The 115,343-nt window shown below is 33.1% G+C and carries 115 protein-coding genes and 1 pseudogene; 33 read left to right on the top strand and 83 right to left on the bottom strand.

What is annotated here, in order from left to right:
- Positions 1 to 90: 90 nt before the first annotated feature.
- From C8D80_RS09335 to recR, 17 genes are all read right to left on the bottom strand, one after another.
- Complete coding sequence (locus C8D80_RS09335; RefSeq protein WP_133609677.1) at positions 91 to 1,239, bottom strand: glycosyltransferase family 4 protein; 1,149 nt, start codon at positions 1,237 to 1,239, stop codon at positions 91 to 93.
- Positions 1,226 to 2,341, bottom strand: a complete 1,116-nt coding sequence (locus tag C8D80_RS09330; protein ID WP_133609675.1) for a glycosyltransferase — start codon at positions 2,339 to 2,341, stop codon at positions 1,226 to 1,228. Before C8D80_RS09330 ends, C8D80_RS09335 begins: the two co-directional genes overlap by 14 nt.
- On the bottom strand, positions 2,338 to 3,207 hold the full coding sequence (locus tag C8D80_RS09325) for a glycosyltransferase family A protein (protein WP_133609673.1): 870 nt from the start codon (positions 3,205 to 3,207) through the stop codon (positions 2,338 to 2,340). The genes C8D80_RS09330 and C8D80_RS09325 overlap by 4 nt, the downstream gene beginning before the upstream one ends.
- Positions 3,204 to 4,286 (bottom strand): EpsG family protein, encoded by a 1,083-nt coding sequence (locus C8D80_RS09320; RefSeq protein ID WP_133609671.1) that lies wholly within the window; start codon positions 4,284 to 4,286, stop codon positions 3,204 to 3,206. Before C8D80_RS09320 ends, C8D80_RS09325 begins: the two co-directional genes overlap by 4 nt.
- Before the next feature lies 1 nt (position 4,287).
- Entirely contained in the window at positions 4,288 to 5,448 is a 1,161-nt protein-coding gene (locus C8D80_RS09315) for a glycosyltransferase (RefSeq protein ID WP_133609669.1), read from the bottom strand.
- Positions 5,441 to 6,577: a glycosyltransferase gene (locus C8D80_RS09310; protein ID WP_158633785.1), complete on the bottom strand. Its 1,137-nt coding sequence runs from the start codon at positions 6,575 to 6,577 to the stop codon at positions 5,441 to 5,443. The genes C8D80_RS09315 and C8D80_RS09310 overlap by 8 nt, the downstream gene beginning before the upstream one ends.
- Positions 6,574 to 7,560, bottom strand: coding sequence for a glycosyltransferase family 2 protein (locus tag C8D80_RS09305; protein ID WP_262709738.1), 987 nt, complete (start codon positions 7,558 to 7,560; stop codon positions 6,574 to 6,576). Before C8D80_RS09305 ends, C8D80_RS09310 begins: the two co-directional genes overlap by 4 nt.
- 15 nt (positions 7,561 to 7,575) lie before the next feature.
- Complete coding sequence (locus C8D80_RS09300) at positions 7,576 to 8,298, bottom strand: ChbG/HpnK family deacetylase (RefSeq protein ID WP_133609663.1); 723 nt, start codon at positions 8,296 to 8,298, stop codon at positions 7,576 to 7,578.
- Positions 8,295 to 8,837: a hypothetical protein gene (locus C8D80_RS09295; RefSeq protein WP_133609661.1), complete on the bottom strand. Its 543-nt coding sequence runs from the start codon at positions 8,835 to 8,837 to the stop codon at positions 8,295 to 8,297. Before C8D80_RS09295 ends, C8D80_RS09300 begins: the two co-directional genes overlap by 4 nt.
- On the bottom strand, positions 8,834 to 9,847 hold the full coding sequence (locus C8D80_RS09290; protein ID WP_133609659.1) for a GNAT family N-acetyltransferase: 1,014 nt from the start codon (positions 9,845 to 9,847) through the stop codon (positions 8,834 to 8,836). The genes C8D80_RS09295 and C8D80_RS09290 overlap by 4 nt, the downstream gene beginning before the upstream one ends.
- A gap of 2 nt (positions 9,848 to 9,849) precedes the next feature.
- The gene (locus C8D80_RS09285) at positions 9,850 to 11,298 is read right to left on the bottom strand and encodes an MATE family efflux transporter (protein ID WP_242004805.1); all 1,449 of its coding nucleotides are present in this window, start codon (positions 11,296 to 11,298) and stop codon (positions 9,850 to 9,852) included.
- An 85-nt stretch (positions 11,299 to 11,383) separates the two neighbouring features.
- Positions 11,384 to 12,664 (bottom strand): nucleotide sugar dehydrogenase, encoded by a 1,281-nt coding sequence (locus tag C8D80_RS09280; RefSeq protein WP_133609654.1) that lies wholly within the window; start codon positions 12,662 to 12,664, stop codon positions 11,384 to 11,386.
- Positions 12,664 to 14,055 (bottom strand): UDP-glucose 6-dehydrogenase, encoded by a 1,392-nt coding sequence (locus tag C8D80_RS09275; protein WP_133609652.1) that lies wholly within the window; start codon positions 14,053 to 14,055, stop codon positions 12,664 to 12,666. The genes C8D80_RS09280 and C8D80_RS09275 overlap by 1 nt, the downstream gene beginning before the upstream one ends.
- Before the next feature lie 19 nt (positions 14,056 to 14,074).
- On the bottom strand, positions 14,075 to 15,070 hold the full coding sequence (locus tag C8D80_RS09270) for an SDR family oxidoreductase (RefSeq protein ID WP_133609650.1): 996 nt from the start codon (positions 15,068 to 15,070) through the stop codon (positions 14,075 to 14,077).
- A 20-nt stretch (positions 15,071 to 15,090) separates the two neighbouring features.
- Positions 15,091 to 17,556 carry an exopolysaccharide transport family protein gene (locus C8D80_RS09265; RefSeq protein WP_133609648.1) on the bottom strand — a complete coding sequence of 822 codons (2,466 nt, stop codon included), beginning with the start codon at positions 17,554 to 17,556 and terminating at the stop codon, positions 15,091 to 15,093.
- 5 nt (positions 17,557 to 17,561) lie between these two features.
- Positions 17,562 to 18,356 (bottom strand): polysaccharide biosynthesis/export family protein, encoded by a 795-nt coding sequence (locus C8D80_RS09260; protein WP_133609646.1) that lies wholly within the window; start codon positions 18,354 to 18,356, stop codon positions 17,562 to 17,564.
- 125 nt (positions 18,357 to 18,481) lie between these two features.
- Complete coding sequence (gene recR, locus C8D80_RS09255; protein WP_133609644.1) at positions 18,482 to 19,102, bottom strand: recombination mediator RecR; 621 nt, start codon at positions 19,100 to 19,102, stop codon at positions 18,482 to 18,484.
- 140 nt (positions 19,103 to 19,242) lie between these two features.
- On the opposite strand from recR, the gene C8D80_RS09250 reads away from it, so the two are divergent.
- The gene (locus C8D80_RS09250; protein WP_133609642.1) at positions 19,243 to 20,739 is read left to right on the top strand and encodes a sodium:solute symporter; all 1,497 of its coding nucleotides are present in this window, start codon (positions 19,243 to 19,245) and stop codon (positions 20,737 to 20,739) included.
- Here the strand turns inward: C8D80_RS09250 and C8D80_RS09245 are convergent.
- The gene (locus C8D80_RS09245) at positions 20,736 to 21,092 is read right to left on the bottom strand and encodes a CoA-binding protein (RefSeq protein ID WP_133609640.1); all 357 of its coding nucleotides are present in this window, start codon (positions 21,090 to 21,092) and stop codon (positions 20,736 to 20,738) included. The genes C8D80_RS09250 and C8D80_RS09245 overlap by 4 nt on opposite strands.
- Positions 21,093 to 21,194: 102 nt before the next feature.
- Between C8D80_RS09245 and C8D80_RS09240 the strand changes: the two genes are divergently transcribed.
- The 3 genes from C8D80_RS09240 (at position 21,195) to C8D80_RS09230 (ending at position 23,801) form a co-directional block, all read left to right on the top strand.
- A complete protein-coding gene (locus C8D80_RS09240) occupies positions 21,195 to 21,626 on the top strand; it encodes a hypothetical protein (RefSeq protein ID WP_133609638.1) in 432 nt (143 codons plus the stop codon).
- 100 nt (positions 21,627 to 21,726) lie between these two features.
- Entirely contained in the window at positions 21,727 to 22,350 is a 624-nt protein-coding gene (locus C8D80_RS09235; protein WP_133609636.1) for a MarC family NAAT transporter, read from the top strand.
- 29 nt (positions 22,351 to 22,379) lie between these two features.
- On the top strand, positions 22,380 to 23,801 hold the full coding sequence (locus tag C8D80_RS09230) for an SDR family oxidoreductase (protein ID WP_133609634.1): 1,422 nt from the start codon (positions 22,380 to 22,382) through the stop codon (positions 23,799 to 23,801).
- A 76-nt stretch (positions 23,802 to 23,877) separates the two neighbouring features.
- Here C8D80_RS09230 and ctlX read toward each other — a convergent pair whose 3' ends face one another.
- Together ctlX and C8D80_RS09220 are read right to left on the bottom strand one after the other, a co-directional pair.
- Positions 23,878 to 24,813, bottom strand: a complete 936-nt coding sequence (gene ctlX, locus C8D80_RS09225) for a citrulline utilization hydrolase CtlX (RefSeq protein WP_133609632.1) — start codon at positions 24,811 to 24,813, stop codon at positions 23,878 to 23,880.
- Between the two features lie 51 nt (positions 24,814 to 24,864).
- Positions 24,865 to 25,779: a dimethylarginine dimethylaminohydrolase family protein gene (locus C8D80_RS09220; RefSeq protein WP_133609630.1), complete on the bottom strand. Its 915-nt coding sequence runs from the start codon at positions 25,777 to 25,779 to the stop codon at positions 24,865 to 24,867.
- A gap of 134 nt (positions 25,780 to 25,913) precedes the next feature.
- Here C8D80_RS09220 and C8D80_RS09215 point away from each other — a divergent pair, with 134 nt between their 5' ends.
- On the top strand, positions 25,914 to 26,285 hold the full coding sequence (locus C8D80_RS09215) for a hypothetical protein (protein WP_133609628.1): 372 nt from the start codon (positions 25,914 to 25,916) through the stop codon (positions 26,283 to 26,285).
- Between the two features lie 54 nt (positions 26,286 to 26,339).
- Here C8D80_RS09215 and C8D80_RS09210 read toward each other — a convergent pair whose 3' ends face one another.
- The 35 genes from C8D80_RS09210 to rpsL form a co-directional block, all read right to left on the bottom strand.
- Positions 26,340 to 27,623 (bottom strand): citrate synthase, encoded by a 1,284-nt coding sequence (locus C8D80_RS09210; protein ID WP_133609626.1) that lies wholly within the window; start codon positions 27,621 to 27,623, stop codon positions 26,340 to 26,342.
- 188 nt (positions 27,624 to 27,811) lie between these two features.
- Positions 27,812 to 29,107: a phosphopyruvate hydratase gene (gene eno / locus C8D80_RS09205; RefSeq protein ID WP_133609624.1), complete on the bottom strand. Its 1,296-nt coding sequence runs from the start codon at positions 29,105 to 29,107 to the stop codon at positions 27,812 to 27,814.
- Positions 29,108 to 29,206: 99 nt separating this feature from the next.
- A complete protein-coding gene (gene carA / locus C8D80_RS09200) occupies positions 29,207 to 30,316 on the bottom strand; it encodes a glutamine-hydrolyzing carbamoyl-phosphate synthase small subunit (protein WP_133609622.1) in 1,110 nt (369 codons plus the stop codon).
- Positions 30,317 to 30,449: 133 nt separating this feature from the next.
- On the bottom strand, positions 30,450 to 30,932 hold the full coding sequence (gene rplQ / locus C8D80_RS09195; protein ID WP_133609620.1) for a 50S ribosomal protein L17: 483 nt from the start codon (positions 30,930 to 30,932) through the stop codon (positions 30,450 to 30,452).
- A gap of 62 nt (positions 30,933 to 30,994) precedes the next feature.
- On the bottom strand, positions 30,995 to 31,987 hold the full coding sequence (locus C8D80_RS09190; protein WP_133609618.1) for a DNA-directed RNA polymerase subunit alpha: 993 nt from the start codon (positions 31,985 to 31,987) through the stop codon (positions 30,995 to 30,997).
- Positions 31,988 to 32,008: 21 nt separating this feature from the next.
- A complete protein-coding gene (rpsD, locus tag C8D80_RS09185; RefSeq protein WP_008254444.1) occupies positions 32,009 to 32,614 on the bottom strand; it encodes a 30S ribosomal protein S4 in 606 nt (201 codons plus the stop codon).
- An 84-nt stretch (positions 32,615 to 32,698) separates the two neighbouring features.
- Complete coding sequence (gene rpsK / locus C8D80_RS09180) at positions 32,699 to 33,082, bottom strand: 30S ribosomal protein S11 (RefSeq protein WP_008254446.1); 384 nt, start codon at positions 33,080 to 33,082, stop codon at positions 32,699 to 32,701.
- A gap of 11 nt (positions 33,083 to 33,093) precedes the next feature.
- Positions 33,094 to 33,468: a 30S ribosomal protein S13 gene (gene rpsM, locus C8D80_RS09175; protein ID WP_026725625.1), complete on the bottom strand. Its 375-nt coding sequence runs from the start codon at positions 33,466 to 33,468 to the stop codon at positions 33,094 to 33,096.
- Positions 33,469 to 33,470: 2 nt separating this feature from the next.
- Entirely contained in the window at positions 33,471 to 33,587 is a 117-nt protein-coding gene (gene ykgO, locus C8D80_RS09170; protein WP_002987490.1) for a type B 50S ribosomal protein L36, read from the bottom strand.
- A 10-nt stretch (positions 33,588 to 33,597) separates the two neighbouring features.
- Entirely contained in the window at positions 33,598 to 33,813 is a 216-nt protein-coding gene (gene infA / locus C8D80_RS09165; protein WP_008254466.1) for a translation initiation factor IF-1, read from the bottom strand.
- 5 nt (positions 33,814 to 33,818) lie between these two features.
- Positions 33,819 to 35,162, bottom strand: coding sequence for a preprotein translocase subunit SecY (gene secY / locus C8D80_RS09160; protein WP_133609616.1), 1,344 nt, complete (start codon positions 35,160 to 35,162; stop codon positions 33,819 to 33,821).
- A gap of 12 nt (positions 35,163 to 35,174) precedes the next feature.
- Complete coding sequence (rplO, locus tag C8D80_RS09155) at positions 35,175 to 35,627, bottom strand: 50S ribosomal protein L15 (protein ID WP_133609614.1); 453 nt, start codon at positions 35,625 to 35,627, stop codon at positions 35,175 to 35,177.
- A gap of 12 nt (positions 35,628 to 35,639) precedes the next feature.
- Positions 35,640 to 35,822 (bottom strand): 50S ribosomal protein L30, encoded by a 183-nt coding sequence (gene rpmD, locus C8D80_RS09150; RefSeq protein WP_111566953.1) that lies wholly within the window; start codon positions 35,820 to 35,822, stop codon positions 35,640 to 35,642.
- A 13-nt stretch (positions 35,823 to 35,835) separates the two neighbouring features.
- Complete coding sequence (rpsE, locus tag C8D80_RS09145) at positions 35,836 to 36,360, bottom strand: 30S ribosomal protein S5 (protein WP_133609610.1); 525 nt, start codon at positions 36,358 to 36,360, stop codon at positions 35,836 to 35,838.
- A gap of 6 nt (positions 36,361 to 36,366) precedes the next feature.
- Positions 36,367 to 36,717, bottom strand: coding sequence for a 50S ribosomal protein L18 (gene rplR, locus C8D80_RS09140; RefSeq protein WP_026725631.1), 351 nt, complete (start codon positions 36,715 to 36,717; stop codon positions 36,367 to 36,369).
- Between the two features lie 11 nt (positions 36,718 to 36,728).
- A complete protein-coding gene (gene rplF / locus C8D80_RS09135) occupies positions 36,729 to 37,271 on the bottom strand; it encodes a 50S ribosomal protein L6 (protein WP_008254472.1) in 543 nt (180 codons plus the stop codon).
- Positions 37,272 to 37,286: 15 nt separating this feature from the next.
- Positions 37,287 to 37,685 carry a 30S ribosomal protein S8 gene (rpsH, locus tag C8D80_RS09130; RefSeq protein WP_133609608.1) on the bottom strand — a complete coding sequence of 133 codons (399 nt, stop codon included), beginning with the start codon at positions 37,683 to 37,685 and terminating at the stop codon, positions 37,287 to 37,289.
- A gap of 105 nt (positions 37,686 to 37,790) precedes the next feature.
- Positions 37,791 to 38,060, bottom strand: a complete 270-nt coding sequence (gene rpsN, locus C8D80_RS09125; protein ID WP_133609606.1) for a 30S ribosomal protein S14 — start codon at positions 38,058 to 38,060, stop codon at positions 37,791 to 37,793.
- Positions 38,061 to 38,063: 3 nt separating this feature from the next.
- A complete protein-coding gene (gene rplE / locus C8D80_RS09120; protein ID WP_133609604.1) occupies positions 38,064 to 38,615 on the bottom strand; it encodes a 50S ribosomal protein L5 in 552 nt (183 codons plus the stop codon).
- Between the two features lie 2 nt (positions 38,616 to 38,617).
- Entirely contained in the window at positions 38,618 to 38,932 is a 315-nt protein-coding gene (gene rplX, locus C8D80_RS09115; protein WP_133609602.1) for a 50S ribosomal protein L24, read from the bottom strand.
- A gap of 11 nt (positions 38,933 to 38,943) precedes the next feature.
- A complete protein-coding gene (gene rplN / locus C8D80_RS09110; protein ID WP_007803649.1) occupies positions 38,944 to 39,312 on the bottom strand; it encodes a 50S ribosomal protein L14 in 369 nt (122 codons plus the stop codon).
- 2 nt (positions 39,313 to 39,314) lie between these two features.
- Positions 39,315 to 39,572 (bottom strand): 30S ribosomal protein S17, encoded by a 258-nt coding sequence (rpsQ, locus tag C8D80_RS09105; protein ID WP_008254481.1) that lies wholly within the window; start codon positions 39,570 to 39,572, stop codon positions 39,315 to 39,317.
- Positions 39,573 to 39,590: 18 nt separating this feature from the next.
- Positions 39,591 to 39,782 (bottom strand): 50S ribosomal protein L29, encoded by a 192-nt coding sequence (gene rpmC, locus C8D80_RS09100; protein WP_008254482.1) that lies wholly within the window; start codon positions 39,780 to 39,782, stop codon positions 39,591 to 39,593.
- Between the two features lie 12 nt (positions 39,783 to 39,794).
- Positions 39,795 to 40,214, bottom strand: a complete 420-nt coding sequence (gene rplP / locus C8D80_RS09095; protein WP_008254483.1) for a 50S ribosomal protein L16 — start codon at positions 40,212 to 40,214, stop codon at positions 39,795 to 39,797.
- Between the two features lie 19 nt (positions 40,215 to 40,233).
- Complete coding sequence (gene rpsC, locus C8D80_RS09090) at positions 40,234 to 40,968, bottom strand: 30S ribosomal protein S3 (RefSeq protein ID WP_133609600.1); 735 nt, start codon at positions 40,966 to 40,968, stop codon at positions 40,234 to 40,236.
- An 8-nt stretch (positions 40,969 to 40,976) separates the two neighbouring features.
- Positions 40,977 to 41,387, bottom strand: a complete 411-nt coding sequence (rplV, locus tag C8D80_RS09085) for a 50S ribosomal protein L22 (protein WP_133609598.1) — start codon at positions 41,385 to 41,387, stop codon at positions 40,977 to 40,979.
- 6 nt (positions 41,388 to 41,393) lie between these two features.
- On the bottom strand, positions 41,394 to 41,672 hold the full coding sequence (gene rpsS / locus C8D80_RS09080) for a 30S ribosomal protein S19 (RefSeq protein ID WP_008254487.1): 279 nt from the start codon (positions 41,670 to 41,672) through the stop codon (positions 41,394 to 41,396).
- A 10-nt stretch (positions 41,673 to 41,682) separates the two neighbouring features.
- Positions 41,683 to 42,507 carry a 50S ribosomal protein L2 gene (rplB, locus tag C8D80_RS09075; protein ID WP_133609595.1) on the bottom strand — a complete coding sequence of 275 codons (825 nt, stop codon included), beginning with the start codon at positions 42,505 to 42,507 and terminating at the stop codon, positions 41,683 to 41,685.
- 6 nt (positions 42,508 to 42,513) lie between these two features.
- Positions 42,514 to 42,804, bottom strand: coding sequence for a 50S ribosomal protein L23 (gene rplW, locus C8D80_RS09070; RefSeq protein ID WP_133609593.1), 291 nt, complete (start codon positions 42,802 to 42,804; stop codon positions 42,514 to 42,516).
- Between the two features lie 7 nt (positions 42,805 to 42,811).
- Positions 42,812 to 43,441 carry a 50S ribosomal protein L4 gene (gene rplD / locus C8D80_RS09065; protein ID WP_008254492.1) on the bottom strand — a complete coding sequence of 210 codons (630 nt, stop codon included), beginning with the start codon at positions 43,439 to 43,441 and terminating at the stop codon, positions 42,812 to 42,814.
- Positions 43,441 to 44,058, bottom strand: a complete 618-nt coding sequence (rplC, locus tag C8D80_RS09060) for a 50S ribosomal protein L3 (RefSeq protein WP_133609591.1) — start codon at positions 44,056 to 44,058, stop codon at positions 43,441 to 43,443. Before rplC ends, rplD begins: the two co-directional genes overlap by 1 nt.
- Positions 44,059 to 44,292: 234 nt before the next feature.
- The gene (gene rpsJ, locus C8D80_RS09055; RefSeq protein WP_008254495.1) at positions 44,293 to 44,598 is read right to left on the bottom strand and encodes a 30S ribosomal protein S10; all 306 of its coding nucleotides are present in this window, start codon (positions 44,596 to 44,598) and stop codon (positions 44,293 to 44,295) included.
- Positions 44,599 to 44,609: 11 nt separating this feature from the next.
- Entirely contained in the window at positions 44,610 to 46,766 is a 2,157-nt protein-coding gene (fusA, locus tag C8D80_RS09050) for an elongation factor G (protein ID WP_133609589.1), read from the bottom strand.
- An 11-nt stretch (positions 46,767 to 46,777) separates the two neighbouring features.
- The gene (gene rpsG / locus C8D80_RS09045; RefSeq protein WP_073583337.1) at positions 46,778 to 47,254 is read right to left on the bottom strand and encodes a 30S ribosomal protein S7; all 477 of its coding nucleotides are present in this window, start codon (positions 47,252 to 47,254) and stop codon (positions 46,778 to 46,780) included.
- 24 nt (positions 47,255 to 47,278) lie between these two features.
- Positions 47,279 to 47,686, bottom strand: coding sequence for a 30S ribosomal protein S12 (gene rpsL / locus C8D80_RS09040; protein WP_026725646.1), 408 nt, complete (start codon positions 47,684 to 47,686; stop codon positions 47,279 to 47,281).
- Positions 47,687 to 47,945: 259 nt separating this feature from the next.
- On the opposite strand from rpsL, the gene C8D80_RS09035 reads away from it, so the two are divergent.
- The 7 genes from C8D80_RS09035 to C8D80_RS09005 all read left to right on the top strand — a co-directional run bounded on the left by C8D80_RS09035 (position 47,946) and on the right by C8D80_RS09005 (position 57,326).
- Entirely contained in the window at positions 47,946 to 49,607 is a 1,662-nt protein-coding gene (locus C8D80_RS09035; protein ID WP_133609587.1) for a BamA/TamA family outer membrane protein, read from the top strand.
- A 94-nt stretch (positions 49,608 to 49,701) separates the two neighbouring features.
- Positions 49,702 to 52,746 (top strand): SusC/RagA family TonB-linked outer membrane protein, encoded by a 3,045-nt coding sequence (locus C8D80_RS09030; protein WP_133609585.1) that lies wholly within the window; start codon positions 49,702 to 49,704, stop codon positions 52,744 to 52,746.
- Positions 52,747 to 52,754: 8 nt separating this feature from the next.
- Positions 52,755 to 54,242 carry a SusD/RagB family nutrient-binding outer membrane lipoprotein gene (locus C8D80_RS09025; RefSeq protein WP_133609583.1) on the top strand — a complete coding sequence of 496 codons (1,488 nt, stop codon included), beginning with the start codon at positions 52,755 to 52,757 and terminating at the stop codon, positions 54,240 to 54,242.
- An 11-nt stretch (positions 54,243 to 54,253) separates the two neighbouring features.
- Complete coding sequence (locus tag C8D80_RS09020; protein WP_133609581.1) at positions 54,254 to 55,111, top strand: hypothetical protein; 858 nt, start codon at positions 54,254 to 54,256, stop codon at positions 55,109 to 55,111.
- 12 nt (positions 55,112 to 55,123) lie between these two features.
- Positions 55,124 to 56,092: a pre-peptidase C-terminal domain-containing protein gene (locus C8D80_RS09015; RefSeq protein WP_133609579.1), complete on the top strand. Its 969-nt coding sequence runs from the start codon at positions 55,124 to 55,126 to the stop codon at positions 56,090 to 56,092.
- Positions 56,093 to 56,163: 71 nt separating this feature from the next.
- Complete coding sequence (rlmB, locus tag C8D80_RS09010) at positions 56,164 to 56,898, top strand: 23S rRNA (guanosine(2251)-2'-O)-methyltransferase RlmB (RefSeq protein ID WP_133609577.1); 735 nt, start codon at positions 56,164 to 56,166, stop codon at positions 56,896 to 56,898.
- A 65-nt stretch (positions 56,899 to 56,963) separates the two neighbouring features.
- On the top strand, positions 56,964 to 57,326 hold the full coding sequence (locus C8D80_RS09005; RefSeq protein ID WP_133609575.1) for a hypothetical protein: 363 nt from the start codon (positions 56,964 to 56,966) through the stop codon (positions 57,324 to 57,326).
- Positions 57,327 to 57,329: 3 nt separating this feature from the next.
- On the opposite strand, the gene C8D80_RS09000 is transcribed toward C8D80_RS09005, so the two are convergent.
- Complete coding sequence (locus C8D80_RS09000) at positions 57,330 to 58,082, bottom strand: rhomboid family intramembrane serine protease (RefSeq protein WP_133609573.1); 753 nt, start codon at positions 58,080 to 58,082, stop codon at positions 57,330 to 57,332.
- A gap of 72 nt (positions 58,083 to 58,154) precedes the next feature.
- Here C8D80_RS09000 and C8D80_RS08995 point away from each other — a divergent pair, with 72 nt between their 5' ends.
- On the top strand, positions 58,155 to 59,432 hold the full coding sequence (locus C8D80_RS08995) for a replication-associated recombination protein A (RefSeq protein ID WP_133609571.1): 1,278 nt from the start codon (positions 58,155 to 58,157) through the stop codon (positions 59,430 to 59,432).
- Positions 59,433 to 59,435: 3 nt separating this feature from the next.
- Here C8D80_RS08995 and C8D80_RS08990 read toward each other — a convergent pair whose 3' ends face one another.
- The 7 genes and pseudogenes from C8D80_RS08990 to radC form a co-directional block, all read right to left on the bottom strand.
- The gene (locus C8D80_RS08990; RefSeq protein WP_133609569.1) at positions 59,436 to 60,161 is read right to left on the bottom strand and encodes a hypothetical protein; all 726 of its coding nucleotides are present in this window, start codon (positions 60,159 to 60,161) and stop codon (positions 59,436 to 59,438) included.
- Between the two features lie 2 nt (positions 60,162 to 60,163).
- Positions 60,164 to 60,856, bottom strand: a complete 693-nt coding sequence (locus C8D80_RS08985) for a YjjG family noncanonical pyrimidine nucleotidase (protein WP_133609567.1) — start codon at positions 60,854 to 60,856, stop codon at positions 60,164 to 60,166.
- Positions 60,857 to 60,906: 50 nt separating this feature from the next.
- The gene (locus C8D80_RS08980; RefSeq protein ID WP_133609565.1) at positions 60,907 to 61,398 is read right to left on the bottom strand and encodes a hypothetical protein; all 492 of its coding nucleotides are present in this window, start codon (positions 61,396 to 61,398) and stop codon (positions 60,907 to 60,909) included.
- The gene (locus tag C8D80_RS08975; RefSeq protein WP_133609563.1) at positions 61,391 to 62,650 is read right to left on the bottom strand and encodes an ABC transporter permease; all 1,260 of its coding nucleotides are present in this window, start codon (positions 62,648 to 62,650) and stop codon (positions 61,391 to 61,393) included. The genes C8D80_RS08980 and C8D80_RS08975 overlap by 8 nt, the downstream gene beginning before the upstream one ends.
- The gene (locus C8D80_RS08970) at positions 62,647 to 63,276 is read right to left on the bottom strand and encodes an ABC transporter ATP-binding protein (RefSeq protein ID WP_133609561.1); all 630 of its coding nucleotides are present in this window, start codon (positions 63,274 to 63,276) and stop codon (positions 62,647 to 62,649) included. The genes C8D80_RS08975 and C8D80_RS08970 overlap by 4 nt, the downstream gene beginning before the upstream one ends.
- Positions 63,277 to 63,750: 474 nt before the next feature.
- Positions 63,751 to 64,410 (bottom strand): annotated as a pseudogene (locus C8D80_RS08965) (superoxide dismutase); the annotation flags it as partial.
- 89 nt (positions 64,411 to 64,499) lie between these two features.
- Positions 64,500 to 65,183: a RadC family protein gene (gene radC / locus C8D80_RS08960; protein WP_133609556.1), complete on the bottom strand. Its 684-nt coding sequence runs from the start codon at positions 65,181 to 65,183 to the stop codon at positions 64,500 to 64,502.
- Positions 65,184 to 65,288: 105 nt separating this feature from the next.
- Here radC and C8D80_RS08955 point away from each other — a divergent pair, with 105 nt between their 5' ends.
- Entirely contained in the window at positions 65,289 to 65,930 is a 642-nt protein-coding gene (locus C8D80_RS08955) for a DUF1287 domain-containing protein (RefSeq protein WP_133609554.1), read from the top strand.
- Positions 65,931 to 65,994: 64 nt separating this feature from the next.
- On the opposite strand, the gene C8D80_RS08950 is transcribed toward C8D80_RS08955, so the two are convergent.
- From C8D80_RS08950 to hpt, 7 genes are all read right to left on the bottom strand, one after another.
- Positions 65,995 to 67,350, bottom strand: a complete 1,356-nt coding sequence (locus C8D80_RS08950) for a UDP-N-acetylmuramate--L-alanine ligase (protein ID WP_133609552.1) — start codon at positions 67,348 to 67,350, stop codon at positions 65,995 to 65,997.
- 70 nt (positions 67,351 to 67,420) lie between these two features.
- On the bottom strand, positions 67,421 to 68,083 hold the full coding sequence (locus C8D80_RS08945) for a tetratricopeptide repeat protein (RefSeq protein ID WP_249038410.1): 663 nt from the start codon (positions 68,081 to 68,083) through the stop codon (positions 67,421 to 67,423).
- A gap of 207 nt (positions 68,084 to 68,290) precedes the next feature.
- A complete protein-coding gene (locus C8D80_RS08940; protein ID WP_133609548.1) occupies positions 68,291 to 70,438 on the bottom strand; it encodes a S46 family peptidase in 2,148 nt (715 codons plus the stop codon).
- A gap of 180 nt (positions 70,439 to 70,618) precedes the next feature.
- Positions 70,619 to 71,629, bottom strand: coding sequence for a GTPase ObgE (gene obgE, locus C8D80_RS08935; RefSeq protein WP_133609546.1), 1,011 nt, complete (start codon positions 71,627 to 71,629; stop codon positions 70,619 to 70,621).
- A gap of 100 nt (positions 71,630 to 71,729) precedes the next feature.
- The gene (locus C8D80_RS08930; protein ID WP_242004808.1) at positions 71,730 to 72,953 is read right to left on the bottom strand and encodes a hemolysin family protein; all 1,224 of its coding nucleotides are present in this window, start codon (positions 72,951 to 72,953) and stop codon (positions 71,730 to 71,732) included.
- Between the two features lie 171 nt (positions 72,954 to 73,124).
- Positions 73,125 to 73,697: an adenylate kinase gene (locus C8D80_RS08925; RefSeq protein ID WP_133609542.1), complete on the bottom strand. Its 573-nt coding sequence runs from the start codon at positions 73,695 to 73,697 to the stop codon at positions 73,125 to 73,127.
- Positions 73,698 to 73,727: 30 nt separating this feature from the next.
- Complete coding sequence (gene hpt / locus C8D80_RS08920) at positions 73,728 to 74,258, bottom strand: hypoxanthine phosphoribosyltransferase (protein ID WP_133609540.1); 531 nt, start codon at positions 74,256 to 74,258, stop codon at positions 73,728 to 73,730.
- Between the two features lie 108 nt (positions 74,259 to 74,366).
- Here hpt and C8D80_RS08915 point away from each other — a divergent pair, with 108 nt between their 5' ends.
- From C8D80_RS08915 to C8D80_RS08880, 8 genes are all read left to right on the top strand, one after another.
- Positions 74,367 to 74,903, top strand: a complete 537-nt coding sequence (locus C8D80_RS08915; protein ID WP_133609538.1) for a hypothetical protein — start codon at positions 74,367 to 74,369, stop codon at positions 74,901 to 74,903.
- A gap of 70 nt (positions 74,904 to 74,973) precedes the next feature.
- The gene (locus C8D80_RS08910) at positions 74,974 to 76,137 is read left to right on the top strand and encodes a 5-(carboxyamino)imidazole ribonucleotide synthase (RefSeq protein WP_133609536.1); all 1,164 of its coding nucleotides are present in this window, start codon (positions 74,974 to 74,976) and stop codon (positions 76,135 to 76,137) included.
- A gap of 5 nt (positions 76,138 to 76,142) precedes the next feature.
- Positions 76,143 to 76,625, top strand: coding sequence for a 5-(carboxyamino)imidazole ribonucleotide mutase (gene purE / locus C8D80_RS08905; RefSeq protein ID WP_133609534.1), 483 nt, complete (start codon positions 76,143 to 76,145; stop codon positions 76,623 to 76,625).
- A gap of 164 nt (positions 76,626 to 76,789) precedes the next feature.
- Positions 76,790 to 78,814, top strand: coding sequence for a M3 family metallopeptidase (locus C8D80_RS08900; protein ID WP_133609532.1), 2,025 nt, complete (start codon positions 76,790 to 76,792; stop codon positions 78,812 to 78,814).
- 134 nt (positions 78,815 to 78,948) lie between these two features.
- Positions 78,949 to 79,452: a GbsR/MarR family transcriptional regulator gene (locus C8D80_RS08895; protein ID WP_008254547.1), complete on the top strand. Its 504-nt coding sequence runs from the start codon at positions 78,949 to 78,951 to the stop codon at positions 79,450 to 79,452.
- A 397-nt stretch (positions 79,453 to 79,849) separates the two neighbouring features.
- Positions 79,850 to 80,761, top strand: a complete 912-nt coding sequence (locus C8D80_RS08890; RefSeq protein ID WP_133609530.1) for a TIGR01777 family oxidoreductase — start codon at positions 79,850 to 79,852, stop codon at positions 80,759 to 80,761.
- Positions 80,758 to 81,102 (top strand): hypothetical protein, encoded by a 345-nt coding sequence (locus C8D80_RS08885; protein ID WP_162845060.1) that lies wholly within the window; start codon positions 80,758 to 80,760, stop codon positions 81,100 to 81,102. The genes C8D80_RS08890 and C8D80_RS08885 overlap by 4 nt, the downstream gene beginning before the upstream one ends.
- An 11-nt stretch (positions 81,103 to 81,113) precedes the next feature.
- Complete coding sequence (locus C8D80_RS08880; RefSeq protein ID WP_133609528.1) at positions 81,114 to 81,500, top strand: hypothetical protein; 387 nt, start codon at positions 81,114 to 81,116, stop codon at positions 81,498 to 81,500.
- A gap of 2 nt (positions 81,501 to 81,502) precedes the next feature.
- Here C8D80_RS08880 and C8D80_RS08875 read toward each other — a convergent pair whose 3' ends face one another.
- Positions 81,503 to 82,297, bottom strand: a complete 795-nt coding sequence (locus C8D80_RS08875) for a UbiA prenyltransferase family protein (RefSeq protein WP_317125876.1) — start codon at positions 82,295 to 82,297, stop codon at positions 81,503 to 81,505.
- Positions 82,298 to 82,492: 195 nt separating this feature from the next.
- Between C8D80_RS08875 and gcvP the strand changes: the two genes are divergently transcribed.
- The 7 genes from gcvP to C8D80_RS08840 all read left to right on the top strand — a co-directional run bounded on the left by gcvP (position 82,493) and on the right by C8D80_RS08840 (position 90,054).
- Positions 82,493 to 85,336: an aminomethyl-transferring glycine dehydrogenase gene (gene gcvP, locus C8D80_RS08870; protein WP_133609526.1), complete on the top strand. Its 2,844-nt coding sequence runs from the start codon at positions 82,493 to 82,495 to the stop codon at positions 85,334 to 85,336.
- 126 nt (positions 85,337 to 85,462) lie between these two features.
- Entirely contained in the window at positions 85,463 to 85,834 is a 372-nt protein-coding gene (locus C8D80_RS08865; RefSeq protein ID WP_133609524.1) for a group III truncated hemoglobin, read from the top strand.
- 134 nt (positions 85,835 to 85,968) lie between these two features.
- Positions 85,969 to 87,027: a 3-oxoacyl-ACP synthase III family protein gene (locus C8D80_RS08860; RefSeq protein ID WP_133609522.1), complete on the top strand. Its 1,059-nt coding sequence runs from the start codon at positions 85,969 to 85,971 to the stop codon at positions 87,025 to 87,027.
- A gap of 67 nt (positions 87,028 to 87,094) precedes the next feature.
- Positions 87,095 to 87,619, top strand: a complete 525-nt coding sequence (locus tag C8D80_RS08855; RefSeq protein WP_133609520.1) for a class I SAM-dependent methyltransferase — start codon at positions 87,095 to 87,097, stop codon at positions 87,617 to 87,619.
- A 4-nt stretch (positions 87,620 to 87,623) separates the two neighbouring features.
- The gene (locus C8D80_RS08850) at positions 87,624 to 88,472 is read left to right on the top strand and encodes a glycosyltransferase (RefSeq protein WP_133609518.1); all 849 of its coding nucleotides are present in this window, start codon (positions 87,624 to 87,626) and stop codon (positions 88,470 to 88,472) included.
- A 65-nt stretch (positions 88,473 to 88,537) separates the two neighbouring features.
- Positions 88,538 to 89,284 carry an MlaE family ABC transporter permease gene (locus C8D80_RS08845; protein WP_133609516.1) on the top strand — a complete coding sequence of 249 codons (747 nt, stop codon included), beginning with the start codon at positions 88,538 to 88,540 and terminating at the stop codon, positions 89,282 to 89,284.
- Complete coding sequence (locus tag C8D80_RS08840; protein WP_133609514.1) at positions 89,284 to 90,054, top strand: ABC transporter ATP-binding protein; 771 nt, start codon at positions 89,284 to 89,286, stop codon at positions 90,052 to 90,054. Before C8D80_RS08845 ends, C8D80_RS08840 begins: the two co-directional genes overlap by 1 nt.
- 2 nt (positions 90,055 to 90,056) lie before the next feature.
- On the opposite strand, the gene C8D80_RS08835 is transcribed toward C8D80_RS08840, so the two are convergent.
- The 5 genes from C8D80_RS08835 to C8D80_RS08815 all read right to left on the bottom strand — a co-directional run bounded on the left by C8D80_RS08835 (position 90,057) and on the right by C8D80_RS08815 (position 95,086).
- Positions 90,057 to 91,112: a mannose-1-phosphate guanylyltransferase gene (locus tag C8D80_RS08835; protein ID WP_133609512.1), complete on the bottom strand. Its 1,056-nt coding sequence runs from the start codon at positions 91,110 to 91,112 to the stop codon at positions 90,057 to 90,059.
- A gap of 27 nt (positions 91,113 to 91,139) precedes the next feature.
- Positions 91,140 to 91,742, bottom strand: coding sequence for a SprT-like domain-containing protein (locus C8D80_RS08830; RefSeq protein WP_111567004.1), 603 nt, complete (start codon positions 91,740 to 91,742; stop codon positions 91,140 to 91,142).
- Positions 91,743 to 91,744: 2 nt separating this feature from the next.
- Complete coding sequence (locus C8D80_RS08825; protein ID WP_133609510.1) at positions 91,745 to 92,428, bottom strand: SDR family NAD(P)-dependent oxidoreductase; 684 nt, start codon at positions 92,426 to 92,428, stop codon at positions 91,745 to 91,747.
- 218 nt (positions 92,429 to 92,646) lie between these two features.
- Positions 92,647 to 93,612: a Kelch repeat-containing protein gene (locus C8D80_RS08820; protein ID WP_133609508.1), complete on the bottom strand. Its 966-nt coding sequence runs from the start codon at positions 93,610 to 93,612 to the stop codon at positions 92,647 to 92,649.
- 4 nt (positions 93,613 to 93,616) lie between these two features.
- Positions 93,617 to 95,086 carry a T9SS type A sorting domain-containing protein gene (locus C8D80_RS08815; RefSeq protein WP_133609506.1) on the bottom strand — a complete coding sequence of 490 codons (1,470 nt, stop codon included), beginning with the start codon at positions 95,084 to 95,086 and terminating at the stop codon, positions 93,617 to 93,619.
- 199 nt (positions 95,087 to 95,285) lie between these two features.
- Here C8D80_RS08815 and C8D80_RS08810 point away from each other — a divergent pair, with 199 nt between their 5' ends.
- Both C8D80_RS08810 and C8D80_RS08805 read left to right on the top strand, forming a co-directional pair.
- Positions 95,286 to 98,213 (top strand): sensor histidine kinase, encoded by a 2,928-nt coding sequence (locus C8D80_RS08810; protein ID WP_133609504.1) that lies wholly within the window; start codon positions 95,286 to 95,288, stop codon positions 98,211 to 98,213.
- Entirely contained in the window at positions 98,213 to 98,962 is a 750-nt protein-coding gene (locus C8D80_RS08805) for a LytR/AlgR family response regulator transcription factor (protein WP_133609502.1), read from the top strand. Before C8D80_RS08810 ends, C8D80_RS08805 begins: the two co-directional genes overlap by 1 nt.
- On the opposite strand, the gene C8D80_RS08800 is transcribed toward C8D80_RS08805, so the two are convergent.
- The 6 genes from C8D80_RS08800 to porU all read right to left on the bottom strand — a co-directional run bounded on the left by C8D80_RS08800 (position 98,959) and on the right by porU (position 108,417).
- Positions 98,959 to 99,918, bottom strand: a complete 960-nt coding sequence (locus tag C8D80_RS08800; protein ID WP_133609500.1) for a M20/M25/M40 family metallo-hydrolase — start codon at positions 99,916 to 99,918, stop codon at positions 98,959 to 98,961. The genes C8D80_RS08805 and C8D80_RS08800 overlap by 4 nt on opposite strands.
- 72 nt (positions 99,919 to 99,990) lie before the next feature.
- Positions 99,991 to 101,583, bottom strand: coding sequence for a pyruvate dehydrogenase complex dihydrolipoamide acetyltransferase (locus C8D80_RS08795; RefSeq protein WP_133609498.1), 1,593 nt, complete (start codon positions 101,581 to 101,583; stop codon positions 99,991 to 99,993).
- A 5-nt stretch (positions 101,584 to 101,588) separates the two neighbouring features.
- Positions 101,589 to 102,587, bottom strand: a complete 999-nt coding sequence (gene pdhA / locus C8D80_RS08790; RefSeq protein WP_133609496.1) for a pyruvate dehydrogenase (acetyl-transferring) E1 component subunit alpha — start codon at positions 102,585 to 102,587, stop codon at positions 101,589 to 101,591.
- A 161-nt stretch (positions 102,588 to 102,748) separates the two neighbouring features.
- Positions 102,749 to 103,228, bottom strand: coding sequence for a cytidine deaminase (gene cdd, locus C8D80_RS08785; RefSeq protein WP_133609494.1), 480 nt, complete (start codon positions 103,226 to 103,228; stop codon positions 102,749 to 102,751).
- Positions 103,229 to 103,293: 65 nt separating this feature from the next.
- A complete protein-coding gene (porV, locus tag C8D80_RS08780) occupies positions 103,294 to 104,505 on the bottom strand; it encodes a type IX secretion system outer membrane channel protein PorV (protein WP_162845067.1) in 1,212 nt (403 codons plus the stop codon).
- A 39-nt stretch (positions 104,506 to 104,544) separates the two neighbouring features.
- On the bottom strand, positions 104,545 to 108,417 hold the full coding sequence (gene porU, locus C8D80_RS08775) for a type IX secretion system sortase PorU (RefSeq protein WP_133609490.1): 3,873 nt from the start codon (positions 108,415 to 108,417) through the stop codon (positions 104,545 to 104,547).
- Between the two features lie 211 nt (positions 108,418 to 108,628).
- On the opposite strand from porU, the gene gldJ reads away from it, so the two are divergent.
- Both gldJ and C8D80_RS08765 read left to right on the top strand, forming a co-directional pair.
- Positions 108,629 to 110,323, top strand: a complete 1,695-nt coding sequence (gene gldJ / locus C8D80_RS08770) for a gliding motility lipoprotein GldJ (protein ID WP_133609488.1) — start codon at positions 108,629 to 108,631, stop codon at positions 110,321 to 110,323.
- 80 nt (positions 110,324 to 110,403) lie between these two features.
- Complete coding sequence (locus C8D80_RS08765; protein WP_133609486.1) at positions 110,404 to 111,690, top strand: UDP-N-acetylmuramoyl-tripeptide--D-alanyl-D-alanine ligase; 1,287 nt, start codon at positions 110,404 to 110,406, stop codon at positions 111,688 to 111,690.
- Positions 111,691 to 111,743: 53 nt separating this feature from the next.
- Here C8D80_RS08765 and C8D80_RS08760 read toward each other — a convergent pair.
- A partial coding sequence (locus tag C8D80_RS08760) for a T9SS type A sorting domain-containing protein (RefSeq protein WP_133609484.1) occupies positions 111,744 to 115,343 on the bottom strand: 3,600 nt, incomplete at its 5' end.

Genomic DNA, 115,343 nt, shown 5'->3' with positions numbered 1-115,343 from the left:
TTTGAGACGGTAAAAATATTGAAAAAAAATGGTAAAACGACGATTGCCTTATACAATATATAGAAGTAAATTTTTAATAAGGTAATAATATTATTGTACTTTTAAAAATTCCTTGTATTTTATCAAAAGTGCTTCCCAAACTAACTCTTGTTCATATCGAGAGATAATTGAAGACCTGGCGTTTGATTGCAATTGGTTTCTCCAAGTTTCATCCTCTTTTATACGAATCATAGCACGCAACAAAGCAGTTACATTCTTACTGGGCACAATAGTACCGTTAAATCCTTCTATAATGATTTCATTACTTCCATTAATATCGGTTACAATACTAGGCAAACCCATGGCTCCAGCTTGCATCACAACATTTGGAAAACCTTCACGGTAACTAGGAAAAACCAGACAATCGCTTATCACTAAGTAAGGGCGAACGTCATGTTGAAACCCAACAGACAGAATAGAATCATTTTGCTGAATTGCTTTTAAGGTTTTGGGCTGTAACGGATCTTCCGTTTCATACGGTCCAACTAAAAGAAGTTTACAATTTGGTATTTCTAGTGAAAGAAAAGCTCGAACTAATTCATTAATTCCTTTATCTGCAACTAATCGACCAATAAAAACAAAAACAAAATCAGAAGAATCAATTCCCAATTCATTTCTTAAGTTTTGTTGCTGTTGCTCTGAAATTGTATTAGAATTAAAAAAAGTCGTATCGATACCATTTACATTGCCATTTGCAATCACTTCTAGCGGTTTTTTTGTAATCTTATAATCTAACAAATCCTGTTTCACTCCAGCTCCTTCTGGAATAATATGAGTAGCGTGCCAGCACAACACTTTGTCCATTAGAATTAATAATTTTTGAAAAAGTCCTTTTTTAGCAGGAAAAACTAAACCTGTGAACGTATGAATCCTTACAGGCACATTAGCATATTTAGCAGCAACCATAGATAATAATCCTGCCTTTGGTGTAATGGAATGTACGATTGTTGGTCGCTCTTTTTTGAACAATTTATACAATCTATACAGAGAAATCAAATCTTGAAAAGGGGCAATAGAACGTTTCATGGTAACTGAAACAATTGAAACCCCTTCTCTGTTTTTAACCGTTTCTAAATCGGCATCATAACCCGAAACAGCAAGAACATCAAAAAACTGATTCAAATAACGCAGCTGTCCTTTTAATAAAATATTCAAAGACATGGCAACGGTTGCGGTTCTAATTATTTTATTTGCTGCCATATGTTTCTATATATAATTGAATATGTTGCGCTACCATTTTAGCGCTATCAAATTCAGCCGCTCGAAGCTTACAACTAAGAACAACCGATTGGTAATAAGACGAATCAATAGACAAATCTACAATGTGTTGTGCTAATTCTTTTTGATTACCTATTTCAAATAAAACGCCATATCCTTTCACCATTTCAGCTAAACCTGGAGCATTTGAAGCTATAAAAGGTTTGCCAGAAGCCATACCTTCAATTGAAGAAATAGACAATCCTTCAAATTTCGAAGATAATATATTGATATCTACACTTTTTATAATACTGTAAATATTACTTTTTATCCCTAATAAAAAAACTCTGTCTTCTAATTTTAAATGCTTTATACATTCGATAATTTTTTCTTTCTCGCTTTCACTTCCATCTCCTATCAAAACAATTTTAAATTTTTCTTCTAAATATTGTAATGATTTTATCAATGTCAATTGATCTTTACCAGCTCTAAAAGCCGAAACTTGGCATAAAACAAAATCGGTATCGGATAAATTGGGATGAATTTCATTTTTTGAAATTAGACTAGCATTTTCAATCTTTTCAAGATTCACTCCGTTTTCAATCAATATAATTTTTTGTTTTTGTGTTGGAATATGCTTCTCTAATGCTAATGAAACATCTTTTGAAATGGAAACTATTTTATCATAAAAGCAATAAGTTAACCTATCTAAGATATTGAGTATTGGAGTAGCCATTCGCTTGTTATATGTACTGTGTTCAGTAAACACAAGTTTGGTTTTTCTGCCATTCCATAAATTAGCAAAAACAACGTAATATTGAGCCGGAAATAAATGAACATGAGCCAAATCATATTGTTTCAAAAGTTTAGCTATCTTAAAAATAGCAAACGGATTGTAAATATCTTGAATACGATTGGATTTCTTAATGATGTGAATTTTACAGCAATTCATTTTTTGAAGTTCGCGAGTAAACATAGTATCATTGTCCCAAAGTAACAAAATATCCATTTCAATGCCTTGAGCACGATACAAAGGAATCGTGTCAAGCAATAGTTTTTCTGCTCCGCCTGTTCCTAATGAATTGATGATTTGCAAAACTCTCATAATTTCCTACCATCATTTACATACATTAGAAATCCAAAAGGAAGTCCAATGATAGAATTAATAAAAGAAACTCTTTTGAATAGCGACCAAAAAGATGCAGCTGAATTAAATGAAAAGCGCCAAAAATTGACATTAGCCTTTAACTTTTGAAGAAAAGGAATAGCAAGACGTTCCAATTCAGCATAATGAAGTGTGCTTAATTGAGGAGACTGCCTTCTTATTTTCACAATAGAAGAAGTTAAACCGCCTTCTAAATATTCGGTTATATAAATTCCTTTATTAAAAAAAAGCAAATCATAATTTTGAGCTATTCGATTCCAAACTAGTGCTTCTGGACAAAACTTTTCTCCTTTAATTTCTGGAAATGGATAGGATTTTAATATTGCGGTTTTAAAAACTTCTACCAAATCTCCCGTAATATTGTGCTTGTAACGTATATCGATAGAATTACTAATCATTTCCTCAAAACCTTGATTTCCAACAATTGAAAAATCCGCATACATACGTCTACCCGCAACACCAGCAACTGTTGGCAACGTTTTTATTTTATCAAGATAGAAATATACGTTTTCAATAGCTTGCTCGGGCAAAAAATCATCGCTGTCTACAATAAAAAACAATTCTCCTTTAGCCATAGCCACTCCATTGTTAATAGCTGTGTGTTTTCCGCTATTTTCTTGTTTGAAGAACTGAATTTGAATTTGATTTTCTAGCTGAAAACTTTCTATTAATTTTTCCGTATGATCAACACTACCATCATCTACAATTACCCATTCAAAATCTGTTTGAGTTTGTTGACATAAACTTTTATAAAGTCGCTCTAACAAATGAGCTCGATTGTATGTAGGAGTGAAAATCGTTATCATTTGGTTGATATTAATAAATTCACAAAAGCTATAATCAACATTAAACCAGCTATCCAAAAATTTTGATTTGGAAGTGATTTATTCTTAGAAAAAGGATATATAAAAATAAAAGGAATTAAAAACCAACTTAAATAAGCAAATCGATCTGTAAAAGGCACTCGAATAACCAAAAGCCAAAAAGCATTTAATAGCACATACAATGAAAATATTTTATCGAAAAAAGAATCTTCAAAACCTTTTCTTTTAATGTACCAACCAAATAAAATAGGCAATATGGAATAAACTAAGAAATTAATTTTAAAACCTGATTCATAACTTTCAAATTCATCATTCAAATAACTGTTCATTCGTGCGTCTGAATCGATAAGAAAATCTCCAAAAAAACTAACAAAAGTATCGCCCAATAAAATTGACAAGACTAAAAAGAGAACCCAAACAAAAATAAAATTATCTTTTCGATTGTATTTAATTACAAAAAAGTTAACCACTACAACAAATAATAAACTTTTATGAAGAAGTATCGCAATCAAGGAACCTAAGATTAACTTCAAACTTATTTTTTTTTCCATGAAGAAAAACATGAAAACGGATAATGCCAATCCTTGTCTAATGGTATTGGTTCCATACCCATAAAACCCTAATGCAGCTATCATTAGAACAAAAACTAAGCTTCTATAAGATGGAGCAAAAGTTTTATGGATAAAATATAAATAGCCAGATAGGTATATCAAAGCAGTTATAAAAAAATAGACAACTGGAGTATTCGTGAAGAAAGCTATGATTTTGTTGTAGATATAAAATCCACTTTCGGTATTCATTAGCTTTGTTGTGTTATTATCGATAATGGAATTGAAAATATTTTGATAATTCCATTTGTCTGAATACATTTCTATGGGTTCATTGGCAAAAAATAAAGCACCAAAAAATAAAATGAAGTAATTGAATTGATACGGGATAAGAGGAACCGTATTAAAAGCAATTTGCTTGTTTAGCACTATACGAAGACTATATAAAAACACTAAGGCAAAACTTCCGTAAGCCCAAAATAATAACCAATCATGTGATGTATAGCTTTCCAAATTACGCTAATAAATGATATATTTTTTGAATTTCATTTGTGGTATCCACTTTGTGTAATCTCAAATTTGAGGAATACTGATTCCTTACTTCTTGATTCAATAGCAATTCTTTTATTGCTGTTGCAATTTCTTGAGCGTCAAAGTTACAAATTGTAGCAGTAATATTCGGTTGAAATTGATCTAATACTGTAGAAAACGAAGTAACCACGATTGGCTTATCCAAAATTTTTGCTTCATCAAGTGCAATAGACCTTCCTTCAAACTCAGATAAATGTGCTATAACTTTTGTTGCTTTCACATACGGATATGGATTTACTTTCAACCCTAAAAGTACAATTTCATTTTCAATTCCGTATTGCTTTATGATAGCTTGATAATCTTGATCTTGACTATTCTCACCGATAAAATACCACTTAAAAACAAAACCCTCGCTTTTTAAAATACGAGCCACTTCTAAAGCAAGAGGGGTACCTTTTTTCTTGGACAAATGTCCTATTGTTACAATGGAATTTTCAGCCAACTCTACTGAAAAAGCTTCAGACAAACTATTGATGAGTTGGGGTGAAGAAATATTTTCAAACAATTCAATTCTATCTTGAACTTGAGGAAAATACTTTTGTAACGAAGCTACACAAGTGGGCGATATTGTAAAAATTTTATCCATTTCAGGATAATATCGCTTGTCCATAGCATAATAATAATCCCATTGGGTATAATCGCTATGAAAAAAACTCACTTTCTTTTTTGCTTTTACAAAATCAACCAAATAGTACAATTGATGTTGTCCATTAAAATCGACGGCTAAATCGAACTCTTCTTGTATTCTGAAAATCATTCGTGACAAAATCCAACCTGCCATTCCTCGGTTAATTTTCATCAAAAAAGCTACTAGAATTCTCATGAAAAAAGAGAAAAAATAGCCGTTTTTCAACAATAGCTTCAAATTTTCAGGAAAGCCTGAAAAAATATATTGTGTTTTTTTATCTTCGATTACCTTGATGGTATTGGGAATCAATTCCATAAAAACACCTGTTGGGTTGGTTATAAAAACACTTACATCATATCGATTGGTGTCTATAACATTTAATAGCGAGCTCATACTTTTAGATACGCCACCACTTTCCATGTTGCTGATGATGAATAGTATTTTTTTCTTATTCATTATCAATACAATTTTCAAGTGCAACAATTGACTTTTCGGTATCAAAAATCAAACTTCGTTCTAAAGCTAGTTTTTGGTATTTTTCTAATTCAGCACTATCATTAATTAAAGATTGTAAAGATTCAAACAAAGCAGTAGCATTGTGGTCACAAATGATTCCATATTTTCCATTGGCTAATAATTCCATCGGACCTACTGTAGCTGTACTTACAGTCGCTTTGCCCAAACAAAGTGCTTCGGCAACTACTAAAGAAAACCCTTCAGTTTCTGAAGAAACTACCACAATATCGCTTTCATTCATTAAAGCATAAGGCGATTTAACGAAGCCCTTCAAAGAAATGCAATCTGCAACATTATTTTCTGTTATTTGATGTTCCAATTGACCTCGCAAACTTCCTTCTCCTATAATCTGAATTTGAAAAGAATAAGAATGTTCTTTAAGTAATTTTGCAACATCAATTAATCGATCAAAACGCTTTTGTACTTCTAATCGGCCAACAGCAACGATATTAATTTTACCTTCTTGCTTTTCAGGTATTATTTCATTCAAATGACTCAAAATATTTTTTTTATCTATTATATTATAAATCACTTCTTTTTTGTTTGAAATAGCATACAACCTTTCAAATTGCTTTTTCGATTCCTCAGAAACAAAAATAATTGTATTCATTTTTTGATACAAAGCTTGTTCTGAAGCAGCATCTTTAAAACAACTTAAAGAATAATGATCGTGAAATAAATCCGTATGAACCCATGAAAGATGTTTAGGAGCTTTGGATAAAAAATAGTTATGAAACTTCAACGGAATTCCTTCCATAAACGAAATAACAACATCAAATTTTTGATTCTTAAAAAGCGTTTCTACACGTTTTTTCTGAAAATAATTCCAACCCAAAAACTTAGACAACCAATGTTCCAAACGGTAAGGAAAAAGAGCGAATTTAGCATATAAAAAACCCAAAGAAACTTCTTTTGGAACATCTTTGAGATAAACACCTTCATTAATGACTAAACAAAGTGTAACTTCATACTTGGAGTAATTTAAATTACGCAAATAATCGATGAGAACTTTTTCTGCTCCACCACCATTTAATGCGCTCATAAGAATTACAATTCGTTTCTTTTTCATTTTAGTATTCGATAGCTTTTGTAAAACAATACAATTCCAGAATAACATTTAAAGGTAATCAAAAACTTTAGTAAAAAATGAACCGAATTTGTTTTTAAAGCCGACTGACAAAATGCATAAATATCAGAATTTAAAATTTGTCGAACGCTTTGACATTGCTCCTTTAAAGTCATATCACTATCGGAATGATGCGTATTATTTAAGTTATTTAAAATTTGAAAAAGAAAAAAACGTTTGATATAATCTTCCCTATTTTTGAAATCGGGATATGATTGTAACTGTTCATAAATAATGGGTAATGCAGCAAACAATTGTTTGTGATACTTTATACTTGACGAAGTGGGATGTTCAATATAATAGTAGTGAAAACTTGGAACGATAATTACACTTTCTACCTGTTTGAAATAGTCTAAATTAAATATCAAATCTTCTTGATAGGTAATCGAAGCATGAAAACGGATTTGATATTGTTGTAATAATTCTAAATCATACAGCTTACAACAAGGAGAACTTAAGCTTTCATATTCAAAAAGGGTTAGGATTTCGTTCGTGTTAATTTGGGGCTTTTGTAATGCTACCAATCGAGAAAAACCACTATTTTTTGTTGTAACTCCATTTTTAACATGATACATTCCACAAATTGAAAGTAGTCTTTGGTTATCATTAGGCAAAGCTAAAACCAAATCAGCTAGCATTGTTGAAGTAATGTAATCATCGGCATCTAAAAACATTATTTTAGTTCCCGAAGCTTTTTCAATACCCAAATTTCGAGCAACACTTACTCCTGAATTTTCTTGATAAAAATACTGAACTCTGGCATCAAGCGCTACAAAAGATTGGCTTATGGTTGCAGTAGAATCGGTAGAGCCGTCGTCGATTAAAATGACTTCCAAATGAGAATACGTTTGGGACAGTACACTTTCAATACATCGAGTAAGATACTGACCCACATTGTAACACGGTATGACGATAGAAATTTTCACTTGCGATTTAACCAATTATTTTGAGATAAAGGTAAGCATTTCAGGAGAAGTTAGAATCGCAAGTTCTTTTTCGCGTTCTAAATCGTAATCTCCATTTTCTTCATCGGTAAAACCAGGATGACACATGATTTCAATGTTTCTTCCTTTATTCTTTTGTAGGATTTGAATTAAATTTTGTGAAGTTGCCTCACTAGCAAAAAAATCCGCTGAAAAATGAGAAGTATAATACTTTGCTTGCTTAGTATCAAGATAAAACTTAAGGACTTTTATAGGATTAATAACCGTGTTGTTTATCTTTCGTAATGGCAATTGATATCGATTGGAAAATGAGATAAAAACCTTTCTAAACTTTGAAGTAGCATGAATGTGATGATGGGTATCCATATGATTAATTGAAACACCTGTTGCTAATGCTTTTTCTATTTGAGCTTCAATTTCATCATAAACTTCCTTCATATCAATGTGTTCTAAAGTATGCAAGTTTCGAATAAAAGAACCCTTTTCATCCACTATAGTAGTGTGATTTTTTAATAAAGGCTTGCCTTCTGTCAAATTAATATGAATTCCAATGTTTGCAAGTTGGTTCACTTGAATTAACTTAATAGTTTCATCAAAATACGGAGTAGTAACTATCCAACTAGAACTATTTACCACACCATACCGATATGCTTTGAGTATGCCTTGATTAACTCCTCTAGACCAACCTAAATCATCTGCATTAAAAATTATTTTACTCATATTTTTTTTAAAAGTCTTTCAAGTCTTCCTTTATTATATCCTTTAATTATTGCTAATAATTTAAAATCAGCTTTCTTTAAACCTTTCATACTACTTAGATTGTCAGATAAGGCATAACCTATTTTTGTTTTATTATTTCTTAAACAAATTTTCTGAAGCAGCAATGGATAAAGACCTTGCCCTCTATAATCCTCATAAGTATAAAAATCATACAATACTTCAATCGTATTGGGATAATTAGTTTTTAAATTTAATTCTCCAAAAAAGTGAGAACTTGTTGGATTAATCCATCCGTAAGAAGACAAGCAATCTCCTGCTTTTAAACAACAAAATACGTGACCATCTTCTAATCTTTTCTTGTATTCCTGTTGCTTATTGGAATCGATATCAAAAAGTTGGGAAGCATCATTTATTTCAAAAAAAATGAATTTATCGTTTTCAATACTATTTTGTTTCCCATCACTTTTCCAATAAAAAAAATAGATGGCTCTTTTTAAATAATCAATTTTACCTAAAATCTTCTTATAAAGTGTTCTCATATCGATACTTTTAAATTGTAGATAATATGTGGTTTTCCACCTAAATCAAACTTATATTTTTCATCTCCAACAGTCAAATCTATACCTTCTATTTGTGGAATCTCCTTTTTAATATATTCATTAAATAAAAGTAAACCGGGCGAAAAGAACTTGAAATCGTCGTTAATAACTACACGGTTGATTTCTATATTTTTTTCAATTTTAAATCCAAAAAAATAAGCCGCAATTTCCTGATTAATTTTTAAAACCGCTAATGTAAAATCGGTTTTTCGAATAGTTTCAAAATCGAACATATCTTTTTCGTGTTGGAACCCATAATCTAACCAGAAATATAATTGGGATTTCCAATATTTTTTTTCTTTTCTAAAATCATTTCTTGAAGAATAAAGCTGTTTCAACTGCTCCCAATTGATTTGAGCATAATCTCTTTTTTCAAAAATTTCCAATTGAACGTGAAGATTACTTTTCTCTAAACGATTATAAGCAGTGCGAATGTTTTGGCGAACACTTTTAGATAATGATGAATAATAAGCTTCATACGTTTCTGGTAAAGGTATAGCTACGCAAGATAATGGAGTAGAAATGACCAATGGCAATTGAGCTATAGCTTGATAACATTTGGAAGATGCTTTCAAATGTACAAATTGCATAGTACGAGATTTAAAATCAAGCTGAATTTGATTGAAAAGTACCTGAAATTGCTCATTTGTAATTGATGGCGAATACAGCAAATCATAATAATCAGAAGGCCCTAATAAATGACCAAAGGTGATTGTTTTTCCTTTAATCGTTTTTGAAACAAAAAAAAAGCCAAGTATCCATGATCCATCATCAAAACTTGCTTGAAAATATACTGGTTTATGTAATCTTCTGGTTAGAAAAGTACCATGATAAAAAGACAAAACAACGTCGTGCCAATTTGATGAAGTAAAATAAGTAGCGCTAGATGAATTATCCCATAAGTTAGCATCTAACTTTTTGTAAGAATAATTTATTTTTAAGTTTAACATACCTATTTCATTTTATTTTTAACATAACTCAGCATTAGGCTTCTTTCATTTTTACTAAGTCCAAAAAAGAAAATTATAATAAAAACTATAGAACTGTAATAAAATGAGGTCTTTACTAATTCATAAAAAGTTACTATGTTTTTTGGTGGCAGGTAGTAAAAGTAAATAAATATAATCAACGAAACTAATAGCTGTCTTACTAGCACTTTTTTAAAGAAATCTAATATTTTAAAATTTACTATTTGTTCTAAGAATAAAATTCGAATAAAATAAGTAACAAACGCAACACTTATAAAAGCAACATATACTAATGATGGATTTTTGTATTCCTTAAATAAATACCAAATTATTGGAACTGATAAGAATAAAACAACACCTAATATTATTTTAAAGAATTTAATCTTAGAAGTTGCTTGTACACCATAATCTAACATATTAGAAATGGATTCAATTAGTATATATAGGAACGACAACTTTGTAAAAACTAATGTATATTCTGGCAAATCATTAAGCCACAATCGTAACAAAAATTCAAGATTAAAATAGATAGGCACCAAAATTATTAGCAATCCAAAAAAAGAAAATTTAGAACCCACATAGATTAAATTCAAATAAGATTTATAATCTTCTTTGGCATAATTTTTAACAATTTGTGGATTTAAAGCCATTTGAAAATTACTTACAAAACTTAAAATTAAACCCTGAATCATAGAAGATAATCCATAAGCTGCATTGACAACTGGACCAAAAAAAATATTTAATAAAACATTACTTAATTGTTGTTGGGATAAATAGCCCAAATTACCAAACATATTCCATCCTGTATAGCTTACAAGTTCCTTGTAATAAGTTTTATTAAAGTAAAACTGATAAATAGTCTCAGGAAAATGTTTTTTGCAGTATATGTAGTAAAAGAAATGTACAATCAAGGAAACTAAAAATGTTAAAACCGCATAGGTAACCAAACTATCACTAATAAAATAGAACAATAACCATACGCTTACTAATTTCAATATTGTCTGTAAGACACTAACAATAGCGAAAACATCAAAATATTCTCTTGCTGATAATAATGCATTATAAGGCACTTGAATTATACTGATAACTAAGGTAAAAATAGAAAACTGATACACCCAGTTTGCGGCATTAATTCGTTCTAATGGAATATTTAATTTATAATTCACAAACCACAAACCAATAGTTTCAGCTAAAACAAAAACTAAGAATGCTACAAAAAAATGAATATTTAAGGTGGCGTTAAATGTTTTTTTTAACTGTTCCTCATCGCCTTTACCTAAATCAAAAGATAAGTAGCGTTGCGTGGAGGATGCCATAGCAGCATTTAAAAAAGAAAATAGAGTTACAATACCGCCCACTAATCCATATATACCATAATCGATTATCCCTAATGCTTCAAGGACTAATCTTGAAGTATATAATCCAACAACCATAGTTAAAAACATACGGAAGTAGAGAAACAAAGCGTTTTTAGCTATTTTTTTATGGTCGGACATTATCTATTTATAAACTTTAATCCTAAAGTTTAGCATCTGCAAGACTTCCCAAAACTCCTTTTACATCATAAACTACTGCGTTTTCTTTTTTCAGCGAAGCCAAATCCAAAATTTTAAACTCATTGTGAGCCACACCTAAAACGATTGCATCATATTTTATATCAGAATCAAGTGTTGCATGACAGGTCAAACCGTATTCATGTTTTACCTCATCTGAATTTGCCCAAGGGTCATAAATCGTAACTTTTGTACTGTATTCTTCCAATGATTTAACAACATCAACTATTTTAGTATTGCGAACATCAGGACAATTTTCTTTAAAAGTGAATCCTAACATTAAAATAGTTGCCCCATTAACTTTGATATTTTTGCGAATTAAAGTCTTTACTACTTGCGAAGCTACGTACTCACCCATACTGTCATTCATACGACGACCCGCTAAAATAATTTCGGGATGATAGCCTACTTCTAAAGCTTTTTGAGCCAAATAATAAGGATCAACACCAATACAATGACCTCCAACCAAACCTGGTTTGAAAGGTAAGAAGTTCCATTTAGTTCCAGCTGCTTGTAATACATCGTGCGTATTAATTCCTAATAAATTAAAAATTTTAGCCAATTCATTAACAAACGCAATATTAATATCACGTTGTGAATTTTCGATTACTTTAGCTGCTTCCGCTACTTTAATGGTTGGTGCTAAATGCGTTCCTGCAGTTATAACGCTGTTGTATAAAGCATCTACTTTTTTACCAATTTCTGGTGTAGAACCAGCAGTAACTTTTAATATTTTTTCGACTGTATGTTCTTTATCTCCCGGATTAATTCGTTCAGGCGAATAACCTGCAAAGAAATCCTCGTTGAATTTTAATCCTGATATTTTTTCCAAAACAGGCACACATTCTTCTTCCGTGACACCGGGATAAACTGTTGATTCATAAATTACAATATCACCTTTTTTTAGCACTTTAGCGACTGTTTCACTAGCTTTATACAAAGGTGTTAAATCGGGCTTATTATGTTTGTCTACTGGTGTTGGAACCGTAACTATGTAATAATTGCAATCCGCAATATCGGCTAATTGATTAGAACAATATAAACCTATTTCATTCGAAGACTTATCAACTAAAGCAGATTTTAATAACGCTTCTTCCACTTCTAATGTTACATCAATTCCTTGATTTAATTCAGAAATACGTTGTTGATTAATATCAAATCCTACGACTGAATATTTGGTTGCAAAAAGTCGTGCCAATGGCAAACCTACATATCCTAAACCTATTATCGCAATTTTTTCACTCATTATCTTGATCCAATTCCTTGGTAAATAAATCCAATTTTTTCTAACTCTTCTTTATTCAATATATTTCTACCATCAAAAACAAAAGCTGGCTTTAACATATTGTCATATATTTTTTGCCAATCGTATGTTTTAAATTCGTCCCATTCTGTTAAAACAGCAATTGCGTGTGCATTATTACAGGCATCGTAAGCGTTAATTGCTACTTGAACACCTTTTGCGTTTTCTATTTCTGAACGAGATTCTAAATAATTCAAATCAAATTGAATTTGTTCTTCTCCTACTTTAGGGTCATATACAACTACTGTTGCTTGCTCACTTAATAAATCGTCTGCCACATAAATAGCTGCTGATTCACGTGTGTCATTAGTGTCTTTTTTGAAAGCCCAACCTAAAAATGCTATTTTCTTTCCAGAAACGGTGTTATATAAGGTTTTGATTATATTATTGGCAAAACGACGTTTTTGATGATCATTCATAATGATTACTTGTTCCCAATAATCGGCCACTTCATTTAATCCGTATGATTTAGCAATGTAAACTAAATTCAAAATATCTTTTTGAAAACAAGAACCTCCAAAACCTACAGATGCTTTTAAGAATTTAGGTCCAATTCTGCTATCTAATCCAATTGCTTTTGCTACTTCGTTAACATCAGCACCTGTTTTTTCACACAATTCGCTCAAGGCATTAATTGAAGAAACACGTTGTGCTAAAAACGCATTGGCAGTTAATTTTGATAATTCTGAAGACCAAACATTAGTCGTTAATATTTTACCTTTTGGAACCCAATTTGCATATACATCAACCAATTTTTGGATAGCATTTTGACCTTCTGAAGTTGTATCTCCACCAATTAAAACTCTATCGGGTGCGAATAAATCTTCAACAGCAGTTCCTTCAGCTAAAAATTCTGGGTTGGATAAAATTTGAAACTGTACTCCGTTTCCAGTATTATCTAAAATATCTTTAATAGCACTTGCAGTTCTTACAGGTAACGTTGACTTTTCAACAACAATTTTATCGTTTTTAGCTACACGAGCAATTTGACGTGCACACAATTCAATATATTTCAAATCTGCAGCCATTCCTTTTCCTACACCGTAGGTTTTGGTTGGTGTATTTACAGAAATAAAAATCATTTGTGCTTCATCAATTGCTTTGTCTACTTCAGTTGAAAAAAATAAATTTCTACCACGAGCTTCCGCAACAACGTCACTTAACCCAGGTTCATAAATAGGAATATTATTCACATCCGCATCGTTCCATGCAGCGATTCTTTTTTCATTTAAGTCAACAACGGTAACTTTTATGTGTGGACATTTTTGAGCAATAATAGCCATTGTTGGCCCTCCAACATACCCTGCGCCGATACAACAGATATTTGTAATCATTGTATTATCTTTTTACTTTTTATTTTTTACTTTTTACTTGCAAATTATTCCAATACCAATTTACCGCTTCTTTCAAACCTTCTCTCATTGAGAACTTTGGTTGGTAATTTAGTAACTTCTTTGCTTTTTCAATACTTGCTAGTGAGTGCGGAATATCTCCTACTCTATTTTCTCCATAAATAATGGGAACATTAGCTATTTCATTATCATAGGTTGATAAAAACTCTCTTAAAGAATTGACCAACTCATTTAAAGTGGTTCTTTCGCCAAAAGCAGTATTATAAACCGTGTTTATTGCCGATTTATTTTCAGTCAACATTGCCAACTCATTCATTTGTATCACGTTATCTATGTAAGTAAAATCGCGAGAAAAATTTCCATCGCCATTAATTACTGGACTTTCATGATTTAGAAATTGGGCTACAAATTTAGGAATTACTGCGGCATAAGCACCATTTGGGTCTTGATTTCTTCCAAAAACATTGAAATATCGCAATCCAATAGTTTCCATTCCATAAGTTTTACTAAATACATCAGCATATAACTCGTTTACATATTTAGTAACAGCATAAGGAGAAAGCGGTTTTCCTATAACTTCTTCAATTTTAGGTAGCTTTTCAGAATCGCCGTAAGTAGAAGAACTAGCTGCGTAGATGAATCGTTTTACATTAGCATTTCTTGAAGCTATTAGCATGTTCAAAAATCCTGAAACATTTACTTCATTTGTAGTAATAGGGTCATTAATAGAACGAGGCACACTACCTAGAGCCGCCTGATGTAATACAAAATCAATTCCTAAAACCGCTTTTTCACAAGTTTCCAGATTTCTAATATCACCTTCAATTAAAGTAAAATTTGGATTGGAAAGAAATTGTTCAATATTATGACGATGTCCTGTTGAAAAATTATCCAAACAAACGACTTCATTATGTTCTAAAAAATACCCACACAAATTAGAACCGATAAAACCCGCTCCACCTGTAATAAGTATCTTTTTATTTGAAATTTTTGCCATGTAGTTTGCCTCAGCCGATTTTAGCTATTCTTTTTAAACTTATCTAGTAATTTTCTCCAACCTGATTTAGGTTGTACTTCATCATGATAAGCTTCTCCATAAGCTCCGTAACCATAACCATAGCCATATCCGTAACCATAGCCATATTTAGCTTTGTTTTGAAAACCATTAAACACGATACTGATATTATGTAGTTCGCCTCTTTTATGCTTATCATTGACTACACTTAACATGCCTTTTTTTGTATACCCTTGTCGTGTTACATATAATGTTGCATCGCAAAAATGAGCTAATTCTAAAGCATCTGAAACTAATCCAACGGGCGGTGTATCTAATACGATATAATCATATTTCGTTTTTAGCTCTGCTATCATTTCACCCATAGCCTCACTCATTAACAATTCGGAAGGATTTGGCGGAATAGGTCCGGAAGGAATCACATCAAGATTTTGAATATGTGTTTTTTGAATTACTTCATCGATTGTTTTTTGACCAATAAGATAATTTACAACTCCCGTAATATTATCAATATTAAAATCCCCGAAAATTCTTGGTTTTCTTAAATCTAAACCTACAATTACGGTTTTTTTATCGCTTAATGCAAAAACAGTAGCTAAGTTAATAGAACAGAAAGTTTTACCTTCCCCACTTACCGAAGATGTCACCATTAAAATCTTAGACCCATCTTTTTGTTGCTTTTTATACATGAACTGCAACGAAGAACGAATAGCCCTAAATGATTCCGCTAATGGTGATTTTGGTTTTTCGAAAACCGATAAATTATTATCTGTGTTTTTCTTGCCAACTACTCCAATTAAAGGAATATTTGTTAGTTTTTGAATATCATCAGTTGTATTAATACTATTATCTAATAATGTAATTACAAATACTATAAGCAAAGGAATTAAAAAACCCAACATCGCAGCCAAGATATAATTGATGCTTGTCTTAGGTCCTCTTAAACCACCTCCAACATCTTTTGCTGGATCTAGAAAATTAATATCTGAAATATTAGCTGCTTTTACAATTTCTGCCTCGCTTCTTTTTTCTAAAAACGTGCTGTATATTTTGTCTTTTAGATTGTACTTTCTAGTAATTTTAATATGCTCTTGTTTGTTTTCTGGCAACAAGCTTGCTTCCCCTTCTGCCTTTGCTATGTTTCTATTGATAAGAGAAGCATCTAAATTTAATGCACTTTTTGCACTTGCAATATTTTCTATAAGCACTTTTTTAATTGATTCCATTTCTACATCAAACTCAGAAAACATTTTCTTGTTTTTTACAGAATAGGACATATTTGCTCTCTCAGCAGATAATTGAATTAATTTAGCCACATTTCCTAACACATTTGGATCATCAATTCCTGCTACTGTTGGCGCAGGAAGTTTTGAATAATCGGTAGTTTTTTCTAAATAATTCTTCAGTAAATTATAGTAGGCAATTTTTCTATTAATAGCATCTTTTTCTACATCATAACCTGACAATCTTGCACTCAAAAGTCCACCACCACCTTCTTCTTCTAATTCAAAAATATTTTTACCTCTTCTAAACTCTTTTAATTCATTTTCCGCCTCTTTAATTTGGCCTTCCATTTCTCTCAAAGTACTATCTATGAAAGCAATTGTATTATTAGCAAATTGATTTTTACTTTCTAGCTGAATTTTCCTCAATACATCAACGGTAGTATTTAAGTACTCAACAAGTCTGTACTTATTAGGTCCCTCCATTTGCAAACGAACAACCGAAAGTGCTTTTGCATCAGCACTAACATCAATGCCTCTGTAAGCTGCTACAGTGCTATTAAAATCATCAAAACGGACGAAATATTCTTGATTTGTAAAATCAAATGCCTCTGGCTTTATGATTACTTTTAATTTCAAAAATGGTAAATCTACCGATTCATTAATTTTGTAAACCTTACTAAATTCACCTCCCGAAACATTAACGGGTGTTATACTCAAATCTGAATATTGTACTAATTTAGCAGATGTTGCTTCACCAAAATCAACACTTAATTTATATTGAGAAGGGGAAATAAACTTGACTTTTATTAATTGCCCAAAAAGCTGCCCTTTTGTTTTATCGATTTCTACATAAAAAGGAGCCTCACCATAGGCGTCTTTATAAAAATATTCGCCCTGCTTTAAATACTTTATATAATATTGCAATCTATCTACTACAACTTCATTGTGTGAACGTGATTTCAAGGTTGTAATAATAGTTTGTACTTTATCTGAAGTACCTCCCCAATTAAAAACTAAACTCGTATTTGAAGTAAAAAAAGGATTGTTTTGGTCTTCCACTACTATGAGTGATTCCATACCATAAATACTTTCTTTTCTAATATTTACATTGTATGCATAAACAAAAGTGATGATTAAAGACAAAACAAACCATTTCCAATATCCTATAATTTTCAAAAGAAATCCCTTGAAATCAAACGAATTTTGCGATTCGAAAAAATTAAAATCTTTAGTATCTAGCATTTTAATTACAATGTTTTAGACAACACCAATAATGTTGTAATTAAAGAAATAGCGGTCATAATAGTTGCAACAGACTGCACTCCTGTAACTCCTGTTCCCCAAGTTTTTTGTTTTAATGGCTTGATGATAATATAGTCATTAGGCTGAATGTAAAAGTAAGGTGAATTTAAGGCATTTTCATTGGTTAAATCGATACTATACGTTTCAAAACCATGTGGAAACTTTCTTATGATTTGCACTTCTTTTCTGTTACCTGTAGTAGTTATATCTCCTGAATTGGCAATTGCTTCCATAATAGTAGCTCTGTCTTGATACAACACTCCTGCCCCTGGACTACCAATTTCTCCATTAATAGTATATCGTAATCCAGCTAATTTAACAGTAACGAAAATGTTAGCCTCTTTTCTAAAATATTCTTCTAGTAATTGTTTTTCAATTTTTTGTCTCACTTCATCTGCTGTAAAACCTAAAACATTAACTTCTCCTAAAATAGGAACCCTAATATTTCCATGATCATCAACTGTATATCCATTAAAAAATAAAGTTTGAGGAGATTGTTGTGTTTGAACTGAACCAGCTGAAGAAGTAGAAAACATTTCTACTAATTTTTGATCTAAAGCCTTAATATTAACACTTAAGATATCATTTGTCTGAATTCTGTAAGGCTTGGAAACTTCTTGAGCGACTTTTATAGAATCAGATTTCGACGAAGCATTAGGTTGCAAATACGTCAAATCTTTTGTAGAAATACAAGAAGTAAGTAAGGCTGTAAATAAGGCTAAAAAAACTATTTTTTTCATGAGTAAGCTATACTGATACTGTCTGCATTTTATAAACAAAACACAAACCACACTAAATTAGGTAACAAATATAGTTTTTACAATTAAAATAACGAAGTTATTCCTGATTTTTGATTAAAATTTTGTCAATATGGCTTTATAGAAGTTTCAAATGGAATTCTATTTAACAAGCTTCGGCCTAAGGTTACTTCGTCGGCATATTCAAGTTCATCTCCAACGGCAATTCCTCTTGCAATGGTAGATGTCTTAACTTCATATTCTTTAATCTGTCTGTAAATATAAAAATTGGTTGTATCGCCTTCCATAGTTGAACTTAATGCAAAAATAATTTCAGCAACATTTCCTTCTTTTACTTTTTCAACAAGTGAAGTGATTTTTAATTGACTTGGACCGACTCCTTCAATAGGAGAAATTTTACCACCAAGTACATGATAAACCCCTTTGAACATTCCGGTGTTTTCTAATGCCATGACATCACGAACATCTTCCACCACACAAATAATCGATTTATCTCGGGAAGCATTGGAACAAATTCCACAAATCTCTGCATCTGAAATGGTGTTGCATTCTTTACAATATTGAATATCATTACGCATGGCTGTTAAAGCTGAAGACAACATTTCTGTCTGTTCTGCAGGTTGTTTTAATAAATGCAAAACCAATCGTAATGCCGTTCTTTTACCAATTCCTGGCAATTGAGACATTTCGTTAACCGCATTTTCTAATAATTTTGAAGGCAATTCCATTTAGCAAAAGTAAAAAAAAGTTAGGAGATAGAAGTTGGGAGTTAGGAGTTTCCCAAAAATAATTACAAAAGAATTTTCTTTTGACTTCTCGCTTCAAACTTCTATCTTTTTCCTATTTTAGCACAAATTAAAACCAACCTATGACTTCAGGAACTATTTTAGCTATCATTATTATTTATTTCGGAATCCTTATTCTTATATCCAATTTTGTAAGTAAAAAAGACAGCAGTAACGATGCTTTTTTTAAGGCGAATAAAAACGCAAAATGGTATTTAGTTGCTTTTGGTATGATTGGAACTGCACTTTCTGGTGTTACCTTTATATCTGTTCCTGGTGAAGTCGGAAATCCTGATTTGCAGTTTAAATATTTCCAATTTGTATTAGGAAATGCGATTGGTTTTATCATTATCGCCACTGTCTTGCTTCCACTTTATTATCGAATGAATTTAACTTCGATTTATAGTTATATTGAGCAACGATTAGGTGTTGTAAGTTACAAAACAGCAGCCACTATTTTCTTGATTAGTAGAACTATTGGTTCGGCTTTTCGATTGTATTTAGTGGTAATTGTGTTGCAACGTTTTGTTTTTGACGAATACAACGTTCCGTTTGCAGTGACGGTTTTAATCTCATTAGCCTTGATATTTGCTTACACCTATCGTGGTGGATTAAAAACAATTATTATTACAGATACTTTGCAAACCTTTTTCTTAGTTTCATCTGTATTTTTAACGATTATTTTTATTTGTAACAGCTTGGATTATAGTTTTACAGAAGCTTTTGAAGCCGTAAAAAACAGCAATTATTCTAAAGTTTTCTTTTATGAAGATTACTTGAAAGGAAACTATGTTGTGAAACAAATTTTAGGCGGAATCTTTGTAACAATTGCCATGGTAGGATTAGACCAAGATTTAATGCAAAAGAATTTAAGTTGCAAAAACATTGGTGAAGCGCAAAAAAACATGTTTACTTTTACCGGAATTTTTGTAATTATCAATATTTTCTTTTTAAGCGTGGGAGCTTTACTTTATTTATATGCCGAGAAAAACGGCATTTCTGTTCCAATGGTAGATGGTGTAAAACGTACTGATTTATTATTTCCTGAAATTGCATTTAACCATTTGAGTATTATTCCTGCTGTTGTTTTCTTACTGGGATTGACCGCTGCAACTTTTGCCACAACTGATTCGGCTTTAACCGCTTTAACCACTTCTTTTTGTGTCGATTTCTTAGGAATGGATAAAGCAGAAAATCAAAACAAACCTAATGTAGTTAGAACACGTCACTTGGTACATGTTGCCTTTTCATTATTGATGTTTTTAGTGATTATCATTTTTAATTCATTGAATGACAAATCGGTAGTAACCATGATTTTCAAAGTTGCTAGTTACACGTATGGTCCACTTTTAGGATTATATGCTTTTGGATTGTTTATGAAATCAAAAACCGTTCACGATAAATTAGTTCCAATTATCTGTATAATTTCTCCATTAGTTTGCTTTTTATTAGCCAAAAATTCAGCGGCTCTTTTTGGAGATTACGTAATTGATAACGAATTAATTATCGTAAACGGAATTATTACTTTTATAGGATTGTTGTTAATCAGCAAACCTGCTACAAGTCAAACTAAGTTTTAATACTGATTGGTTGCCAATAACACCAAAGTACAGGCTACTTCATACTGAATATTATTTGCTTCCAATATTTTATAAAATTCAGGGTTTTCAGTTCCTGGATTAAAAATAACGCGTCTTGGTTTTAACGATAAAATATAGTCGTAATAGTCTTGTTGTGCTTTTGGATTGAGATATAAAGTCACAGTATCAACCGCATGAAAATCTAGTTTCTCTGTTTCAATTGGAATATCAAACGCCATTCCTTTTTTGGCTCCAATTGCTACTACTTGATGACTTTTATCTACTAAACTATGAATGGCTTTATACGAATAACGCTCTTTATTTGTGGAAGCTCCAATGACTAATGTTTTCATGATTATATATTTTACAAGCTAAAGTTACGAATAAATAAACAAATAATAAAAATTTGCTAAAGTCTGAATTGAAAAAGAAATTTGAAGTAATTTTAAACAAAAATGCTTTACAATATCTCATACAAAGACCCAAAAATTGAAAGAGAAATCAATGAATTAGTCGGAAAACCTTTTTCGATAATAGAAAATATTAAGAAAGGCGGAATAGGCTCACCAAAATTATTCATCACTCGATGCAGCGCTGCTATTTATGATTTATTACATGTAAATAACACTGCAAAATTCTGTAATATTGAATTGCGCCCAAAAGGAATTATAATTGGTTTTCAATCAAGGTTAGACATTTACGCATTAGTTATTCCTTATTACAAGCTAGTACTATTTAAACCTGGAAACTCGATTACTTTTCATATTGACCAACATTATATTAGTGTTGATTGTTCAAAAAACAGCAAAGGAGTTCAAAAATTCATAAATAAGCTTGAATTGGAAAAAGAGAAAAACACCTACTATTCTCCTCTAGATGTTTACTAATTGTTTTAGCTTACGTTTTCTAAACTTAAAAGTAATCTAGATTTTTTTTTGAATCAAAAATAAAATAATTACCTTGTACTATATTTGTAAAAATTTTACGATGGAATTATTCATTTATTTATTCGCCGCTTTATTCTCAGTATTAAATCCTATTGGAACAGTTCCTATTTTTGTTGGGTTAACCCAAGGATATACAAAAGCTGAACGATCAAAAGTATCTTTATTGACTTCTTTTAATGTATTTATCATTTTGATCATTTCATTTTTTATTGGTCAATATGTATTACAATTTTTTGGAATTACGATTACTGCGTTACGAATTGCCGGAGGAATTATTATTACTAGTTCGGGATTTGGATTATTAAATGGAAATTTCAGCAAAAACAAAGGGATTAATAAAAAGGTCCAAAAGGATGTTGAAAATCGACATGATATTGCATTAACACCTTTAGCGATGCCTATGTTGGCCGGACCAGGTTCTATTTCGCTATTAATTGCTTTTTATCAAGATCATAACACTACTAATGAAATTATTATTTCTTCCATAGCTATTTTAGTTGTGGCAGCAACAATTTATTTAATTTTAAGAAGCGCACATTATTTAGCTAATATTTTAGGTGCTTCTGGGATTGTTGCTATTTCAAGAATTATAGGTTTTTTAACCATTGCTATTGGAATACAATATATAATTAGTGCAGTTTTAAGTATTGTTAGAGGTATTTAAAATTTTCTTTTTAGTACCTTTAATAAAAAATGCGAATTTTATTAACTGGTGCTAACGGATATGTCGGAAGAAGATTGTTACCTGAACTACTATCTCAAGGCCATGAGGTAATTTGTTGTGTTCGTGATAAAAACCGACTTGGATTAGACAAAACCACTCAAGAAAGAATTACCATTTGGGAAGTTGATTTCTTACACACAATAAACCTAAACAATCTTCCTGAAAAGATTGATGTAGCTTATTATTTAATCCACTCCATGACATCTTCTACTTTCGATTTTGATGTTATGGAAGGAAAATCAGCGCACAATTTCAATTTATACATGAACGAAATTGGCGTTAAGCAAGTTATCTATTTGAGTGGAATTGTCAATAACTCCGAACTTTCCAAACACTTACAATCTAGAAAAAACGTTGAAGATATTTTGTTTGAAGGTAATTTCAATACCACTGTCCTTCGTGCGGGAATTATTGTAGGTTCTGGAAGTTCATCATTTGAAATTATTCGCGATTTGTGTGAAAAATTACCTGTTATGGTAACTCCAAAATGGGTTTTAACGAAATGTCAACCTATTGCTATTCGCGATGTTATTCATTATTTAACTGGAGTTTTACTGAAGGAAGAACATTATAATAAATCCTATGATATTGGCGGACCTAATGTGATTACGTACAAAGAAATGATGCTTTTGTATTCCAAAACGAGAGGCATCAAACTTTGGATTTTTACACTTCCTGTAATGTCGCCAAAGCTTTCTTCTTACTGGTTGTATTTTGTAACTTCAACATCTTATAAATTAGCTGTAAACCTAGTTGATAGTATGAAAATGGAAGTCGTTTGCCAAAATAATGATCTTCAAAAAGCATTAGGAATTAAACCAATCACTTATGTAGATGCTATTAAATTGGCATTTTTAAAAATGGAACAAAATCTCGTTATTTCTAGCTGGAAAGATAGTTTGGTAAGTAGCCGATTTAAAGAAAATTTTTCTGAATTTATTCAAATTCCTACTTATGGATGTTTGAAAGATCATAAAATTAAATCGGTAACCAATGTTGAAAAAACGCTTGATAATATTTGGTCCATTGGTGGTGATAAAGGGTGGTATTATGGAAATTGGATGTGGAAAATTCGTGGCTTTTTAGACAAACTTTTTGGCGGTGTAGGTTTGAGAAGAGGCAGAACACATCCGACTCATTTAGACAATGGAGATGCGCTTGATTTTTGGCGCGTTTTAGTAGCTAATAAAGAAGAAAAACGATTGCTATTATATGCTGAAATGCGATTACCCGGAGAGGCTTGGCTAGAATTTAGAATTGACAACGAAAACAAACTCCATCAAATTGCAACTTTTAGACCTAAAGGATTATTAGGGCGACTATATTGGTACAGTTTAGTTCCTTTTCATTTTTTTATTTTTGGAGGCATGATTAAAAATATTACCAAATAAAAAAATCCCTAATTCCAATTATATTCGGAAATAGGGATTTCTACTTTATTTAAAATCACTCGAGGTGACGTTAAAGTTATTCTCTTGGCAAGAAAATTTCTGCCATCATACAACGAGCACTTCCACCACCACAAGCTTCAATAGTATCTAAACTTGAACTTACTATTGTTACATGTTCTTCTAATTGTGCAATTTGCTTTTTAGTTAAACTTTGATGTGCCGATGCGCTCATGATTAAATACCTTCTATCATCGGTCCCTTTTACTTCTAACATATTTCCAGCGAAATTATTCACTTGATCTTCAGTTATTAAGATTACTTCTTTTTCGTCACCTTTTAAACTATCTAAGACCATTTTGCGTTCTTTCTTGTCATCGATACAATCCGCACAAATAACTGCAAAAGTTTCGCCAACACACATAATAACGTTAGTATGATAAATATGTTTTCTTTCTCCGTTTACGGTTTGAAAGGCTTCAAATATTACAGGAGTAAATTCGAAATCTTCACAAAATTCAATGAATAATTCTTCGTCTGCTCTTGGTGATAAAGCACAATAGGCTTTTCCGTTAGCTCTATCTAAAACAATACTTCCTGTTCCTTCTAAGAAAATATCATCATCTTCAGCTGAAGTATAATCCATAATCTCATTGATTACAAACCCCTCTTCTTCCAAATGATCTAAAATATCTTCTCTTCTTTCTAATCGGCGATTTTCGGCAAACATAGGATATAAAACCACATCTCCATTTTCATGAAATGAAATCCAATTGTTTGGAAAAATACTGTCTGGCGTATCTGGACTTAATGTATCTTCCACCACTACAACATTCAATCCAATCATTCGTAACTTCTGAACGAAAGTATCAAATTCTTCTTGTGCTTTTGCATTAACCGAAGATGGTGTTAAATTATCTAATACTTTTTGATAATAATTATTTACCGCTGTTTGTTCATTCATTCGGAATGCTACCGGACGAATCATCAATATGGAATTAGTTGTTTGGTTCATGTTTATTTTTGTTTTTAGACATTAAATGCAATGTCTGTACATTATTTATTCTTAATCTCGAATCAAAGGCAAAGTTGAACATCGTAACAAACCTTCTTGTTTAGCAATTTCGGCATAAGGAATTTCTTCTACTGTAAATCCGTTTTCACGTAACCAATTGTTTAATCTGGTGAAATTCTTTTCAGAAACTACTACATCAGGAGCAATTGAAAACACATTTGAATTCATGTGATACATTTCTTCTCTTTCGATATGGAATAAATTCTCTTTTCCGAATAAATTCACCAAAAACATATAATCTGCTTCTTCACGAAAACCACTTTTATAGATGATTCCTTTGTTTGTTCCAACAGGTTGAAAACAGCAATCTAAATGCAAAGCATTATCGCGAGGTTCAATTTTCGACTTTACTAAGTCAAATGCTTTCACAATTTTATTTGGAAACAAAGCTTTAATGTAATCAACTCCTTGCCAATTGGTTCTTGCAGTAATATAATCTTTATAATCTGAACCTTTATACGTTCCTATAAAAATATAATCATTCCAAGGCATAACATCGCCACCTTCAATATGCACTTCATCTGGCGGACGTACCACTTTTTTAGGATCAATTTGATCGATTACGTATTGAATAGCGTCTAATTCACGCTCTCTGTCTGGTAAAATATTGGCTTTAATAAAAATATCATCGATTACAAATCCGATATCTCTAGCGAAAATTTGGTTATAATTTTCAATAATTTGAGGTCTGAAGACTTTTACATCGTATTTCTGAAACACTTTATTAAAAGCTTCCATTTCGTTTACCATATCGGCTTCAACAGGATAGGTTCCGGCTTTAATGTGCTCTAATGATTTTGGATCATAAGCTTCTTCGATGGTAGGTGTTGGACCATTACTAACAGCGGTTCCTAACACCACTGCCCTTAATCGAGAAGTTTCGTTTTTTACATTTAATTGTAACATAGCGTATGGCTTTTGGCAAATATAGAAAAAGGAAACGAGATTATTAATTAGTCAATCGTTATAAATTTTTATCAAATTGATTGTATTTGCGTATAAATGATTAAATTTGAGAAAACTATAAAAAACAATTTATCATGGGATTATCGAATTTTTTTAGTTCTCTTTTTGGAAAAGCAAAAGAGAAAGCGGAAATAGCGAAAGAAAACTTAAGCGAAGTAGCAGAAAATGTTGCTGAAAAAGCTGCAGATGTAGCTGAAGACGTAAAAGAAACAGTTGAAAACGTAGCCGAAAAAGCAGCTCAAAAACTGGAAGAATTAAAAGTGAATGAAAAAGTAGCTGATGTAATAGAGACTGCAAAAGAAAAAACCGCTGAGGCTGCGGGTTGGGTTGAAGAAAAAGCGCACAACTTAAAAGAATCATTACAAAATGCAGCTGAAACTGTAGAAGACAAAGTAGAAGATTTAACAGGAAATACAGAAGAGGACGAACAAAAACCTGCTGAATAAATGCTAAACCAATAAAAGCAAAAATCCCACTTTTCAGTGGGATTTTTTTTATGATTATCTGTCTTTTACTTCTTTAAAAGGACGTAATGTATAACCTGTGTAAACTTGTCTTGGACGACCAATTGGCTCCTTGTTAATTCTCATTTCTTTCCATTGAGCAATCCAACCTGGTAAACGACCAATAGCAAATAAAACTGTAAACATTTCAACTGGGATTCCCATAGCTCTGTAGATAATTCCTGAATAGAAATCTACGTTTGGATATAAGTTTCTTGATTTGAAATATTCGTCTTCTAAAGCTACTTTTTCTAATTGTTTTGCAATATCTAATAATGGATCATCAACTCCTAATGAATTTAATACATCATCAGCTGCTTTTTTAATGATAGTTGCTCTTGGATCAAAGTTTTTATACACACGGTGTCCGAATCCCATTAAACGGAATGGATCGTCTTTGTCTTTTGCTTTTAAAACGAATTTAGCCACATCACCACCATTATCATGGATTTCTTGTAACATTTCTAATACTGCTTGATTAGCTCCACCGTGAAGTGGTCCCCAAAGTGCAGAAACTCCAGCCGAAATGGAAGCAAATAAACCAGCATGAGAAGAACCCACAATTCTTACTGTAGAAGTAGAACAGTTTTGTTCATGATCTGCATGTAAGATGAATAATTTATCTAAAGCAGCTACTACTTTTGGATCTGCTTTGTATGGTCCTGTTGGTAATTCAAACATTAAGCGCATGAAATTATCAACATATCCTTTTGTATTATCGTAGTAATTTAATGGATAACCCATCGATTTTCTGTAAGTCCATGTAGCAATTACTAAGAATTTACCCATAGTTTTACAAACTGCTTCATACATTTCTTTTTCGTTGTGAGGATTCACAGCTTTAGGATTGAAGGCAGTTAAAGCACTTGTTAATGAAGCTAAAACACCCATTGGATGAGCCGTTTTTGGAAAGCCATCAATGATGTTTTTCATTTCTTCATTAACCAATGTATATTTGCGAATATCGTTTTCGAATTTTTCTAATTGTGCTATTGTTGGAAGTTCTCCAAAAATCAACAAATAAGAAACTTCTAAGAAATCAGCTTTGTCGGCTAAATCTTCGATTGAATATCCTCTGTAACGTAAAATCCCTTCTTCACCATCTAAGAAAGTAATTTCACTTGTACATGAACCCGAGTTTTTATAACCAGGATCAATTGTAATAGCACCAGATGCACTACGCAACTTGTCTATATCGATAGCAACCTCATTCTCAGTTCCCACAATTACTGGAAACTCATACTTTTTGCCATCAAGCTCTAATATTGCAGTTTTTGACATATTATTTATATGATATTTTATGATAAAATTAATGTGAATTGCGAATTTAACAAATAATAATCAAACAATAAAGAAATTATCTATAATTTATGGTTAAATAATATACATGAAAAACCCTCTCAAAATTTACATTCTGAAAGGGTTGAGTATTTAGATACTGAAACGAGTTCAGTATGACAATAATATTGTTATTTTTTTACTTTAAAAGCATTTACTCCAGGAAAATAAGCTACATCCGCTAATTCTTCTTCAATTCTTAATAATTGATTGTATTTAGCCATACGATCTGAACGAGAAGCCGAACCTGTTTTGATTTGTCCGCAATTTAAAGCAACTGCTAAATCAGCAATTGTATTATCTTCTGTTTCTCCAGAACGGTGAGACATTACAGAAGTATATCCTGCATTATGCGCCATGTTTACAGCTGCAATTGTTTCTGTTAAAGTACCAATTTGGTTTACTTTAATCAAAATTGAATTTGCTATTGATTGACTAATTCCACGAGATAATCTTTCAACATTAGTTACGAATAAATCATCCCCAACTAATTGTACTTTATCTCCGATTTTCTCTGTTAATAATTTCCAACCTTCCCAATCGTCTTCGTACATTCCGTCTTCTATAGAAATAATTGGATATTTTTCAGTTAATTCTGCTAAATAAGAAGCTTGTTCTTCAGAAGTTCTGATTTTTCCTGTTTCACCTTCAAATTTAGTATAATCGTATTTTCCGTTTACATAAAATTCTGAAGCTGCACAATCTAAAGCAATCATAACATCATCACCAAAAGTATAACCTGCATTGGTAACTGCTAATTTAATAGAATCTAAAGCATCTTCTGTTCCGCCGGCTAAATTTGGAGCAAATCCACCTTCATCACCTACTGCAGTAGATAAATTTCTATCGTGTAATACTTTTTTAAGGTTATGGAAAATTTCAGTTCCCATTTGCATTGCATGAGTGAAATCTTTTGCCTTAACTGGCATAATCATAAACTCTTGAAAAGCAATTGGAGCATCAGAATGCGAACCTCCATTGATGATGTTCATCATTGGAACTGGCAATGTATTCGCAGAAACGCCACCAACATAACGATATAAAGGCATTCCTAATTCGTTAGCTGCTGCTTTTGCAACCGCTAAAGAAACACCTAAGATTGCATTAGCACCTAAGTTTGATTTGTTTGCCGTTCCGTCTAATTCAATCATCATTTTGTCGATTAAATTTTGTTCAAAAACCGACATTCCTACAATCGCTTCAGCAATTTTTGTATTTACATTTTCAGCAGCTTTTAAAACACCTTTTCCCATGAAAGCCTTTCCACCATCACGAAGCTCTACAGCTTCATGTTCGCCAGTTGAAGCACCACTTGGCACAGCTGCTCTTCCTAAAATTCCGTTATCTGTAACTACGTCTACTTCGATTGTTGGATTTCCACGCGAATCTAAAATTTGTCTTGCGTGAACTTTGATAATTATACTCATTTTATATTTTTTTAGTTATTACCTTATGAATAATAACAAATTTATAATTTAAACTATAATGATATTGAAAAACTCAAAAAACTTATAAACGATAACGTTTTAGTTGCTTGCAGTTTTTATGTTTTCGATAAATTGGTCAAATAAATAACTTGAATCGTGTGGTCCAGGACTTGCTTCAGGATGATATTGTACTGAGAAACAATTTTTAGATTTCATTCGCATTCCTGCCACTGTTCCATCATTCAAATGTTCGTGTGTTAATTCGAAATCTGGATGCTTATCTAATTCATCTCTTACGATAGCAAAACCGTGATTTTGAGATGTAATTTCACCTTTTCCAGAAATCAAATTTTTAACAGGATGATTTATTCCGCGGTGACCGTTGAACATTTTATAAGTTGAAATTCCATTCGCTAACCCAATAATTTGGTGTCCTAAACAGATTCCAAATAACGGTTTATTTTCGTTTAAAATTTGTTTTGCTACTTCTTGTGCACATTCTAAAGGTTCTGGATCACCAGGTCCATTTGACAAGAAATAACCATCAGGACTAAATGATTTTAAATCTTCATAAGAAGCGTTGTATGGGAAAACTTTGATGTAGCAATCTCTCTTCGCTAAATTTCTAAGGATATTGGTTTTAATTCCTAAGTCTAAAGCTGAAATTTTATATTTCGCTGTTTCTTCACCAAAGAAATAAGGTTCTGAAGTTGAAACTTTAGAAGCCAATTCCAAACCATTCATATCTGGAACTTGCGCTAATCTTTCTTTCAATTCTTCGATTGGAGTTCCATCTGTACAAATAACAGCATTCATCGCACCGTTATCTCTGATATAGCTTACTAAAGCTCTTGTATCTACATCCGAAATTACGATAAGATTTTGTTTACTTAAATAATCGAAAAGACTTTCTGAAGCATCTACACGTGAATAATTAAAGCTAAAGTTTTTACAAACCAATCCCGAAATTTTTACTGAATCAGATTCAACTTCTTTGTCGTTTACACCATAGTTACCAATATGTGCATTGGTTGTAACCATGATTTGTCCGAAGTAAGAAGGGTCTGTGAAAATTTCTTGATAACCTGTAGTCCCTGTATTAAAAGCGACTTCACCAAAAGTAACACCTTCAATTCCGATTGATTTTCCGTGAAAAATAGTACCGTCTTTAAGGAGTAAAACGGCTTTAGAACGATTGTTGTATTTCATTGTGTTGTGTTGTTGTGGGTGCAAATTTAGTTATAAAAGTTGTTTTTAGAAAATGTTTGATTCGTAAAACCAAAAAAAAAGGATAAACTTAAAAAAGTCTATCCTTATTATTTTTACATGAATGGTTTCATGATTATTCTGTAGCTTCAGTGTTTTCAGAAGTTTCAGCTGCTGGAGCTTCAGGAGTACCTTCTGCTTTTTTAGCTTTTCCACGACGAGTCGTTTTCTTAACTTCTTTTTTACCACCGTTATACAATGTGTTGAAATCTACTAATTCAATCATTGCCATATCAGCGTTATCTCCTAAACGGTTACCTAACTTAATGATACGTGTGTATCCTCCTGGACGGTCACCAACTTTAGCAGCAACTTCTCTGAACAATTCAGTAACAGCATATTTATCTCTTAAATAAGCGAAAACTGTACGACGATTGTGAGTAGTATCTTCTTTTGATTTTGTAACTAATGGTTCAACAAATTGTTTTAAAGCTTTAGCTTTAGCAACAGTAGTGTTGATTCTTTTATGTTCGATTAAAGAACAAGCCATATTAGCTAACATAGCTCTTCTATGTCCTTTTTGTCTACTTAAATGATTGAATTTTTTTCCGTGTCTCATGACGTGTTTTATTTATCTTCATCTTGCATCAATCCATTATAGGAGCGCAAAATATGAAGCAATTATTCTTTATCTAACTTGTATTTAGTTAAGTCCATACCGAAAGTAAGGTTTTTATTAGCCACTAACTCATCTAATTCAGTTAATGATTTTTTACCAAAATTACGGAACTTCATTAAGTCGTTCTTGTTGAAAGAAACTAAATCACCTAATGTATCAACTTCAGCCGCTTTTAAACAATTTAATGCTCTAACAGATAAGTCCATATCAACTAATTTAGTTTTCAATAACTGTCTCATGTGAAGAGATTCTTCGTCATAAGACTCAGTTTGAGCAATTTCATCTGCCTCAAGAGTAATTCTTTCATCAGAGAACAACATAAAGTGGTGGATTAACGTCTTAGCCGCTTCAGTTAATGCATCTTTAGGATGGATAGAACCATCTGTAATGATTTCAAAAACTAATTTTTCATAATCTGTTTTTTGTTCCACACGGAAATTCTCAATAGTATATTTTACATTCTTTACTGGTGTGTAAATTGAATCTGTAAAAATAGTTCCTATTGGAGCGTTTGATTTTTTGTTCTCTTCAGCTGGAACATAACCTCTACCTTTTTCGATAGAAAGTTCCATGTTGATTGATGTTTTGCTGTCTAAATTACAGATAACTAAATCTGGATTTAAAACTTGAAAACCAGAGATGAATTTTTGAAAATCACCTGCAGTAATTTTATCTTTACCTGAAAGAGCGATTGAAACAGATTCGTTATCAATATCTTCAATTTGACGTTTAAAACGTACTTGTTTAAGATTTAAGATAATTTCTGTTACATCTTCAACTACACCAGAAATAGTAGAGAACTCATGTTCTACACCTTCTATTCTTACTGACGTAATTGCATATCCTTCAAGAGAAGAAAGCAAAACTCTTCTAAGTGCATTACCAACAGTCAATCCGTAACCAGGTTCCAAAGGTCTAAATTCAAATTTACCTTCGAAATCCGTAGAATCGATCATGATAACTTTATCGGGCTTTTGAAAATTAAATATTGCCATACTTTCGACTAAAGTCAATTATTATTTGTTATACAACTCAACGATTAGTTGTTCTTTAATATTTTCTGGAATCTGAAGTCTTTGAGGCACAGAAACGAAAGTACCTTCTTTAGTATCATTATTCCATGTAATCCACTCATAAACTTGAGAAGAACTTGCTAAAGAACGCTCGATAGCTTCAAGAGATTTTGATTTTTCACGTACAGCAACTTTATCACCAGCTTTTAAGTGGTAAGAAGGTACATTAACAAGTTCACCGTTAACAGTGATATGTCTGTGAGATACAATTTGACGAGCTGCTCTACGAGAAGGCGCAACACCCATTCTGTAAACTACGTTATCTAAACGAGCTTCACATAATTGTAATAAGATTTCACCTGTTACTCCAGAAGCAGCAGATGCTTTTTTGAATAAGTTTCTGAATTGTTTTTCAAGAATTCCGTAAGTGTACTTCGCTTTTTGCTTTTCCATTAACTGAACTGCATATTCAGATTTTTTACCTCTCTTTTTAGCTAAACCATGTTGCCCTGGAGGGTAATTTCTTTTTTCGAAGGCTTTGTCTTCTCCGAATATTGCTTCGCCAAATTTACGAGCAATCTTAGTTTTTGGACCAGTATATCTTGCCATTTTAAAAAATTAAAAAAGGTAGGAATTATGAATTCAGGTCTTATATCCTTCGATAATTTTAAACCTACCTGTGTTATACTTAAATTATACTCTTCTTCTTTTCGGAGGACGACATCCGTTGTGAGGCATTGGAGTTACATCAATGATTTCTGTAACTTCAACTCCAGAATTGTGAATAGATCTGATTGCAGATTCTCTTCCGTTTCCTGGTCCTTTCACATAAACTTTTACTTTCTTTAGTCCAGCTTCAAGAGCTACTTTACTACAATCTTCTGCTGCCATTTGAGCTGCATAAGGAGTATTCTTTTTAGAACCTCTAAAGCCCATTTTACCAGCTGAAGACCAAGAAATAACTTCACCTTTCTTGTTTGTTAACGAGATGATGATGTTGTTAAAAGTAGCATTAATATGTGCTTCTCCCGAAGATTCAACGATAACTTTACGTTTTTTTGCTGTTGCTTTAGCCATATTATTACTTATTATTTAGTTGCTTTTTTCTTGTTAGCAACAGTTTTTCTCTTACCTTTTCTAGTTCTAGAGTTGTTTTTAGTTCTTTGACCTCTTAATGGAAGTCCAGCTCTATGACGAATTCCTCTTTGACATCCGATATCCATTAAACGTTTGATGTTTAATTGAACTTCTGAACGCAATTCTCCTTCAATTTTGAAATAAGATACCGCTTCACGAATTGCTCCGATCTCGTCATCATTCCAATCTTGAACTTTCTTGTCTTCGCTCACTTGAGCTTTAGCTAATATATCTTTAGCTCTGCTTCTACCAATACCAAATATGTATGTTAAAGCAATGATTCCTCTTTTTTGTTTAGGTATATCTACCCCTGCAATTCTTGCCATAATTATCCTTGTCTTTGTTTAAATCTAGGATTCTTTTTGTTAATAACGTATAATCTTCCTTTTCTACGTACAATAATGCACTCGGCACTTCTCTTTTTAACTGATGCTCTTACTTTCATTTTAATAGCTTTAGTATCTATAAGTAATTCTTGCTTTAGACAAATCATAAGGGCTCATTTCAAGTTTTACCTTGTCGCCTGGTAACAATTTAATGTAATGCATACGCATTTTACCAGAGATATGAGCAATTACAATGTGTCCGTTTTCTAACTCTACACGAAACATAGCATTTGATAATGCTTCAATGATTGTTCCGTCTTGTTCTATTGCTGATTGTTTTGCCATAAAAATTAAGCTACTGCTTTTCTATTTTTACCACTTTTCATCAAACCATCATAGTGTTTATTCAATAAATAAGAATTTATTTGCTGAATAGTGTCTATTGCAACTCCAACCATGATTAGTAAAGAAGTACCACCATAAAAATAACCCCAAGCACCTTGAACTCCAAGTAAACTTACTGCAACAGCTGGGAACACAGCCACTAAAGCAAGAAATAATGATCCTGGAAAAGTGATTAATGACATAATTTTATCTAGGTAATCTCCAGTTTCAACACCTGGCTTAACACCTGGTATAAAACCTCCGCTTCTTTTTAAATCATCTGCCATCTTATTAGTTGGTACAGTAATTGCGGTGTAAAAGTACGTAAAAATTACGATTAACAAAGCAAAAACAATATTATATACTAAACCGAATGGATCGTTGAACATTCCTGCAATAGAAAGTGCAGTATCTGATTCTTTAGCCAAACCAGAAACAGCAGCAGGAATAAACATAATAGCTTGCGCAAAAATGATCGGCATAACACCTGATGCATTTAACTTTAATGGGATAAACTGTCTGTTACCACCCATCATGTCTTCTTCAAAATCCCCAGAAACCGTACGTCTTGCATACTGTACTGGAATTTTTCTTACAGCCATTACTAATAAAATACATGCAATTATTACTAAGAACCAAAGTATTAATTCGATTACGATCATCATGATACCTCCATTTGCTTGAGAAGTTCTAGATGAAAACTCTTGAATAAATGCTTGTGGCATTCTTGCAATAATACCTACCATTATCAATAAAGAAATACCATTACCAATACCTTTATCGGTAATTTTTTCTCCTAACCACATTGCAAAAATAGTTCCAGTAACTAAGATTAGAACTGAAGAGAAAATGAATGTTGGTCCAGTTAACATAAATGCTTCACCTGGTAAAGTTCTGTACAAGTTATAGATATAACCAGGACCTTGAACTAAAGTAATTAAGATTGTTAACCATCTTGTAATTTGGTTAATTTTCTTTCTACCACTTTCACCGTCTTTTTGTAATTTTTGTAAATATGGCACCGCAATTCCCATTAATTGAACTACGATAGAAGCTGATATGTATGGCATGATACCCAATGCAAATACAGAAGCTTGCGAAAACGCACCTCCTGTAAATACATTAATTAACCATCCAATACCTTCATCAGTTTGGTTTGTAAGATTTGTCAATTTAGTAGCATCAATCCCCGGAAGGGTTACTTGAGCACCGAAACGGTACACTAATAATAATCCAAGAGTTAATAAAATTCTATTTTTTAACTCTTCGATTTTCCAAACGTTGATGAATGAATCTATAAATTTCTTCATTTTACTAAAGGATTATAAAGTTACAGCTTCTCCACCAGCAGCCTCGATAGCCGCTTTTGCAGATGCAGTAAATTTGTGAGCACTTACTTTAAGTTTTGTTTTTAGCTCACCTCTTCCTAAAATCTTTACTAAGCTATTTTTTGTAGCCAAACGAGTATCTACAAACACAGTAAAATCTACTGTATCGGTAACTACACCGTTATCTACTAATAATTGTAACGAATCAAGATTGATACCTTGATATTCTACTCTATTAATGTTCTTGAAACCAAACTTAGGCACACGTCTTTGAAGTGGCATTTGACCACCTTCAAAACCAATTTTCTTAGAATAACCAGAACGAGATTTTGCTCCTTTGTGTCCACGTGCAGCGGTACCACCTTTTCCAGAACCTTCTCCTCTACCTACTCTTTTATTTTGATTGTGCGTAGAACCTTCAGCTGGTTGTAAGTTACTTAAATTCATAACTGTATAGTGTTATTTAGTTTCTTCTACAGAAACTAAGTGTTTAACTTTATTTACCATTCCAAGGATAGCAGGATTTGCATCATGCTCAACAACTTGTCCCATTTTACGAAGACCTAAAGCTTCCAAAGTTCTCTTTTGATCAAGAGGACAATTGATTTTACTTCTTACTTGTTTTACTTTTAATTTTGCCATGATTTCCTGTTGATTAACCTTTGAATACTTTTTCTAAAGATACTCCTCTTTGTTTAGCTACCGTTAAAGCGCTTCTCATTTGTAATAAAGCATCAAAAGTTGCTTTAACTACGTTATGAGGGTTTGAAGAACCTTGTGATTTAGATAATACATCGTGAACACCTACAGATTCTAATACCGCACGAACAGCACCACCAGCAATAACTCCAGTACCGTGTGAAGCAGGCATTAAAAATACTCTAGCACCACCAAATTTACCTTTTTGCTCATGAGGAACAGATTGTCCCTGTAAAGGAATTCTAACTAAGTTTTTCTTAGCATCTTCCACCGCTTTAGCGATTGCTTCAGAAACATCTTTAGATTTTCCTAATCCATGACCAACTACACCGTTTTCATCACCAACTACTACGATAGCAGAGAAACCAAATGCTCTACCTCCTTTAGTAACTTTAGTAACACGATTTACACTCACCAAACGGTCTTTTAATTCAAGACCTCCTGGTTTTACAATCTCTACGTTTTTATAATTATGATACATAATTTCTTAGAATTTAAGTCCAGCTTCTCTAGCTCCTTCAGCTAATGATTTCACACGTCCATGGTATAAATACCCACCTCTATCAAAAGAGATTGTTGAAATACCTGCTTTAAGTGCTTTTTCAGCAACTAATTTACCAACTGCTTTTGCAGTTTCAACAGCAGTTCCTTGAGCAACTTCTTTATCTCTCGATGAAGCAGCAACTAAAGTTGTACCGTTTACGTCATCTATGATTTGCGCATAGATTTCTTTATTACTTCTGAATACAGAAAGTCTTGGTTGAGCAGCAGTTCCGCTTACAATCTTTCTGATTCTGAACTTAATTCTTTGTCTTCTTTCAGATTTCGTTAATGACATAGTCTTAATTTTTAAGCTGATTTACCTGCTTTTCTTCTTAGTTCTTCTCCTACAAACTTAACTCCTTTTCCTTTATATGGCTCAGGTTTGCGGAAACCTCTGATCTTCGCAGCTACTTGACCTAATAATTGTTTGTCGAATGATGATAATTTCACTATCGGATTTTTACCTTTTTCTGATACTGTTTCAACAGTAACTTCACTTACAACATCTAAAACAATGTTATGAGAGAATCCTAAAGCTAAATCAAGTTTTTGACCTTGATTAGAAGCTCTGTATCCAACTCCAACTAATTCTAATTGTTTTGTAAAGCCTTCAGAAACACCAACAATCATATTGTTGATTAATGAACGATAAAGTCCGTGTTTCGCTCTCTCATCTTTATGATCTGATGAACGCTCAACGATAACTTGGTTATCTTCGATTTTAACGGTTACATCAGAAAATTCTTGAGTAAGCTCGCCTAATTTTCCTTTTACTGTAACTACAGCTTCTTTAACTTCTACAGTTACTCCTGCTGGAATTGCAATTGGATTTTTACCTATTCTTGACATTGTCTCGTCTTTTTATTAATATACGTAACAAATAACTTCGCCACCAACATTTAATTGCTTAGCTTGTTTTCCTGTCATCAAACCTTTTGATGTAGAAACAATAGCAATACCTAAACCATTTAAGATTCTAGGTAAGTCAGATGAACCTGCATATTTACGTAAACCTGGTTTACTAATTCTTTGGATATCTTTGATAACTGACTCTTTCGTGTCTTTATCATATTTAAGTGCAATTTTGATTGAACCCTGTACAGAGTTGTCTTCGAATTTGTAACTTAAGATATATCCTTGATCGAATAAAATCTTTGTGATTTCTTTTTTCATGTTAGATGCTGGAATTTCAACCACTTTGTGGTTAGCTCTCACTGCATTTCTAACTCTCGTAAGATAATCGGCAATTGGATCTGTATACATATGTATAGAATTGCGGCTATGGTTTTCAATCCGCCCTCAGCGGATTGAACCTTTAACCAATTAAACTTTTTTATTGGATTGCAAAAGTAATAACTTTTTTCGAGATTACCAAGATGCTTTTTTAACACCTGGAATTAATCCTTGATTAGCCATTTCACGGAATGTTACACGTGAAAGACCAAACTGACGCATATACCCTCTTGGTCTACCTGTTAATTTACAACGATTGTGTACTCTAACTGGACAAGAATTTTTTGGTAATTTTTGTAATCCTTCGAAATCTCCAGCTTCTTTCAAAGCTTTTCTTTTCTCAGCATACTTTTCTACTAATGCAATTCTTTTCACCTCACGGGCTTTCATTGATTCTTTAGCCATGTCTTAATTCTTTTTAAAAGGTAATCCTAATTCCGCTAATAATGCTTTTGCTTCTTTATCTGTTTCTGCAGAAGTTACGAAGGTAATATCAAATCCTGAGATTTTATTTACTTTATCAATATCAATTTCTGGGAAAATGATTTGTTCAAGCACACCTAAGTTATAGTTACCTCTTCCGTCAAATCCAGTAGATTTAATTCCGCTGAAATCTCTAACACGTGGTAAAGATGAAGTAATCAATCTATCTAAGAATTCATACATTCTTTCTCCACGTAAAGTTACTTTAGCACCAATTGGCATACCTTTTCTCAATTTGAAAGACGCAACGTCTTTTTTAGAAATAGTAGCAACTGCTTTTTGCCCAGTAATTTTTGTCATTTCTTCAACAGCGTAGTCTACTAACTTTTTGTCAGATACTGCTGCACCAACTCCACGGCTTACAACGATTTTTTCAAGTTTAGGAACTTGCATTACGTTTTTGTAACCGAATTCTTCTGTAAGAGCAGCAATTACTCTGCTCTTATATTCTTCTTTTAGTCTAGGAATATATGCCATAACTATAGTACTTGATTAGATTTTTTTGAAAATCTCACTTTCTTGTCTCCTTCTTGTTTGAAACCAACTTTAGTTGCTTCTTTTGACTTTGGGTCAATTAAAGACAAGTTAGACACATGGATAGGAGCTTCTTTCTTAACGATTCCTCCTTGAGGGTTTTTTGCACTTGGTTTTGTATGTTTCGAAACCATGTTAACTCCTTCAACAATCGCTTTGTTTTTCTCACGAAGAACACGTACAATTTTACCTTCAGAACCTTTGTGGTCTCCAGCAATAACTCTTACGATATCTCCTGATTTTATTTTTAGCTTTATCATTTGTATAAGAATTAAAGCACTTCTGGTGCTAATGATACAATTTTCATGAATTGTTTTTCACGAAGTTCTCTGGCAACTGGACCAAAAACACGAGTTCCTCTCATTTCTCCTGCAGCGTTTAACAATACACATGCGTTATCGTCAAAACGGATGTAAGATCCATCAGCTCTTCTCACTTCTTTTTTGGTACGTACAACCACTGCAGTTGATACCGCTCCTTTTTTAACGTTTCCGTTTGGAGTTGCATCTTTAATTGAAACTACAATTTTGTCACCAACAGAGGCATAACGACGTTTCGTTCCTCCTAAAACACGGATAGTTAAAACTTCTTTAGCTCCCGTATTATCTGCTACTTTTAATCTTGACTCTTGTTGTACCATAATTACTTAGCTCTTTCAATGATTTCAACTAATCTCCAACATTTTGATTTAGATAAAGGTCTTGTTTCCATGATCTTTACTGTATCTCCAATGTTACAATCGTTTGTTTCGTCGTGTGCAACGTATTTTTTAGTTTTTAACACGAACTTACCGTATAATGGGTGTTTCACTTTTGTAGTTTGTGACACAACAATAGATTTCTCCATTTTGTTTGAAGTCACCACACCTATTCTCTCTTTTCTTAAATTTCTTTTTTCCATCTTTCAGCTAGTCTACAATTATTGTAACTCTCTTTTAGTTAACTCTGTATGTAATCTCGCAACTGATCTTCTTAAACCTCTTAATTGAAGAGGATTTTGGATTGGCGAAATTGCATGAGCATTTTTTAGGTCGGTATACGTTTTCTTTAACTGACTAAGTTGTTCTTGTAACTCAGCTGCAGATAGATTTTTAATTTCTGATTGTTTCATAATAAATTTTGATTATGCTTCGAAATCTCTAGCAACGATAAACTTAGTTTTAACAGGAAGTTTTTGAGCTGCTAAGCGTAAAGCTTCTTTTGCAACTGATAGAGGAACTCCTCCAACTTCAAACATAATTTTACCAGGTTTAACAACTGCAGCCCAATACTCAACTGCACCTTTACCTTTACCCATACGTACTTCTAATGGTTTCTTTGTAATAGGTTTATCTGGAAATATTTTGATCCATAATTGACCTTCTCTTTTCATGAAACGTGTTGCTGCAATACGAGCTGCTTCAATTTGACGAGAAGTAATAAATGAAGAATCTAAAGATTTGATACCAAACATTCCATTTGAAAGCTCGTGTCCTCTTTGAGAAACGCCTTTCATTCTACCTTTCTGTACCTTACGGTATTTTGTTCTTTTAGGCTGTAACATTTTTCTTTAGTTTAAATAATTACTTTCTTTTGCGTGCGTTTGGCTTATTTCCATCTCTTTTTGGAGCAGAAGATCCTGAAGGCTTAGACTTTTGTTTGTCCATTCCTACTAACGGAGAAAGATCTCTTTTTCCATAAACCTCACCTTTCATTATCCATACTTTGATACCCATTCTACCATAAGTAGTATGTGCTTCACCTAATGAATAATCAATATCAGCTCTGAAAGTTGATAAAGGAATTCTACCTTCTTTGAAGTTTTCTGAACGTGCCATTTCAGCTCCATTCAAACGACCAGAAATTTGTACTTTGATACCTTCTGCGTTCATACGCATTGCAGCAGCAATAGCCATTTTAATTGCACGTCTGTAAGAAATTCTACTTTCAATTTGACGAGCGATACTTGTAGCTACTAAATAAGCATCAAGTTCAGGTCTTTTAATTTCAAAGATGTTGATTTGAACTTCTTTGTCAGTAATTTTCTTAAGTTCTTCTTTTAACTTGTCTACCTCTTGACCACCTTTTCCGATAATAATACCAGGTCTAGCAGTAGTGATAGTAACGGTTACAAGTTTTAAAGTTCTCTCGATAATTATTTTTGATACACTTGCTTTAGATAAACGAGCATGGATATACTTTCTGATTTTATAATCTTCAGCGATTTTATCACCGTAATCATTTCCACCATACCAGTTTGAGTCCCATCCTCTGATGATACCAAGTCTATTTCCTATTGGATTTGTCTTTTGTCCCATACTGTTTATTAATTGCTTTGTGTGTTATTATTTGATCCTAACACGATTGTTACGTGGTTAGAACGTTTTCTAATTCTGTGTGCACGACCTTGTGGTGCTGGACGAAGTCTTTTTAACATCATTCCTCCATCAACTGTAATCGTTTTTACAAATAAGCCTGCTTCTTCTAAATTAGCATCTTCGTTTTTCTGTACATAATTGTTTATGGCAGATAACAACAATTTCTCTAATTTTCTTGAAGCTTCTTTTTGACTAAATCTTAAAATATTAAGAGCTAGTTCAACTTTCTGACCTCTTACTAAATCTGCAACTAAACGCATTTTTCTAGGTGAAGTTGGACAGTTATTTAATTTAGCAAATGCAATAGACTTGTTAGCCTCTTTTCTTGCATCCGCAACTTCTCTTTTACGAACTCCCATTGCTTCTTATTTTTTACCTTTATTTTTAGCCCCAGCATGACCTCTAAAAGATCTTGTTGGTGAAAACTCTCCTAATTTGTGTCCTACCATGTTTTCTGTAACGTAAACTGGTACAAACTGACGACCATTGTGAACTGCGATAGTTTGTCCAACGAAATCTGGAGTAATCATAGATGCTCTAGACCAAGTCTTAACAACACCTTTATTACCACCTGCGATATTTTCTTGAACTTTCTTCTCTAATTTAAAGTGAACAAATGGTCCTTTTTTTAATGAACGTGCCATGTCTATCTAATTATTTCTTTCTACGTTCTACAATATACTTATTACTCGGGTTAACTTTAGAACGAGTTCTATAACCTTTAGCAGGTAAACCTTTTCTTGAACGTGGATGACCTCCAGATGAACGTCCTTCACCACCTCCCATAGGGTGATCAACTGGGTTCATTGCTACTGGTCTTGTTCTTGGTCTTCTACCTAACCATCTTGATCTACCAGCTTTACCTGATACGATTAATTGGTGATCAGAGTTAGAAACTGCTCCAATAGTAGCTGAACAAGTTAACAAGATTAATCTTGTTTCTCCTGAAGGCATTTTAATTGTTGCATATTTTCCATCTCTTGCCATCAACTGAGCGAAAGTTCCTGCAGAACGAGCGATTACAGCTCCTTGACCTGGTCTTAATTCGATACACGAAATAACAGTTCCTAGAGGAATTTTACTTAAAGGCATTGCATTTCCAATTTCTGGAGATGCATCTGGACCTGAAACTACAGTTTGCCCAACTTGCAATCCATTTTGTGCAATGATGTAAGTTTTAGCTCCATCAGCATAAAATAATAATGAAATAAAAGCTGAACGATTTGGATCATACTCGATAGTTTTAACTGTAGCTGGAATTCCAACTTTAGTTCTTTTAAAATCGATAATACGATACTTTTGTTTGTGACCACCGCCTGTGTAACGCATGGTCATTTTTCCTTGACTATTTCTACCTCCAGAGTTTTTTTTCGGTGCGATCAATGAACGCTCCGGCTTATCAGTTGTAATAGTGTCAAAGCTATTAACAACTCTAAATCGCTGACCCGGGGTAATAGGTTTTAATTTTCTAACTGACATTTTCTATTAGATATTAGTATAAAAATCTATTGTTTCTCCCTCTTGAACTTGTACAATTGCTTTTTTGTAAGCATTTGTTTTCCCACTGATTAAACCACTTTTAGTATATTTAACACTTCTATCAGCTCTATAGTTCATTGTATTAACTGCAACTACATTCACACCAAAAGCTGCTTCAATAGCATTTTTGATCTGAATTTTGTTAGCAGTTTTTGCAACTACAAAACCAAAACGGTTAAAAATTTCACCATCTTTAGTTATTTTCTCAGTTATAATAGGCTTAATTATGATACTCATAATCTTATTATTTACTTAAATTAGCTTCAATTCCGTCTACAGCACCTTCTAAAAGAACTAAACTTTTTGCATTTAAAATTGCATAAGTACTTAATTCTGAAGTAGTTACAACGCTAGACGCTTTTAAATTGCGTGACGACAAATATACATTTTTATTTGAATCGCCCAACACAAATAAAGATTTTTTATTATCTAACCCTAAAGACTTCAATACGTTAATGAAATTTTTAGTGCTTGGTGTGTCAAATGTAAAATCTTCAACTACTACTAAATTTGACTCATTTACTTTTAAAGATAAAGCTGATTTACGAGCTAATCTTTTTAAGTTTTTGTTCAATTTGAATGAGTAGCTTCTTGGTCTTGGTCCAAAAACTGTACCTCCACCTTTAAACAAAGGATTTTTTGCAGATCCTGCACGAGCAGTACCAGTTCCTTTTTGTTTTTTAATTTTACGAGTACTTCCTGCAACTTCAGCTCTTTCTTTAGCTTTGTGGTTTCCTTGTCTTTGATTAGCCAAATATTGCTTTACATCTAAATATACAGCATGTTTGTTTGGCTCGATTGCGAAAACTGAATCAGAAAGTTGAACTTTTCTTCCAGTTTCTTTTCCGTTGATATCTAAAACTTTTACTTCCATTACTTCTGAATGATTACATAAGAGTTTTTGTGACCTGGAACACAACCTTTTATTACTAAAAGATTTTTCTCACCTACCACTTTTAAAACTCTAAGGTTTTGTACTGTTACATTATCTCCTCCCATTCTTCCAGCCATACGCATTCCTTTGAATACTCTAGATGGATAAGATGACGCTCCTACAGATCCTGGTGCTCTTAAACGGTTGTGTTGACCGTGTGTTGCTTGTCCAACACCGCCAAAACCATGACGTTTAACAACCCCTTGGAATCCTTTTCCTTTAGAAACTCCTAATACATCAACAAATTCACCTTCAGCGAATAAGTCAACGGCGATTACATCGCCTAATTTGTACTCCTGTTCAAAACCTTTGAATTCAACGACTTTTTTCTTTGCAGCTGTTCCCGCTTTCTTAAAGTGACCTAACTCAGCTTTAATAGAACGTTTTTCAGCTTTGTCATCGAAACCTAACTGAATAGCAGAATATCCGTCTACTTCATTGGTTCTGACTTGGGTAACAACGCATGGACCACACTCGATTACAGTACAAGGAATATTTTTCCCGTTCTCATCAAAGATGCTAGTCATGCCAATTTTTCTTCCGATTAACCCAGACATATTAAACTAATTAATTAATTAAACTCTTATTTATACAACAAATAGTATTTGCACACTACTCATTTTGAGGGTGCAAATATATAAATTATTTTTTAATTATCGCAAAAATAAATAGTTAAGTGAAATTTCCTTCAAAAAAGGCAATTTCACTCACTAAATATGGTAAGAAAAAAACCGTAATGCTATTAACATTGACGGTTTTTTTATGGTTATTGCGATTGCAATCTAAATCAATTATACTTTGATTTCTACTTCAACACCACTAGGTAATTCTAATTTCATTAAAGCATCGATAGTTTTTGAAGAAGAACTATAGATATCTAATAGTCTCTTGTATGAACTTAATTCGAACTGCTCTCTTGATTTTTTATTAACGTGTGGAGAACGTAATACAGTAAAAATCTTTTTGTGAGTTGGTAATGGAATTGGACCCGTTACTACTGCACCAGTACTTTTTACAGTTTTTACAATCTTCTCTGCTGATTTATCAACCAACATGTGATCGTAAGATTTTAATTTTATTCTGATTTTTTGACTCATTTTCTTAAAAATTAAGCGTTACCTTTTGCTTTTTTGATTACAGCTTCTGAAATATTAGAAGGTGTTTCTGCATAATGTGAAAACTCCATTGTTGATGTAGCTCTACCTGATGATAATGTTCTTAATGTTGTTACATAACCAAACATTTCTGATAAAGGCACATCTGCTTTGATAGTTTTAGCACCATTTCTGTCACCCATATCATTTACTTGACCTCTACGACGGTTCAAGTCACCTACGATATCACCCATATTTTCTTCTGGAGTAATAACTTCGATTTTCATGATTGGCTCAAGAATAACTGCACCAGCAGCACGACCTACTTCTTTATATCCCATTTTAGCTGCTAATTCGAAAGAAAGAGCATCAGAATCCACAGGGTGAAAAGATCCGTCTAATAAAGTTACTTTTAAACTATCTACTGCATATCCTGCTAAAGGACCTGCTTTCATAGCTTCTCTGAAACCTTTTTCAACAGCTGGAATATATTCTTTTGGTACGTTACCACCTTTAACTTCATTAACAAACTGTAATCCCATAGGAGCTTTACCGTCTACTAAATCAGCAGGTTCTAAACGGAATACGATATCACCAAATTTACCACGACCTCCAGATTGCTTTTTGTAAGTTTCTCTGTGTTGTGCTGCTTTTGTGAACGCTTCTTTATATTCTACTTGTGGCTCACCTTGGTTAACCTCAACTTTAAACTCACGTTTCATACGATCTACAAGGATGTCTAAGTGTAACTCACCCATACCTGAAATAATCGTTTGACCTGAAGCCTCATCAGTTCTAACTGTAAATGTTGGATCTTCTTCAGCTAATTTAGCTAAAGCCATACCCATTTTATCTACGTCAGCTTTTGTTTTTGGCTCAATTGCGATACCAATTACAGGATCAGGGAATTTCATTGACTCAAGAATAATTGGGTGTTTTTCATCACACATTGTATCTCCAGTCTTGATATCTTTAAATCCTACAGCAGCTCCAATATCTCCAGCCTCAATATATTCGATTGGATTTTGTTTGTTAGCATGCATTTGGTAAATACGAGATATACGCTCTTTGTTTCCAGAACGAGTGTTCAAGATATAAGAACCAGCATCTAAACGACCTGAATAAGCACGGAAGAAAGCTAAACGACCAACATAAGGGTCAGTAGCAATTTTAAATGCTAAAGCTGCGAACGGCTCTTTTGGATCAGGACGACGTAAAATTTTCTTTTGATCTTCTTCTAATAAATCAGCATCATCAGGGTGAATTCCTTCGATACCTTCTTTATCCATTGGAGATGGTAAGTATTTACATACTGCATCTAACATGAACTGAACACCTTTATTTTTGAAAGAAGAACCAGCAATCATAGGAATGATAGCCATATCAATTGTAGCAGCTCTTAAAGCTGTATTGATTTCATCCTCAGTAATAGAGTTTTCATCTTCCATGTATTTTTCCAACAAGTTTTCGTCGTAAGTAGCAATCTCTTCAATTAAAATTGAACGATACTCTTTTACTTCGTCAACCATATCAGCTGGAATAGGCACGATATCAAAAGTTGCCCCTTGAGTTTCGTCATGCCAAATAATAGCTTGGTTTTTTACTAAGTCAACAACTCCTTTAAAGTCATTTTCTTCACCAATTGGTAAAGTAATTGCAACAGCGTTAGATTTTAACATGTCTCTAACTTGTTGACAAACATTTAAGAAGTTAGAACCTTGACGGTCCATTTTGTTTACGAATCCCATACGAGGAACTCTATATTGGTCAGCTAATCTCCAGTTAGTTTCAGACTGAGGCTCAACACCATCAACCGCACTAAATAAGAACACTAAACCATCTAATACTCGTAACGAACGGTTTACCTCAACTGTAAAGTCAACGTGTCCCGGAGTATCGATAATATTAAAGTGGTATGGTAATGTTTCTGGCAATACTTTACCTTGCTCTGTTGGAAAATTCCACTCACAAGTTGTAGCAGCTGAAGTAATTGTAATACCTCTTTCTTGCTCTTGTGCCATCCAGTCCATTGTTGCAGCACCATCATGTACTTCACCAATTTTGTGTGATTTTCCTGTATAGAATAAGATACGCTCAGTTGTTGTTGTTTTACCAGCATCAATGTGAGCAGCAATTCCAATATTTCTTGTATATTTTAAATCTCTAGCCATTTCTGTACGAATTAAAATCTAAAGTGAGAGAATGCTTTATTAGCATCTGCCATTTTGTGAGTATCCATTCTTTTCTTAACAGCAGCACCTTCTTCTTTAGCCGCAGCTAAAATTTCAGAAGCTAATTTTCCTGCCATTGATTTTTCGTTTCTTCTTCTTGCATAAAGAATCATCCATTTGATAGCATAAGAAATCTTTCTATCTGGACGAATTTGCATTGGAATTTGGAATGTAGCTCCACCCACTCTACGTGAACGAACTTCTACGTGAGGCATAACATTTGTTAATGCATCTTTCCAAATCTCTAAAGCAGATTTTTCTGCATCTTGCTTTTTAGTTTCAACGATTTCTAATGCATCATAGAAAACTTTAAAAGCTGTTGATTTTTTACCATCCCACATTAAGTTGTTTACAAAACGTGTTACTAACTGATCGTTAAATTTTGGATCTGGTAAAAGTGGTCTTTTTTTGGCCGCTCTTTTTCTCATGTCTTTTCTTTAAAAGATTTTAAATTACTTTTTCTTTCCAGTTGGTGCAGGTGCTTGTCCTGGTTTTGGACGTTTTGCTCCATACTTAGATCTACGTTGTGTTCTTCCTGCAACACCCGCAGTATCTAATGCTCCACGTACGATGTGGTAACGTACACCTGGTAAATCTTTTACTCTTCCACCTCTAACTAATACTATCGAGTGCTCTTGTAGATTGTGACCTTCTCCAGGAATGTATGCATTCACCTCGTTACCGTTTGTTAAACGAACCCTAGCTACCTTTCTCATTGCTGAGTTTGGTTTTTTAGGAGTTGTTGTGTAAACACGAGTACACACACCTCTTCTTTGAGGACAAGAATCTAAAGCAGCCGATTTACTCTTCTTAGTTATTTGGGTTCTCCCTGTTCTTACTAATTGTTGAATTGTTGGCATAATTAAATACTAAAAATTTTTACTGTTTAAAATTCCCGCTTTTTACGGGGTTGCAAATGTAGGAATTATTTTTTACTTTCCAAATCATAATTTATTAATTTTCAATGCGATTTGATTTTTGTAGTGTTTTGATTGGTATTGAGTTACAAAAATGAAAGACAAAAATTCTCTTGAATTGTTGCGTTAGATTATGATACAAGTTCAGAATGACAAAGTGAATATAAAATTTATTTTACTTTTTTTTCGTTTCTTTACTGCTATGAAATTACTTTTTGGTTTTATTCTGTTTTTTTGCTTCCAATTTTCATTGGGACAAAATTTCTATTTAAACATAAAAGGAACTTCCGAAACAGAAAACAAAACCATTGACAGTTTACAATACGAATCTAAACACAGTTCAGTTGCTTTACTTTTAGAAGAGCAAAAACGTTTTGAAAGTAAATTAAAGAACGAAGGTTTTTTTGATTGGTTGCTATTAGAACAGAAAAAAGTGAATGATAGTAGTTTTGTTTTTAAATATCATTTAGGTAATTCGATAAAAAACAATAGCATATATATAGGTAAACTTTCTGCCGAAGAAAAATCACTATTACAATTAGAGAAAGACACTATTACCATTACCATGAATGAAGTTGAGAATTTCATGAAAAGTAAAATTGCGTTGCTGGAAAAGAAAGGCTATTCGTTAGCGAATTTGCAATTGACTAATCAGCGAAAAGTTGACAACAATTTATTTTCTGAATTGCAACTGAAACTCAATTCGAAAAGAAATATTACTGATATTGTTATCGTAGGTTATGATAAATTTCCAGCAGGAATTAAAAAAGCAATTACTAAAAAAGCTAAAAAAGCGACTTTTAATCAAGATAATCTAAAGCAGATTAATGATGAGTTTGATAAATTGCAATTTGTGAGTCAGCTGAAATATCCTGAAATTTTATTTACAACTGATTCGACGAAAATTTTTGTGTATTTAGAAAAATCGAAACCCAATAAATTTGATGGCTTTATAGGGTTTTCAAACGATGATCAAAGTAAATTGACTTTTAACGGTTATTTGGATTTGCAATTGCAGAATATTTTAAACACCGGCGAAAAATTCAATTTGTATTGGAAAAACGATGGCAACAGACAAACTTCGTTTAATTTAGGAACCGAATTGCCTTATATTTTTAAAACTCCCATCGGAATTAAAGCAAATTTGAGAATTTTTAAACAAGATTCTACTTTTCAGAATACCCTTACCGATTTGAATTTGGGTTATTATTTTTCATACAACACAAAAGCTTTTATTGGTTATCAAAAAACTACTTCGGTTGACATTCAAAACACAAACTCGTTTAGTTTGAATGATTTTACGAATACTTTTTTAACTACAAGTTTTGAACACACCAATTTTGACAACGAAAACTTCATCTTTCCTGAAAAATCAAAAGTCTACATAAAAGCAGGGACGGGTAATCGAACCCTTACATCTAAAAAAACAAGTCAATTTTTTACTCAATTGGATTTAAGTCACAACTTTAATCTGAATCAGAAAAACAGTATTTATCTAAGGAATCAAACTTTTTATTTACAAAGTGACGATTATGTAATTAATGAGTTGTTTCGATTTGGAGGCATCAATTCGATACGAGGCTTTAACGAAAATAGCCTACAAGCTAATGTTTTTAGCGGAATTATGGCAGAATACCGATATTTAGTCACTCCTAATTTATATATTCATTCCATAACTGATTATGGCTATTTTCAAGACAAAACAGCAGTAATAAATGATAAACTTTTAGGCTTAGGTTTTGGATTTGGATTATTTACCAAAAACGGACTTTTTAATTTAGTTTACGCCAACGGAAGTACAAGCGACCAAGCGATAAAACTCTCTAATTCAATTATACATATTAGTTTTAAGACAAATTTTTAATTTAACACAAAAAATGTTATAAAAAAGTTAATATTATATTAGGTTTGTTATGAAATAATTCACAATTTTGAATTATAAATTCAAATCAACCAATATGAAATCAAAAATTAATTTATTACTAACCTTTTTAGCGCTGTTGTTAAGTCAACAATTTTTTGCTCAGGCAAAATCTGTGTCAGGAACAATTCTTGACGAAGGAGGAGTGCCTCTTCCAGGAGTTACAATTCTTGAAAAAGGAACAAAAAACGGAACTCAATCTGATTTTGATGGAAACTATCAAATCAAAGTAAATGACGGAGCTGTACTTGTTTTTTCATTTATCGGAATGTTACCTCAAGAAGTTGTTGTATCATCTTCAAAAATCAACATTACAATGAAGGAGGATGTGACCGAACTTGAATCAGTTGTAGTTACAGCTTTAGGTATAAAAAGAAAACCAGACGAAATCACAACAGCATCACAAGTTGTAAAAACAGATGAATTAAACCAAGCAAAAGCGACTAATGCAGCTGTGGGATTAGTTGGAAAAGTATCAGGTTTACAAATCAACACTATTAATAATGGTGTAAACCCAAACACTAGAATTCAATTACGTGGTTTTCGCTCTATCTCAGGAAACAACGAAGCTTTAATTGTTATTAATGGAGTTATTTCAACATCGGGTGCATTCTCTGAATTAAATCCAGAAATTATTGAATCTATAAACGTAATCAAAGGTTCAAACGGTGCTGCTTTATATGGATCACAAGGATCAAATGGTGTAATTATCGTTACAACAAAAAAAGGAAATAAAGAGGAAAGCAAATTTAATATTGCACTAAATTCTTCTATCACTTTTGAAGAAGTTTCGATGTTACCAAAACTTCAAAACAGATTTGGACAAGGCTACCAAGGAGCTCAAGATTTTACAGAAAACACGAGTTGGGGTCCAGAATTAGACGGTTCTCTTCAACCAACTGGTTTGGAACAAACTTTAATGCCATATTCTTTTATTAAAGACAACTACAAACCATTTTTCAACACTGGAACTACTCAATTAAACTCTATTGCAGTTTCTTCAGGTGATGAAAACGGGTACGTAAACCTTTCTATCGGAAATCAAGAAACAAGTGGTATTATTCCCTCAGATACTTTTAAGAAAAATAACTTCAATTTCAGCGGTGGTAAGTCAAATGATAAATGGAGTTTAAACGCAAATTTACGTTACACTACTAGTCACCAAAATACGGCTGGAGGTGTAGAAGGTTCTGTTTATAACTCATTAACCCAAGTTCCTGTAAATGTACCTGTAGAAGCTTTTTCAAATCCGGACAACGCAACACACTGGACATATTGGGAATTAAGTCCATATTGGAGACTTAAAAACGAAAGAATCGACACTAAAGGACAGACTATTGAAGGTGTTGGAGAAATTGGATACAAAATCAACAAAAACATCGACGCGACTTATAGAGCAAGTTTTAGAACAACTTCATTTAATGGTTACGAATTTTTCAATGGTTATGTTGCTGAAGTAGTTTATTGGGATTCTCCATTTGATTATGTTTCTTCATATGAAGTTAACAACAGTAATTCAAGAAGAATATATTCAGATTTCTTATTGAACTTTAATTATATGCTTACTAATGACATTTCATTTAAAGCAAACGTTGGTAACAATATTACTAGTATAGAATCAAATGCTTCTTCTATTAGAGGTGAACGTTTAGTAGTTCCAGGATTGTATAATATTTCTAACATTACTGGAAATGCAATTCCAACTGATTTTAAATCACAACAAAGAGGATATGCCTTTTTTGCAAATGTTGATTTTGGATATAAAGATTATTTATTCCTTAATTTAACAGGAAGAAATGACTGGACATCGGTATTAAACAAGAACAATAATTCGTTTTTCTACCCAAGTGCTGGTGTTTCTTTTATACCAACAAAAGCATTTGAAAATTTTGGTGGTGAAATCTTAAATTATGCAAAATTATCAGCAAGTATAGTAAAAGTTGGTAATGCAATTGTAGGACCATATGACATCAACGACCGTTTTTTAAGCGGCGCAAGTGCAGGTTTCCCATACAGTACAATTAACTCATTTGTACAAAATTTAGAAATCACTGATGGAAACTTAAGAAATGAGAATAACATATCTAAAGAGATTAATTTAAATCTTGAATTTTATAAACGTAGAATTACTTTTGATGCTAGTTACTACAGTTCTAAAAACACAGATCAAATCCTTCAAACATCTCCATCAAGTGCTTCTGGAGCTAACGTAGCTACAATAAATGTTGGAGAAACAACATCTACTGGTATTGAATTAGATTTAGGATTAACACCCGTAAAAACAGACAATATAACATGGGATATTCGTTTTGGATATAGCGCACCAAAAACTGTTGTTGACAAGGTTACCGAAACTTCAACTCAAGTAGCTGTTGGAGATTACCTTGGAACTGCTGGAATTGCTGCTATTGCTGGAGAACAATTCCCAATGATTGTTGGAACTGGTTACCAAAGAGATGAAAATGGAAATGTTGTAATTGACGCTTCAACTGGCGACCCATTAAAAGCAACAAATGTTAAATTAGGAAAAACAACACCTGATTATATTTTAGGTTTATCAACTTCTTTACGCTATAAAAACTTCAAACTTTCTGGAGTATTTGATTACAGAACAGGACACGTATTCTATGCTGGAGTTAAAGATGGTTTAATTCAAAACGGAACTGATATTGCTACAGCTCAAGGCGGAAGACAACCTTTTATCTTCCCTAACTCTGTAATTGAAACTTCACCGGGTGTTTACACAGAAAACAATACAATAACTACATCAGGAGGACAAGACTATTACACAGGAATTTATAGAGAAATCGATGAAAACTTCGTTTTAGACGCAACTGCTTTTAAATGTAGAGAAATTGCCTTAACATATACTTTTTCTAAAGATATATTAAGCCATATTGGTATCGACGGACTATCTATCGGATTCAATGCTAGAAATGTTTTCATGATTTTACCAAAAGAAAACAGAAACTATACTGACCCTGAATTCTCATTCACTACAGGAAACAATGTTGGACTTAGCACAGGAAACCAAGCGCCTCCAACAAGAACCTACGGAATCAACTTTAACTTAACTTTTTAAGAAATACTATGAAAAATATTTTTAAACATATAGCTTTTGGATTAGTAGTACTTACTAGTCTAAACTCATGTGATGATTTTTTAGATGTAAATGATGACCCAAACAATCCAACATCTGAAAATATAGATCCGGCAATTGTTCTTGCAGCTACTCAAGTTTACACTTACAATACATTGGCAAGAGACATGAACCAATTAGGTAATCTTATGATGAACAATTGGACAAGAGATGTTGGAGCTTCTAACTCAAGTTATTATTTTAATGAGCATAATTATAATGTAACTTCAGATTTCTATTCTGGTATTTTTGAAAACTTAATGTTAAGAACTTCAAATTATACTTTTATTCAAAATGTAGAAGGAACAGAATACGATAATTATAAAGCAATTGCTAAAATTATGAAATCGTATTATTTTCAATACTTAGTTGATATGTATGGAGATATTCCATACTCAGAAGCACACAAAAGAGGTGCTAATTTAACACCTGAATACGATGATGATTTAACAATTTATCGTAATTTAATTATTCAATTAGATGAAGCGATTGCCCTTATTGACAATGCTCCTGCTGGAAGCTTAAACCCAGGCGGAAATGATGTTATGTTAGGTGGTGACATGGAAACATGGAAAAAATTCGCAAATACAATTAAACTTAGAATTTTATTAAGAGAATCTGACAGAACAGCATCTGGAACTTATGTTCAAGATAAAATTGACGAAATGGAAGCAAATGGTGCTGAATTTTTAGGAGCAAATGATAACATAACTATTAACCCAGGTTATGCAGCAGCTACTAATCAACAAAATGGATTTGCTTCATTGTTTTTAAATGTGAACGATGCTTTTGTAAACAATTATAGCTCAACTGCTGCTACAAAATACACTATCGAGTATTTGACTAATACAAACGACACAAGAAGAAACCGTATCTATGCGGCAGCTTCAAATGGTTCTTATGCTGGTCATCAACAAGGCGATATTTTAGAAGCTTCTACAAACTACCCTGTTTCTCATATTGGTCCTGGTTTATTAATTAATTCAGCTCAAGATGGAATTATATTTACTGCAGCTGAAAGCTTCTTATTACAAGCTGAAGCAGTTCAGAGAGGCTATTTAACAGGTTCAGCTAAAGATTTATATGAAAGTGGTATTAAAGAATCATACAAAATCTTAGGCTTAACAGAATCAGACGCTATCACATATTTCAGTCAATCTATTTCACTTGTAAATTGGGATAGTTCAACAGGAAACGAAATTGAAGCAATTATCAACCAAAAATGGATTGCTTTAAACGGAATTAATGGTGCAGAAACTTGGATTGAAAACACAAGAACTGGGTTTCCAGCTCACGTTCCATTATCTACTGTAGCTCCTGGAACTTCTAGACCAATTCGTCTACTTTATCCAAGTTCTGAAATTGCAGGAAACACGGCAAATGTTCCCCAACAAACAGAAGCACAAGCATTTACTAGTAAAATATTTTGGAACGAATAAAAAAAAGAAATATGAAAAAAATTAAAATTTTATCATTAGCGTTCTTCGCACTTTTAATGATAACATCGTGTGTTAAAGACGATGAAGAAAATACAGGAAATGGAGCTAGAGTTGTAGGTTTCAGTAGAAGTTTCAATTCGTTCATTTTCACTGGAGCAGATACTGATCCTTACTTAATTAATGAAAAGATTAACCTAATTGGAGGTGCTAACGGAACTCCTTCAAATGAAGATATTGTTATATCATTTTCAATTGACCCAAGCAGTACTGCAATTCAAGGAACGGATTATACCATTTCTGGAACATCTACAATATTAGAAGCAGGTTCTGATTTTACGCAAATTCCAATTACAGTAGATCCTTCTGTACTTCCAGGAAATACTCCAAAAACAATTGTAATCAACTTAGATGGAACAAATTCAGACGCAACAGTTATTGCAGATGATAAAAAACAAATTACAATTACAATTGCTAAGTGTGAATCTAACTTAGCTGGTACTTATGACCTAGTTGTCACTCGTACAGATAATAATACGACTTATAATTTCCCAGGTGAGGTAATTACTGAAATTGGTATTGGACAATATGTAACTTCTTCAACAGGTCCTTATGGCAATGGTGATTTAACTTCTGATGGTGCTCCAAGAGATGGTTTTGTATTTAACGATGTTTGTCAATCTATACAAATCGAAGAACAATATCTTGGTGATTATTATACAAATTTAGTTGAAGGTGATAGCGACTCAGGGTTTGTAACTCTTGATCCTGACACTGGAGAAGTAGTCTCTATAACCATGTATTACTCAATTAGAGGTTTCAGTAGCGGTACCGCTAGAAGAACTTTTACAGCCGTATACACTAAACTTTAATAACGATTCATTATGAAAAAAATAAATATCATACGATTCCTTTTTACAAGTGTCCTTTTTTCGTCAATTATAATGCTAACTGCTTGTAATGACGACGATACTGATTTAGGAAGCAAAGTAAAACCTGTTTTAACATCAAGTACAACAACATTCACCGCAAAAGAAGGTGATGTTATTACCTTGGATTTCACTTTAGATAAAGCAATCAACAAACCAATTGAATATCGTTTGGTTATGTTAGATGAAAGCACTGCAACAGACATGGAAGATTATTCAATTCCAGGTTGTCGTAGTAATGATCCAGATTGTGTGGCTATCGAAGAAAACGGAGGACCAGTGGGCTACATTTTCGAAATCCCTGCTTACACTACATCTTATAGTGTTGACATTTCTTTACTTAATGATTTAGATATTGAAAGCACAGAAAACCTAAAACTTAAAGTAGTCTCTAATAGAACATTGTTAGGAACTGTTAATGACCTAGTTTTTGACATCAATATTGAAAACTCAAGCGACTTGGTTATCGACTTAAATTGGTCTGGTTCTTTTGATGATAACGGTACAATGGTTGACAATTGTGATTTAGATATGGACCTAGAACTAATCGACAGTAATGGTGATTATATTGACTTCAGCTACAGCAATTGTCCAGAACAATTAGTTCTTAGTACTGCATTAGCAGACGGAACATACTATTTAGATGTTAGTCTTTGGACAACTTATGGTTACAACCAACCAATAAACATTCCAGCTTCTGTTACATTTAATAAACCTGGTTTACCATTATCACAAACGGTTGATGTTTCTTCTTATTTCCCAATGGATCAAGGAGGATTGGACGACGGTAATTCAAATGCAATCATTACCTTTGAAATAACAAAAGTAGGACACATTTTTACAATTACTAATCCAAACAGCCAAGTTGTATTTCAAGGAAGAAATGCTAAAAGAGCTGGTAACCGAATTAATCTAAAAAAATAAACTCAAAAGAGTTTTAAAAACATAAATCCAAAACCACTTCAATTGAAGTGGTTTTTTTATACCTTTGCCTCATGGAAAAAGACAACCAAATATTCGGGATTAGAGCAATAATTGAAGCAATTAACGCTAAAAAGGAAATTGATAAAGTATTCGTTCAAAAAGATGCACAAGGCGACTTAATGCAAGATTTGATGAAAACAATGAAAAGAAACAACATCAACTTTTCATACGTTCCTGTTGAAAAACTAAACCGATTAACTCCAAATAATCACCAAGGTGCGGTGGCAACCATTGCTCCTATTTCTTTTGTTTCATTAGAAACTTTAGTAGAAGGCGTTATCGAAAGTGGTAAAAAACCTTTATTCCTAATTTTAGATCAATTATCCGATGCACGTAACTTTGGCGCTATCATCAGAACTGCAGAATGTACGGGTGTTGACGGAATCATTATCCAAAAACAAGGTTCGGCTCCTGTGAATGGCGATACGGTTAAAACTTCAGCTGGTGCGGTTTTTAATGTGCCTATTTGCAAAGTAGACCACATTAAAGATGCGATTTTCTATTTGCAAGGTTCTGGAATTAAAACCGTTGCTGCAACTGAAAAAACAGAAAACCATATTTACGACATCAACTTCAACGAAGGAATTGCGATTATTATGGGCAGCGAAGACCGAGGTGTTAATCCTTCGGTATTAAAAATTGTAGATGAAAAAGCAAAATTACCTATGTTTGGCACTATAGAATCCTTAAATGTTTCTGTGGCTTGTGGTGCGTTTTTGTACGAGGCTTTGAGACAGAGAATGTAGTTCAGTGTTCAGTGTTCAGTGTTCAGTGTTCAGTGTTCAGTGTTCAGTGTTCAAAATTAATAGTTATGAGAACAACATTCTTTAGCTTAATTTTTCTTTTTTCAATTTTATCATATAGCCAAGATGTTTTAATTGGGAAATTTTGTTCAAATCTAAGTGAACAAAAAACAATCTCAACAATTCAAGAAAGATGCATTACTTTTAATAATGATGGAAGTTTTGCTGAGGAAATCAGACTTGATGTTGATATAATTTTGACCGGAAAATATCTTTTTTCAGATAATTTAATCGCATTAACTTATGATGATGAAAAGAACGAAACTTCTATTTTAAAAATCATCAAGATTTCTGATAAGAAAATCGTATTTAAATATTTATCAAAAGACAGAAGTAGTAAAAAAATTATACTATACAAATCAATTCAATAAAAACTACTTCTTCCCTCCTAAAAACTCATAAACCACTTTCATAGAAGAATTGAAGTATTCTCTAATGACTTCTTCTGGTTTTGGTGGTGGATTGAAATTACCTTTTTCATCGAAGTTTTTCATAAAGGGATCTAATTCTGGATTGAAATCAGGTTTTTCCCATTCGTAGAAAATCGGTTTTGAAAATTGCGGTGTTTTTAATACTAAGGCTAAGGCTAATCCAACAAGAAATCCTGCTAAATGTCCTTCCCAAGAAATACCTTCTTTTACATTTGGAAACATATACCAAACGCTTCCTCCGTATAAAATTACGATGGTGAATGATAAAGCTACTAATCGATAATATTTAGTAAAAATGCCTTTGAAGAAAATAAAACTTACCAAAGCATAAATTAATCCACTGGCACCAATGTGGTAACTTGGTCTTCCCAACAACCAAGTTCCTAATCCTGAAAATATAATTCCGAACAGCAAAACAACAAACGATTGTTCTTTGTAGAAATATCTTAAAATAGGCAACAAGACCAATAACGCAACTGAATTATTTGCCAAATGCTCAATATCGCCATGCAAAAACGGACTAAAAAGAATTCCTTTTAATCCATAAACCTCCCTTGGATAAATTCCAAAATGAGACAAGTTATCATGAAATTGTAATTCATACCAAAAAACTGACCATAATGTCAATACAAAAAATAGCGGTAATAAAATGACCGCTTTTGTAAACTGAAAAGGATTATCGTGCTGTTTTTCCATATTGATTTGAATTCAAAGATAAAGCCAAAAATATTTCTATGCACATTTGTCATAAAATTGTAATTTTACGTCATGAATCAACCATTAGCCGAACGCATTCGCCCACAACAATTATCAGACTACATCAGCCAATTGCATTTAGTAGGACCTGAGGGTTCGTTAACGCAACAAATTGCCAAAGGATTAATTCCAAGTTTGATTTTATGGGGACCTCCAGGAACTGGAAAAACTACCTTAGCACAAATCATGGCGCAAGAAAGCAAACGTCCGTTTTACCAACTGAGTGCCATACATTCGGGCGTAAAAGACATTCGTGAAGTAATTGAAAAAGCGAAGCAAAGCAGTGGTCTATTCACAGCTAAAAATCCGATTTTATTTATCGATGAGATTCATCGCTTTAGTAAATCGCAACAAGATTCTTTATTGGCAGCGGTGGAAAAAGGTTGGGTTACATTAATTGGTGCAACGACTGAAAATCCGAGTTTTGAGGTCATTCCCGCTTTATTGTCAAGATGTCAGGTATATGTGTTGAATGCATTTACCAAAGACGATTTGGAAGCGTTGTTAGATCGCGCGATGAAAACTGATGTTCAGCTACAAAATAAAAACATCCAATTAAAAGAAACCGAAGCATTAATAAGACTTTCAGGAGGCGATGGGCGAAAATTATTGAATATTTTCGAATTGGTTATTAATGCTACAGAAAGCGACACCATTGAAATTACGAATGAAAAAGTAATGCAATTGGTGCAAAAAAACACGGTGTTGTATGACAAAACAGGCGAACAACATTATGATATTGTTTCAGCTTTCATCAAATCCATTCGTGGAAGTGACCCAAATGGCGCTGTTTATTGGTTAGCTAGAATGATTGAAGGTGGCGAAGATGTTAAATTCATCGCTCGAAGAATGCTAATTTTAGCCAGTGAAGATATAGGAAATGCCAATCCAACAGCGTTTATCATGGCAAATAATGCTTTTCAAGCGGTGGCAACAATTGGCTATCCTGAAAGTCGTATTATTTTGAGCCAGTGTGCAATTTATTTAGCAACTTCAGCAAAAAGCAACGCCAGTTATATGGCAATTGGAAAAGCGCAACAAATGGTAAAACAAACTGGCGATTTACCAGTTCCTATTCATTTACGAAATGCACCAACCAAATTAATGAAAGAGTTAGGTTACGGAGATGAATATAAATACTCTCACGATTTTCCCAACAATTTTGCCGAACAAGAATTTTTACCAACTGAAATTTCTGAAACTAAATTCTTTGAACCAGGCGAAAATGCTCGTGAAAAAGAATTGCGTCAGTTTTTAAAGAATCGTTGGAAGGATAAATATGGGTATTAAGTCTTAAAACTTAACCTCCACTTTTTCTGAAAATAATTTATCTCCTTCGTAATATTCAAAAAACCAACCACTACTCTTCTTCATTAAAACACCTGATTTTGAATCTTTCTGAGCTATGAAAATATTGTCTGCAGAAGTTTTCTTTAAAATAATAATGGTTTCTGGCTTATCGTTCACAAGTTTATAACCATTAACCATTGGAATTGCAAATAAAGTGTTTGAGGCCACTGAATTCGAAATAATTTCATTATTAGAAACAACATCTACTTCTTTTGGAGTTTCCACAACTTCTATTTTTTCTATTGCATCTACATTTTTGAAATTTATTTTCCCTTTAAGTGAAGACAAAGCTTGTCTAAAAGCTTGATTATAAGCTGTTTTTAATAATTTTTCTCTACTTGTAGCTAATTCACTTTGTAGTAAAATATTATTTTTACAATCTTTTATTTCAAAATAAATTTTTGTTAAAAACATTGTATTACTTTCAACTGGGACTATAAATAAAGCCAAACATCTATTTTGATAAAGCTTTGGAGGTAAAACATCGCTATCATAAAAAACTTCAAATCCCTCCTTCTCAAAAAAAGATTTTGTCAATTCATTCAATCCAAATTTATTTTCTTCCTTTAAAAAACTGAATTTTTTTGGTACGATAACATACTTGTAATTATCTTGAGCAAAAGAAAAAGAGTAAACAAACAAAACGAATAATAAAACTACTTTCTTCATAACTATAATATATTTTTTAATTCTAATAAATGTTTTACCTGAAATACAGGATTTTCTACTTCAATATTTTGTTCATTGAAAAACACCGCTTCTATACCTGCTTCTTGTGCACCAATAATATCGGCTTCATAACTATCGCCTATCATTAAACTTTCTTCTTTTGAAGCTTTTGCCAAAGATAAGGCAAAATCAAATATGTTGCGATGTGGTTTTTTAACTCCAGCCATTTCCGAATTGGTTATCGTTTCAAAATAATGATCAATATTAGAATTTTTCATTTTTTTTGTTTGAACCGAAGCAAAACCATTCGTTATAATATGCAATTGATATTTCGGCTTTAGATAATCCAATAACTCAATAGCACCGTCAAAAAGGTGATTGTATTCGGGTAAATATTTGATGTATTCTTCAGACAAATGATGAATCATTTCATCTGAAACTTTAAATTGTAATGCATCAAAAACGTCTTTCAAACGATAATAACGTAAATCGTCATGCGTGATTTTATTCACTTGGTACAATTTCCAATAATGTTGATTTCTTGGAATGTAAATATTTAAAAAATTCGACAATTCAATATCAAATCCTTGTTGTTTGAAAATCGTATCAAAAGCAAATCCTGAATTTTTATCAAAATCCCAAAGCGTGTGATCTAAATCAAAGAAAATGTGTTTTTTATGTTGGAATGAATACAATGCTATGTGTTTGAATGATTAAAAAAAGCCCAAACGAATGGGCTTCTAATTTATTTACTTTGAGAAATAATTACGGCGTCTTCGATATGGTAAATCCAATCTTCTACATCGGTTTCATTATATCTAAAAGTTCCTTTTAAAGTTACATACGTATCGGTTTTTAACTTTGGAAAAGCGCCACCTTTAAATTTGATACCCGCAATTGTTTCTGGTCCTGATTTTCCACAGAAGAAACAAGCGGCAAATACGTTTTTACTTAACGCGTAATTTTTGTTATCAATTGGCACAATGAAACCGCTCATGAAAACGGTTTTCTTTTGCATCATTTTCAATTTCATGTTCACTTGTGGGAATTCTACTTCACCATAAGTCGCATGCTTTTTGCGAACATATTTGATATCACCCAATAGTTTCCATGTCAGCGTATCTGCTGCTACTGATGTTTTAGTAGAAGCTTTTACAATTGAAGTTGTACTATCTGAAAAGCTCATCATCGAAATAAAAACGACTAAAGCTAAACTTAATTTAATATAATTACGCATTTGCTAATGTTTTTGAAATATTTAAATTGTATGCTTTTATGGCAGGAATTAATGCTGCAATAAAGCCCACAAATATAGTTAGTAAAAATAAAGTTCCTTCTTTCTCCCAAATAAATTCGTATGGATTGAAACTCATTTTGAAATCTTCTTCGGCTGAGTTGGACAACATACTTAATCCTACTCTTCCCAAAATCGTACCAAAAATAAATCCAACCACACATAAAAGCAAACTTTCAATCATTACGACTTTTAAAAGTTGTAATCTTTTGGCACCGTTGACACGCATTAAGGCAAATTCGTTTTCGCGTTCTTTTAAAGTATTGTAAAGTGCGATGAAAATCGAAATTCCTGAAATCAACATAATTCCGTATGCTAAATATTGTAAAGCTGAAATTCCAATTCCGAATAAAGAAAACAAACGATTTACTTCAATTGCTGGTGAAGCGACTTGCATCTTGGTGTTTTGCGCGATGATTCTTGGCCAAGTTACAATTCCCATTTTGTTTCGGAATTTAAGTAAAACAGCTGTGATTTCCATTCCAGGTTCATCTAAAGTCATGTCGGCTTCTTCGTGATGTTCTTCTCCTTCTACATGAACGTGACCTTCTTCACCATGCGCTGGATTTTCTGCTTCTTCATGTCCGCCGTGCATTTGCCAAACACTTGGAATCGTACACAAAATCAAATTATCGACTACTTTCCCTGTTGGTTTTGCAATTCCAACAACTTTATATCCGTAATGATCGTGCACTTCTCCTTCTGCCGCATCGCCATGCGAACCGAAGAACTCATCACCAATTTTTAAACTTAATTTTTGAGCAATATCACTTCCGATTACGACTTCGAAGTTTTTTTCGAATAGGTTTCCTTTGGCAATCTTTGCACCATATTTTTCTAAATAATCAGGAGTTGTTCCTAAGATTTTATATCCACGATAATTATCCCCAAAAGCTAAAGGAATCGCTTTTTGAACAAACGGATGTTGCATCCAAACTTTTGCCGAATCGTAACTAATATTTCCTGTAGGAGAATCCACTTGGTAAACTGAAGACAAAATCAATTGTAACGGACTTCCTTGAGCACCCATTACCAAATCTACTCCATCAATATTGCTTGAAAACTTTTCTTCAAACTGTTTTTCGACTAAAACTAAAGTGGTAATAATCGCAACACTTGAGGTTAGCAAAACAACACTCAAGATGGTATTTAATGGTTTGAACCATATATTTTTCCATGCTAATTTTGCTATCATATCAAGGTAATTTTATTGATAAATCTTTCTTTAATTCGGTTATCATGCGTAACGATTAGTAAAGCTGCCTTATACTCTTTCGATAAAGAAGTCAGCAATTCGATTACTTTTTCCGCATTTTTATCATCTAAACTTGATGTGGGTTCATCAGCTAACAAAACTTTTGGTTCATTCATCAAAGCACGTGCAATCGAAACGCGTTGTTGTTGCCCGATACTTAATTGCGAAGGCAATTTATTGGCTTGATTTTCAATTCCCAATTGTTCTAATAATTTCTTTGCACGTTTGGTATGTTTTTTACCCGTTGCCAACCAACTAGCCATTTCTAAATTTTCCAAAACGGTTAAAGCGCTAATGAAATGTGATTTTTGAAAAACCACACCAATATGCTTTCCGCGGAATTTATCGGTTGCTTTTTCTGAAAGTGCTACGATATCCGTTTTATCGATTTCTATTTCGCCTTTAGCTGGTTTTAATAATCCTGCTAAAATATGTAAGTAGGTCGTTTTACCTTTACCAGAATCTCCTGTAATTAAAAGCGTGTTTCCTGCTTCGCAATACAAATCTGGAAAGATAAATTCTTGCTCTTTACTATAAGAAAACCGTATGTTTTTAGTGCTTATCATTATTGTTTCAGCATTAATTTAATGTTGCAAGATAACAAATTCGTTTAAAAAATTTCTTAAATAAATTGTAATAATCAGATATCAAAAAAGAAGCTGAAACGAGTTCAGCTTGACAATTTTTATTTGATTAATTAACTATTCTTCATCATGTGTACACAAACCTACAATTGTATGAAAAGTGTCGTGTAATCCATTTAAAGCTTTAGTGATTTTTGCATCAGCTGCTTTAGATTTTACTAATTTATCCAACGCTTTACTGTCTTTAGCTAATTTATTAACAGCAGCCACAATTTCTTTTTTATTGAATTGAGCTGGAATTTTAGCCATTTTTAAAGCATTTGCTTTTTCAGCCATTTCAGCGCTTCTTTCTTTGATAGGTTGCAAGTTTCCTTCTTCACTTGGATGAAAGGTTTGCGACATTACTTTATGAAAGGTCTTGATTTCTGGCCAAGAAGCAAATGTGTCTGGTTTTGGCATTGCTGCTTTGTATCTTTTGCTTACTTCTGTCCAATTTACAACACTCCACAAAGCAGATAGATAATCGGCTCTTTTATTTTGATACTTTAAGTAATAAGCATGTTCCCAAACATCGATTCCGAAGATTGGTGTTCCTTTTACTTCTGCAATATCCATTAATGGATTATCTTGATTTGGTGTTGAACTAACAACTAATTTTCCTTCTTTAGTCACAACCAACCAAGCCCAACCTGAACCAAAACGACTTGCTCCAGCCGCATTTAATTTTTCTTTCAACACATCAAAACTTCCAAAAGTTTCAATTACTGCTTTTTCTAATTCGGCAGACATCTTAGTGTTTTTCTCAGGTGTTAATACCGACCAAAACAATTCATGATTGTAATGTCCACCTGCATTGTTACGAACCGCTGCAGGCATAGTAGAAACTTTTGCAAAAATTTCGTTTAAGCTTAATTTTTCATCAGCAGTTCCTGCTAAAGCTGTATTTAAATTTTTAACATAAGCCGCATGGTGCTTGCTGTAATGAATTTCCATAGTTTGCGCATCTACAAATGGCTCCAATGCATTATAAGCATACGGCAATGCTTTTTGTGTAAACTGAGCCGATGCTGTTAATGTTACTAAAAGTGTGGCAACTAAAAATTTTATGTTTTTCATGTTGTGTTAATTTTTGATAAAAATACGGCTTATCAGTTAGATAAAAAACTACCAAATCTTAAAATTTCCATAATTCTGAAATTTAAATTTTAGAAAATTCCTTCATCCTGAAAACTCAAATAACCATTTTCAGTAATAATAAGATGATCTAAAACCTGGATTTCTAAAGTTTGGCCTGCTTCTTTTATTCTTTTGGTAATCTTTAAATCAGCTTCGCTTGCCATTAATTTTCCTGATGGATGATTATGAGAAAGAATTAAACCAGTTGCGTTTTGTTCGAAAGCTATTTTGAAAATTATGCGAATATCCACGACTGTACCTGTGATTCCGCCTTTTGAGAGTTGGGCTTTGTAGATGACTTTATTGGAATTATTGAGATACAATACCCAAAATTCTTCGTGAGGCAATTCGCCAATAATGGGTTGCATGATATCGAAAACTGCTTTGCTGGAAGTGATTTTTTTGAGTTCAATAGCGTCTTCGGCCCTGCGTCTTCTTCCTAATTCTAATGCTGCAGCAATAGAAATAGCTTTAGCTTCACCAATTCCTTTGAATTGCATGAGTTGGGACACCGACATTTTTCCTAACGCATTCAGATTGTTTTCGGAAGAAGCTAAAATGCGTTGGCACAATTGTACCGCGCTCTCATTACGAGAACCGGAACCAATTAAAATAGCAAGTAATTCAGAATCAGATAAAGTAGATTTACCTTTAAGAAGAAATTTTTCACGTGGGCGATCATCTTCAGCCCATTGATTGATTGGCGTGTACATAAAAATTTATTTTGGCGTTTATAAAAACAAAGTAAATTAATTTTTTAAACACCTCAAAATAAATGGCTTAAAAATTGCGTTTAAATCAACAACAATTAATAAAACATGAAGCTAATTCTTCCTCTTCTTTTAATATGTTTTTCTTTTGGATGTAAAAAACCTGAAACTAGTGCTGAAAACATACCGGAATCAAAACCAACAAATCATCTCATAGAAAACCCAACCGATTTCTATGAAAAACTATCCAATGCAGCGATTTCGATTATTGACCCTGAAGTAGTTTACACACCTGATTATGTTGGGATAAAATATCCAAATGGTGATGTTCCTACAAAAACGGGAGTTTGTACGGATGTTGTGATTCGTGCCTATCGAAAACTAGGAATTGATTTGCAGAAAGAAGTACATGAAGATATGAAAGCAAACTTTTCTTTGTATCCGAATTTAGAAAAATGGGGTTTAAAAACTACAGATAAAAACATCGACCATAGAAGAGTTCCTAATTTAGAAATTTTCTTTGCTCGAAAAGGAAAAACTTTATCCATTACACAAAATCCAAAAGATTACAAAACTGGTGATTTAGTCACTTGGATGATTGGCGATAAATTGCCACACATTGGAATTGTAACACATATAAAATCAGAAAATGGAAACCCTATGATTGTTCACAACGTTGGAAGCGGTCAAGTTTTAGAAGATTGTTTATTGAGTTGGAAAATTGTGGGGCATTATAAATATGGTAATTAGACAATTTTCAATGTGCCAATTAAATCTCTAGTAAAATTGACACATTGACCAATTGGCATATTAACTAATTGATTAAATCTTTCACCTCATCAAAATTTAAACCACCATAATTTCCTGAACTCATTAATAGTAAAGCAGAATTATCTAAATTTTGACTAAATAAAAAGTCTTTAAATTCGGCTGGATTGGTATAAATAATTAAATCTTCTCTTTGGAACGATTGTGCGATTTGATCATAAGTAACTTCCTCCAAACGTTTAATTTTTACTGCATCGGGTGAATAGAAAACTACAGCAACATCCGCTACGTCTAAAGCGCCTTGGTATTCTTTTAAGAATTCGGCATTTAAACTGCTGTACGTATGCAATTCTAAACAAGCGATTAATTTTCTATCGGGATATTGTGTTTTTACGGCTTTTGTAGTGGCAGAAACTTTACTTGGCGAATGCGCAAAATCTTTATAAGCGACTTTATTAGCACTTTCGGCAATTTTTTCTAATCGTTTTGAAGCGCCTTTGAAACTAGCGATAGCTTCGTAAAATTCGGCTTCGTCAACACCCATACACTGACAAATCCATTTGGCACCAGCTAAATTGCTTAGATTGTGTGCGCCGAAAACTTCAATTGGCATTGGACCTTCTGGCGTATCTAACAACGTGGTTCCGTTTTCTACTGTGTAACTTGGTGTTTGGTAGGCAATTTTTCGGATTGGATTTTCGGTTCCTTCGGCTACTGCTTTTACGGCTTCGTCTTCTTCGTTATAGACTAAAATTCCACCACGCGTGATTTGGTTAGCGAAAATTCTAAATTGTTCTACATAATTATCAAATGTTGGAAACACATTGATATGATCCCAAGCAATTCCAGACAACAATGCAATATTCGGTTGGTACAAATGGAATTTTGGTCGCAAATCGATTGGAGAAGTCAAATATTCATCACCTTCTAACACAATAAAATCATTGTCTTCGGTTAAATGCACCATCGTATCGAAACCTTCTAATTGGGCTCCCACCATATAATCCACTTCAATATTGTGATAATGCATTACGTGTAAAATCATCGAAGTAATTGTGGTTTTTCCGTGCGAACCACCAATAACTACTCGGGTTTTATTTTTCGATTGTTCGTATAAAAATTCTGGATACGAATATATTTTTAAGCCTAATTCCTGTGCTTTTAACAATTCTGGATTGTCGGCTTTGGCGTGCATTCCTAAAATGATCGCTTCGATATCGGTTGTGATTTTTTCAGGAAACCAACCTTCTTCGGCTGGCAACAAACCTTTTTTCTCCAAACGCGATTTTGAAGGTTCGAAAATAGCGTCATCACTACCTGTTACATTATATCCTTTGTTATGTAAGGCTAATGCTAAATTGTGCATGGCTGCCCCGCCGATTGCTATGAAATGTGTTCTCATTTTTTATGTTGAATTGTTAAACTGTTAATTTGTTGAATCGATTAAACGATTCAACAAATTAACAGTTACACTATTTGTTTTCAAATTCTCTTTTTAACTTGTTTGCTTTTGTTTTGTCTTTCAACTTGTTCAAATATAAGTCATATAATTTTTCGAAAGTAGTTTTTGAATTCCCAATTTCGTGTGCTTTTTTATAGTGATTTTCTGCTTTTACATAACGTTTAAAATACACATCAATATATCCTTTTGACAAGTAACCATCCACTTTTGAAAGCATCATTAATTCATCGGCATATTTTTGTGCTTTTTTTTCACTTCCACCAATCATTGCAGGTAATTCGATGTATAACATGACTAATGCCCAACGCGATTCAACGTGTTTTACATCTAATTTTGCAGCGGTTAAAAATGATTCTTCTACTTCATCAATCATTCCTAAAGCTTTGAATTTATTGGATTCTTTAGCTTTCATTCCCAATGCGCCACCATATTTATACCAATAATTAGCGTTTTTTGGATAACTAACTTTTAATTTTTTATAGTTGGTTATCCCAGTATCCCAATCTTTTTGATGTCCGGCAATATCACCAAGATATTCAATGGTTTTTATATGATTCGGTTGCGCTTTTAAATGTTCGGAAAATAGTTTTTCTGCTTCGTTGTATTTTTTTTGCGCATACAATTTCTCGGCCTTTTCAAACGTTGATTGTGAAAAGACTGAAAATGAAAGCATTAGAAAAAAGATTTGGATAATTTTCATATGTTTTAATAACATTTTCATAGGTAACATATGGTATCGCCTTTTATTATTTGTATTTGCTTGCGCAAACTTTTTTAGTGGCGATTTCATTTTTCAAAAATAGTGAAATGATTTTGGATATTTCACATAAAAAAACGACTTGATTTCTCAAGCCGTTTTTAATTTTACTGTATTTGAAAATTACTTCACAATTGTCATTTCGTCAACAATGTGTTTAGCTCCTGAGAAATTCTCAATTACCCATAACACATAACGAATATCAACGTTGATTGTTCTTTGTAATTTTTTATCAAAGATTACGTCACCTGCCATAGCTTCGATGTTTCCGTCGAATGCTAAACCGATTAACTCGCCTTTTCCATTTAATACTGGTGAACCTGAATTTCCTCCTGTAATATCGTTATCAGTTAAGAAATTAACGTGTAAAGAACCGTCTTTATCAGCATAACGACCAAATTCTTTTTTAGCGTTCATTTCTAATACTCTTGTAGGTAAATCAAATTCTAAATCACCTTTTTTGTATTTTTTAACTTGACCTGCTAATGTTGTGTAGTTGTTGATTGAAGCATCATTACGTTTGTCAGCTGGTAAAGAACGAACTTTTCCATAAGTTAAACGTAAAGTTGAATTTGCATCCGGATATTTGATTTCTCCAATTTTAGATTCTCTTAAACCTTCAACTAATAAACGGAAAGATGCACCAAAATCATTTTGAGATTTGATTAATTCTTCACTTCTAAAGCTGTAGTGATTTAACATATCATTCGTTAAAACGAAAAGTGGATCATTTTTAAGTAATTCTTCAGATGGTAAATCTAAGAAAGCTTTTACTCTATCAACTGAAGTAAAAATACTTAAATCAAATGCTGCGTTTACATATTTTGTAAAATCGCCATTGTTTTCTTTAGCTAGTTTTTCAACCATTGGAGCTAAAGTATAACCAGCTTTTTTAGCATATAAATTTAATTGAGCAGCTAAAATATCTTTTTCTGCTGGAATATGTAATTCACTATGCATTCCTTGAGCCATTTCTAAAATAGCTGGCGCCATTTGTGCTCTTTTTGTAGCATCTGCTTTAGCATAGTTTTCTAATTGTCTTCCTAAACCTCTGCTAACTGTTCCAAAAGCTGATGTTCTGAATAATTGCATCATGTAGTTATCATGACGCGATTTTTCATTCGTCATTGCATAAAACTTATTAATTGTAGGAACTACATTACCATATTTAGCTTTATTAGCTGGTTGGTTAGCCCATTTGTGGAATTTAGCTTCTTGAGCTGCTTTTGTTTTAGCTGTACCAAATTTTGATAACGCATCAATCATTCCTTGACGGTTTTTCCAGTAGTTAGCTACTCCTGCAAATTTTGAAGCATAAATAAGGTTTAAAGCATCCGACTGAACCATATATTTTTTCATATTGTCCATTCCTGTTTTTGAACCTTCAACCCAAGCTGGATAAGCAAATTTTACGTTTTGCTCAATTCCACCTGCTGGCATCCAACGGTTAGTTCTACCTGGATAACCTAAAATCATAGCGAAGTCATTTTCTTTAACACCACCAATATTTACTGGTAAATAATGTTTTGGTTTTAAAGGAACATTGTTTGTAGAATATTCAGCTGGATTACCGTTTGCATCAGCATACACTCTAAACATAGAGAAATCTGCAGTATGACGTGGCCATTCCCAGTTATCAGTATCACCACCAAATTTTCCTAAACTTTCTGGTGGAGTTCCTACTAAACGAACATCTTTGTAATCTTGGTAAACGAAATAGTAATATTCATTTCCTTGAAAAAATGGACGAACAGAAACCGTATATTTTCCACCTTCATTATTTTCTTTTTCAATTTTAGCGATTTCAGCATTGATAGCTTTTTCTCTATCAGCTTCGCTCATTGTAGGATTTACAACAGATAAAATTCTTTTTGTACAATCGTCCATACGAACAAAGAAACGTACATATAAACTTGAAGGTTTTAATTCATCTGCTCTGTTTTTTGCCCAATACCCATTTTTTAAATAATTTTTTTCTGCTGATGATAATTCTGCAATAGCATCATATCCACAGTGGTGATTGGTTAAAACTAATCCGTCTTTTGAAATCATTTCAGCAGTACATCCACCGTTAAATTGCACAATTGCATCTTTTAAACTGTGGTTGTTGATACTGTAAATTTCTTCGGCTGTTAATTGCAAGCCCATTTTTTGCATGTCGCGGTGATTTAAACGCTCAATGAACATTAAAAACCACATTCCCTCATCTGCCTTTACCGAAGCTGGCACAAGCATTATTGCAGAAACGACAAATAATAATAATTTTTTCATAATAAATCTGTGTTCTTTTGATTTGTGTGGCGAATATACTTAAAAATACGATTTTGATAAAATTATCACTTCAAAATCAGATTAGATTGAAGCAATTTTAACTTTTTATTATAAAAACTAGATTAAAAACAAAAAAGCATCTCCAAATTGAAGATGCTTTTTCTTACTTTTTATACTCTTTTATTTTTCTTCTACATTTAACATTTGCCACAATTTGTCTTTCAACTCTTGTAAACCTTGTTGCGCAACAGAAGAAATAAACATATAAGGTGTTCCTTTAAATTCTTTGTCCAATTGTTTTTTCAATTCTGCTTTTAATTCATCGTCTAACATATCGCATTTTGAAATCACAATCAAACGATCTTTGTCCAACATTTCTGGATTATAACGACGTAACTCATCTAACAGAATTTCGTATTCTTTCTTAATATCATCTGCATCTGCAGGAACTAAAAATAACAAAGTTGAATTACGCTCAATATGACGCAAGAAATAATGACCTAATCCTTTTCCTTCCGCTGCACCTTCAATAATTCCCGGAATATCAGCCATTACAAACGATTGAAAATCTCTGTAAGCCACAATTCCTAAATTAGGTTTTAAAGTCGTAAACGGATAATCAGCAATTTTTGGCTTAGCCGAAGTTAAAACAGAAAGTAAAGTTGATTTTCCTGCGTTTGGAAAACCTACTAAACCTACATCTGCTAATACTTTTAATTCTAAAGTTACATCAACTTCTTTTACAGGCATCCCAGGCTGCGCGTAACGAGGTGTTTGATTGGTTGAACTTCTAAAATGCCAGTTTCCTAAACCACCTTTTCCTCCTTCTGCTAAAATTCGAACCTCATCGTGTTCTGTAATTTCAAACAAAACATCTCCTGTTTCTTGGTCTTTTACAACCGTTCCTAATGGAACTTCAATGTATTTATCTTCACCATCATGTCCAGTACTTCTTGAACTTCCTCCATCACCTCCGTGACCAGCACGCATGTGTTTCAGAAATTTCAAATGAAATAAAGTCCAAAGATTTTTATTTCCTTTTATATATACGTGTCCACCGCGACCACCATCACCACCATCAGGTCCACCTTTTTCAATAAATTTTTCTCTGTGTAAATGCGACGACCCTTTTCCTCCCTTTCCGGAAGAAACATATATTTTTACGTAGTCTACAAAGTTACCTTCAGTCATTCTTTTTTTTCTTTAAATTATTTTTGACAAAGACTACTATTAAACCGAATGTCCACTGGACATTCTCCTCTTAATATCAAATCTTCTGTCATCTTTTCTTTTATTCTTTTAAATTGGTAATTAAAACTTTATCAATTTTAACACCGTCCATATCAATAACTTCGAACTCTAATTTGTTCCAAATTAACTTTTGTCCTTGTTTTGGGATTATCCCTAATTCTGTTATGATTAATCCACTAACTGTTGTTACTTCATAATCACCTGTTAACTCATCCATATCGAAATAAGTTAAGAAATCGTGTAACGAATAATGTCCATCAACTAACCACGAACCATCTTCTCTTGCCACAATTTTAAATTCGTCTTCATAGAAATCAGCCGCATCTCCTACTAACGCTTCTAAAATATCGTTTAATGTAATAATTCCCTGGAAAACACCGTGCTCATCGGTAACCAAAGCATAATGTACTTTTGAAAGTTTAAAATTTTCCAATGCTTTGTATGCCGAAGTATGTTCAATAAAATAAACCGGTTCTCTGGTAATCGCTTTTAAATCGAAATTTCCTTTCTCGAAATTAGAAAACAAATCTTTTAATAAAACGATTCCTTCCACATCATCTAAATTATCCGCACAAACGGGATAAACCGAATGCAATTCATCTAAAACTTTCGCTTTAATTTCTTCAATTGTGTCTTCATAAGACAAATACACAATTGAATTTCGGTGAGTCATTAACGAATTTACTTTTCTATCTCCAATATGAAAAACACGTTCCACAATATCTTGTTCAATTTCTTGAACTTCCCCTACTTCTGTTCCTTCTTTAATAATAGCTTTAATTTCTTCTTCGGTAACTTTACCATCAGCGGTTGGTTTTATTTGAAGCATTTTCAATAAAAACTCAGTCGAAGTAGTCAATAACCATATAAAAGGCATTGTTATCGTTGAAACCAATTTCATTGGAACGGCAACTGCTTTAGCAATTCCTTCAGGATAATTCAAGCCGATTCTTTTTGGCAACAATTCTCCTAAAACTAGAGAGAAAAAGGTTAATACCACAACAACAATTCCTACCGCAACAGAATTTGCATATGGTTTTAGTGCTTCAAAAGTGGCTACAAAATTCTGAACATCAGTAGTGATTTTATCACCCGAATAAATACCCGTTAAAATTCCGATTAAGGTAATTCCGATTTGAACTGTTGATAAGAATTCATTTGGTGAATTAGCTAAATCTAAGGCTGCTTTAGCATTTTTGTTCCCTTTTTTTGCTGCTGTTTCTAAACGGTTTTTACGTGCTGAAATCAATGCGATTTCCGACATTGAAAAAACACCGTTTAAAAGAATCAGAAAGAGAATGATTAAAATTTCCATAGTTAAAATTATAAAAAAAGAGCTAAAATCCCAAATTACGGAAATAGCTCCTTTTCTGTGTGCAAATATCGAAAAAAAAATCGAAAGCCCGAAATTTATCTCTCGGGCCTTATTTTATTATTAAAATGTGTCTAAAACTAAACTCAATCTTTCGGTAACTTCTTCAATAGATCCAATACCATCAACTGCGTGAAATTTGTGTTGCGCTTTGTAATAATCCATTAGTGGCGCGGTTTTTTCGTTGTATTCTTGGTAACGATTTCTGATTTTTTCTTCGTCTTGATCATCTGGTCTACCTGAAGTTTTTCCTCTTTCTAACAAACGTTGCACTAAGATTTCATCATTCGCTTCTAATGCAACAGTAGCTGTGATTTCTTGATTTTTACCTTCTAAAAACTTATCTAAAGCTTCAGCTTGAGCAATTGTTCTTGGAAAACCATCAAATAAAAAACCTGCTGCTTGTGGATTTTTGTCTACTTCACTTTGCAACATTTTAATAGTTACTTCATCTGGAACCAAATCACCTTTATCCATAAAAGTTTTAGCTAATCTTCCTAATTCAGTGTCATTTTTGATATTGAATCTAAAAATATCTCCTGTAGATAAATGAACTAAATTGTATTTGTGCTTTAAAAAATCGGCTTGTGTTCCTTTTCCTGCTCCTGGTTTACCAAATAATACGATATTGATCATTGTTTTGTTATGTTAAGTTGTAATAGTTAGTTATTCTGATAATTGATAAATGTCTTTTAAATTTCTTCCTAAACCATCGTAGTCTAAACCATATCCTACTATAAATTTATTTGGAATTCGAATACCTACATAATCTAATTTAATGTCTTTTGTATAGGCTTCTGGTTTTAAGAATAAAGTAGCAATTTTGAAATGTTTCACATTGTGTTGTTTCATAATAGCTTTTAATTCCTCAATCGTATTTCCAGTATCTACAATATCTTCCACAATAATTACAGAACGACCTTCTAAACTTTGGTTCAAACCAATTAGTTCTTTTACTTCGTTTGTGGTTTGTGTTCCTTCATACGATGCCATTTTTACAAATGAAACTTCGCAATTGTGACTGTATTTTTTCAATAAATCAGCCACGACCATGAAAGCGCCATTCAAAACTCCAATAAAAACAGGGACGTCATCGCAAAAATCGTCTTCAATTTGTTTTGCCATGTTTTCAATGGCGAAGTTAATTTCCTCTCCCGAAATAAAAACTTCAAATTTCTTATCGTGTAGTTGTATCACTTTGGTTAGATTTAGAAATAAACAACAAATTTAAGAAAGTCAAATGAATAGCTACAAAGTATTTCAACTTTTTTGCAAATTTGATATATTTACCGAATGAAAAGTCAAATGTATCAGAAAATCGAAGAAAGCACTTGCCATGTTGCCAGCCGAAAAATGGTTAGTAATTTTGCTATGAAAGATGAAAATCATCTAAAAGAAATGATACAACTTGCTTTTGACACAAAAGATGAATTACATATAAAAGCCTTTTGGAGTTTGGATTTGGTTTGCGAAAAGAAACTGAAACAATTTGTTCCTTATATTGAAGATTTTTGTAGCGTTCTTCCAAAAATAAAAGATGATTCTGCATTACGACCAGCGACTAAAATTGCCTTTTTTCTCACCAAAAGTAATCACAGAAAAAACGGAATTTCTCTCACACAACAACAAGAACACAATTTAATTGAAGCCTTAATTGACCGATTGATTCAAGACGAAAAAGTAGCAGCAAAAGTGTATGCTATGAAAGCCCTTTTTGTCTTGGGAAAGAAATACGATTGGGTTCACGAAGAATTAAAAACGATTATTTCTCAAGATTATTCGAATCATTCCGCGGCTTATCAAGCAGCAACTCGAAATCTTTTGAAAAAACTCAACAAGTAACAAATTGTTAATTATCAATTGTTAATTATCAATTGTCTGAGTATCTTTGCGCAAACAACAACACTACAAAATGAATTATTTTTCTTCTGATTTTAAATTAGGAATTTTAGGAGGAGGTCAATTAGGAAAAATGCTTTTGACCGAAACTCGAAAATTTGATATTCAAACTTTAGTTTTAGAACCAAGCGAAGAAGCTCCAGCACGATACAGTTGCAACGGATTTTACAAAGGCAGTTTAATGGATTTTGATACCGTTTACCAATTTGGCAAAATGGTCGATTTGTTAACTATCGAAATTGAGAATGTAAATCTAGACGCTTTAGATCAATTGGAAGCAGAAGGATTACCGATTTACCCTTCGCCAAAAACCTTACGTTTGATTCAAAACAAAGGAAAACAAAAAGATTATTACGTTTCAAACGATATTCCCACTTCGCCTCACCAACGATTTGTTGATTTGAACGATTTGAGAACTGCATTAGAAAAAGATGAATTAGAATTTCCATTCGTTTGGAAATGTGCGCAATTTGGTTACGACGGAAATGGCGTTAAAATTTGTCGCTCAGCATTAGACTTGGTAAAATTACCTGATGTAGAATGTATTGCAGAAGAAATGGTTCCGTTCAAAAATGAATTAGCGGTAATTGTAGCGCGTTCTGTTTCTGGAGAAGTAAAAACCTATCCCGTAGTAGAAATGGAATTTCATCCTGAAGCCAATCAAGTAGAATATGTAATTTGTCCTGCTCGAATTGATGAAAAAGTAGCACAAAAAGCTACAGAAGTTGCTTTAAAAGTTTCAGAAGCTTTCAATCATGTTGGATTATTAGCTGTGGAAATGTTCCAAACTTCGGACGATGAAATTTTGGTAAACGAAGTCGCTCCTCGTCCACATAATTCTGGACATTATTCGATTGAAGCGAGTTATACTTCGCAATTCGAAAACCATTTACGTGCGATTTTAAACTTACCTTTAGGAAACACCGATAGCAAAGTTGCCGGAATTATGGTAAATTTGGTTGGTGAAGAAGGTTTTTCTGGACAAGTAGTTTACGAAAACATAGAGAAAATCATGGCAATTGATGGCGTAACACCACACATTTACGGAAAAAGAGAAACAAGACCTTTCCGAAAAATGGGACACGTTACGATTGTAAATGAAAACATGACGGAAGCAAGAAAAATTGCAGAGGAAGTGAAAAATAGTATTAGAGTAATTAGTACAACAATTGAATAAAACTTATGAGTAAAGTAGCAATAATAATGGGAAGTATTTCGGATATGCCGGTAATGCAAGAAGCCATCGACATATTAAAAGGATTTGATATCGAAACCGAAGTTGATATTGTTTCAGCACACAGAACACCTGAAAAATTATTTGATTTCAGTAAAAACGCACACGAAAGAGGTATCTCAGTAATTATTGCTGGTGCTGGTGGTGCGGCTCATTTACCTGGAATGGTTGCTTCTATGTCGCCACTTCCTGTAATTGGAGTTCCTGTAAAATCGAGCAATTCTATTGATGGATGGGATTCGGTTTTATCGATTTTGCAAATGCCAGGTGGAGTTCCTGTAGCAACTGTTGCATTAAATGGCGCAAAAAATGCTGGAATCTTAGCCGCACAAATTATCGGAAGTTATGATAAATGCGTGTTAGATAAAATCATCGCCTACAAAGAAGGATTAAAACAAGCAGTTTTAAAAGCTTCGGAAGGCTTAAAATAAAACTAAAATAGAAAACCCCGAATTATTGCTAATTCGGGGTTTCTACTCACAATTAAGTGACAACTATAAAAAAATTCTACTCTCTCTCTGTTTGGGGCAAAAAGGATGTTCGTACATCATTTCGTCGACAAAATTATACACTTTATCGATAAAAACAAATTTTTATGGAACTTTTTTTAAAAAAATTTACAACAAAACACAATTCAGCACCATTTAGTAAGATTAATCTTTCAGATTATAAAGAAGCTTTCGGAAAAACCATCGAACTCGCTCGTACTGAAATCGATAGCATAGTAAATAACACAGAAATACCTAATTTTTCTAATACAATTGAAGCTTTGGATTATTCTGGCGAACAATTGGATAGATTGTCCAATATTTTCTTCAATTTGAATTCAGCTGAAACTTGTGATGAAATGCAAAAAATCGCACAAGAAGTTTCTCCATTGATTACTGCATTTAGTAACGATATTGCTTTGAATGAAGATTTATTTAAACGAGTAAAAGCGGTTTATGATCAAAAAGACACTTTGACATTAACTACCGAACAAGCAACTTTATTAGACAAAAAATTCAAAGGTTTTTCTCGAAATGGAGCTTTATTGAATGAAGAAGACAAATTAAAACTACGCGAAATCGATACCGAATTAGCCAAAATCAAACTGACTTTCGGTGAAAATGTTTTGGCTGAAACCAATAACTATCAATTACATATAACCAATGAAGCTGATTTAAAAGGTTTACCTGATGGCGCTAAAGAAATGGCGGCAAGTTTGGCAAAATCGAAAAACTTGGAAGGTTGGGTTTTCACTTTAGACTTCCCAAGTTATTTACCTTTCGTAACTTATGTTGAAAATCGTGAATTACGAAAAGAAATCGCTATTGCTGCTGGAAAAAAATCTTTTCAGGATAATGAATTCGACAATAAAGAAAATGTAAAACGCATTGTGGAATTACGTCACAAACGCGCTAATTTATTAGGCTACCAATCGCATTCGCATTTTGTTTTGGAAGAACGAATGGCTCAAAATCCAGAAAAAGTACAATCGTTTTTGAATGATTTGTTAGAAAAAGCAAAACCAGCGGCTCAAAAAGAATTTACTGAATTAACCGCTTTCGCAAAAGAATTAGACGGAATTGACCAATTAGAAAAATGGGATGGTGCTTATTATTCGGAAAAATTGAAACAAAAATTATTCAGTTTGGATGATGAGTTGTTGAAACCCTATTTCCAATTGGAAAATGTATTAAACGGAGCTTTCACTATCGCTGAAAAGTTATTCGGAATTACCTTCAAAGAAGTTTTTGATATTGATAAATACCACGAAGACGTTCAAACTTTTGAAGTTTTAGATTTCGAAGGACAATTAGTAGCTGTTTTTTATTCGGACTTCTTTCCGAGAAAAGGAAAACGAAATGGCGCTTGGATGACTTCTTACAAACCACAATATATAAATGACGGAATCAACGAAAGACCACATGTTTCTATAGTGTGTAATTTCACACCGCCGACAGAAACAAAACCATCGTTATTAACTTTTAACGAAGTAACAACATTGTTTCATGAGTTTGGACACGCGTTGCATGGCATGTTAGCGAATACAACTTATCCAAGTTTATCTGGAACTTCGGTTTATTGGGATTTTGTGGAATTACCAAGTCAAGTGATGGAAAACTGGTGTTACGAACCCGAAGCATTGGCATTATTCGCCAAACATTACGAAACAGGTGAAATTATTCCGCAAGACTATGTGGAAAAAATCAAAGAAAGTGCGAGTTTCCTAGAAGGAATGGCAACATTACGCCAATTAAGTTTCGGAATTTTAGACATGACGTATCATGGAAAATCGCAAACTATTGATGATGTAAAAGCTTTTGAAAAACAAGCGATGGAAGGCACAAGTTTGTATCCAGATGTAGCAGAAAATTGTATGAGTACATCGTTTTCACATATTTTTCAAGGCGGTTATTCTTCAGGATATTACAGCTACAAATGGGCGGAAGTTTTAGACGCTGATGCTTTTGCGTATTTCCAAGAAAAAGGCATTTTCAATAAAGAAGTAGCGACTAAATTCAAAGACAACGTTCTTTCAAAAGGCGGAACCGAATTACCAATGGAATTGTATAAAAAATTCAGAGGACAGGAGCCGAAAGTAGAGGCTTTATTGAAGAGAGCAGGGTTGATTTAAATTATCAGAATTTTAGATATTTAGAAACCGAAATTAAACACTTCGGTTTCTTTTTAAAACAAACTTTCATTTTTTTTTGAAAGTTTAAAAACTTTTATATATCTTTGTCCTATCAAAATGAAATAACCATCAAAATGGAATTCAAAGAAGCAAAAAATAAATTCGTACAAACCTGGGGAGCTTTAGGTTCTCAATGGGGCATTAACAAAACCATGGCACAGATTCATGCGTTATTGATGGTTTCACACGAACCTGTTTCTATGGAAGACATTATGGAAGAATTACAAATTTCGCGCGGTAATGCTTCTATGAATTTAAGAGCTTTAATGGACTGGGGCATCGTTTACAAAGAATACAAAGCAGGCGAAAGACGTGAATTTTTCACAGCGGAAAAAGATTTAGACGAATTGGCCGTAAAAATTTCAAGAGAACGAAGCAAACGCGAAATCAAACCCGCCTTGAAAGTTTTAAAAGAAGTTTCATCTATTCAATCAGACAACACAGAAGCCGAAAAACATTTCGTAGATCAAACCACAAAATTGTACGACTTCGTTTTAAAAGCCGATAACGTTTTGGATAAAATCACAGAATACAAAGACAATTGGTTGGCAAAATTGGTTGTTAAAATCATGAAGTAAAAAAATTTAATCAAAACTTTCAATTATTTCTGAAAGTTTAAAACAATAGACAATATGAGAATGATTAATAAAATTAATAAAGCTCTATTAATAATAACAATAATATTAGACTTTACAATCCTATTTGGTTTATATGCGCAGATTTTACTTGGGTTCACTCAACTGTGTATTGCTCTATATATTTCATTCAACTTTAAAAGACTAGTGAAAAAACTCAAATATCAAATTATAAATTATTGGATTTATGTCTTCTTATATTTTTCCTTTTCCACATACCTGTTTTTAGAAGAGAAAAGTATTTTAGACAATTACATAATATTGATTACAACTATAATGATCCTACCAATGACAATTGCAATATATTTTACAATCACATTAAATAAAATAGCAAAGCAAAATGAAAAATAAACTAATCATCGCAGCAGGAACCGGGTTCTTAGGAAACGTTTTAATCCAACATTTCAAAAATAAATTTGAAGAAATTGTAATTTTAACTAGAGGAAAATCTGAAATTAAGAACCAAATCAAATATGTAAATTGGAATGCTAAATCATTTTCAGGTTGGGAAAAAGAGTTAGAAAAAGCAGATGTTGTCATAAACTTAGCTGGAAAATCAGTTGATTGTAGATATAACGAAAAAAATAAAGCCGAAATTTTAGCTTCAAGAATTGATAGTACCAAAATTTTAAACGAAGCCATTTTACAATGTGAAAATCCTCCAAAACATTTTATAAACTCATCAACTGCAACTATTTATCGCCATTCAGAAGATAAAGAGATGGATGAATATACAGGAGAAATTGGTAATGATTTTTCTATGAACGTTGCCAAATCTTGGGAAAAAACATTCTTTGTTGTAGAAACTCCAAACACATTAAAAACAGCGATTCGTACTTCTATCGTTCTCGGTAAAAATGGCGGAGCATTTGTTCCATTAAAGAAATTAACTCAATTTGGTTTAGGTGGAAAAAACGGTAATGGAAAGCAATTCATCAGTTGGATTCATGAAAAAGATTTCGCTAGAGCTATTGAATTTATAATCGAAAAAGAACTTTCAGGCAGCATCAATGTAGTTTCTCCAAAACCGATTCGAAATGAAGAATTCATGAAAAAACTTCAAAAAGCAATTGGAATTCCGTTTGGATTACTAATCTCAAAATCAATGCTTGAAATTGGAGCAAAATTCATCAAAACAGAAACCGAATTAGTTTTAAAAAGTAGAAATGTCATCCCAAAACGATTAACAGAAAACGGCTTTGAGTTTGAATATGCTGATTTAGATAAAACGTTTAAAAATCTCTTGTCATGAACCTCAACATCATCGCCTACCTAATTTATTTCAGCATCACAGGCATTATCATTGTGAAAGTTGGAAGAATTTGCTACAACAATGGAAATATTTTCGTTTCGCAATTGATTCCCAATCACGAAGATTTGTGTCATAAAATAAATCAATTGCTTTTGACGGGATATTATCTGTTAAACATAGGTTATTGTGCGATGACGATAATTTCTTGGGAACAAATTGAAAGTATCACGCAACTCATTGAAGTGATTACCTCAAAATCGGCTTTCATTATTATTGCGATTGCCGTGATGCATTACATCAACATTATTTTATTAACAAATTACATCAAAAAATTAATTTAAACACACGTATTATGGAAACTACAAAAATTTTAATCGGCTATGCAATTTATCTTCCAATTGCTTTATTTTTAACCTACTATGTTTCAAAAACACTTTTTAAAAACAGTAAAATTTATATGTTGGACATATTTAAAGGTCGAGAAGAAATTGCCAACGCCACCAACAAACTATTCGAAACCGGATTTTATTTACTGAATTTAGGTTTTGCTCTTATGATTTTAGAAATGAACATGTATGACAATAGTTATCAAGTCCTAATTGAAAAACTAAGTTATAAAATTGGCGGATTTTCAATTTATTTGGGTTTGATGCTGTTCTTAAACCTATATTTCTTCTTTAGAGGAAAACGAAAAGCAAGTCAAGCACAAGTAGAACAACGAATTGTGATTAATGGGTAAGTTCACAATCCTGACAGGTTTTTGAAACCTGTCAGGATTAACACCAACCACCACAAAATCGGAACGCTTTCTAACCAAAATGAAGCGTAATATCGTGAACGGTTTTCATTTGCAAAAAAGAGAAAAACTGCTATTGTTCCACACACCAAAAGCTTAAAAAAGAAAGGCAAAAACTGATGATTATTGGTATAGAAAAATTCTAAAATCAAGAGTAAAAACAACAAGAGATAACCTAGTTTTTTCGTCAACTTCACTCCTATTTTCTGCGGAACGGTTTGTAAATGAATGTCGTCATGTTTTACATCTACAATATCAAATACCAAAACTATTGAGAAAACTAATAAAAATCGCTGAAAAGCCATCAAAAGTACATCCATTGTAAACGGAATTTCAGCTTCTAACAAAGGTAAAATCACAGTTACTCCAACCCAAGTAATTCCAACAATGTAGATTTTTACACCTTTCCAATTTCGGGCATTTTGTTTGTTTGGAAAAAAAGGTAATGTGTATAAAAGTGTAAGTCCAAAAAAAGCAAAAGCACTTAGTTTTGATTCCCAACTCAATTGCAAGAAAAAATAAAAACAAGCCAACAACGAAATAAAACTTAAAAAAACGATGACTTTGAGTTCATTTTTGATTTCGGTTTTGTTTAACCTTGCGATAGCATCATACTTCACAAAATTATAGCCAACTACTGTTCCAAAAAAAGCAAAAAAAGCAACCGATGAATCCCCTTCAACACCAAAGAAATATTGCGTCATGGACACTAAAGCAAAAGCGGATAATGCGACATGCAAACTACTATTGATGTAAAAATCGAGAATTTTCTTTAAAACCACCATTCAACAAAAATAATCAATCTGTTAATAAGACTCTATTTTAGTTGATAAAATCACAAAATTTCACATTTTAAAAACAAATTATTACAAGATTAATAATTACTTTTGTTGACCAAAACAACACATAATAACACACATACACATTTTTAATAAATGAGAACAGATGCATTCGCTTTGAGACATTTAGGGCCACGTGAAAGTGACTTAAATCACATGTTTAAAACGGTTGGTGTAGAATCTTTAGACCAATTAATTTTCGAAACAATTCCAGATGATATTCGTTTAAAAAACGACTTAAATTTAGATGCTCCCATGACTGAGTATGAGTATTTAACTCACATTCAAGAATTAGGAAAGAAAAATAAAGTATTCAAATCATACATTGGTTTAGGATATCACCCAGCAATCGTTCCGGCGGTTATTCAAAGAAATATTTTTGAAAACCCAGGATGGTACACAGCTTACACACCTTATCAAGCTGAAATTGCACAAGGTCGTTTAGAAGCGATTTTGAATTTCCAAACTACGGTTATCGAATTAACAGGAATGGAAATCGCAAATGCTTCTTTACTTGACGAAGGAACAGCTGCTGCTGAAGCAATGGCGTTGCTTTTTGATGTAAGAACTCGCGATCAAAAGAAAAATAATGTGACGAAATTCTTCGTTTCGGAAGAAATTTTACCACAAACCTTATCGGTTTTACAAACACGTTCTACTCCGTTAAATATTGAATTAGTAGTTGGAAATCACGAAACTTTCGATTTTTCAACAGAATTCTTTGGTGCGATTTTACAATATCCTGGAAAATATGGTCAAGTTTATGACTATGCAGGATTCATCGCAAAAGCTGCAGAAAACGAAATTAAAGTAGCAGTTGCTGCTGATATTTTATCGTTAGCAAAATTAACTTCTCCAGGTGAAATGGGAGCTGCAGTTGTAGTTGGTACTACACAACGTTTTGGAATTCCAATGGGTTATGGCGGCCCACACGCTGCTTATTTTGCGACTAAAGAAGAATACAAACGTTCAATGCCAGGAAGAATCATTGGTGTTTCTATCGATGTAAACGGAAACCGCGCATTACGTATGGCTTTAGGAACTCGTGAACAACACATCAAGCGTGAAAAAGCAACTTCTAACATTTGTACAGCTCAAGTTTTATTAGCTGTTATGGCTGGAATGTATGCTGTTTTTCACGGGCCAAAAGGTTTACAATATATTGCTAATAAAGTACATGCTTCTGCGGTTACAACTGCCGATGCTTTAAATAAATTAGGTGTTTATCAAACGAATACCGCTTTCTTCGATACGATTTTAGTAAAAGCTGATGCGAATAAAGTAAAAGCAATTGCTGAGAAAAACGAAGTAAACTTCTTCTATCCAGATACAGAAACGGTTTCGATCTCATTTAACGAAACGACTTCGGTAAACGACATCAACCAAATCATCGCTATTTTTGCTGAAGCTACTGGAAAAGATAAAATTACAGTTAGTCAATTAGCTAATGAAGTTATGGTTCCTGAAAGCTTAGTAAGAAAATCAACTTTCTTACGACATGAGGTTTTCAACAACCATCATTCAGAGTCGCAATTGATGCGTTATATCAAAAAATTAGAACGTAAAGATTTATCATTGAATCACTCAATGATTTCATTAGGTTCTTGTACTATGAAATTAAATGCTGCTGCAGAAATGTTGCCTTTATCGATGGCAAATTGGAACAGCATTCACCCTTTTGCACCAATTGAACAAGCAGAAGGTTACCAAATCATGTTGAAAAAATTAGAGCAACAATTGAATGTCGTAACAGGTTTCCAAGGAACAACGTTACAACCAAATTCAGGTGCTCAAGGTGAATATGCTGGTTTAATGGCTATTCGTGCTTACCATTTATCAAGAGGCGATAACCACAGAAATGTGTGTTTAATTCCAGCTTCTGCTCACGGAACTAATCCAGCTTCTGCTGCTATGGCAGGAATGGAAATCATCGTAACAAAAACCATGGATAATGGGAATATCGATGTAGAAGATTTGAGAGCAAAAGCAATCTTACACAAAGACAACTTATCTGCTTTAATGGTTACTTATCCTTCAACTCACGGAGTTTTTGAAAGTGCTATTATTGAAATTACGAAAATTATTCACGATAATGGTGGTTTAGTGTATATGGATGGTGCGAATATGAATGCACAAGTTGGATTAACAAATCCAGCCACTATTGGTGCTGATGTTTGTCACTTAAACTTACACAAAACATTCGCTATTCCTCACGGTGGTGGTGGACCTGGTGTTGGACCAATTTGTGTGAACGAAAAATTAGTTCCATTCTTACCAACTAATCCAGTTATTCCAACAGGAGGAAGCCAAGCAATCACTGCTATTTCGTCTGCGCCTTATGGTTCGGCTTTAGTTTGTTTAATTTCTTACGGTTACATAACTATGTTAGGCGCTGAAGGATTAACAAACGCTACTAAATACGCTATCTTAAATGCAAATTACATGAAAGCGCGTTTAGACGAACATTATCCAGTTTTATATTCTGGAGAAATGGGAAGAGCGGCTCACGAAATGATTTTAGATTGTAGAGCTTTCGAAGAAAAAGGAATCAAAGTAACAGATATTGCAAAACGTTTAATGGATTATGGTTTCCATGCGCCAACGGTTTCTTTCCCAGTTGCTGGAACCTTAATGATTGAACCTACAGAATCAGAAGATTTAGCGGAATTAGATCGTTTTTGTGATGCGATGATTTCAATTCGTAAAGAAATTGAAGCTTCAACAAAAGAGGATGCCAATAACATTTTAAGAAATGCGCCTCATACATTAGCAATGGTTACAGCTAACGAATGGGTTTTCCCTTACACAAGAGAACAAGCGGCGTTTGCATTAGATTATATTGCTGAGAATAAATTCTGGCCAACGGTTCGTCGTGTTGATGAAGCGTATGGAGATAGAAATTTAGTTTGTTCTTGTGCTCCAATTGAAGCATATATGTAAAAATAAATTTCCAATATTTAAAATCCCAAATTCCAATTCAGGTTTTTGGGATTTTTTTTTAACATGACAAAAGTCACTTGCTTCAAGAAGTATTGTTGTAAATTTGTACGATTATAAAATCTGAAAATGAAAGACATTGAAACTCGAGAAGACATTCTATTCATCATAAGAAAGTTCTATGACAAACTTTTAGCGGATGATTCGATTAATTTCTTCTTTACTAAAGTAACATCAGTTGACCAACATTTGGAAACACATTTTGAGATTTTGGCAACTTTTTGGGAACAATCGTTGTTTTTGAAAGGTGGTTATTACAACAATATGTTTTCCATTCATAAAGAGGTTCATGACAAACAGGAGTTTACAAAAGAACACTTTGAAACTTGGCTATATCATTTTAATTCAACGATTGATGAATATTTTGAAGGTAAATATGCCGAACAAATGAAAACACAAGCGTTAAGCATGGCGACAATCATGCAGATAAAATTTTCGTAAATACCCCTAAAAAAAGTCAATTTCGTATTATTTTGAGCTTAAATTGACAATTCAATAATTAGCGCAAAAAAACATACGTTTTTATTTTATGTTAAAAAATAATTGATAATTTCGTTACATTAACAATAACTATTATGAATATTAAAATAACAGGTTCAGGAAGCTATATTCCAACTAAAAAAGTTACGAATTCTGATTTTGCTCAACATGATTTTTTAAATGAAGACGGCACTGCTTTTAATATGACAAATGATATTATTGCGGAGAAATTTGTTGAAATTACTGGAATTCTAGAACGACGCTATGCCGCTGACGACATGGTTAATTCTGACATGGCAATAATTGCTGCAAAAAAAGCAATTGAAAAATCAGGTATTGATCCTGAGACTCTAGACTATATTATATTAGCTCACAACTACGGTGACATTCAAACAAATACAATTCAATCAGATACTGTTCCAAGTTTAGCCACTCGTGTTAAATATGGATTACAAATTAAAAATCCTAAATGTGTCGCTTATGATATTCTTTTTGGTTGTCCTGGTTGGATAGAAGCTGTTATTCAAGCACAAGCCTATATTAAAGCCGGAATGGCTAAAAAATGTTTGGTTATTGGTTCTGAAACTTTATCAAGAGTTGTAGACAAACACGACCGCGACAGCATGATTTACTCGGATGGCGCTGGAGCAACAATTATTGAAGCTACTGATGATGAAGGCGGAATTTTAGCTCATGAATCCGCTACTTTTTCTTTTGACGAAGCTAAGTTTTTATATTTTGGAAATTCGTTTAATAAAAATGAAGACCCAAATATTCGCTACATCAAAATGTATGGCAGAAAAATTTACGAATTTGCCCTTTCTAATGTTCCTAAAGCAATGGCTTCTTGCTTAGAGAAAAGTGGAATTCCTATTACCGATGTAAAGAAAATTTTAATTCATCAGGCAAATGAAAAAATGGACGAAGCCATCATTAATCGCTTTTACAAATTATTCAAGATGGAAACACCAGTTGGAATTATGCCTATGAGTATTCACAAATTAGGAAATTCTAGTGTTGCAACGGTTCCAACCTTATATGATTTAATTGTAAACGGAGAATTAGAAGGACAAAATTTAAACAAAGGCGATGTTATTATTTTTGCTTCTGTTGGAGCTGGAATGAATATTAACGCAATTGTGTACAAGATGTAAAAAAGTTGGATGTTCGAAGTTGGATGTTCAAAGAAAAAAGTAAATTTGTACTCCAATTTCTATTTCAATGTACGAGAAAACATATCCGAGTAAACGATTCAATATCACTTTAGATTTTCTAAAAAAACACATCAAAACTTCTGAAACCATTTTTGATTTAGGCGTTCCAAATCCTTTTTCAAAAATCATGGTAGATAATGGCTATTCTGTTATCAACACAAAGGGCGAAGACATTGACAACAATCAATCAGCGCTTCAAGAAGAAAATTACGATGTGTTTACAGGTTTTGAAATTTTCGAACATTTACTAAATCCTTACACTGTTTTACAAAACGTAAAAGCAGATAAAATTTTAATTTCGATTCCATTACGTTTGTGGTTTTCACCAGCTTATCGAAGTAAAACCGATATGTGGGACAGACATTATCACGAATTTGAAGATTGGCAATTGGATTGGCTTTTGGAAAAAGCAGGATATAAAATTGTTGACCGAGTAAAATTCACACATCCTGTTAAGAAACTTGGTTTTAGACCATTATTAAGATGGTTTACACCGAGATATTATTTGGTTTACGCTGAAAAAGTAAAATAGTTAGATGAAATACTACATTATCATTCCCGCTTACAACGAAGAAGCTTTTATGAGTTTGACTTTGCAATCGTTAGTAGAACAAACGATTTTGCCGGCAAAAGTTGTAGTGGTCAATGATAATTCTACTGATAAAACTCCAGAAATTGTTTCTGAATTTGCTTCCAAATATCCTTTTATTACTTTAGTTAATAAAAAATCTGACGCAATTCATCTTCCAGGAAGTAAAGTAATTCAGGCATTCCATGAAGGCGAAAAACACATTGATGACAATTACGACATCATTGTAAAAGTAGATGCCGATTTGATTTTTCCAAACAACTATTTCGAAACGATTATAAAGCACTTTCAATCAGATGAGAAAATTGGAATGGCTGGCGGGTTTTGTTATGTAGAAAAAAATGGGGATTGGGTTTTAGAAAATCTAACCGATAAAGATCATATCCGTGGAGCCTTAAAAGCCTATCGAAAAGCAACATACAAACAAATTGGTGGATTAAAACCTGCAATGGGTTGGGACACAGTTGATGAATTGCTTTGTAAATTCTATAATTGGAAAGTAGTTACTGATTCAAGTTTACACGTAAAACACTTAAAACCAACTGGCGCAAGCTACAATAAAGCTGCACGTTACAAACAAGGAGAAGCTTTTTACAGTTTAGGTTATGGATTTATCATCACTGCTATTTCCTCATTGAAATTGGCAATGCGAAAAGGCAAACCTCTTTTATTTATAGACTATTTAATGGGGTTTTGGAAAGCAAAATCCTCTGGAAAACCTTTATTTGTAACTCCTGAACAAGCCAAATTTTTCAGAAACTACCGCTGGAAAAAAATGAAAGAAAAGTTGTTTTAACCTATTCCAAAAAAATATAGTATTTTTACTGAATACTAGAAACTGATCACTGAACATTAAATAATATGATGCTAGTTCGCTACTTATCGCAAATAGGAAAATACTTTATCATGTTGAAAGAAATTTTCAACAAGCCTACTAAATGGTCGGTAATGAAACAATTAATCCTAAAAGAAGTGGATGATTTAATCATTGGTTCGCTAGGGATAGTTTCTTTTATTTCCTTTTTTGTTGGAGGAGTTGTGGCAATTCAAACTGCATTAAATTTAACCAATCCTTTAATCCCTAAATATTTGATAGGTTTTGCAACACGTCAATCGGTGGTTTTAGAGTTTGCTCCAACATTTATTTCCATTATTATGGCAGGTAAAATGGGTTCATTTATTACATCAAGTATTGGAACCATGCGCGTTACGGAGCAAATTGACGCACTAGAAGTTATGGGAGTTAACTCATTGAACTATTTGATTTTTCCAAAAATTATCGCCTTACTTTTATATCCGTTCGTAATTGGATTGAGTATGTTTTTGGGTGTTTTTGGAGGCTGGATGGCTGCTGTTTATGGCGGTTTTACCACTAGTTTTGAATTCACTACCGGACTTCAAACCGAATTTATTCCGTTTCATATTGCGTATGCCTTTATAAAAACTATTGTTTTTGCTTTATTGCTTGCGACTATTCCTTCCTTTCACGGTTATTACATGAAAGGTGGCGCTTTAGAAGTTGGTAAAGCAAGTACTGTTTCCTTCGTTTGGACATCGGTAGTAATTATTTTAATGAACTTTATATTAACCCAACTCCTATTGAGCTAATGATTGAAGTAAAAAACATCGTAAAAAAGTTTGGCGAACAAACCGTTTTAAAAGGCGTTTCTACTCGTTTTGAAGCTGGAATGACCAATCTTATTATTGGACAAAGTGGTTCGGGAAAAACTGTTTTCTTAAAATCGTTATTAGGTTTACACACTCCTGATAGCGGAACAATTTCATTTGATGGCAGAATTTATTCAGAACTTTCAAACGACGAAAAAAGAACTTTAAGAACCGAAATAGGAATGGTATTCCAAGGAAGTGCTTTATTTGACGGAATGACTGTGGAAGAAAATATTGGATTTCCTTTAAAAATGTTCTCAAATAAAACGCCAAAAGAAATTAAAGAGCGTGTTGATTTTGTTATTGATAGAGTTCATTTGGTAAACGCACACCACAAACGTCCGTCTGAAATTTCTGGTGGAATGCAAAAACGTGTAGCAATTGCTAGAGCTATTGTAAATAATCCGAAATATTTATTTTGCGATGAACCTAACTCAGGCTTAGATCCAAAAACTGCTATTGTAATTGACAATTTGATTCAGGAAATTACGGAAGAATACAACATTACTACTGTAATTAACACTCACGACATGAACTCTGTAATGGAAATTGGTCAGAAAATCGTTTTCTTAAAAAACGGATTATTGGAATGGGAAGGAAGCAATAAAGAAATCTTCAAAACCGATAACGAAGCCGTTACCGATTTTGTTTATTCTTCTGAGTTATTCAAGCGTGTAAGAAAAATGTACTTGGAAGATGATGTGAAATAGTACTATTTTAATTTAGAAACTATTTGCTTAATATCTTGCTCTTTATTTTTTGGATAAATCAACAATACATCGTCTTTGTCAACTATAATGTAATCAGTTAAACCATCAATCACTACTAACTTTTTCCCTTCAGTTCTGATGATATTATTAGTTGCATTTTCTAAGTAAACGGTTGCATTTACAACTGCATTTTCTTGTTCGTCTTTTGGTAATTTATCATATAATGAACCCCAAGTTCCTAAATCATTCCAATCGAAAGTAGCAGGTAAAACGTAAACATTCTGCGCTTTTTCCAAGATTGCATAATCGACCGAAATATTTTGAGCTAAAGGATAATTATCTTTGATAAAAGCCGCTTCTTTTGGTGTATTTAAAGCTTCATAACCATTCATGAAATGCGCAAACATAACAGGCTGAAACTCTTCATAGGCTTTTAAAACCGTTTTAGCACTCCAAACAAAAATTCCAGCATTCCAAAGAAAATTTCGGCTTTGAATGAATTTTCTTGCTGTAGCATAATCTGGCTTTTCGCGAAATTGTTTTACTTTTTTAACTGGTCTCGAATCTAACTTATCAAATTCGATATAACCGTAACCAGTGTTGGCAAATGTTGGTAAAATTCCCAAAGTCATTAAGTTTTCATCGCGCTCACAGAAATCAAAAGCGTGTTGCAAATTAGAACAAAACTGCACTTCATCTTCAATCCAATGATCTGATGGCGCTACTACCATAATTGCATCTGGATTTTGTTTTTTTATTTTCAACGAAGCATACAAAATACAAGGAGCAGTGTTTCGCATTACAGGTTCTAAAATAATCTGCTCTTGTTTTACCATTGGCAATTGTTCTAAAACTATGTTATTGTAATCTTCATTAGTAAGAATTAAAATATTTTCTTTAGGAATAATTTGAGACAAGCGCGTAAACGTTTTTTGAATCAACGTTTCGCCAGTTCCTAGCATATCGTGAAATTGCTTAGGAAATTCAGTTGTACTCACAGGCCAAAAACGAGAACCAACTCCACCAGCCATTAATATTGCGTAATAATTTTTGTTCATTTTTTGAAAGATTTTTTTATTGCTTTTCTAATTCGGCAACAATTCTACTTCTGCATTGGGTTGAAAAAGATATAATCGCCCAGAACTTATTTCTAAACATTCGTATCGCTTAACTCGTAATGCTATTTTCTTAAAAATTTTTCCATTGTGAATTCTAAAATGACTTCCCATCGGAATTTCAAAGATATAATTTTTATCGGTTTCTTTTTGGTCAAATTGCTTTAATGCGATAGCTAATTTTGCATCAGTATCGCTACTTGCTTTCGGATTTCTAAAATGCTTGGCAAGCAATGGTAACAATTGATTTGGGAATATTTCAGGTCGAATAAAAGGCACCATCATGCGTTGAAAAGTGAGTTTCCATTCGTCGCCATGTGGTTTTATGTTTCGACCATATTTTTCAAATGCTACCAAATGGGCTATTTCGTGAATTAATGTGATTAAGAATCGGTATTTATTCAAACTTGCATTCACTGTAATCAAATGATAACCTTGCGCATCTTTTCGATAATCACCATGACGCGTTTGACGTTCGTTGACGATTTTAAGATGCACATGATTCGCTTTGATTAACTCAAAACAATGATGAACTGCGTGTTCAGGAAGGTATTTTTGTAAAACTTCGCTCAATTTTAAGGAGTTGAAGATGAAACTTGCAATACTTTTCCGTTGTAATATTTGTTTCCGGTTAAGGCGAAATTAAAGATGTAATCTGCCATTTCTTTCGCTGAAAGTGGTGCTTCGTAACCCGGAAACGCTTCTTGTAGCATTTCGGTATTTACAGCTCCAAGTGCTAAAACATTAAATGAAATTCCTTGTTCTTTGTATTCTTCTGCTAATAATTCTGACAAGGTAATTACAGCTCCTTTACTTGAAGAATATGCAGCTAATCCAGCGAATTTCATACTTCCTTGTATGCCGCCCATAGAACTAATTGTTACTACATGACTTCCTTTTTCCATGAATGGAATACAGATTTTTGTCAATTCGGCAACAGCAAAAACATTGACTTTGTAAATGTTTTGAAATTCCTCTGAAGTAATTTGTGTGAATTGTTTATGCAACAAACTTCCTGCGTTGTGAATTAAAACATCTACTTTTTTCCAAGTTCTATTGATAAAATTTTCCACTTGAAGCAATTCTTCTGGATTTGAAATATCAATTGATAAACACGTAATATTTGGATTTTCGATTAACTCTTTTGGTGTTTTTCGGGAAATAGCTAATACTTGATGTCCAGCGTTTGCAAATTGCAAAGCTAATTCGTAACCAATTCCGCGAGAAGTTCCAGTGATGATGATATTTTTACTCACAATTTTATTTTTTTTGTGTTCGTTAATCTTCTATTTCAAAGTGATTATTTTGTAAAAATAGGAATAAAAAAAATCCCGAAGAAATTTCGGGATTTAGATTAACAAACTAAATTATACAATAGCAACAATAACCAAACCTATTAGAATATATAACAACAAAAGCAATAACTCTAATCTGTATTTATCTATGGATGAAAAAAGTTGTTTCATGACAAATCATTTTAGTTGGATTTCCACATACTAGAAACATTTAAAGAACTTCCATCTGAACCTCCATACACAAAAATATCGCCATCAAATAGAGCTGCTTGATGATAACAACTTGCTGGAAAAGGATTTGAAACCTCAACTTCTGACCAATTTTTACCATCAGTAGATTTTAGGATAGTATTGTAATAAGAATTCGAATCGCGACCTCCTAAAATATAGAATTCATCATTTTTTACTACTAATTGATGTCCGTAAATAGGTTCAAATCCTGATATTACTTCTTGTGTCCAATTGATTCCATCTGAAGAAGATTGAATGTCTCCATACGTATTTCCGTTACCATTACCACCGCAAATCCACATTTTATTATCGTAAACAAATGCTTTATGATGACCGCGTTTTTCAAATGAAGTTAAATCTTCCTCTTCTGTCCAAGTAACACCATCTGTACTTGACCAAACATCGTTATGAACATTCGTATTATTTCCGCTTACACCTCCAATTAACCATAATTTACTATTGTAAACCACAACATCAAACGCATAACGATTACCAAAAGCAACGTTTGTACTTTCTTCAACCCAGTTTACACCATCGGTAGATGAAAAAACATCACTTCGCCCATTACCATCATATCCACCGATTATCCATAATTTACTATTAAAGACAATACATTTATGATAGGATCTTGCTGGAATTGCATCGCCAGTTGTGGTTACCAAATTCCAAACAATTCCATCAACACTATTTAAAACCGTATTAGTAATAGTATTGGAATCATTAGTTCCGCCAATTATCCATAATTTATTATTAAATTGAATCATTTGATGTCCTCTCAAACCTAATGGCAATGAACCAGAGGTTGAAACTTGAGTAAAACTCATGTTGTCATTTGTTTGATTGTCATCATTATCACTACATGAACTAATAGTCAATGTTACAGCAACCAATACAATCGATTTTAAAAACTTTTTCATATCACTAATTTTTGATTATTTTTTTAATTCCTTTTCCTTCTTCTGAATGAATCATTACTAAATAAATTCCAGCAGATAGCTCATTAATATTATAAGATTCTTGACTTTCAAATGTTTTGATAACTTGTCCTTGAAGATTTAATACTTCTACCTTATCGATTGAAATATCGGTATTCAATTGAAATTGAGTATTTATTGGATTAGGATATACTGAGAATTTATTATTTAATTGAAAATCGTTTGAAGATAATAAGGCTGTGTAATCAAAAACTTCTGCATATCCTCTTGAAGCATTATAAGGTGCTCCTACTGCAATTTTGTTTCCATCATTAGACAATGAAACCCCAAATCCAAATCGATCCCCGTTAGTATTTCCTAAAACATCAGCACCTTGTTGCGTCCAAACATTTGATACTAATTTATAATACTCGGCTAACCCCCTAAATGTACTTCCTCCTCCAGAATAGCCACTTGATCCCACAACAATTGCATTACCATCACCTGAAATCGAAATTGACTTCCCTAAATTTGTTCCAGAAGTACCGCTCCATCCAATAATATCTTGCCCTATTTGAGACCAAGAGGACCCATTATAATTGTAAACTCTTGCTATTCCTTGATCTCCTATTGTTCCATTATACAATGGTGTTCCAATTGCTACTCTTGTTCCTGTATTTGAAATACTTACTGCACTTCCAAAGGCCATATCTACTTGAAACCCATCAATATCTGCGCCCATTTGTACCCAAGATGAACCATTCCAATTAAACACTCTCACGTGTCCTGCATTTGAACCTCCAGCATCATTATATCTTGCACCAACTGCTAATTTTGTTCCATCTTGCGACATAGAAAGGGCTACACCAAAATTATCAGATGCTGCTTCACCATTTAAATCAACTCCTCTTTGTACCCATGCTGAACCATTCCAAGCGTACACTCTAACATGTCCAGAATTTGCACCGTTACCATCGTTATTATGAGCCCCAACAGCAATTACACTTCCATTTGAAGAAATAGAAACAGATACACCCGAATTATCTCCGGCTGCTTCCCCATTTATATCTGCTCCCACTTGTGTCCAAGCAGAACCATTCCATTGATAGACTCTTACATGACCAGAATCTGTTCCGTTACCATCATTCAAATAACCACCAATAATAATTCGAGATCCATCTCCTGAAATAGCAACAGCTCCCGCATTATCTCCATTCACTTCTTCTGCAATATCGGCACCTAAAACATTCCAAGCTGAACCATTATAATCATAAACCCTAGCATATCCTCCAAAAGCAGAAGAAATGGTATTATCAGAACTTCCAACAACATATCTATTTCCATTTGACGATATAGAAACAAATGCTCCGAATAAATCTCCCGTTACAGCACCATTCATTGTCGTACCTAATTGAGTTTGTGCACTAAAATTTTGTGCCAATAAAAAACAAATTGAATAAAGTAAAAATCTTTTCATAATTATTTGATTTTGAATTATTATGAAACAAAACAACAAATTATATTAAAGTGGGAATTTTATAAATGAAAAGTGGTCAGTATTACTTATCAAATGATTTCTAAAAAATGAAAAGTGGTCAACAAGAAGTTGTAATTGTAACGGGATTTCAATTTCAAGTAAATTAAATATTTTACATTTGTTATCATAAGCAACAAAAATGCAACTTAAACAACTTTATATTTTCTTATTATTAATCACGCAAATTGCTCTTTCTCAAGAACCTTATCACGTTTCTTTTGGAAGAAAAGATGGTTTGCCTTCTTTAAACATTTATCATTCACTACAAGACAAAAATGGTTACCAATGGTTTGCTAGTGATTTAGGAATTTTAAAATATGATGGTTATTCGTTTTCCTTATTAAGTACTGAAGATGGATTAGCTGATAATGAAAATTTTAGCTGCTTTCAGGATTCAAAAGGGCGCATTTGGTTTCTTGCTTATAATGGAAAAATTTCATTTTTATTAGACAACAAAATCTTTAACGAATCTAATTTTGCTCTCTTAAAAACCAATCAAAAAAACGGCTACATTTCGCGTATTTCTGAAAACACAAAAGGGGAAATCATTGTAATTTATTCTAATGGTAATGTCCGAATTTTGAACTTCAAAAATAACTCAAGTTCTACTTTAGAAGGGAAACAAATTATATTACACTATATCCAAAACAAAAAAGACTATTACATTAATCCAAAAGGGATTTATAATGACAATCTAATTTTAATAAAAAGTTTACCACAAAAAAACTTAAATGGTTTGGTAATCATTCGCTCTTTTATAAAAAACAATGTTCTTTATTTTTCACATCTGAATGCGATTTACACCATCAAAAACAATGTTTGTACCAAATTATTTGACGTTCCTGTTCCTGAAACTGGCATAATTAGTTTGTCTATAGATAAGGATAACAAAATTTGGGTTGGCACACGAAACGGTGTTTATGTGAATGATTTAAACAACCTAAAACCAAATTTTGAAATTTTCTTTAAAGAAAACGCTATTTCAAGTGTTCAACGAGATTTTGAAAACAGAATTTGGATTACAACTCTTGATAATGGACTTTACTATATTCCAAATACAACAGCTAAAATATTAAAATCCAACACTAATGAATCGTTAATTTCAACTTGCTTAACTAAAGATGAATTTGGAAACTTATGGTGTGGAACGGCTAATGACTTGTTCTATAAAGTTGATACGTCAAAAGAGCTTAAAAGCTTTGATGCTAAATCAAGTATTCAATCTAAAAACTATATTTTTCAGATTTATTTTTCCAATGAAAATCAATACATCATTGGAAAGCACGCGATTTTAATTCAAGGTAAAAAAAATAATAACATTCCATTTATTGGAGCAAAAACAATAGTTGAAGATGAATTTGGTGATTTATGGATTGGTGCCAATTATCTATTAAAAATTCCAAAAAAAGAAATTGATAGACTTTCTAATTATGATCTTTATTCGTTTGACAAAAGAGTTGTTTTAAAGGAAAGAACTAATTCATTAATTAGAAATGATAAAACCATTTGGGCAGGAACAAACAATGGTATTTATAAAATAGAAAACAATAAGACAATTTATTTATCCAAAAACTATCCAAAAACCCAAACCATAATTTCGAAATTATATTTTGAGAAAGAGACGAATTTACTTTTTGTAGCTACAAATTCGAACGGTTTATTTGTTTTTCAAAATGATAAACTTATCCAACATTTTACAAAAAAAGATGGTTTAAATAGCAATATTTTATATTCCATTAAAAAAGGATTTCTTCCAAATTCGTTACTTATTAGCACTAATTTAGGCGTGAATCAAATTACTTTTTCTAATGGAAAATTCACTTTTGAAAACTTAAATAAATTCATTGGTATAGAAAATCTAAAAGTTAACGATACCGAAATTATTGAATCCAATTTATTCTTGGCTTCAGATGATGGTTTGTTATATCTCGATATCAATTCCTTACAATCGAGTACAATAATTCCAAATCTAAAAATCGAAGAATTTTTAGTAAATGGCAAAAACATAACCGTGAAACCCGAATTATCATTCCGATATTCTGAAAACGATATTAGTATTAATTACACTGGACTTTCATTTAACTCGCAAAAAAACATTACCTACTTTTTTAAATTAGGCAAACAAAACGAAAAATGGAGTACCACAAAAACACGTCAAATTAATTATCAAGGATTAGAACCCGGTGATTACGAATTTCAAATTTATGCTACCAATGCTTCTGGAGTAAAAAGTAAAATTGAAAAAATAGCTTTCACTATCCGAAAGCCTTTTTGGAAAACCTATTGGTTTTTAGCAGTTCTATTTGGTGTTTTTGGATTGGCATTTTTTATTATTTGGAAAAAAAGGATTCATAGTTTAAATCAAAAATTTGAAACAGAGCGCCATCAAATTGAAATGGAACGCGACAAAGCCAATTTGGAAAAACAAATGATTGAATTGGAACAAAAAGCGTTACGAATGCAAATGAATCCGCATTTTATTTTTAATGCTTTGAATACGATTAAAGGCTATTATTCGGAAGGAAATGATGAAAAAGCGGGAGATTATATTTCGAAATTTTCGATGTTGCTTCGTATGTTATTAGAAAACACCGAACAAACAATTCCATTAGGAACCGAAGTAAAAATGCTGAAATTGTATATTGAATTGACTCAAATTCGCTATAAAAATGTTTTTGATTATGACATTTCAATTGACCCGAAAATCAATTTAGAAGACACTGCAATTCCAACCTTACTATTACAACCAATTGTTGAAAATGCAATCATTCATGGCTTAGCTCCAAAAAAAGATCATGGTCAACTTACCATTTCGTTTACCAAAAATGAAAAATCACTTTTATGTCAAGTTATTGATAACGGAATTGGAATTAAAGCATCATTAGAAAAACAAAAGCAACGTCAACACGAATCAAAAGCGATTTCAATAACAAAAGAAAGACTAGCCTTAATAGAAAATGAAGAAGCAACTGAAGTGATTTTTGAAATAAATGAAATAACAGATAGTTTAGGAAATTCATCAGGAACGAAGGTAATTATACAAATTCCATATAAAACCATTTGGTAATGAAAACAATTATAATTGAAGACGAAATACAAGCAATTTCAGCCTTAATGGCCGATATAAATCGCTACTGTCCAGAATTAAAAGTCATTGGAACTTCTGGAAGTGTTGATGAAGCCATTCAGTTAATAAAAGATAACAAACCTGAATTGGTTTTCTTAGACATTCAATTAACAGACGGACTTGGTTTTGAAATTTTAGAAGCGTTTCAAAAAGGAGAATTTCATGTAATTTTCACTACAGCTTATAGTCAATATGCGATTAATGCAATTAAATTTAGTGCTTTAGATTATTTATTAAAACCAATTAATGGTGACGAATTAAAAGCGGCTGTTGCCAAAGCAAAAACCATAAACTCCTCCGAAGTTCAGGTTCAAATTGAGAATTTTATTAAAAATCAATCGCTTCAAAATCAAAATAAGCGTATTGCTTTGCAAACTTCTCAAGGTATTTTTATTCATGAAATTAAATCAATTTTAAAATGTACTTCAGAAGGAAATTACACACACATTCACTTCATCGATGGAAAGAAATTACTCATTTCAAAGCCGTTGAAAGAATTTGAAGATTTACTTTGCAATAATGGATTTGAGCGAATTCATCATTCACACATAATCAACCTCAACCATCTTACTAGTTTTATTTTTAAAGATGGCGGTTATGTGGTAATGAGCGACAAAAGTTCGTTACCCGTTTCCAAAAGAAAGAAAGCGAGTTTATTAGAAATTTTGAATCGAATGAACGGAATTTAATTCAATTTAATTTCTTTTTTAGACGCATTAATCATTTGTTCTAAAACCGGAATTGTTTTTGAAATTACATTAGTCATGTGTTTCGTATCCATCAATTCAAACTCATCATCAGGTTGGTGATAGAATTCGAAATTTTCAAAATCAAATGTAGAAACGGTTTGCGCCGGCACATTAAACTCGGTGAAAAATGGATAATTATCTGAAGCTCTGAATAACATATATTTTGTTTCTATTGGTAAATATCCAACTAATTTTTCTCCAGCATATTCGTTCATTTTGGTTGCCATATTCGATTTTCCAAAACCTGTTAAATAGAAATCCATTCCTTTGACTTTCATTGGCACACCAATCATTTCAAAATTGAACATGAAATACAAATCCATTTTTTGTTCTTTCAATTTGGCTGCTAAATGTTTCGAACCTAAAAGGCCTTTTTCCTCTGCAGAAAAGAATACAAAAAGAATACTTCGTTTATTGTTTTTAAACTTGGCGAAATACTTTGCAACTTCTGTTACCGCTGTGGTTCCAGTTGCGTTGTCGTTTGCGCCATTTACAATTACATCACCATTAACACCATTTTGCAACATTCCGATATGATCATAATGTGCACCGATAATTACAAATTCATTTTTCAATTTTTTATCTGTTCCTTCTATATAACCTACAATATTAAAAGCAGGTTTGTCAAAATTCGATAAGGTATCGCGATACGTTTTAAAATAAGGCTTTACTCCATTTTCTTTTAATAGATTTTCTAAATAAACCGCAGCTTTCTCAATTCCTTCGCTACCAGAATCTCTTCCTTCTAATTCATCCGAAGTTAAATAAGACAAGGTTTTAATTACATTTTCTTCAGCAACCTGATAGTTTACTTTTGAAATATTTTTCGAAGTAACATTGGTTTGTGCATTCAATGACAATCCAATAAAAGAAATTAGTAACAAGAATTTTTTCATAGCATGTAGTTTTAAGTAAAAATAAAAAAATCCCGAATAAATCGGGATTTTGTATGATAAATTTAACACTTATTATGCTAACATCGTTACTGGATTTTCCATAAACGCTTTGAACGTTTGTAAGAATTGAGCTCCTGTTGCTCCGTCCACTGTTCTGTGGTCGCAAGCTAAAGTAACTGTCATTGTGTTTCCAACTACGATTTGTCCGTTTTTAACTACTGGTTTTTCAATAATAGCACCAACAGATAAAATAGCAGAATTTGGTTGGTTGATAATAGAAGTAAACGATTGAATTCCGAACATTCCTAAATTAGAAATAGTGAACGTACTTCCTTCCATTTCAGCAGGTTGAATTTTTTTAGATTTTGCTTTTCCAGCTAAATCTTTGACGTTAGCACCAATTTGAGTTAAACTCATTTGATCTGTAAATTTCAATACTGGTACCATTAATCCGTCTTCAACTGCTACTGCTACACCAATATTCACGTGGTGATTGATTACCATTGCATCTTCTCTCCATTGTGAATTTACTTGTGGATGTTTTTTCAATGCCATCGCACTTGCTTTGATTACCATATCATTGAAGGAAACTTTCGTTTCTGGCAATCCGTTAATCATATTTCTTGAAGCAATAGCATTATCCATATCCAACTCGATAGTTAAATAATAATGCGGTGCCGTAAATTTAGATTCTGATAATCTTCTCGCAATGGTTTTACGCATTTGCGAATTTTTGATTTCTTCTTGGAATACTTCTCCTGCTGGAACAAATGGTTTCACAGCTGCAACTGCACTTGTAGCTTCTGCAACGGCTTGAGTTGGAGTTGCAACGGTAGATGGAGAGAAATTCTCAACATCCGATTTTACAATTCTTCCATTTTCACCTGAACCTTTTACTTGAGACAAGTTGATTCCTTTATCTTGAGCAATTTTTTTAGCTAATGGAGAAGCAAAAACTCTACCTGAAGTAGCTTGTTCGGTTATTACAACTGCTTGAGCAACTTCTTTTACTTCTTCTGCTTTTGGAGCTTCAACAACAGCACCAACTTTATAATTAGCCGCAATTCCTGAAACGTCAGTTCCTGCTGGTCCTAAAATTGCTAAGATGGTATCAACTGGAGCAGAATCACCTTCTTGTACTCCGATATATAATAAAGTTCCTGCATTAAAAGATTCGAATTCCATAGTAGCTTTATCCGTTTCGATTTCAGCTAAAATGTCACCTTCTTTTACAGTATCTCCTACTTTTTTTAACCAAGTCGCAACTGTTCCTGTTGTCATGGTATCAGACAAACGAGGCATGGTTACTACTTTTACACCAGCTGGAATTTCAACTGCAGCAGAAGTTGGTTTTTCATCTTCAACTACTTTTTCTTCTTTAGTTTCAGTAGCATTTCCTCCACTTAATAAAGCCGAAATATCTTCGCCTTCTTTTCCAATAATAGCTAATAAAGAATCAACTGGAGCCGATTGTCCTTCTTGAATTCCAATGTGTAATAAAACCCCATCATGAAATGATTCAAACTCCATTGTAGCTTTATCCGTTTCAATTTCGGCTAAAATATCGCCAGTTTTGATTGTATCACCCACTTTTTTTAGCCAAGTTGCTACAACTCCTTCAGTCATCGTATCACTCAAACGGGGCATTGTTATAATTTGTGCCATAGTTCTTATAATTTATGTGGGATGAAAGGATAATTTTCTTGTTCGTACACTACATCATATAACTGATTTACTTCTGGGAACGGAGAATCCTCTGCGAATTTTTCACATTCAGCTACTAAATCAGCTACTCTTTGATCGATTGTTTCGATTTCAGCTTCTGTAGCGTAATTATTTTCTTTGATAATATCAAGAACTTGAGTAATTGGGTCGATTTTTTTGTATTCTTCCACTTCCTCTTTTGTTCTGTATAATTGTGCATCGGACATTGAGTGTCCTCTGTAACGGTAAGTTTTCATTTCTAAGAAAGTTGGCCCGTCTCCACGACGTGCTCTTTCCATTGCTTCGTGCATAGCTTCAGCTACTTTCACTGGATTCATTCCATCAACTGGTCCGCAAGGCATTTCATATCCTAAACCTAGTTTCCAAATATCAGTATGATTTGCAGTTCTTTCTACAGATGTTCCCATAGCATAACCGTTATTTTCAACGATGAATACTACTGGTAATTTCCATAACATTGCCATATTGAAAGCCTCATGTAATGAACCTTGACGCGCAGCACCATCACCAAAATAAGTTAAGGTAACTCCGCCAGTATTGAAATATTTATCTGCAAAAGCAATACCTGCTCCTACTGGAATTTGTGCACCTACAATTCCGTGACCTCCATAAAAGCCATGTTCTTTAGAGAAAATATGCATAGATCCACCCATACCTTTTGAAGTACCTGTAGCTTTTCCGTATAATTCTGCCATAACTTTTCTTGGGTCTACACCCATTCCAATTGGCTGAACGTGGTTACGGTAAGCGGTAATCATTTTATCTTTAGACAAGTCCATTGCGTGCAAAGCTCCAGCTAAAACTGCTTCTTGACCATTGTATAGGTGCAAAAATCCTCTAACTTTTTGTTGGATATAAACAGCTGCAAGTTTATCTTCAAACTTTCTCCAAAATAGCATGTCTTCATACCACTTTAGGTAAACTTCTCTTGTAATTGGTTTCATTTTAGTTTGTTTTTTTAATACAATTGAATTGTGAAAGGCATTATTTGTCAATCACAATTTTACGAACAGCAAAAATACTACATAGAACCTGATTGAAAAAATTAAATTCTACGATTTTTGTATTTTTTATAACAAAATCGATAAAAAAAGTTACGAAATCGCTATAGATGATTTTTATCAAAAACCAAAGGCAGTAGATTTTTTAATGAATCTGACTTATAAATATCGCCTTTTGCTCCCATAAAGAAAATAGCAATTGGAATATCTTGTTTGAATTCGTATTCTGCGATTGCTTGCCTACAACTTCCGCATGGTGGAATTGGCTCTTCTAAATCTCTATCTTGTGGAGATGCCGTAATAAACATTTTTACAATTTTTGCATCTGGATAGGTTGCCCCTGCATAAAAAATTGCTACACGCTCAGCACACAAGCCTGAAGGGTAAGCTGCATTTTCTTGATTTGAACCTTGAACTACAATTCCGTTATCCAAAAGAATAGCTGCACCCACCGTAAACTTTGAATAAGGTGCGTAAGCTTTACTTCTAGCTTCTACCGCTTGCATCATTAACGTTGTCTCCTCTTGAGATAATTCTTCTTTTGAAAGTACCGAAATGGTCGTGTTTATTGAAATTTGCTTCATATGTAAGGAAAAAAAATCCAAATTCTAAAATAAGAATTTGGATTGTTTATTAATTTATTTTTTGTTTAAAGTTCATCGTAATTATCGCCAAAGTTAAATGTTAGAGAGAATCTCAATGTATTTTCTAATGGATTTCTCACTTTAGATGCTGAGAACAAATACGACACATCAATTTTCACTACATTATACTTAAAACCGGCTCCTAAAGTAAAAAACTTTCTTGCCCCTTTTAATTCATTTTCATTAAAGTAACCTAAGCGTAGTGCGAATGAGTCTTGATACCAATACTCTGCACCTAAAGCCCAAGTAAACTCTTTTAATTCTTCTGAAATACCATCAGGAGCATCATTAAACGAATTGAAAATTCCGCTTGTCCAACTTGTTTTTCTGTAATCTGACAATGCTTGTGTGTATGCATCATCAGCCAAATCTTGCTCTGCAGGCTCAATTGAACCACTATCATCAGCATCTACTGCAGCAACTTTTGCTGGTGGTGTTGGAACTAAAAGTTTTGTAACTTCAGCCGTAACACCAATTTTACTATACTCATCAAAAATAAAATCAAAACCTCCACCTAAACGCATATTGGCTGGTAAAAAGTTATCATTTAAATCATCATTATCATAACTAATTTTAGGACCTAAATTCTGAAAGTTAAATCCAGCTCTCCATCTACCATTAAAATCATCATAAGCCATTTCTTCTGATTGATAATAACCTGCAATATCAACTGCAAATGTTGTTGCTGCTGTAGCATCATTATTTGCATCACCAATTCTTAAAGCCGAACGAATAAATCGCCCACCAACAGCCATAGAAAAACGGTCACTCAATTTAAGAGAATAAGAACCATCTAGAGCTAGTTCATTTGGATTAACTGTTCTTACCGGCTCGTTTGGATCTGGAGTTTCTCTCAATTCGATATCACCCAAACCAAAAAAACGTAAAGACCCAGCAAATGCACTACGCTCATTTATTCTATTGTAGTATGTCAATTGTCCCAAAGAAATATCGTTTGCAATACTAGACAAATAAGGCGTATAACTTACAGAAAAGCCTTGTTTTTGAAGAGAAAAAGCATATTTAGCAGGATTGAATTGTTGCGAGAAAGCATCTGCAGAAGTTGCTACTCCCATGTCAGCCATACCCGCAGAACGCGCATCAGCAGCAATTAATAAGAAAGGAACACCTGTGGTTATTACTCGGCTATTATCTTCTTGCGCTTTAACATATTGACCTACAACTAATAAGGTAAATATTACAGCAATTTTTTTCATTGTATTCATAGAAATTAATTTGACAAATATAGTATTTTATTATAGTATTACAAGTTTCTCATATTTTTCAACTGACTTTCCAGTAGTTGTAGATCGTACTTTTAATTTATAAACATAGACCCCTTTTCCAATCTTATCTCCAAAATCATCACGACCATCCCAGATAATTTCTCTACAAAGAAAACCTTCAGTTGTAACTTGCTGATTTATTGTTTTAACCAACTTTCCTGCAACAGTCAGAATCTGAACTTGAACATCAAGTGGTTCAAAAGGCATGTTATGATTGAACCAAAACTCTGTATAACTTACAAATGGATTGGGATAATTCAATACTCTTTCTACTCGAAGTCCATCATCTGAACAAATCGCATTAAATTGAATTTCTGCCGTAATTAAATTATTGTAAACATCCCAAGCTTTAAACAAAATTGTATGTAATCCTGGCGTTAAATCCCTAAAAGGAAATCGTACAAAACCACTGGTGTAATCGTCGTTGTTTGTTTCATAATATTCATTCAAAACATACGGATTAGATTCATCGCCATCCAAAATTGCTACAATATCATGCCCGATTCCACTTGCCGTATTGATTCCGTTTTCATCTTCTAAAAAAGCCAGCAAAATGGGTGAACAATTTGTAATTCCGCCCGAAACAAAACCTTCATCATTCATATGCAATCTAACCGTTGGCGGATTTGTATCACTTACAGCATTTACGTTAACACCTCCTATTTGGATTGTTCTATCATAACCTGTTTGGTTATCCAAACTAGGCATATCACGTTTTGCATAAAAGCTTATTTTACCATTTCCAACTGGAATTCTAATATCTTGCGGCACCACGAAACTAAATTCAAATTGTCCGTTTACTACTGATGCATTTCCTCTAAAAACAGTTTCTCCTAAAGTAGTAAAATTCATCACTATAAGTCCGCTACCATTGGTAACACCATTATTTCCGAGAGTAGCCCTATTAATATCTTTATCAAAAATTTGAACTGCTAAATCACCGTTATAACCTGATAACAAAACATCATTTTCATCTCTTACCTCACCAGATATCTTTGTTAAACTCAAAGCTTGAAGAACAGGCAATGGTTGATTTACTGGGATATCATTTACTTTTGTAAGTACAACTCTAGGTCTCGCAATTGCTAATTTCATGGCTGGATCACCAATGTAAAAGACAACTCTCCTATTATCTGAACCTGTATCTAATTTTGTTAACCTCAGTGCTTCTGCGATTGAAGGATAATCATTCGACCCAAATGCATACAAGTCTTCATTCAATAAATTATTCATTACAAAACCTGTTGTAACACCAATTTGACGTGTTGTAGCAATCAAACCAATTGCCCCACCGCTTTTATTCCAATACATGTACTCACCTCCTGTAAAACGACCCGGATCATCAAAACGTGTAAACTCACAAGTTATTGTTATAAAAAGCGGATATCTGTAACGATTGGTTAAATTTTGAGCATCTAATTTTTCAAATAATCTTTCCCTTGCAAGTGATTCTTCATTTCCGTGACCGAAATAATTAAAAACTAAAGCTCCAAGTTCCAATGCATCTAAAAAATCTTTTTTTGCTTCAGGATAGCGCTCTCCACCTGCAGCTACTTGTTGTAAATAAGCATCTGTATGTATTTTTTTTACATTTACAAATGGCTTTTGTGTAGTTAAAGTATTCGCTAAATTATCTAGTCCAAACTGGAGCGTTGCGTCTGTTGTATTATCAGCGTCATCGGAATAGATAACATAATTATTACGCCATCTTCCGTACGACTTCTCATCATGATATTCAATTACCTTATCAACCATTTCTTTGGCTTGGCCAGTAGAAGAAACTAACATTCTTCCAACTGCAATATCAATTCCGTCAAAACCACCTAACATTTGACCTTCGGTATCATCCATCAAACCATAAAAATCATCAGACATGAAGGACGAGAATAATGAGAAATTAGAAATGTTATTTGTTTCTGAAGCAAAAGGATTGAATCCATGAAAAACAGGAACAATATTGGTATTACTGAATAATCGGTCTTTGTAATCATAAGATGCATCTCCAAAAAGATTTACATACTTAACTCTTTTATTTGGAGCGGAAGCATTCCAATACACATACTTAATTAAATTTCTAATTGCTGCAATATCTTGTTTTCCAGAAGCAAATTCTTGATAAATTTTTTCTAAAGTAACCACACGCACCACTAAACCAGAATTATTTCTATGAAAATCAGCTAAACGTTCTGCTTGCGTTGTTAAAAACTCTGGTGTTATAATCAAATAATCGATGTCTTGAAAATTTCCTTGAGCATCTTTAAAAATTGTGCCTTTTAAATTCTGATTCACCACAACAGAATTTGATTCACGCAATGGGGTAAAGGTGTCAGACATATCAACTGCCACGTATTTTCTAGCCGTACCTAAATTTACTTTAAAATTAAAATTGGCTCCAGTGGTATTTTCGTAAGCCGTAACATTATATAAATCGGTAACATCCCAAACTTGAGAAATTCCTGATGCATTTGCAATTCTGTATTCTCCAACACCAATATTAGCTTGCTCTTGATCATTAAAAAATAGGAATTGTTTAGAGAAACCTGTTAAATTCCGCTTTACTTTTAATCGTATAAAATCTAAAAAACCATTTGAACTCGGAACACCTCCGTTATTATATGTTATTGCAATTGAAATATTTGAAGAAGTGGCATTAAAAACGGCATTTAAAGCAGATTCATAACCTTCAACTCCACTACCTGAAGTTAACTGCGGAAAATTCAAAGTTCCCAAATCAACAGAATTGGCTTTTACATTAAAAGAAGAGTTACCAAATGACTTAGAAGCCGTATTTACTTTTATTTGAACAGGAACTGAAGTATCTAAATTAGGAATTGAAAAATCAAATGTTTGAAATTCATCTACATTAAATTGTTCACCAAACCATCTTCTACCAACTTTTCCAGCATTAACTAAATCTTTCTCGTAGTAAATTACATCATCAAACTGATTAAAAGTTAAAGTTGGAGGATTTATTGGCTGCAATGCTTGTTCTATTCTTTTTCCAGCTGAACCTAATGAAGTTATGTAATAATATGATTTATCTGCAAACAAGTTCACACTGGTTAAACTTTCGGCACTCCAAGTATCAACTCCTTCTGCATAAAATAAAATATAATCGCTATTATCAAAAACGCCATCATCTTCACCAATAAATTGAATCGCATTCTGTTCTAAATCAACCGGATAAGGGATTGAATTGTTTAACGGCAACATGCGTCCACCATTTCCATAAATCTTTATATTTCTAGGATCTACATTAACATTAAAACCCAAACTCTGAAGAAAAGTTTTAGAAATTCTATAAACACCTGATTTTTCAACGTAAAAACGGTGCCAATTTCCAGTTGCTAAAACCGAATTTGAAACCGCCTGAATAACATTCTGATTTTGACTTCTATTTGACAGATTGTTTTGAAAAGAATACGTTAACGAAATAACTTTTTTAAAAACGCCACCTTCTTTTATAATGGGACTAAAAATTAAAATACCTTTATAATCATCTCGAGCACGAACAACTTCCAATGAAGTTTGAATCTTATTAGGTAGTAATGATTTATTCAAATCATAAAGTTCCGATTCGTTTATAGTTTGATATTTTACATTTGATATAACCAAACTTGACACATTAGTTGATGCGGTAACTGGCACTAATTTCCTATATTGAATTTTTCTTGACGGAATATCAATATTGTAAAATTCTGTATCAAACTGAGGCACTTTAATTGAAGTTTCCCCCAAACTGTAATCCACATTAGAATTCCAATTAATAGAAATATTATCTGTTTGTTGCCCAAAAACAAACACAACAGAAAATAACAGTACAAATAAGATAGTCTTTTTCATTAGCTATAAAACGTGTTAAACACCTATATATTACAAAGAGAAAAAAAATATTTATTTTAATCTAATTTTTTACAATAAAACTTAATATAAATCGTTGTAAGAGAAAGGATTTTAACACAACATTAATTTTTTTTTACAAAAATTTAAAAACATGTTGCATTTTAATTCATTATTATTATCTTGCGACACGAAATTTATTACCTACTAAAGTATGAAAATTAAGAAAATTATGGCTTTAAAAGTGTTAGTAGTATTAGCACTGGCATTAGGCTTTACAGGTTGTAGCAAAAAAGGAAGCACAAAAGGTGGTTCTACAGCTACAGGATGGAAAATCAATGATAAAAAAGGTGGATTCCAGTTTAACGACAAGTTTAAACAACAAGAAACGCCTCCAGGGATGATTTCTATTGAAGGAGGTACTTTTACAATGGGAAAAGTACAAGACGATGTTATGCATGATTGGAACAACTCTCCAAATCAACAACACGTACAATCTTTCTTTATGGATGAAACAGAAGTAACCAACAAAATGTATTCTGAATACTTGTTTTGGGTAAAAACTGTATTTCCTCCAACTGAAGAAAACTACAAACACATTTACAATGGAGCAATTCCAGATACTTTAGTGTGGAGAAATCGTTTAGGTTACAACGAAACGATGACAAACAACTACTTAAGACACCCTGCTTATGCTGACTACCCAGTAGTTGGTGTTAACTGGATTCAAGCAACGGAATTTAGCAAGTGGAGAACTGACCGTGTAAATGAAAACATTTTAGAGCGTGAAGGTTACCTTAAGAAAGATAACAAAATCAAATTAGGTTCTGACGTAACTGCTGAAAACTCATTCAGTACTGAAACTTATATCAATACGCCTTCAAAAGCATTTGGTGGTAACGAAGAAGTGGTATTGAAAAAAGAAATGGGTGGTGGTAGAAGACCAGCTGCAGATACTGCTAAAAACGTATACGCTCAAAGAAGTTCTGGGTTAATTTTACCAGAATATAGATTACCAACAGAAGCTGAGTGGGAATATGCTGCAGTAGCTTTAGTTGGAAACAGAGAATACAACATTTACAAAGGACAAAAGAAATACCCTTGGAGTGGTCAATACACTCGTTCGTCTAAAAGACAATACAGAGGTGACCAATTAGCCAACTTTAAACAAGGTAAAGGGGATTACGGAGGAATTGCAGGTTGGTCTGATGACGGAGCTGACATTACAAATAAAGTTAAAGCATATGCTCCAAATGATTTTGGTTTATATGATATGGCTGGAAACGTAGCTGAGTGGGTACAAGACGTTTACAGACCTATGGTAGATGACGAAGCAAATGACTTCAACTACTTTAGAGGTAACGTTTATACTAAAAACAAAATTGGTGAAGATGGAGTTGTTGAATTAGTAACTTCTGACAACATCACTTATGATACTTTAAGTAACGGTAGAATTATGGCTAGAAATTTCCCTGGTCAAATTGCTCAAGTTCCTGTTGATGAAAACGAAACATACTTAAGAACTCAATTCTCAACTTCTGACAACAGAAACTATAGAGATGGTGATAGACAATCTACACGTTTCTACAAATTTACTGACTCTGAAGAAGGTGCAGGAGAAGAAAAACACAGAATGTACGAAGCTCCTAAACACTCTATCACTGCTGATAGTTTAGGTAAAATGGACAAGAAATTTGATAAATCTGACAAGAGAACTACTTTAGTAGATGACAACGTTAGAGTTTACAAAGGTGGTTCATGGAGAGATAGAGCATACTGGTTAGACCCAGCGTCTAGAAGATTCTTCCCTCAAGATATGGCAACTGATTACATCGGATTCAGATGTGCGATGTCTAAAGTAGGTCCTAAGTCAAACAAAAAGACTCCAAGAGGAAATCCAAAAAAATAATTTTCATACAAAATACTTAAAAAAGCCCTTTCGTTTGAAAGGGCTTTTTTTTATCTTCGTTTCGATTTAAAACTAATCACATGACCACAATAGCGACTTTACATTCCTTATTTTTAAATTGCTCTAGCGTTTCTACCGATACTCGAAAAATAGAAAAAGATAGCTTATTCGTTGCCCTTAAAGGCGAAAACTTTGACGCTAACACTTTTGCTAAAGAAGCTTTAGAAAAAGGAGCCAAATTTGTAATAATTGACAATCCCAACTATAAAATTGACGAGCGAACTTTATTAGTAGAAGATTCACTTATTGCCTTACAAGAGTTAGCTAAATATCATAGAGCCTATTTAGGATTACCAATTATAGCCTTAACTGGAAGCAATGGAAAAACCACTACCAAGGAATTAATACACGCTGTGCTTTCAAAAAAATACAATACACTGGCAACTATTGGCAATTTGAATAATCACATTGGAGTTCCACTTACACTATTGCGTTTTACAAAAGAAACCGAAATTGGCATTGTTGAAATGGGCGCAAATCATCAAAAAGAAATAGAATTCTTATGCGAAATTGCGCAACCTGATTATGGTTATATTACTAATTTCGGGAAAGCTCACCTAGAAGGATTTGGCGGAGTTGAAGGCGTAATCAAAGGAAAAAGTGAAATGTATGATTATTTAAGAAACAATGAAAAAATTGTTTTTATTAATTTAGATGACGCCATTCAAAAGGAAAAAGCAACAGGAATTAAACAATTTAGTTTCGGTTTAAACGAGTCAAAAGTTGATGTAAAAATCGATAAGGTTGAAGCTAATCCAATGGTAAAAATAACCTACAACAACCACACAATTAATTCGCATCTTATTGGAATTTACAATGCGAATAATATCAATGCCGCTATCACTATAGGAAATTATTTTAAAGTTTCAGATGAACAAATTAAAGATGCAATTGAAAATTATATTCCTGAAAATAATCGCTCGCAATTGCTACAAAAAAACGGTAACGAAATAATATTAGATGCTTATAACGCAAATCCGAGTAGCATGTCGGCAGCCATAACAAATTTTATTCAATTAGAGCACAATCATAAAATTGCAGTTTTAGGCGACATGTTTGAATTAGGTGAAGAAAGTCTTTCTGAACATGAAAAAATAATAGCATTATTAATTTCCGAAAGCAATATAACTACCTACTTTATTGGTAAATATTTTTATGCTAATCAGGTTCAAAATTCACACATTAATTTCTTTGAGAATTTTGAAAACTTCGCAACATTTTTCAAAGAAAACCAACCAAAAGAAAGTTTAATTTTAATCAAAGGCTCTAGAGGAATGGCTCTAGAAAAAACTTTAGAACTGATATAAAACAAAAAGTGCTACCAAAAAAATGATAGCACTTTTTCCTTTAAAAAATTAAACTATTGATTTCCTGAAACTATTTTATGAGTAACAACTTCTTTGTTTGTCATTAATTTCAAAATATACAATTCTCCACCTGCATGATTGAAATTGACATCAATTTTCATCTCTTTTCCAAAATAAGCATCGGTGTCTTTAAATTGATATAACAAGGAGCCTTTAGTGTCATAAATCTGAATATCTACAGCTGAATCGTAATTAAATTGATAGCTTAAAGTTATATACTCTTTGAAAGGATTAGGAGAAGCTGTAATATTTAAGTCACTAAAAACAGTAACATCTTCTACTATTACCTCAGGTATCGCAACTCCAACTCTACATTCATCATAACCTCTATTAATAGCATCTACTGCCGCATTAATATTAGAATGAGAAAGTCCACCAATATTCTCTCCACCTAAAGCTTTATTAGCTAAGATAAATAAATTTCCAACTGTGGCACCTCCGTTTGAATTCAAATAATTAATAACACTTTGTGGAATACTGAATACTTGAACTGTTTCCATATTAGGAATATTCGAACCACATTCAATAGTTTTAGCTGTTGCAAAAGAAGCTTCTAAATCTAAATCACCTAAACCACCATCTACTTGAATATTAAAGAAAAGTGTCATGGTTTGACTCAATAAATTATTATTAATTGCTCCTCTTCTTGAAGCTTTAGTTGTAAGTGGGTCATTATCTGACCAAGTTGAATACACATCATATGTAGCAAAACCAACTAATCTTCTTGGACTACCTCCTCCAGGCAACATTTTATAAATATTGTTATCTCTAGGATTTGCTGCTCCAATAACGTCACTTAGTTTAAGAGTAAAATAATTTCCCGTAGATACACTACCAAAATCAAAACTACCTCCAACTAACTCTAATGCTTTTCGCATCATTATTTGAGAATTGACAACTCCTAAATCTTGAGTACAACCAAGACCTCCATAATTACCATAGAATCCTTGAGTGTATGTACAATAATCATCGTCACATGGTATTAGTTCCACTTCAATATCTTCAGATATCTCGCAACCATTAGCATCTACAATTTTAATGGTATGATTTCCAGCATTTAGACCTGTAAAAGAAAAAGGTGATAACTGTTCGGATGCCGTACCATTATCAATACTTACCATATAAGGAGAAACTCCTCCTGAAAAGGTAGCACTAATACTTCCTGTTGCTGTACCAACACAATTTTCCGGTTGCATCTCTAAAGAAAGGGATAAAGCATCTGGCTGAGTTATTGTAGCGTCACATGCTGTTGCATCTTCTAAAGTTTGAACCGCATCTGTAATCAATATGGTATAAGCACCTGCTGGTAAATTTGAAAATAGTGCTCCACCAGGCTCATCATTAACTCCCATTACGCTATAAATTACATTATTCAGATCGTTTGAATTATACAAATAGAAATTGTAAGGTGGGATTCCGTTTGAACCTTGAACTTGAATTGATCCACTTGATTCTCCGTTACAAGCAGCAGGTGTTGGTGTTGTTTGACATCCAATTCTACAGTTAAATGACATAGTAAAGGTTGAAGAACAAGAAGATTCACATCCAGTTTCTATATTACGAATTGTCCATGTTACTGTTACAGATGTTTCTATACTACCTGGAACTCCAATAATTGGATTTAAAGGCGCATTACTAGCTCCTACTGGATCAGCATTAGATGGACTGTATACATATTGCACCGCTACCACTTCAATATTAGGGTCGGAATTTAATCCTGCGAACGAATTAAACCAAGTATTGAATTTCGAATCTGTAGCAGCTTGAGCAACACTAGCAGAAACACCACAATCTACATCAAATAAAGCAGGACTTGGACAAGCAACTTTAGGTAAAGCATTTACGGTTACCACTGCGCCATCGCTATTAGTACATTGATTTGCATCTGAATAGGTGTACGTTACATTGTATGGTCCTGCAGCTAAGCCTGAAGCGTCGAACAATCCGGATGCGCTTACATTAGCACCGCTCCATGTTCCACCTGCTGGCTCTGCTGTTAATTGAACTGTAAATCCAGTACAAACCTCTGCATTATTAGCAACAACGGTTGGTAAAGCATTTACGGTTACCACGGCACCATCGCTATTGGTACATTGATTTGCATCTGAATACGTGTACGTTACATTGTATGGTCCTGCAGCTAAACCTGAAGCATCGAACAATCCGGATGCGCTTACATTAGCACCGCTCCATGTTCCACCTGCTGGCTCTGCTGTTAATTGAACTGTAAATCCGGTACAAACTTCTGCATTATTAGCAACAACGGTTGGTAAAGCATTTACGGTTACCACTGCGCCATCGCTATTAGTACATTGATTTGCGTCTGAATAGGTGTACGTTACATTGTATGGTCCTGCAGCTAAACCTGAAGCGTCGAACAATCCTGATACGCTTACATTAGCACCACTCCATGTTCCGCCTGCTGGCTCGGCTGTTAATTGAACTGTAAATCCAGTACAAACTTCTGCATTATTAGCAACAACTGATGGTAAAGCATTTACGGTTACCACTGCGCCATCACTATTAGTACATTGATTTGCATCTGAATACGTGTACGTTACATTGTATGGTCCTGCAGCTAAACCTGCAGCATCGAACAATCCTGATGCACTTACATTAGCTCCACTCCATGTTCCACCTACTGGCTCTGCTGTTAATTGAACTGTAAATCCGGTACAAACTTCTGCGTCATTGGCAACAACGGTTGGTAAAGCATTTACGGTTACCACGGCACCATCGCTATTGGTACATTGATTTGCATCTGAATAGGTGTATGTTACATTGTATGGTCCTGCAGCTAAACCTGATGCATCGAACAATCCGGATGCGCTTACATTAGCTCCACTCCATGTTCCACCTGCTGGCTCTGCTGTTAATTGAACTGTAAATCCAGTACAAACTTCTGCATTATTAGCAACAACTGATGGTAAAGCATTTACGGTTACCACTGCGCCATCACTATTAGTACATTGATTTGCATCTGAATACGTGTACGTTACATTGTATGGTCCTGCAGCTAAACCTGAAGCGTCAAACAATCCGGATGCGCTTACATTAGCACCACTCCATGTTCCGCCTGCTGGCTCGGCTGTTAATTGAACTGTAAATCCAGTACAAACTTCTGCATTATTAGCAACAACTGATGGTAAAGCATTTACGGTTACCACTGCGCCATCACTATTAGTACATTGATTTGCATCTGAATACGTGTACGTTACATTGTATGGTCCTGCAGCTAAGCCTGAAGCGTCGAACAATCCTGATGCACTTACATTAGCTCCACTCCATGTTCCACCTACTGGCTCTGCTGTTAATTGAACTGTAAATCCGGTACAAACTTCTGCATTATTAGCAACAACTGATGGTAAAGCATTTACGGTTACCACTGCGCCATCACTATTAGTACATTGATTTGCATCTGAATACGTGTACGTTACATTGTATGGTCCTGCAGCTAAGCCTGAAGCGTCGAACAATCCTGATGCACTTACATTAGCTCCACTCCATGTTCCGCCTGCTGGATTTGCTGTTAGTTGTACTGTGAATCCAGTACAAACTTCTGCGTTATTGGCAACAACAGTTGGTAGAGCGTT

This window comes from Flavobacterium cheniae, from assembly GCF_004363695.1.
Classification (GTDB): Bacteria; Bacteroidota; Bacteroidia; order Flavobacteriales; family Flavobacteriaceae; genus Flavobacterium; species Flavobacterium cheniae.
Note: the sequence above shows the minus strand (reverse complement) of the source record. Positions and strands in the feature narration are given on the sequence as shown.

Bases quoted from the DNA above. Each gene is read 5' to 3' on its own strand.
- C8D80_RS09260 (WP_133609646.1), bottom strand. From the start codon at position 18,356: ATGAAAAAAATAGTTTTTTTAGCCTTATTTACAGCCTTACTTACTTCT.
- cdd (WP_133609494.1), bottom strand. From the start codon at position 103,228: ATGAAGCAAATTTCAATAAACACGACCATTTCGGTACTTTCAAAAGAA.
- C8D80_RS08795 (WP_133609498.1), bottom strand. From the start codon at position 101,583: ATGGCACAAATTATAACAATGCCCCGTTTGAGTGATACGATGACTGAA.
- secY (WP_133609616.1), bottom strand. From the start codon at position 35,162: ATGAAGAAATTTATAGATTCATTCATCAACGTTTGGAAAATCGAAGAG.
- C8D80_RS08800 (WP_133609500.1), bottom strand. From the start codon at position 99,918: ATGAAAAAATTCTTGTTACTAATTTCTTTTATTGGATTGTCATTGAAT.
- C8D80_RS08970 (WP_133609561.1), bottom strand. From the start codon at position 63,276: ATGATAAGCACTAAAAACATACGGTTTTCTTATAGTAAAGAGCAAGAA.
- C8D80_RS09240 (WP_133609638.1), top strand. From the start codon at position 21,195: ATGCTTTACAATATCTCATACAAAGACCCAAAAATTGAAAGAGAAATC.
- C8D80_RS08890 (WP_133609530.1), top strand. From the start codon at position 79,850: ATGAAAAATAAACTAATCATCGCAGCAGGAACCGGGTTCTTAGGAAAC.
- C8D80_RS08840 (WP_133609514.1), top strand. From the start codon at position 89,284: ATGATTGAAGTAAAAAACATCGTAAAAAAGTTTGGCGAACAAACCGTT.
- rlmB (WP_133609577.1), top strand. From the start codon at position 56,164: ATGGAAAAAGACAACCAAATATTCGGGATTAGAGCAATAATTGAAGCA.
- eno (WP_133609624.1), bottom strand. From the start codon at position 29,107: ATGAGTATAATTATCAAAGTTCACGCAAGACAAATTTTAGATTCGCGT.
- rplP (WP_008254483.1), bottom strand. From the start codon at position 40,214: ATGTTACAGCCTAAAAGAACAAAATACCGTAAGGTACAGAAAGGTAGA.
- C8D80_RS08945 (WP_249038410.1), bottom strand. From the start codon at position 68,083: ATGCTTTCATTTTCAGTCTTTTCACAATCAACGTTTGAAAAGGCCGAG.
- obgE (WP_133609546.1), bottom strand. From the start codon at position 71,629: ATGACTGAAGGTAACTTTGTAGACTACGTAAAAATATATGTTTCTTCC.
- infA (WP_008254466.1), bottom strand. From the start codon at position 33,813: ATGGCAAAACAATCAGCAATAGAACAAGACGGAACAATCATTGAAGCA.
- rplX (WP_133609602.1), bottom strand. From the start codon at position 38,932: ATGATAAAGCTAAAAATAAAATCAGGAGATATCGTAAGAGTTATTGCT.
- C8D80_RS09275 (WP_133609652.1), bottom strand. From the start codon at position 14,055: ATGATTACAAATATCTGTTGTATCGGCGCAGGGTATGTTGGAGGGCCA.
- rplV (WP_133609598.1), bottom strand. From the start codon at position 41,387: ATGGGAGTTCGTAAAAGAGAAGTTGCGGATGCAAGAAAAGAGGCTAAC.
- C8D80_RS09190 (WP_133609618.1), bottom strand. From the start codon at position 31,987: ATGGCAATATTTAATTTTCAAAAGCCCGATAAAGTTATCATGATCGAT.
- rplE (WP_133609604.1), bottom strand. From the start codon at position 38,615: ATGGCATATATTCCTAGACTAAAAGAAGAATATAAGAGCAGAGTAATT.
- C8D80_RS08850 (WP_133609518.1), top strand. From the start codon at position 87,624: ATGAAATACTACATTATCATTCCCGCTTACAACGAAGAAGCTTTTATG.
- C8D80_RS08865 (WP_133609524.1), top strand. From the start codon at position 85,463: ATGAAAGACATTGAAACTCGAGAAGACATTCTATTCATCATAAGAAAG.
- C8D80_RS09215 (WP_133609628.1), top strand. From the start codon at position 25,914: ATGGGATTATCGAATTTTTTTAGTTCTCTTTTTGGAAAAGCAAAAGAG.
- porV (WP_162845067.1), bottom strand. From the start codon at position 104,505: ATGAAAAAAATTGCTGTAATATTTACCTTATTAGTTGTAGGTCAATAT.
- C8D80_RS08900 (WP_133609532.1), top strand. From the start codon at position 76,790: ATGGAACTTTTTTTAAAAAAATTTACAACAAAACACAATTCAGCACCA.
- C8D80_RS08930 (WP_242004808.1), bottom strand. From the start codon at position 72,953: ATGTCGGAAATCGCATTGATTTCAGCACGTAAAAACCGTTTAGAAACA.
- C8D80_RS08855 (WP_133609520.1), top strand. From the start codon at position 87,095: ATGTACGAGAAAACATATCCGAGTAAACGATTCAATATCACTTTAGAT.
- rplB (WP_133609595.1), bottom strand. From the start codon at position 42,507: ATGTCAGTTAGAAAATTAAAACCTATTACCCCGGGTCAGCGATTTAGA.
- gcvP (WP_133609526.1), top strand. From the start codon at position 82,493: ATGAGAACAGATGCATTCGCTTTGAGACATTTAGGGCCACGTGAAAGT.
- C8D80_RS09315 (WP_133609669.1), bottom strand. From the start codon at position 5,448: ATGAATAAGAAAAAAATACTATTCATCATCAGCAACATGGAAAGTGGT.
- rpsL (WP_026725646.1), bottom strand. From the start codon at position 47,686: ATGCCAACAATTCAACAATTAGTAAGAACAGGGAGAACCCAAATAACT.
- C8D80_RS09325 (WP_133609673.1), bottom strand. From the start codon at position 3,207: ATGATAACGATTTTCACTCCTACATACAATCGAGCTCATTTGTTAGAG.
- rpmD (WP_111566953.1), bottom strand. From the start codon at position 35,822: ATGGCAAAATTAAAAGTAAAACAAGTAAGAAGTAAAATCAATTGTCCT.
- C8D80_RS09280 (WP_133609654.1), bottom strand. From the start codon at position 12,664: ATGAGTGAAAAAATTGCGATAATAGGTTTAGGATATGTAGGTTTGCCA.
- C8D80_RS09020 (WP_133609581.1), top strand. From the start codon at position 54,254: ATGAAAAAAATTAAAATTTTATCATTAGCGTTCTTCGCACTTTTAATG.
- C8D80_RS08980 (WP_133609565.1), bottom strand. From the start codon at position 61,398: ATGCGTAATTATATTAAATTAAGTTTAGCTTTAGTCGTTTTTATTTCG.
- C8D80_RS09300 (WP_133609663.1), bottom strand. From the start codon at position 8,298: ATGAGTAAAATAATTTTTAATGCAGATGATTTAGGTTGGTCTAGAGGA.
- C8D80_RS09310 (WP_158633785.1), bottom strand. From the start codon at position 6,577: ATGAAAAAGAAACGAATTGTAATTCTTATGAGCGCATTAAATGGTGGT.
- C8D80_RS09015 (WP_133609579.1), top strand. From the start codon at position 55,124: ATGAAAAAAATAAATATCATACGATTCCTTTTTACAAGTGTCCTTTTT.
- pdhA (WP_133609496.1), bottom strand. From the start codon at position 102,587: ATGAAACCAATTACAAGAGAAGTTTACCTAAAGTGGTATGAAGACATG.
- C8D80_RS09210 (WP_133609626.1), bottom strand. From the start codon at position 27,623: ATGTCAAAAACTGCAATATTAGAGCTTGATGGCAAAAAGTATGAGTTT.
- C8D80_RS09220 (WP_133609630.1), bottom strand. From the start codon at position 25,779: ATGTTACAATTAAATGTAAAAAACGAAACTTCTCGATTAAGGGCAGTG.
- C8D80_RS09330 (WP_133609675.1), bottom strand. From the start codon at position 2,341: ATGAGAGTTTTGCAAATCATCAATTCATTAGGAACAGGCGGAGCAGAA.
- rplR (WP_026725631.1), bottom strand. From the start codon at position 36,717: ATGTCATTAACGAAATCTGAAAGAAGACAAAGAATTAAGTTCAGAATC.
- C8D80_RS09230 (WP_133609634.1), top strand. From the start codon at position 22,380: ATGCGAATTTTATTAACTGGTGCTAACGGATATGTCGGAAGAAGATTG.
- C8D80_RS08860 (WP_133609522.1), top strand. From the start codon at position 85,969: ATGAATATTAAAATAACAGGTTCAGGAAGCTATATTCCAACTAAAAAA.
- C8D80_RS09285 (WP_242004805.1), bottom strand. From the start codon at position 11,298: ATGGTTGTTGGATTATATACTTCAAGATTAGTCCTTGAAGCATTAGGG.
- porU (WP_133609490.1), bottom strand. From the start codon at position 108,417: ATGAAAAAGACTATCTTATTTGTACTGTTATTTTCTGTTGTGTTTGTT.
- C8D80_RS08895 (WP_008254547.1), top strand. From the start codon at position 78,949: ATGGAATTCAAAGAAGCAAAAAATAAATTCGTACAAACCTGGGGAGCT.
- rpsM (WP_026725625.1), bottom strand. From the start codon at position 33,468: ATGGCAAGAATTGCAGGGGTAGATATACCTAAACAAAAAAGAGGAATC.
- C8D80_RS08835 (WP_133609512.1), bottom strand. From the start codon at position 91,112: ATGAACAAAAATTATTACGCAATATTAATGGCTGGTGGAGTTGGTTCT.
- C8D80_RS08915 (WP_133609538.1), top strand. From the start codon at position 74,367: ATGTATCAGAAAATCGAAGAAAGCACTTGCCATGTTGCCAGCCGAAAA.
- fusA (WP_133609589.1), bottom strand. From the start codon at position 46,766: ATGGCTAGAGATTTAAAATATACAAGAAATATTGGAATTGCTGCTCAC.
- rpsJ (WP_008254495.1), bottom strand. From the start codon at position 44,598: ATGAGTCAAAAAATCAGAATAAAATTAAAATCTTACGATCACATGTTG.
- rpsS (WP_008254487.1), bottom strand. From the start codon at position 41,672: ATGGCACGTTCATTAAAAAAAGGACCATTTGTTCACTTTAAATTAGAG.
- C8D80_RS08845 (WP_133609516.1), top strand. From the start codon at position 88,538: ATGATGCTAGTTCGCTACTTATCGCAAATAGGAAAATACTTTATCATG.
- rplQ (WP_133609620.1), bottom strand. From the start codon at position 30,932: ATGAGACACGGAAAAAAATTCAATCATTTAAGTAGACAAAAAGGACAT.
- recR (WP_133609644.1), bottom strand. From the start codon at position 19,102: ATGGAATTGCCTTCAAAATTATTAGAAAATGCGGTTAACGAAATGTCT.
- C8D80_RS08820 (WP_133609508.1), bottom strand. From the start codon at position 93,612: ATGAAAAAGTTTTTAAAATCGATTGTATTGGTTGCTGTAACATTGACT.
- rpsD (WP_008254444.1), bottom strand. From the start codon at position 32,614: ATGGCAAGATATACTGGTCCAAAAACTAAGATTGCTCGTAAATTTGGC.
- C8D80_RS08910 (WP_133609536.1), top strand. From the start codon at position 74,974: ATGAATTATTTTTCTTCTGATTTTAAATTAGGAATTTTAGGAGGAGGT.
- C8D80_RS08810 (WP_133609504.1), top strand. From the start codon at position 95,286: ATGCAACTTAAACAACTTTATATTTTCTTATTATTAATCACGCAAATT.
- C8D80_RS08805 (WP_133609502.1), top strand. From the start codon at position 98,213: ATGAAAACAATTATAATTGAAGACGAAATACAAGCAATTTCAGCCTTA.
- radC (WP_133609556.1), bottom strand. From the start codon at position 65,183: ATGTACACGCCAATCAATCAATGGGCTGAAGATGATCGCCCACGTGAA.
- C8D80_RS09335 (WP_133609677.1), bottom strand. From the start codon at position 1,239: ATGGCAGCAAATAAAATAATTAGAACCGCAACCGTTGCCATGTCTTTG.
- rplD (WP_008254492.1), bottom strand. From the start codon at position 43,441: ATGGAAGTAAAAGTTTTAGATATCAACGGAAAAGAAACTGGAAGAAAA.
- C8D80_RS08765 (WP_133609486.1), top strand. From the start codon at position 110,404: ATGACCACAATAGCGACTTTACATTCCTTATTTTTAAATTGCTCTAGC.
- C8D80_RS08925 (WP_133609542.1), bottom strand. From the start codon at position 73,697: ATGATCAATATCGTATTATTTGGTAAACCAGGAGCAGGAAAAGGAACA.
- C8D80_RS08995 (WP_133609571.1), top strand. From the start codon at position 58,155: ATGAATCAACCATTAGCCGAACGCATTCGCCCACAACAATTATCAGAC.
- rplF (WP_008254472.1), bottom strand. From the start codon at position 37,271: ATGTCAAGAATAGGTAAAAATCCAATTGCAATTCCAGCAGGAGTAACT.
- rpsK (WP_008254446.1), bottom strand. From the start codon at position 33,082: ATGGCTAAAGCAACAGCAAAAAAACGTAAAGTTATCGTTGAATCTTCG.
- rpsN (WP_133609606.1), bottom strand. From the start codon at position 38,060: ATGGCTAAAGAATCAATGAAAGCCCGTGAGGTGAAAAGAATTGCATTA.
- C8D80_RS08950 (WP_133609552.1), bottom strand. From the start codon at position 67,350: ATGAGAACACATTTCATAGCAATCGGCGGGGCAGCCATGCACAATTTA.
- C8D80_RS09030 (WP_133609585.1), top strand. From the start codon at position 49,702: ATGAAATCAAAAATTAATTTATTACTAACCTTTTTAGCGCTGTTGTTA.
- purE (WP_133609534.1), top strand. From the start codon at position 76,143: ATGAGTAAAGTAGCAATAATAATGGGAAGTATTTCGGATATGCCGGTA.
- C8D80_RS09000 (WP_133609573.1), bottom strand. From the start codon at position 58,082: ATGGAAAAACAGCACGATAATCCTTTTCAGTTTACAAAAGCGGTCATT.
- C8D80_RS08880 (WP_133609528.1), top strand. From the start codon at position 81,114: ATGGAAACTACAAAAATTTTAATCGGCTATGCAATTTATCTTCCAATT.
- C8D80_RS08815 (WP_133609506.1), bottom strand. From the start codon at position 95,086: ATGAAAAGATTTTTACTTTATTCAATTTGTTTTTTATTGGCACAAAAT.
- C8D80_RS08975 (WP_133609563.1), bottom strand. From the start codon at position 62,650: ATGATAGCAAAATTAGCATGGAAAAATATATGGTTCAAACCATTAAAT.
- carA (WP_133609622.1), bottom strand. From the start codon at position 30,316: ATGAAATACAACAATCGTTCTAAAGCCGTTTTACTCCTTAAAGACGGT.
- C8D80_RS08940 (WP_133609548.1), bottom strand. From the start codon at position 70,438: ATGAAAAAATTATTATTATTTGTCGTTTCTGCAATAATGCTTGTGCCA.
- C8D80_RS09005 (WP_133609575.1), top strand. From the start codon at position 56,964: ATGAGAACAACATTCTTTAGCTTAATTTTTCTTTTTTCAATTTTATCA.
- ykgO (WP_002987490.1), bottom strand. From the start codon at position 33,587: ATGAAAGTAAGAGCATCAGTTAAAAAGAGAAGTGCCGAGTGCATTATT.
- rpsQ (WP_008254481.1), bottom strand. From the start codon at position 39,572: ATGGAAAAAAGAAATTTAAGAAAAGAGAGAATAGGTGTGGTGACTTCA.
- C8D80_RS09250 (WP_133609642.1), top strand. From the start codon at position 19,243: ATGACTTCAGGAACTATTTTAGCTATCATTATTATTTATTTCGGAATC.
- C8D80_RS09265 (WP_133609648.1), bottom strand. From the start codon at position 17,556: ATGCTAGATACTAAAGATTTTAATTTTTTCGAATCGCAAAATTCGTTT.
- C8D80_RS08990 (WP_133609569.1), bottom strand. From the start codon at position 60,161: ATGAAGAAAGTAGTTTTATTATTCGTTTTGTTTGTTTACTCTTTTTCT.
- C8D80_RS09035 (WP_133609587.1), top strand. From the start codon at position 47,946: ATGAAATTACTTTTTGGTTTTATTCTGTTTTTTTGCTTCCAATTTTCA.
- C8D80_RS09025 (WP_133609583.1), top strand. From the start codon at position 52,755: ATGAAAAATATTTTTAAACATATAGCTTTTGGATTAGTAGTACTTACT.
- C8D80_RS09245 (WP_133609640.1), bottom strand. From the start codon at position 21,092: ATGAAAACATTAGTCATTGGAGCTTCCACAAATAAAGAGCGTTATTCG.
- C8D80_RS09290 (WP_133609659.1), bottom strand. From the start codon at position 9,847: ATGTTAAACTTAAAAATAAATTATTCTTACAAAAAGTTAGATGCTAAC.
- C8D80_RS08885 (WP_162845060.1), top strand. From the start codon at position 80,758: ATGAACCTCAACATCATCGCCTACCTAATTTATTTCAGCATCACAGGC.
- rpsH (WP_133609608.1), bottom strand. From the start codon at position 37,685: ATGTATACAGATCCAATTGCCGATTATCTTACGAGAGTTAGAAATGCA.
- C8D80_RS08955 (WP_133609554.1), top strand. From the start codon at position 65,289: ATGAAGCTAATTCTTCCTCTTCTTTTAATATGTTTTTCTTTTGGATGT.
- gldJ (WP_133609488.1), top strand. From the start codon at position 108,629: ATGAAAATTAAGAAAATTATGGCTTTAAAAGTGTTAGTAGTATTAGCA.
- rpsC (WP_133609600.1), bottom strand. From the start codon at position 40,968: ATGGGACAAAAGACAAATCCAATAGGAAATAGACTTGGTATCATCAGA.
- rpsG (WP_073583337.1), bottom strand. From the start codon at position 47,254: ATGAGAAAAAGAGCGGCCAAAAAAAGACCACTTTTACCAGATCCAAAA.
- C8D80_RS09295 (WP_133609661.1), bottom strand. From the start codon at position 8,837: ATGAGAACACTTTATAAGAAGATTTTAGGTAAAATTGATTATTTAAAA.
- rplC (WP_133609591.1), bottom strand. From the start codon at position 44,058: ATGTCTGGGTTAATCGGAAGAAAAATTGGCATGACTAGCATCTTTGAT.
- rplO (WP_133609614.1), bottom strand. From the start codon at position 35,627: ATGAATTTAAGTAACTTACAACCAGCTGAAGGTTCTACGCACAATCAA.
- rplW (WP_133609593.1), bottom strand. From the start codon at position 42,804: ATGAGTATCATAATTAAGCCTATTATAACTGAGAAAATAACTAAAGAT.
- ctlX (WP_133609632.1), bottom strand. From the start codon at position 24,813: ATGAACCAAACAACTAATTCCATATTGATGATTCGTCCGGTAGCATTC.
- rpmC (WP_008254482.1), bottom strand. From the start codon at position 39,782: ATGAAACAATCAGAAATTAAAAATCTATCTGCAGCTGAGTTACAAGAA.
- C8D80_RS09270 (WP_133609650.1), bottom strand. From the start codon at position 15,070: ATGGCAAAAATTTCAAATAAAAAGATACTTATTACAGGTGGAGCGGGT.
- rplN (WP_007803649.1), bottom strand. From the start codon at position 39,312: ATGGTACAACAAGAGTCAAGATTAAAAGTAGCAGATAATACGGGAGCT.
- rpsE (WP_133609610.1), bottom strand. From the start codon at position 36,360: ATGTATCATAATTATAAAAACGTAGAGATTGTAAAACCAGGAGGTCTT.
- C8D80_RS09235 (WP_133609636.1), top strand. From the start codon at position 21,727: ATGGAATTATTCATTTATTTATTCGCCGCTTTATTCTCAGTATTAAAT.